The organism is Litoreibacter halocynthiae (assembly GCF_004365635.1).
Taxonomy (GTDB): Bacteria; Pseudomonadota; Alphaproteobacteria; order Rhodobacterales; family Rhodobacteraceae; genus Litoreibacter; species Litoreibacter halocynthiae.
In genome coordinates this window covers 113,438-226,395 of sequence record NZ_SOBH01000001.1, presented here as the reverse complement: position 1 = coordinate 226,395, position 112,958 = coordinate 113,438, and the positions used below count along the sequence as shown (strand labels likewise).

At 58.9% G+C, this 112,958-nt stretch carries 109 protein-coding genes and 1 tRNA gene (2 of these 110 running past the window's edge); 64 read left to right on the top strand and 46 right to left on the bottom strand.

Annotated elements, in window-relative coordinates; translation table 11 throughout:
• A protein-coding gene (locus BDE40_RS01100; RefSeq protein WP_425462389.1) for an anhydro-N-acetylmuramic acid kinase crosses the window boundary here: on the bottom strand, window positions 1-595 show its 5' portion. The gene continues 482 nt to the left of window position 1, outside the view; 595 of the gene's 1,077 nt are visible here — the first part of the coding sequence; it begins with the start codon at window positions 593-595; its stop codon lies beyond the left edge, outside the window.
• A gap of 103 nt (window positions 596-698) precedes the next feature.
• Here BDE40_RS01100 and tyrS point away from each other — a divergent pair, with 103 nt between their 5' ends.
• Entirely contained in the window at window positions 699-1,949 is a 1,251-nt protein-coding gene (gene tyrS / locus BDE40_RS01095; protein ID WP_134012033.1) for a tyrosine--tRNA ligase, read from the top strand.
• A 73-nt stretch (window positions 1,950-2,022) separates the two neighbouring features.
• On the opposite strand, the gene BDE40_RS01090 is transcribed toward tyrS, so the two are convergent.
• A complete protein-coding gene (locus tag BDE40_RS01090; protein ID WP_134012031.1) occupies window positions 2,023-4,317 on the bottom strand; it encodes an NADP-dependent malic enzyme in 2,295 nt (764 codons plus the stop codon).
• Between the two features lie 136 nt (window positions 4,318-4,453).
• On the opposite strand from BDE40_RS01090, the gene BDE40_RS01085 reads away from it, so the two are divergent.
• Window positions 4,454-5,530: a cupin domain-containing protein gene (locus BDE40_RS01085; protein WP_134012029.1), complete on the top strand. Its 1,077-nt coding sequence runs from the start codon at window positions 4,454-4,456 to the stop codon at window positions 5,528-5,530.
• Here the strand turns inward: BDE40_RS01085 and BDE40_RS18140 are convergent, their stop codons facing one another.
• Together BDE40_RS18140 and BDE40_RS01080 are read right to left on the bottom strand one after the other, a co-directional pair.
• Window positions 5,531-5,701 (bottom strand): hypothetical protein, encoded by a 171-nt coding sequence (locus tag BDE40_RS18140; RefSeq protein ID WP_162848006.1) that lies wholly within the window; start codon window positions 5,699-5,701, stop codon window positions 5,531-5,533.
• A 64-nt stretch (window positions 5,702-5,765) separates the two neighbouring features.
• The gene (locus BDE40_RS01080) at window positions 5,766-6,533 is read right to left on the bottom strand and encodes an NAD kinase (protein WP_134012027.1); all 768 of its coding nucleotides are present in this window, start codon (window positions 6,531-6,533) and stop codon (window positions 5,766-5,768) included.
• Window positions 6,534-6,717: 184 nt separating this feature from the next.
• Between BDE40_RS01080 and glyA the strand changes: the two genes are divergently transcribed.
• From glyA to BDE40_RS01055, 5 genes are all read left to right on the top strand, one after another.
• The gene (glyA, locus tag BDE40_RS01075; protein WP_134012025.1) at window positions 6,718-8,013 is read left to right on the top strand and encodes a serine hydroxymethyltransferase; all 1,296 of its coding nucleotides are present in this window, start codon (window positions 6,718-6,720) and stop codon (window positions 8,011-8,013) included.
• Window positions 8,014-8,154: 141 nt separating this feature from the next.
• Complete coding sequence (locus BDE40_RS01070; RefSeq protein WP_134012023.1) at window positions 8,155-9,024, top strand: NAD(P)-dependent oxidoreductase; 870 nt, start codon at window positions 8,155-8,157, stop codon at window positions 9,022-9,024.
• Complete coding sequence (locus BDE40_RS01065) at window positions 9,017-10,525, top strand: aldehyde dehydrogenase family protein (RefSeq protein ID WP_134012021.1); 1,509 nt, start codon at window positions 9,017-9,019, stop codon at window positions 10,523-10,525. The genes BDE40_RS01070 and BDE40_RS01065 overlap by 8 nt, the downstream gene beginning before the upstream one ends.
• Window positions 10,526-10,534: 9 nt before the next feature.
• On the top strand, window positions 10,535-11,263 hold the full coding sequence (locus BDE40_RS01060; protein WP_134012019.1) for a serine O-acetyltransferase: 729 nt from the start codon (window positions 10,535-10,537) through the stop codon (window positions 11,261-11,263).
• Complete coding sequence (locus tag BDE40_RS01055; protein WP_134012017.1) at window positions 11,260-12,141, top strand: VOC family protein; 882 nt, start codon at window positions 11,260-11,262, stop codon at window positions 12,139-12,141. Before BDE40_RS01060 ends, BDE40_RS01055 begins: the two co-directional genes overlap by 4 nt.
• 19 nt (window positions 12,142-12,160) lie before the next feature.
• Here the strand turns inward: BDE40_RS01055 and BDE40_RS01050 are convergent, their stop codons facing one another.
• Complete coding sequence (locus BDE40_RS01050) at window positions 12,161-12,808, bottom strand: TetR/AcrR family transcriptional regulator (RefSeq protein ID WP_073143437.1); 648 nt, start codon at window positions 12,806-12,808, stop codon at window positions 12,161-12,163.
• Between the two features lie 109 nt (window positions 12,809-12,917).
• Between BDE40_RS01050 and BDE40_RS01045 the strand changes: the two genes are divergently transcribed.
• The 5 genes from BDE40_RS01045 to BDE40_RS01025 all read left to right on the top strand — a co-directional run bounded on the left by BDE40_RS01045 (window position 12,918) and on the right by BDE40_RS01025 (window position 17,549).
• The gene (locus BDE40_RS01045) at window positions 12,918-13,217 is read left to right on the top strand and encodes a hypothetical protein (RefSeq protein WP_134012016.1); all 300 of its coding nucleotides are present in this window, start codon (window positions 12,918-12,920) and stop codon (window positions 13,215-13,217) included.
• 73 nt (window positions 13,218-13,290) lie between these two features.
• Window positions 13,291-14,574: a homoserine dehydrogenase gene (locus tag BDE40_RS01040; RefSeq protein ID WP_134012014.1), complete on the top strand. Its 1,284-nt coding sequence runs from the start codon at window positions 13,291-13,293 to the stop codon at window positions 14,572-14,574.
• 75 nt (window positions 14,575-14,649) lie between these two features.
• Entirely contained in the window at window positions 14,650-15,618 is a 969-nt protein-coding gene (gene glpX / locus BDE40_RS01035; RefSeq protein ID WP_134012013.1) for a class II fructose-bisphosphatase, read from the top strand.
• The gene (gene recJ / locus BDE40_RS01030; protein ID WP_134012011.1) at window positions 15,618-17,372 is read left to right on the top strand and encodes a single-stranded-DNA-specific exonuclease RecJ; all 1,755 of its coding nucleotides are present in this window, start codon (window positions 15,618-15,620) and stop codon (window positions 17,370-17,372) included. The genes glpX and recJ overlap by 1 nt, the downstream gene beginning before the upstream one ends.
• 102 nt (window positions 17,373-17,474) lie before the next feature.
• Window positions 17,475-17,549, top strand: a tRNA-Glu gene (locus BDE40_RS01025).
• Between the two features lie 55 nt (window positions 17,550-17,604).
• Here the strand turns inward: BDE40_RS01025 and BDE40_RS01020 are convergent.
• The 4 genes from BDE40_RS01020 to BDE40_RS01005 form a co-directional block, all read right to left on the bottom strand.
• The gene (locus tag BDE40_RS01020) at window positions 17,605-18,723 is read right to left on the bottom strand and encodes a GGDEF domain-containing protein (RefSeq protein WP_134012009.1); all 1,119 of its coding nucleotides are present in this window, start codon (window positions 18,721-18,723) and stop codon (window positions 17,605-17,607) included.
• Window positions 18,720-19,322, bottom strand: a complete 603-nt coding sequence (locus tag BDE40_RS01015) for a heme NO-binding domain-containing protein (protein WP_134012007.1) — start codon at window positions 19,320-19,322, stop codon at window positions 18,720-18,722. The genes BDE40_RS01020 and BDE40_RS01015 overlap by 4 nt, the downstream gene beginning before the upstream one ends.
• Before the next feature lie 195 nt (window positions 19,323-19,517).
• On the bottom strand, window positions 19,518-21,074 hold the full coding sequence (locus BDE40_RS01010) for a trimethylamine methyltransferase family protein (protein ID WP_134012005.1): 1,557 nt from the start codon (window positions 21,072-21,074) through the stop codon (window positions 19,518-19,520).
• 100 nt (window positions 21,075-21,174) lie between these two features.
• Window positions 21,175-21,873: an HAD family hydrolase gene (locus tag BDE40_RS01005; RefSeq protein WP_211342388.1), complete on the bottom strand. Its 699-nt coding sequence runs from the start codon at window positions 21,871-21,873 to the stop codon at window positions 21,175-21,177.
• A 114-nt stretch (window positions 21,874-21,987) separates the two neighbouring features.
• On the opposite strand from BDE40_RS01005, the gene BDE40_RS01000 reads away from it, so the two are divergent.
• Together BDE40_RS01000 and BDE40_RS00995 are read left to right on the top strand one after the other, a co-directional pair.
• The gene (locus BDE40_RS01000; RefSeq protein WP_134012001.1) at window positions 21,988-25,170 is read left to right on the top strand and encodes a 4Fe-4S dicluster domain-containing protein; all 3,183 of its coding nucleotides are present in this window, start codon (window positions 21,988-21,990) and stop codon (window positions 25,168-25,170) included.
• Window positions 25,167-25,706 (top strand): SRPBCC family protein, encoded by a 540-nt coding sequence (locus BDE40_RS00995; protein WP_134011999.1) that lies wholly within the window; start codon window positions 25,167-25,169, stop codon window positions 25,704-25,706. The genes BDE40_RS01000 and BDE40_RS00995 overlap by 4 nt, the downstream gene beginning before the upstream one ends.
• Here BDE40_RS00995 and BDE40_RS00990 read toward each other — a convergent pair.
• The 3 genes from BDE40_RS00990 to BDE40_RS00980 are packed head-to-tail and all read right to left on the bottom strand — an operon-like array spanning window position 25,693 to window position 27,721.
• On the bottom strand, window positions 25,693-26,481 hold the full coding sequence (locus BDE40_RS00990) for a metal ABC transporter permease (RefSeq protein ID WP_134011997.1): 789 nt from the start codon (window positions 26,479-26,481) through the stop codon (window positions 25,693-25,695). The genes BDE40_RS00995 and BDE40_RS00990 overlap by 14 nt on opposite strands.
• Window positions 26,481-27,245, bottom strand: coding sequence for an ATP-binding cassette domain-containing protein (locus BDE40_RS00985; protein ID WP_134011995.1), 765 nt, complete (start codon window positions 27,243-27,245; stop codon window positions 26,481-26,483). The genes BDE40_RS00990 and BDE40_RS00985 overlap by 1 nt, the downstream gene beginning before the upstream one ends.
• Window positions 27,242-27,721: a transcriptional repressor gene (locus tag BDE40_RS00980; RefSeq protein ID WP_134011993.1), complete on the bottom strand. Its 480-nt coding sequence runs from the start codon at window positions 27,719-27,721 to the stop codon at window positions 27,242-27,244. Before BDE40_RS00980 ends, BDE40_RS00985 begins: the two co-directional genes overlap by 4 nt.
• Before the next feature lie 84 nt (window positions 27,722-27,805).
• Between BDE40_RS00980 and BDE40_RS00975 the strand changes: the two genes are divergently transcribed.
• The 5 genes from BDE40_RS00975 (at window position 27,806) to BDE40_RS00955 (ending at window position 34,504) form a co-directional block, all read left to right on the top strand.
• Window positions 27,806-28,726 carry a zinc ABC transporter substrate-binding protein gene (locus tag BDE40_RS00975; RefSeq protein ID WP_134011991.1) on the top strand — a complete coding sequence of 307 codons (921 nt, stop codon included), beginning with the start codon at window positions 27,806-27,808 and terminating at the stop codon, window positions 28,724-28,726.
• A 9-nt stretch (window positions 28,727-28,735) separates the two neighbouring features.
• Window positions 28,736-29,653 carry a LysR family transcriptional regulator gene (locus BDE40_RS00970; RefSeq protein ID WP_134011989.1) on the top strand — a complete coding sequence of 306 codons (918 nt, stop codon included), beginning with the start codon at window positions 28,736-28,738 and terminating at the stop codon, window positions 29,651-29,653.
• Between the two features lie 92 nt (window positions 29,654-29,745).
• Window positions 29,746-31,830, top strand: coding sequence for a hydantoinase/oxoprolinase family protein (locus BDE40_RS00965; RefSeq protein ID WP_134011987.1), 2,085 nt, complete (start codon window positions 29,746-29,748; stop codon window positions 31,828-31,830).
• A gap of 5 nt (window positions 31,831-31,835) precedes the next feature.
• Window positions 31,836-33,545, top strand: coding sequence for a hydantoinase B/oxoprolinase family protein (locus tag BDE40_RS00960; RefSeq protein WP_134011986.1), 1,710 nt, complete (start codon window positions 31,836-31,838; stop codon window positions 33,543-33,545).
• A gap of 122 nt (window positions 33,546-33,667) precedes the next feature.
• Complete coding sequence (locus tag BDE40_RS00955; protein WP_134011985.1) at window positions 33,668-34,504, top strand: 3-oxoadipate:acetyl-CoA acetyltransferase; 837 nt, start codon at window positions 33,668-33,670, stop codon at window positions 34,502-34,504.
• A gap of 26 nt (window positions 34,505-34,530) precedes the next feature.
• Here the strand turns inward: BDE40_RS00955 and BDE40_RS00950 are convergent, their stop codons facing one another.
• Window positions 34,531-35,298 (bottom strand): SDR family NAD(P)-dependent oxidoreductase, encoded by a 768-nt coding sequence (locus BDE40_RS00950; RefSeq protein WP_134011984.1) that lies wholly within the window; start codon window positions 35,296-35,298, stop codon window positions 34,531-34,533.
• Between the two features lie 163 nt (window positions 35,299-35,461).
• Between BDE40_RS00950 and BDE40_RS00945 the strand changes: the two genes are divergently transcribed.
• Together BDE40_RS00945 and BDE40_RS00940 are read left to right on the top strand one after the other, a co-directional pair.
• Window positions 35,462-36,625: an acyl-CoA dehydrogenase family protein gene (locus tag BDE40_RS00945; protein WP_134011982.1), complete on the top strand. Its 1,164-nt coding sequence runs from the start codon at window positions 35,462-35,464 to the stop codon at window positions 36,623-36,625.
• Window positions 36,625-37,731, top strand: coding sequence for a CaiB/BaiF CoA transferase family protein (locus BDE40_RS00940; protein ID WP_134011980.1), 1,107 nt, complete (start codon window positions 36,625-36,627; stop codon window positions 37,729-37,731). The genes BDE40_RS00945 and BDE40_RS00940 overlap by 1 nt, the downstream gene beginning before the upstream one ends.
• A gap of 25 nt (window positions 37,732-37,756) precedes the next feature.
• Here the strand turns inward: BDE40_RS00940 and BDE40_RS00935 are convergent, their stop codons facing one another.
• On the bottom strand, window positions 37,757-40,030 hold the full coding sequence (locus BDE40_RS00935) for an adenosylcobalamin-dependent ribonucleoside-diphosphate reductase (protein ID WP_134011978.1): 2,274 nt from the start codon (window positions 40,028-40,030) through the stop codon (window positions 37,757-37,759).
• Between the two features lie 63 nt (window positions 40,031-40,093).
• Between BDE40_RS00935 and BDE40_RS00930 the strand changes: the two genes are divergently transcribed.
• Window positions 40,094-40,516, top strand: coding sequence for a DUF1489 family protein (locus tag BDE40_RS00930; RefSeq protein ID WP_021100961.1), 423 nt, complete (start codon window positions 40,094-40,096; stop codon window positions 40,514-40,516).
• Here BDE40_RS00930 and hisG read toward each other — a convergent pair.
• From hisG to hisS, 3 genes are read right to left on the bottom strand one after another with little or no spacing between them, the layout of a single operon-like run.
• On the bottom strand, window positions 40,484-41,191 hold the full coding sequence (hisG, locus tag BDE40_RS00925) for an ATP phosphoribosyltransferase (RefSeq protein ID WP_134011976.1): 708 nt from the start codon (window positions 41,189-41,191) through the stop codon (window positions 40,484-40,486). The two genes, BDE40_RS00930 and hisG, sit on opposite strands and share 33 nt — an antisense overlap.
• Window positions 41,188-42,219, bottom strand: a complete 1,032-nt coding sequence (locus BDE40_RS00920) for an ATP phosphoribosyltransferase regulatory subunit (RefSeq protein WP_134011974.1) — start codon at window positions 42,217-42,219, stop codon at window positions 41,188-41,190. Before BDE40_RS00920 ends, hisG begins: the two co-directional genes overlap by 4 nt.
• A gap of 2 nt (window positions 42,220-42,221) precedes the next feature.
• A complete protein-coding gene (gene hisS, locus BDE40_RS00915; protein ID WP_134011972.1) occupies window positions 42,222-43,709 on the bottom strand; it encodes a histidine--tRNA ligase in 1,488 nt (495 codons plus the stop codon).
• A gap of 102 nt (window positions 43,710-43,811) precedes the next feature.
• On the opposite strand from hisS, the gene BDE40_RS00910 reads away from it, so the two are divergent.
• Window positions 43,812-44,015 carry a SlyX family protein gene (locus BDE40_RS00910; protein WP_134011970.1) on the top strand — a complete coding sequence of 68 codons (204 nt, stop codon included), beginning with the start codon at window positions 43,812-43,814 and terminating at the stop codon, window positions 44,013-44,015.
• A gap of 2 nt (window positions 44,016-44,017) precedes the next feature.
• On the opposite strand, the gene dnaE is transcribed toward BDE40_RS00910, so the two are convergent.
• Window positions 44,018-47,515, bottom strand: a complete 3,498-nt coding sequence (gene dnaE / locus BDE40_RS00905; RefSeq protein WP_134011968.1) for a DNA polymerase III subunit alpha — start codon at window positions 47,513-47,515, stop codon at window positions 44,018-44,020.
• A gap of 132 nt (window positions 47,516-47,647) precedes the next feature.
• Between dnaE and BDE40_RS00900 the strand changes: the two genes are divergently transcribed.
• The 15 genes from BDE40_RS00900 (at window position 47,648) to BDE40_RS00830 (ending at window position 61,887) form a co-directional block, all read left to right on the top strand.
• The gene (locus BDE40_RS00900) at window positions 47,648-47,965 is read left to right on the top strand and encodes a hypothetical protein (RefSeq protein WP_134011966.1); all 318 of its coding nucleotides are present in this window, start codon (window positions 47,648-47,650) and stop codon (window positions 47,963-47,965) included.
• Window positions 47,966-48,034: 69 nt separating this feature from the next.
• The gene (locus BDE40_RS00895; protein WP_134011964.1) at window positions 48,035-48,337 is read left to right on the top strand and encodes an ArsR/SmtB family transcription factor; all 303 of its coding nucleotides are present in this window, start codon (window positions 48,035-48,037) and stop codon (window positions 48,335-48,337) included.
• A gap of 125 nt (window positions 48,338-48,462) precedes the next feature.
• On the top strand, window positions 48,463-49,818 hold the full coding sequence (locus BDE40_RS00890) for a xanthine dehydrogenase small subunit (RefSeq protein ID WP_134011962.1): 1,356 nt from the start codon (window positions 48,463-48,465) through the stop codon (window positions 49,816-49,818).
• Entirely contained in the window at window positions 49,815-52,094 is a 2,280-nt protein-coding gene (gene xdhB / locus BDE40_RS00885; RefSeq protein WP_134011960.1) for a xanthine dehydrogenase molybdopterin binding subunit, read from the top strand. The genes BDE40_RS00890 and xdhB overlap by 4 nt, the downstream gene beginning before the upstream one ends.
• Window positions 52,091-53,026: a xanthine dehydrogenase accessory protein XdhC gene (xdhC, locus tag BDE40_RS00880; protein WP_134011958.1), complete on the top strand. Its 936-nt coding sequence runs from the start codon at window positions 52,091-52,093 to the stop codon at window positions 53,024-53,026. The genes xdhB and xdhC overlap by 4 nt, the downstream gene beginning before the upstream one ends.
• Window positions 53,023-54,582: an ABC transporter ATP-binding protein gene (locus tag BDE40_RS00875; RefSeq protein ID WP_246030320.1), complete on the top strand. Its 1,560-nt coding sequence runs from the start codon at window positions 53,023-53,025 to the stop codon at window positions 54,580-54,582. Before xdhC ends, BDE40_RS00875 begins: the two co-directional genes overlap by 4 nt.
• Window positions 54,579-55,664, top strand: a complete 1,086-nt coding sequence (locus tag BDE40_RS00870; RefSeq protein WP_134011957.1) for an ABC transporter permease — start codon at window positions 54,579-54,581, stop codon at window positions 55,662-55,664. Before BDE40_RS00875 ends, BDE40_RS00870 begins: the two co-directional genes overlap by 4 nt.
• A complete protein-coding gene (locus tag BDE40_RS00865) occupies window positions 55,661-55,954 on the top strand; it encodes a hypothetical protein (RefSeq protein WP_134011955.1) in 294 nt (97 codons plus the stop codon). Before BDE40_RS00870 ends, BDE40_RS00865 begins: the two co-directional genes overlap by 4 nt.
• On the top strand, window positions 55,945-56,889 hold the full coding sequence (locus BDE40_RS00860) for an ABC transporter permease (protein ID WP_134011953.1): 945 nt from the start codon (window positions 55,945-55,947) through the stop codon (window positions 56,887-56,889). The genes BDE40_RS00865 and BDE40_RS00860 overlap by 10 nt, the downstream gene beginning before the upstream one ends.
• Before the next feature lie 37 nt (window positions 56,890-56,926).
• Window positions 56,927-58,006 carry a BMP family ABC transporter substrate-binding protein gene (locus BDE40_RS00855; protein WP_134011951.1) on the top strand — a complete coding sequence of 360 codons (1,080 nt, stop codon included), beginning with the start codon at window positions 56,927-56,929 and terminating at the stop codon, window positions 58,004-58,006.
• A gap of 120 nt (window positions 58,007-58,126) precedes the next feature.
• A complete protein-coding gene (locus tag BDE40_RS00850) occupies window positions 58,127-58,765 on the top strand; it encodes a CDGSH iron-sulfur domain-containing protein (protein ID WP_134011949.1) in 639 nt (212 codons plus the stop codon).
• Window positions 58,766-58,866: 101 nt separating this feature from the next.
• Complete coding sequence (locus BDE40_RS00845) at window positions 58,867-59,415, top strand: hemerythrin domain-containing protein (protein ID WP_246030319.1); 549 nt, start codon at window positions 58,867-58,869, stop codon at window positions 59,413-59,415.
• Between the two features lie 110 nt (window positions 59,416-59,525).
• The gene (locus BDE40_RS00840; RefSeq protein WP_134011947.1) at window positions 59,526-60,461 is read left to right on the top strand and encodes an aldo/keto reductase; all 936 of its coding nucleotides are present in this window, start codon (window positions 59,526-59,528) and stop codon (window positions 60,459-60,461) included.
• Entirely contained in the window at window positions 60,458-61,534 is a 1,077-nt protein-coding gene (locus BDE40_RS00835) for an NAD(P)/FAD-dependent oxidoreductase (protein ID WP_134011945.1), read from the top strand. Before BDE40_RS00840 ends, BDE40_RS00835 begins: the two co-directional genes overlap by 4 nt.
• A gap of 110 nt (window positions 61,535-61,644) precedes the next feature.
• A complete protein-coding gene (locus tag BDE40_RS00830; RefSeq protein ID WP_246030318.1) occupies window positions 61,645-61,887 on the top strand; it encodes a hypothetical protein in 243 nt (80 codons plus the stop codon).
• 78 nt (window positions 61,888-61,965) lie between these two features.
• On the opposite strand, the gene BDE40_RS00825 is transcribed toward BDE40_RS00830, so the two are convergent.
• Complete coding sequence (locus BDE40_RS00825; RefSeq protein ID WP_134011941.1) at window positions 61,966-64,452, bottom strand: GcvT family protein; 2,487 nt, start codon at window positions 64,450-64,452, stop codon at window positions 61,966-61,968.
• Between the two features lie 177 nt (window positions 64,453-64,629).
• Here BDE40_RS00825 and BDE40_RS00820 point away from each other — a divergent pair, with 177 nt between their 5' ends.
• Window positions 64,630-65,421, top strand: coding sequence for a lytic murein transglycosylase (locus BDE40_RS00820; RefSeq protein ID WP_134011939.1), 792 nt, complete (start codon window positions 64,630-64,632; stop codon window positions 65,419-65,421).
• Between the two features lie 159 nt (window positions 65,422-65,580).
• A complete protein-coding gene (locus BDE40_RS00815) occupies window positions 65,581-66,165 on the top strand; it encodes a hypothetical protein (protein WP_134011937.1) in 585 nt (194 codons plus the stop codon).
• A gap of 195 nt (window positions 66,166-66,360) precedes the next feature.
• Here the strand turns inward: BDE40_RS00815 and BDE40_RS00810 are convergent, their stop codons facing one another.
• The 3 genes from BDE40_RS00810 to BDE40_RS00800 all read right to left on the bottom strand — a co-directional run bounded on the left by BDE40_RS00810 (window position 66,361) and on the right by BDE40_RS00800 (window position 68,160).
• Window positions 66,361-66,870, bottom strand: coding sequence for a pyridoxamine 5'-phosphate oxidase family protein (locus BDE40_RS00810; protein ID WP_134011935.1), 510 nt, complete (start codon window positions 66,868-66,870; stop codon window positions 66,361-66,363).
• Window positions 66,871-66,873: 3 nt separating this feature from the next.
• Window positions 66,874-67,068 (bottom strand): CsbD family protein, encoded by a 195-nt coding sequence (locus tag BDE40_RS00805; RefSeq protein WP_073143335.1) that lies wholly within the window; start codon window positions 67,066-67,068, stop codon window positions 66,874-66,876.
• A 105-nt stretch (window positions 67,069-67,173) separates the two neighbouring features.
• Complete coding sequence (locus BDE40_RS00800) at window positions 67,174-68,160, bottom strand: 2-hydroxyacid dehydrogenase (protein ID WP_134011933.1); 987 nt, start codon at window positions 68,158-68,160, stop codon at window positions 67,174-67,176.
• A gap of 115 nt (window positions 68,161-68,275) precedes the next feature.
• Between BDE40_RS00800 and BDE40_RS00795 the strand changes: the two genes are divergently transcribed.
• Window positions 68,276-68,776: an SH3 domain-containing protein gene (locus BDE40_RS00795; protein ID WP_073143330.1), complete on the top strand. Its 501-nt coding sequence runs from the start codon at window positions 68,276-68,278 to the stop codon at window positions 68,774-68,776.
• A 20-nt stretch (window positions 68,777-68,796) separates the two neighbouring features.
• Here BDE40_RS00795 and BDE40_RS00790 read toward each other — a convergent pair whose 3' ends face one another.
• The 4 genes from BDE40_RS00790 to BDE40_RS00775 are packed head-to-tail and all read right to left on the bottom strand — an operon-like array spanning window position 68,797 to window position 73,292.
• A complete protein-coding gene (locus BDE40_RS00790; protein WP_134011931.1) occupies window positions 68,797-69,624 on the bottom strand; it encodes an inositol monophosphatase family protein in 828 nt (275 codons plus the stop codon).
• Window positions 69,621-71,648 carry a M3 family metallopeptidase gene (locus BDE40_RS00785; RefSeq protein WP_134011929.1) on the bottom strand — a complete coding sequence of 676 codons (2,028 nt, stop codon included), beginning with the start codon at window positions 71,646-71,648 and terminating at the stop codon, window positions 69,621-69,623. The genes BDE40_RS00790 and BDE40_RS00785 overlap by 4 nt, the downstream gene beginning before the upstream one ends.
• Before the next feature lie 50 nt (window positions 71,649-71,698).
• On the bottom strand, window positions 71,699-72,496 hold the full coding sequence (locus tag BDE40_RS00780) for an amino acid ABC transporter permease (protein ID WP_134011927.1): 798 nt from the start codon (window positions 72,494-72,496) through the stop codon (window positions 71,699-71,701).
• A gap of 7 nt (window positions 72,497-72,503) precedes the next feature.
• Window positions 72,504-73,292 (bottom strand): transporter substrate-binding domain-containing protein, encoded by a 789-nt coding sequence (locus BDE40_RS00775; protein WP_134011925.1) that lies wholly within the window; start codon window positions 73,290-73,292, stop codon window positions 72,504-72,506.
• Window positions 73,293-73,416: 124 nt separating this feature from the next.
• Between BDE40_RS00775 and BDE40_RS00770 the strand changes: the two genes are divergently transcribed.
• Entirely contained in the window at window positions 73,417-74,577 is a 1,161-nt protein-coding gene (locus tag BDE40_RS00770) for an iron-containing alcohol dehydrogenase (RefSeq protein ID WP_134011923.1), read from the top strand.
• A gap of 13 nt (window positions 74,578-74,590) precedes the next feature.
• Here BDE40_RS00770 and BDE40_RS00765 read toward each other — a convergent pair whose 3' ends face one another.
• Window positions 74,591-74,854 (bottom strand): accessory factor UbiK family protein, encoded by a 264-nt coding sequence (locus tag BDE40_RS00765; RefSeq protein ID WP_134011921.1) that lies wholly within the window; start codon window positions 74,852-74,854, stop codon window positions 74,591-74,593.
• A 92-nt stretch (window positions 74,855-74,946) separates the two neighbouring features.
• Between BDE40_RS00765 and lgt the strand changes: the two genes are divergently transcribed.
• The 4 genes from lgt to BDE40_RS00745 all read left to right on the top strand — a co-directional run bounded on the left by lgt (window position 74,947) and on the right by BDE40_RS00745 (window position 78,169).
• Complete coding sequence (gene lgt, locus BDE40_RS00760; protein ID WP_134011919.1) at window positions 74,947-75,831, top strand: prolipoprotein diacylglyceryl transferase; 885 nt, start codon at window positions 74,947-74,949, stop codon at window positions 75,829-75,831.
• Window positions 75,828-76,892, top strand: coding sequence for a class I SAM-dependent methyltransferase (locus tag BDE40_RS00755; RefSeq protein WP_134011917.1), 1,065 nt, complete (start codon window positions 75,828-75,830; stop codon window positions 76,890-76,892). The genes lgt and BDE40_RS00755 overlap by 4 nt, the downstream gene beginning before the upstream one ends.
• Window positions 76,889-77,641, top strand: a complete 753-nt coding sequence (pgeF, locus tag BDE40_RS00750; RefSeq protein WP_134011915.1) for a peptidoglycan editing factor PgeF — start codon at window positions 76,889-76,891, stop codon at window positions 77,639-77,641. The genes BDE40_RS00755 and pgeF overlap by 4 nt, the downstream gene beginning before the upstream one ends.
• Window positions 77,642-77,968: 327 nt before the next feature.
• Window positions 77,969-78,169 carry a hypothetical protein gene (locus BDE40_RS00745; RefSeq protein ID WP_134011913.1) on the top strand — a complete coding sequence of 67 codons (201 nt, stop codon included), beginning with the start codon at window positions 77,969-77,971 and terminating at the stop codon, window positions 78,167-78,169.
• 77 nt (window positions 78,170-78,246) lie between these two features.
• Here the strand turns inward: BDE40_RS00745 and BDE40_RS00740 are convergent, their stop codons facing one another.
• Window positions 78,247-79,923 (bottom strand): tetratricopeptide repeat-containing sulfotransferase family protein, encoded by a 1,677-nt coding sequence (locus BDE40_RS00740; protein ID WP_134011911.1) that lies wholly within the window; start codon window positions 79,921-79,923, stop codon window positions 78,247-78,249.
• 53 nt (window positions 79,924-79,976) lie between these two features.
• Window positions 79,977-80,720 (bottom strand): sulfotransferase, encoded by a 744-nt coding sequence (locus BDE40_RS00735; RefSeq protein ID WP_162848005.1) that lies wholly within the window; start codon window positions 80,718-80,720, stop codon window positions 79,977-79,979.
• A gap of 335 nt (window positions 80,721-81,055) precedes the next feature.
• Here BDE40_RS00735 and BDE40_RS00730 point away from each other — a divergent pair, with 335 nt between their 5' ends.
• Window positions 81,056-81,844 carry a Hint domain-containing protein gene (locus BDE40_RS00730; protein ID WP_162848004.1) on the top strand — a complete coding sequence of 263 codons (789 nt, stop codon included), beginning with the start codon at window positions 81,056-81,058 and terminating at the stop codon, window positions 81,842-81,844.
• Here the strand turns inward: BDE40_RS00730 and BDE40_RS00725 are convergent.
• The gene (locus BDE40_RS00725; RefSeq protein WP_134011905.1) at window positions 81,841-82,341 is read right to left on the bottom strand and encodes an Lrp/AsnC family transcriptional regulator; all 501 of its coding nucleotides are present in this window, start codon (window positions 82,339-82,341) and stop codon (window positions 81,841-81,843) included. The genes BDE40_RS00730 and BDE40_RS00725 overlap by 4 nt on opposite strands.
• 171 nt (window positions 82,342-82,512) lie before the next feature.
• On the opposite strand from BDE40_RS00725, the gene trxB reads away from it, so the two are divergent.
• Together trxB and BDE40_RS00715 are read left to right on the top strand one after the other, a co-directional pair.
• Window positions 82,513-83,508, top strand: coding sequence for a thioredoxin-disulfide reductase (gene trxB / locus BDE40_RS00720; protein ID WP_134011903.1), 996 nt, complete (start codon window positions 82,513-82,515; stop codon window positions 83,506-83,508).
• A gap of 129 nt (window positions 83,509-83,637) precedes the next feature.
• On the top strand, window positions 83,638-85,350 hold the full coding sequence (locus BDE40_RS00715; RefSeq protein WP_134011901.1) for a bifunctional sulfate adenylyltransferase/adenylylsulfate kinase: 1,713 nt from the start codon (window positions 83,638-83,640) through the stop codon (window positions 85,348-85,350).
• 74 nt (window positions 85,351-85,424) lie between these two features.
• On the opposite strand, the gene BDE40_RS00710 is transcribed toward BDE40_RS00715, so the two are convergent.
• Window positions 85,425-85,655, bottom strand: a complete 231-nt coding sequence (locus tag BDE40_RS00710; protein WP_073143293.1) for a DUF1150 family protein — start codon at window positions 85,653-85,655, stop codon at window positions 85,425-85,427.
• A 5-nt stretch (window positions 85,656-85,660) separates the two neighbouring features.
• On the bottom strand, window positions 85,661-86,071 hold the full coding sequence (locus BDE40_RS00705; protein WP_134011899.1) for an Hsp20 family protein: 411 nt from the start codon (window positions 86,069-86,071) through the stop codon (window positions 85,661-85,663).
• Window positions 86,072-86,261: 190 nt separating this feature from the next.
• Between BDE40_RS00705 and BDE40_RS00700 the strand changes: the two genes are divergently transcribed.
• The 3 genes from BDE40_RS00700 to BDE40_RS00690 are packed head-to-tail and all read left to right on the top strand — an operon-like array spanning window position 86,262 to window position 88,080.
• Complete coding sequence (locus BDE40_RS00700; RefSeq protein ID WP_134011897.1) at window positions 86,262-86,462, top strand: YdcH family protein; 201 nt, start codon at window positions 86,262-86,264, stop codon at window positions 86,460-86,462.
• A 57-nt stretch (window positions 86,463-86,519) separates the two neighbouring features.
• A complete protein-coding gene (purE, locus tag BDE40_RS00695; protein ID WP_134011895.1) occupies window positions 86,520-87,014 on the top strand; it encodes a 5-(carboxyamino)imidazole ribonucleotide mutase in 495 nt (164 codons plus the stop codon).
• Complete coding sequence (locus BDE40_RS00690; RefSeq protein WP_134011893.1) at window positions 87,007-88,080, top strand: 5-(carboxyamino)imidazole ribonucleotide synthase; 1,074 nt, start codon at window positions 87,007-87,009, stop codon at window positions 88,078-88,080. The genes purE and BDE40_RS00690 overlap by 8 nt, the downstream gene beginning before the upstream one ends.
• Here the strand turns inward: BDE40_RS00690 and BDE40_RS00685 are convergent.
• Entirely contained in the window at window positions 88,077-88,928 is an 852-nt protein-coding gene (locus tag BDE40_RS00685) for an esterase/lipase family protein (protein WP_134011891.1), read from the bottom strand. The genes BDE40_RS00690 and BDE40_RS00685 overlap by 4 nt on opposite strands.
• A 208-nt stretch (window positions 88,929-89,136) precedes the next feature.
• On the opposite strand from BDE40_RS00685, the gene topA reads away from it, so the two are divergent.
• From topA to BDE40_RS00670, 3 genes are all read left to right on the top strand, one after another.
• Window positions 89,137-91,737, top strand: coding sequence for a type I DNA topoisomerase (gene topA, locus BDE40_RS00680; protein WP_134011889.1), 2,601 nt, complete (start codon window positions 89,137-89,139; stop codon window positions 91,735-91,737).
• Between the two features lie 188 nt (window positions 91,738-91,925).
• Window positions 91,926-92,504 (top strand): nitroreductase family protein, encoded by a 579-nt coding sequence (locus BDE40_RS00675; RefSeq protein ID WP_134011887.1) that lies wholly within the window; start codon window positions 91,926-91,928, stop codon window positions 92,502-92,504.
• The gene (locus tag BDE40_RS00670) at window positions 92,501-93,187 is read left to right on the top strand and encodes an EI24 domain-containing protein (RefSeq protein ID WP_134011885.1); all 687 of its coding nucleotides are present in this window, start codon (window positions 92,501-92,503) and stop codon (window positions 93,185-93,187) included. The genes BDE40_RS00675 and BDE40_RS00670 overlap by 4 nt, the downstream gene beginning before the upstream one ends.
• 7 nt (window positions 93,188-93,194) lie before the next feature.
• Here the strand turns inward: BDE40_RS00670 and BDE40_RS00665 are convergent, their stop codons facing one another.
• Together BDE40_RS00665 and mce are read right to left on the bottom strand one after the other, a co-directional pair.
• Window positions 93,195-93,470, bottom strand: a complete 276-nt coding sequence (locus BDE40_RS00665; RefSeq protein ID WP_073143273.1) for a DUF1467 family protein — start codon at window positions 93,468-93,470, stop codon at window positions 93,195-93,197.
• A complete protein-coding gene (gene mce, locus BDE40_RS00660; protein WP_073143270.1) occupies window positions 93,470-93,874 on the bottom strand; it encodes a methylmalonyl-CoA epimerase in 405 nt (134 codons plus the stop codon). The genes BDE40_RS00665 and mce overlap by 1 nt, the downstream gene beginning before the upstream one ends.
• 169 nt (window positions 93,875-94,043) lie before the next feature.
• Here mce and BDE40_RS00655 point away from each other — a divergent pair, with 169 nt between their 5' ends.
• On the top strand, window positions 94,044-94,766 hold the full coding sequence (locus BDE40_RS00655) for a response regulator (RefSeq protein ID WP_246030317.1): 723 nt from the start codon (window positions 94,044-94,046) through the stop codon (window positions 94,764-94,766).
• Here the strand turns inward: BDE40_RS00655 and BDE40_RS00650 are convergent.
• Window positions 94,763-95,476, bottom strand: a complete 714-nt coding sequence (locus tag BDE40_RS00650) for a GNAT family N-acetyltransferase (RefSeq protein ID WP_134011881.1) — start codon at window positions 95,474-95,476, stop codon at window positions 94,763-94,765. The two genes, BDE40_RS00655 and BDE40_RS00650, sit on opposite strands and share 4 nt — an antisense overlap.
• Window positions 95,477-95,687: 211 nt before the next feature.
• On the opposite strand from BDE40_RS00650, the gene BDE40_RS00645 reads away from it, so the two are divergent.
• The gene (locus tag BDE40_RS00645; protein WP_134011879.1) at window positions 95,688-95,876 is read left to right on the top strand and encodes a hypothetical protein; all 189 of its coding nucleotides are present in this window, start codon (window positions 95,688-95,690) and stop codon (window positions 95,874-95,876) included.
• A gap of 6 nt (window positions 95,877-95,882) precedes the next feature.
• On the opposite strand, the gene BDE40_RS00640 is transcribed toward BDE40_RS00645, so the two are convergent.
• Window positions 95,883-97,112, bottom strand: a complete 1,230-nt coding sequence (locus BDE40_RS00640) for a DUF1501 domain-containing protein (protein WP_134011877.1) — start codon at window positions 97,110-97,112, stop codon at window positions 95,883-95,885.
• A 2-nt stretch (window positions 97,113-97,114) separates the two neighbouring features.
• Window positions 97,115-98,491: a DUF1800 domain-containing protein gene (locus tag BDE40_RS00635; protein ID WP_134011875.1), complete on the bottom strand. Its 1,377-nt coding sequence runs from the start codon at window positions 98,489-98,491 to the stop codon at window positions 97,115-97,117.
• Between the two features lie 165 nt (window positions 98,492-98,656).
• Here BDE40_RS00635 and BDE40_RS00630 point away from each other — a divergent pair, with 165 nt between their 5' ends.
• Window positions 98,657-99,133: a hemerythrin domain-containing protein gene (locus BDE40_RS00630; RefSeq protein ID WP_134011873.1), complete on the top strand. Its 477-nt coding sequence runs from the start codon at window positions 98,657-98,659 to the stop codon at window positions 99,131-99,133.
• Window positions 99,134-99,169: 36 nt separating this feature from the next.
• Here BDE40_RS00630 and aspS read toward each other — a convergent pair whose 3' ends face one another.
• Window positions 99,170-100,945 carry an aspartate--tRNA ligase gene (aspS, locus tag BDE40_RS00625; protein ID WP_134011871.1) on the bottom strand — a complete coding sequence of 592 codons (1,776 nt, stop codon included), beginning with the start codon at window positions 100,943-100,945 and terminating at the stop codon, window positions 99,170-99,172.
• A gap of 190 nt (window positions 100,946-101,135) precedes the next feature.
• Between aspS and BDE40_RS00620 the strand changes: the two genes are divergently transcribed.
• Both BDE40_RS00620 and carB read left to right on the top strand, forming a co-directional pair.
• On the top strand, window positions 101,136-102,389 hold the full coding sequence (locus BDE40_RS00620; protein WP_134011869.1) for an SAM-dependent methyltransferase: 1,254 nt from the start codon (window positions 101,136-101,138) through the stop codon (window positions 102,387-102,389).
• A gap of 175 nt (window positions 102,390-102,564) precedes the next feature.
• Window positions 102,565-105,876 (top strand): carbamoyl-phosphate synthase large subunit, encoded by a 3,312-nt coding sequence (carB, locus tag BDE40_RS00615; RefSeq protein WP_134011867.1) that lies wholly within the window; start codon window positions 102,565-102,567, stop codon window positions 105,874-105,876.
• A 21-nt stretch (window positions 105,877-105,897) separates the two neighbouring features.
• Here the strand turns inward: carB and BDE40_RS18135 are convergent, their stop codons facing one another.
• Window positions 105,898-106,041: a hypothetical protein gene (locus tag BDE40_RS18135; RefSeq protein WP_162848003.1), complete on the bottom strand. Its 144-nt coding sequence runs from the start codon at window positions 106,039-106,041 to the stop codon at window positions 105,898-105,900.
• An 86-nt stretch (window positions 106,042-106,127) separates the two neighbouring features.
• Here BDE40_RS18135 and BDE40_RS00610 point away from each other — a divergent pair, with 86 nt between their 5' ends.
• Window positions 106,128-107,654, top strand: a complete 1,527-nt coding sequence (locus BDE40_RS00610) for an anti-phage dCTP deaminase (RefSeq protein ID WP_134011865.1) — start codon at window positions 106,128-106,130, stop codon at window positions 107,652-107,654.
• A gap of 62 nt (window positions 107,655-107,716) precedes the next feature.
• Complete coding sequence (locus tag BDE40_RS00605; RefSeq protein ID WP_134011863.1) at window positions 107,717-107,998, top strand: hypothetical protein; 282 nt, start codon at window positions 107,717-107,719, stop codon at window positions 107,996-107,998.
• A 67-nt stretch (window positions 107,999-108,065) separates the two neighbouring features.
• Here BDE40_RS00605 and BDE40_RS00600 read toward each other — a convergent pair whose 3' ends face one another.
• Window positions 108,066-108,518 carry a hypothetical protein gene (locus BDE40_RS00600; protein ID WP_134011861.1) on the bottom strand — a complete coding sequence of 151 codons (453 nt, stop codon included), beginning with the start codon at window positions 108,516-108,518 and terminating at the stop codon, window positions 108,066-108,068.
• Between the two features lie 262 nt (window positions 108,519-108,780).
• Here BDE40_RS00600 and BDE40_RS00595 point away from each other — a divergent pair, with 262 nt between their 5' ends.
• Together BDE40_RS00595 and BDE40_RS00590 are read left to right on the top strand one after the other, a co-directional pair.
• The gene (locus BDE40_RS00595; protein ID WP_134011859.1) at window positions 108,781-109,365 is read left to right on the top strand and encodes a thymidine kinase; all 585 of its coding nucleotides are present in this window, start codon (window positions 108,781-108,783) and stop codon (window positions 109,363-109,365) included.
• Complete coding sequence (locus BDE40_RS00590; protein WP_134011857.1) at window positions 109,362-109,718, top strand: hypothetical protein; 357 nt, start codon at window positions 109,362-109,364, stop codon at window positions 109,716-109,718. Before BDE40_RS00595 ends, BDE40_RS00590 begins: the two co-directional genes overlap by 4 nt.
• Here BDE40_RS00590 and BDE40_RS00585 read toward each other — a convergent pair.
• From BDE40_RS00585 to BDE40_RS00565, 5 genes are all read right to left on the bottom strand, one after another.
• Window positions 109,715-110,659 carry a 2-hydroxyacid dehydrogenase gene (locus tag BDE40_RS00585; protein WP_134011855.1) on the bottom strand — a complete coding sequence of 315 codons (945 nt, stop codon included), beginning with the start codon at window positions 110,657-110,659 and terminating at the stop codon, window positions 109,715-109,717. The genes BDE40_RS00590 and BDE40_RS00585 overlap by 4 nt on opposite strands.
• Entirely contained in the window at window positions 110,659-110,997 is a 339-nt protein-coding gene (locus BDE40_RS00580) for a tRNA-binding protein (RefSeq protein ID WP_134011853.1), read from the bottom strand. Before BDE40_RS00580 ends, BDE40_RS00585 begins: the two co-directional genes overlap by 1 nt.
• Window positions 110,998-111,000: 3 nt before the next feature.
• Entirely contained in the window at window positions 111,001-111,813 is an 813-nt protein-coding gene (gene proC / locus BDE40_RS00575; RefSeq protein ID WP_134013726.1) for a pyrroline-5-carboxylate reductase, read from the bottom strand.
• Window positions 111,814-111,843: 30 nt separating this feature from the next.
• Window positions 111,844-112,347 (bottom strand): type III secretion system chaperone family protein, encoded by a 504-nt coding sequence (locus BDE40_RS00570; protein ID WP_073143229.1) that lies wholly within the window; start codon window positions 112,345-112,347, stop codon window positions 111,844-111,846.
• 181 nt (window positions 112,348-112,528) lie between these two features.
• Window positions 112,529-112,958, bottom strand: the end of a protein-coding gene (locus BDE40_RS00565; protein WP_134011851.1) for a HesA/MoeB/ThiF family protein. Its footprint extends 611 nt past the window's final position; the window shows 430 of its 1,041 coding nt (coding positions 612-1,041); its start codon lies beyond the right edge, outside the window; the stop codon is at window positions 112,529-112,531.

The window sequence follows — 112,958 nt, the reverse complement described above, 5'->3', positions numbered from 1 at the left end:
AACGGGTTTGCATCAAGTCGTTTATCGGTGCGTTGGCAGGACCCGTGTCGAAAGCCAGAAGCGCGCCCTCTGCCTGCGGTTTGTCATGGCTAGGGTCGATATAGGTCACATTGCCCACGCCACCAAGGTTCAGGAACGCGGTGGGCGTATCTAGCGATAGATATTTCGCACAGGCAAAATGGAAGAATGGCGCAAGCGGTGCGCCCTGCCCGCCCAGCTGAACATCAGCGCTGCGAAAATCCCAAACCACAGGACATTGCAGAATTTCAGCCAACAGCGCCCCGTCACCCGTTTGATGCGTGCGCTGATTGTCGGGGTCATGGGCAAGGGTTTGGCCGTGGAAGCCAATCAGCACCGGCGATTGGTCTGACTCGATTGTCATCATGCGTGACAGAAGGGCTGCGTGCACCGTTTCAACCGTCTCGGCGGCCTGAGCCACGTCCGCGCCATCATGCCATTGGCCAAGCGCTTGGGCGATGCGCGCGCGCTCGTCCTCGGAGTAAGCGCGATACGCGCTGGCACCGAAAACCGCGATGGTTTCGCCGTCGGTACGCAGCAGCGCTGCATCCACCCCGTCAAGGGATGTGCCGGACATCGCGCCAAGCGCCCAAATTGGACCGGTGATCTTCAATGGCTTTCCCTTCGCCGCCCTCACGCCTATAAGGCGCGAAACACTGTTTTGCAGGGACGATACCCCAATGACCTACCATGCCAAATCCGAATTTCTGACCGTGATGATAGAGCGTGGCTTTCTGGCCGATTGTACCGACTATCAAGGGCTGGACGAGGCTTTGATCAAAGGTGTGGTCCCTGCCTATATCGGCTACGACGCAACGGCGAAATCGTTACATGTCGGCCACTTGATGAACATCATGGTGCTGCGCTGGTTCCAGAAGACCGGCGGCAAGCCGATCACCCTTATGGGCGGCGGCACCACGAAGGTTGGTGATCCCAGCTTCCGCGCGGACGAGCGCCCGTTGCTCGACGATGCCGCGATTGACGCCAATATCGACGGCATGCAGCAGGTCTTCTCCAAATACCTCTCCTATGGTGACGGCGACACCGACGCAATTATGCTCAATAACGCCGAATGGCTGGACGGGTTGAACTACCTCGAATTCCTGCGCGACATCGGGCGGCATTTTTCGGTGAACAGGATGCTCAGCTTCGATTCGGTCAAGTCACGGTTGGACCGCGAGCAAAGCCTGAGCTTTCTCGAATTCAATTACATGATCCTGCAAGCCTATGATTTTCTTGAGCTGAACCGCCGCTACGGTTGCCTGTTGCAGATGGGCGGATCGGACCAGTGGGGCAATATCGTGAACGGTATCGACCTGACACGGCGGGTGCTGGATCACGAGATCTACGGCCTGACGACCCCTTTGCTGACCACATCTGACGGACGCAAAATGGGCAAGTCGCAAGGCGGGGCAATCTGGCTGAACGGCGACATGCTCAGCCCTTATGAGTTCTGGCAATTCTGGCGCAACACGACGGACGCCGACACCGGCAAGTTCTTGAAACTGTTCACTGAACTTCCGGTGCCAGAGTGCGATCGCTTGGGGGCGCTTGAAGGCTCCGACATCAACGCGGCCAAGGTCATTCTGGCGAACGCGGTCACAACATTGCTGCATGGCGAAGACGCCGCGCGGACGGCGGAAGCCACCGCGCATGACGTGTTTGAAAAAGGTGGCACTGGTGACGATTTGCCGACGCTGGCCTTGACGGCGGAGGAGTTGGGCGACGGGATTTCGATCGTTCAGCTGATCGTACGCTCCGGACTTGCCGGGTCAGGCAAAGAGGCAAAGCGCCTGATTTCGGAGAACGGCGCGAAGATGAATGACGAAGCGCTGAGTGACGCCGGACTGTTCATCACGGCCGACCAGTTGGCGCAGCCGATCAAGCTGTCGGCAGGCAAAAAGCGCCACGCTTTGGTGACTTTAAGCTAGCGTTGCAACGTGCCGGTCGGGGGTGCAACCCCCGACCCAAACAATGTCGGGCCGAAGGCTCCGTTAGATCACCTCATCCGTAGTGGGCGACGGGCGTGCCGGCGATGGCCGACATGTTCAGCAACCCCCGCGCGGTAATCGACGGGGTGACGATATGCGCCTTGTTGCCCATGCCCATCAGGATCGGGCCGACCTCAAGCCCGCCTGCCTTCATTTTCAAGATGTTGCGAACCCCCGATGCCGCGTCTGTATTGGCAAAGACCAACACGTTAGCCGCACCTTCAAAACGGCTCTCAGGCATGATGCGCGCGCGCAATTCCTGATCCAGCGCCGCATCGGTATGCATCTCACCCTCATAAGCGAAGTCACGCGGCGTGGAGTCGAGAATATCAAGCGCCCCGCGCATCCGTTGGCCCGTAATGCTGTCAAGATTGCCAAATTGCGAATTGGAACAGAGCGCGATTTTTGGTGTCACACCGAAGCGGCGCACATGGCGGGCGGCGGCGATAACGGTTTCGGCAATTTGCTCCGCTGTAGGCTCGGCATGCACATGGGTGTCTGCAACAAAAAGCGGGCCGTCTTCAAGGATCATCAAAGAAAGCGCACCGACCGGATGCAATTCCTTCCCTCCCAAGACCTGCGTGACGTAATTGAGATGCCACAGGAACTGCCCGAACGTGCCGCAAATCAGGCTGTCTGCCTCTCCGCGATGCACCATCACCGCGCCGATGGCGGTGGTGTTGGTGCGCATGATCGCACGCGCCAGATCGGGTGTTACACCCCGACGCGCCATGATCGCGTGGTAGGTCTGCCAATAGTCGCGGTAACGCGGATCGTCGTTGGGGTTCACCAGCTCGAAATCGCGACCCGGCTTGATTGATAGTCCAGCCCGCTCGGCACGACGCTCGATCACCTCAGGGCGACCGACGAGGATCGGCTTGTCGGTCGTATCCTCCAGCATCGCATTGGCGGCGCGCAGCACGCGCTCGCTCTCGCCTTCGGTAAAGACGATCTTCCGCGTCACAGTGCGGGCGGCCTCGAACACAGGGCGCATGATCATGGCGGATTTGAAGACAGAACCATCGAGCTCCGCCTTGTAGCTTTCAAGATCTTCCAACGGGCGCTTCGCCACACCGCTCTCCATCGCAGCCTTGGCCACGGCGGAAGCCACCACACCAATCAAACGCGGGTCAAATGGTTTGGGAATCAGGTAATCTGCGCCAAAGGTCAGTTGCTCGCCTTGATACGCGGCGGCAGCCTCGGCAGAGGTGGTGGCGCGTGCAAGAGCCGCGATGCCTTCGACGCAGCCGATTTTCATCTCGTCATTGATCGTGGTCGCACCCACATCCAGCGCCCCACGGAAGATGAACGGAAAGCAAAGCACGTTGTTCACTTGGTTCGGATAGTCGCTGCGCCCCGTGGCAATGATTGCATCGGGGGCGACCTTGCGGGCGTCGTCCGGCATGATTTCCGGCGTCGGGTTGGCCAGCGCGAAAATGATCGGCGTTGAGGCCATTTTTGCGACCATTTCGGGTTTCAACACACCCGGCCCCGACAAGCCAAGGAACAGGTCCGCACCTTCGATCACCTCATCGAGGCTGCGCAAGTCGGATTTTTGCGCGAAGTCGGCTTTCTGCGGTGTCATCTCCTCGGTGCGGCCCTCATAGACCAACCCCGCGATGTCGCAGAGCCAAACATTCTCGCGCTTTACACCCAGCTTCAACAGCATGTTGAGGCAAGCGATGCCCGCAGCGCCACCGCCGGTGGAGACGATCTTGATGTCCTCGAATTTCTTTCCTGCAACCCGCAGCGCGTTGGTTGCCGCAGCACCTACAACAATCGCGGTGCCGTGCTGGTCGTCGTGAAAGACGGGGATATCCATGCGCTCACGGCAAATATCCTCAACGATAAAGCAGTCAGGGGCCTTGATATCCTCAAGGTTAATCGCGCCGAAAGTCGGGCCGAGCGCGCACACGATTTCGGCCAGCTTCTCGGGGTCTTTCTCGTCCAGCTCGATATCGAAACAGTCGATATTGGCAAATTTCTTGAACAACACCGCCTTGCCTTCCATCACCGGTTTGGAAGCGAGCGCACCGATATTGCCAAGACCAAGGACCGCAGTACCATTGGTGACCACGCCGACAAGATTGCCGCGGGAGGTATAGTCGCGGGCCGTGTCAGGTTCGGCCTTGATCTCAAGGCAGGCCTCGGCAACGCCGGGGGAATAAGCACGCGACAAGTCACGCCCGTTGGCCAACGGCTTGGTCGCTCGGATTTCCAGCTTCCCGGGTTTGGGATAACGGTGATAGTCCAAGGCAGCCTGACGAAGCGACTGTTGGCGGTCTTTTTCGGTACGCTCGTCTGACATGGCAATTCTCCTAGAATAAATTAGTTTAATGTTAAACTATTTCGCATTTTGCCCGTTATGTGACGCAAAACGTAGCGTAAGGCAAGTGTTGCATATTGCATTCTCTCCGCCCACTCTGCGCTAAAACGGGGGGATCATGCCAGACATCATTGCGGAAATTCGCCTACCTACGCAGAAACTGCGTGATGACATTCAATTTTTCACCAAGATTCTGGGTATGCGGATGGACATGATCTTTCCAGCTGATGACCCCACCGTTGCGGTGTTTTCCGGATACGGATTACGGCTGCGCATCGAACGGGGCGTGCCGGACCCTGCGGGCACATTGCGCATCCTGACCGACGACCCAGACGGGTTCGCCGACGGGCAGCGTGACTTGGTTGCGCCAAACGGCACACGGATCGAAATCGCAGAGCTCAATCCGCCACTTGTCATGCCGGAAACGCAGCACGCATTTGTCGTGCGACGTCTTGCCGATCAGGCCCCATGGGTCATCGGTCGGGCGGGAATGCAGTATCGTGATCTGATCCCCGACCGCCTTGGCGGCTCGATCATCGCGTCGCATATCCGCATTCCAGACGGAGGGCCGGTGCCGGACATGGTACATTATCACACGGTCGGGTTTCAGCTGATTTTCTGTTATCGCGGTTGGGTGGATTTGGTCTACGAGGATCAGGGCGAGCCCTTCCGGCTGCACGCGGGCAACTGCGTGATCCAGCCGCCGGAAATCCGGCATCGGGTGTTATATGCGTCTGAAAATATTGAAGTTATAGAGATCGGCGTTCCAGCTGAACATGTCACGACAATTGACCATGAGATGGAACTGCCAAACGGCCCAGCCAATCCCAACCGCGACTTTCAGGGGCAAAAATTCGTGCATCACAAAGCCGAAGACGCAACTTGGCAACCGTTCCGAATGGGTGGCTTCACCTGCCGCGATACCACGATTGCGCAAAACACCCGCAATGTTGCGGGCGTTCAGGTTGTGAAGAAAGACGGCGTTGCCGATTGGTCCAGCCACGACGCCGATATTCTGTTCACATTTGTAATGGACGGCACGATGGTCCTGCACGGCGAGGGCAAGAAGTCCTACGCGCTGGAAGCGGGCGATGCGTTTGTAATTCCACCGGGCATGAAGACCAAATACGCCGACGCGTCCGATGATCTTGAGCTTTTGGAAGTGTCATTGCCGGGCGTCTTCAAAACGCACTAATCATGCTTGGTTTGGCACGTCGCGCGCGCGGAGTTCTTTCAACCGCTTTTCGGCCTCTTCCATCGTCAGATCGTCGCTAAACGGCATTTCATGTAGAATCGCCAATTCACGCAATTCATACCGCTGCGCATCGTTCATAAGGGCGGGATCGGATGTTTTGTTCTGTGTCACTGGAAACCTCCTGATGGTGTTGCGTTCAGAGGTTAACGACTTTCGAAGCGCGAAGTTCCCGAAATCAGGCAAATTGTTCGCGGATCAAACGTTCCTCAAGCCCGTGACCGGGATCGAAAAGGATGCGGTGGGTCACTCTAGGCTCGGAGGTGATTTCAACCGATACGACATTTCCAGCAGACCGCCCGTCAGCGTCAGCCATGACAGGGCGCTTCTTCGGCTGCAGCACATCGAAACGCACCTTTGCGGATTTCGGCAACAATGCACCGCGCCAGCGGCGTGGGCGGAATGCGGACATAGCCGTTAGGGCCAAAACCTCTGACCCGATGGGTAAAATAGGTCCGTGAGCCGAGTAGTTATAAGCGGTCGAGCCTGCGGGAGTAGAGACCAGCGCCCCGTCGCAAACCAGCTCTTCCAGCCGCTCGCGCCCGTCAACGAAAATTCTCAACTTGGCCGCTTGGGAGCCTGCGCGCAGCAAAGATACCTCGTTAATGGCCAACGCCTCGTGGACAGTCCCGTCTTCGCGAATGGCCTTCATACGCAGCGGATTTATGTCCTCCTCGACGGCCTCGGCCAGCCGATCCCGCAATTTGGGTTCGTGGTATTCGTTCATCAAAAACCCGACGGTGCCGCAGTTCATCCCATAGACCGGCGTGTCGAGATGTTGGGTCGCATGCAGCGTTTGCAGCATGAAACCGTCACCGCCCAAGGCCACGATGACTCCTGCCTCTTCCAAAGGTGTATCGCCATAGCTGTCGACCATGGCAGCGCGGGCTTCACAGGCCACATCCGTGTCCGAAGCCAGAAAAGATATTTTGTTAACGTCGAGCATCTAAGGGCAAGTTTCCAAGTCTTTCCAAGACCTTCGCGTGGGAAAGCAGGAAACACAAGTACATCATCGGCAACAGCAGGACGCAAGAGAGCGCAAGCGTGTCGCTTTGACCGCTTCCGATCCTGATAAAATCCCCCTAAAAGGCGCACAATTCTTGCGCTGCCTCTTAGGGAAGGAAAACCCAATGAACGCCACTCACCGTGATGACGGCTTTTTCACCGAAAGCCTCGAGACCCGCGACGCCGAACTGTTCGGCGCCATCACCAAAGAGCTGGGCCGCCAGCGCGACGAGATCGAGCTGATCGCCTCCGAAAACATCGTGAGCCGTGCGGTCATGGAAGCCCAAGGCTCCGTGCTGACCAACAAATACGCCGAAGGCTATCCCGGTCGCCGTTACTATGGCGGGTGCCAATATGTTGATATCGCCGAAAATTTGGCGATTGATCGTGCGAAAGAACTGTTCGGCTGCGAGTTTGCCAATGTGCAGCCGAACTCCGGCTCGCAGGCGAACCAAGGCGTGTTTCAGGCGCTGATCAAACCCGGCGACACCATTCTGGGCATGTCGTTGGATGCAGGCGGCCACCTGACCCACGGCGCGAAGCCGAACCAGTCGGGCAAGTGGTTCAACCCGATCCAATACGGCGTGCGCGCTGACACGCTGGAACTGGACTACGACCAGGTTGAAGCGCTGGCGCTGGAGCACAAACCACAGCTGATCATCGCCGGTGGCTCCGCCATTCCGCGTCAGATCAACTTCGCCAAAATGCGCGAGATTGCCGACAAGGTCGGCGCGTTCCTGCTGGTGGATATGGCACATTTCGCGGGCCTCGTGGCTGGTGGTCAGCACCCCTCCCCGTTCCCGCACGCGCATGTGGCGACGACCACGACGCACAAGACCCTGCGCGGGCCACGCGGCGGCATGATCCTGACCAATGACGAGGCAATCGCGAAAAAAGTGAACTCCGCGATCTTCCCCGGCATCCAAGGCGGGCCGCTGATGCATGTGATCGCTGGCAAGGCCGTGGCCTTTGGCGAGGCGCTGCGCCCCGAGTTTAAAGAGTACCAAAAGCAGGTCGTGCTTAACGCGCAAGCTATGGCGGACCAATTGATCAAAGGCGGCTTGGACATCGTCACAGGCGGAACCGACACCCATGTGATGCTTGTCGACCTGCGTCCAAAGAACGTGAAGGGCAACGCGACCGAGAAAGCCTTGGGCCGCGCTTACATCACCTGCAACAAGAACGGCATCCCGTTCGATGACGAAAAGCCGACGATCACCTCCGGTATCCGCCTCGGCTCCCCTGCGGGAACCACGCGCGGCTTCATGGAGGCCGAGTTCCGCCAGATCGCCGATCTGATTGTGGAAGTGGTCGACGGTCTCGCAGCGAATGGCGAAGAAGGCAACGCCGCCGTGGAAGAGGCCGTGAAGGCCAAGGTGCTGGATTTATGCGGCAAGTTCCCGATCTATCCCGAGCTTTAAGCAACACGACAAAAGTTAAAAAAGGCCTTCGGATCGGAGGCCTTTTTTTTCGGGGTGAAGCAACTCGAAACACCGTCATTTCACGCCCGCGCCGAATAGTGCATGGTTCCCGCGACTCATTTGCAGGGAAGGGGAACGGCCATGCATATCGGCCTGATTGGATGCGGAAACATGGGCGGCGGCATGGGTGCGCAATTGCTTGCCAACGGGCGCAGCCTGACCTGCTATGACCCGAACCCCGACACCCGCGCCAAAATGGCAGAGTTGGGTGCAGACATTGCTGCCTCACCCACCGCACTCGCCCGCGTTGCGGACATCATCATCCTGTCCCTGCCCAAAGCGTCTGTGGTTGACGCCGTCATGCGCGATATGCTGCCTGACATTCAGGACGGGGCAATCGTTCTGGATACCTCCACGTCAGAGCCGGTCACCTCGCAAGCAATGGCCAAATTGGGCGACGCGCAGGGATTCTCTTTCGTCGACGGCCCCGTCAGTGGCGGGCCTACCGCAGCCAATAGCGGAACGATGACCATGCTTTTGGGCGGCTCTCTCGATGCAATCGCGCGACTGCGGCCCACTCTGGAAATTCTGACCGCCAAAACCGTGACCGTTGGCGGCTCCGGTGCGGGTCATGCCGCAAAGATCGCAAACAACATGCTCTGCGCCGCCAACCTTGTGTTGGTCGGTGAAGCCGTGCGCTTGGGCAAGGCCGCGGGCGTTGATCCGGAATACCTGCTGGAAGGGATCAATGCAGGATCAGGGCGTAGCGGCGTGAGTGAGGTGAACTTCCCGAAATGGGTCCTGAACGACGCGTTCGATTCAGGCTTCACCATGGGATTGATGCGCAAGGATGTGGGCCTTGCGCTTGATCTGGCGAAGGCGAGCGATGTCGATATCTCCGGCTTTTCCGGCATCGCTGATATTTGGCTGAACGCATCGCGCGATGTGCCGAACAGCGCGGATTTCAACGAGATTGTAAAGTTCGACGGGAAGGAGGCCCAGGATGTCTGATCGTACACAAAAGTTACTGGGAGCAATGGCGGCGCTTGGCCTCGGCGACAGACCGCAAAGCATCATCGGCGGAAAGCTCGTTGACGGCGCAGGTGCGGATGTGGCGTTGGTGGACCCGTTCACTGAACAGGTTTTGCTAACCTACAAGGACGCAGATACCGCGCTGGCGATTAAAGCCTGCGACGCCGCGCAAAAGGCGCAACCTGAGTGGGCCAAGGACATTTCAGCCGCGGCGCGCGGTCAGGTCATGCAGGATATTTCGCGGGCCGTTTTCGCGAATGTCGAACCGCTGGCCACCATCGAGGCAATCGTCGCAGGCAAACCCATCCGCGACTGCCGCATCGAGGTCGCCAAAGTGGCGGAGATGTTCGCCTATTACGCGGGCTGGGCAGACAAACTGCATGGCGAGGTCATTCCCGTACCGTCGGGCCACCTAAACTACACGCTGCGCGAGCCGCTCGGGGTGGTGTTCCAGATTACGCCTTGGAACGCGCCGATCTTCACCGCAGGCTGGCAAATCGCTCCTGCCATCGCCACCGGCAATGGGGTGGTCATTAAACCCAGCGAACTGACTCCGATTACCACAGTGGCCCTTGTGAAGCTGGCCGAGGAAGCGGGGCTTCCACATGGGCTTGTGAACGTGTTGAGCGGGCTTGGCCCGACGACCGGGCAAGCGGCGATTGAACATATGGCGGTGCGCAAGGTGGTCTTTGTGGGCTCCCCCGAAACGGGCCGTCGCGTTGCCATGGCCGCCGCTGCCGCCCTGAAACCAGCCGTGCTGGAACTGGGCGGTAAGTCCGCCAACATCGTGTTTGACGACGCCAATCTGGAACATGCCTGTCTTGGCGCACAGGCGGCTATCTTCTCGGGCGCGGGGCAAAGCTGCGTGGCGGGATCACGGCTGCTGGTTCAGAAATCAATCCACGATGAACTGGTCGAAATGCTCTCGACTGGCATGAAAAACATCAAGCTAGGCGACCCGCTGGACGAGAACACCGAGATCGGCCCGATCAGCAATGCCCGCCAATTCAAGCATGTCACCGGCATGATTGATCAGGCCGCCAGCGCGGGCGCGTCGGTGCTGACTCGCTCCGACACACTTACGAAAGGGTATTTTGTGCCTCCAACAGTCCTGCGCGGTTTGCCGAACAGCTCAAAAACCGCGCAGGAAGAGATTTTCGGGCCAGTCGTCACCGCCATACCGTTCGAGGATGAGGCGGACGCCATCGCGCTGGCCAACGACACCTCGTTCGGGCTGGCAGGGGCCGTTTGGACCTCCGACGTGGGCCGCGCCCACCGTATGGCGGAGGCCGTTCGCGCAGGTACATTCTGGATCAACAGCTACAAAGCGATCCATGTTTCGTCACCCTTTGGCGGCTCGTTGAATTCGGGTTTCGGGCGATCAAGCGGCACGGATGCGTTGATGGAATACACCTCCGCCAAAAGCGTCTGGCTTGACAGCGCCCCGAAACCAAGGATCGCCTTTGGCTATGTGTCTTGAGGATTCCCGATGAAACTGGTTGATGACGTCCGCGCTGTTCTGGAAGCCTCCCCCGAGGTGGCGGCAATCCTTGGGCTTGGCCCGTTCGAAGGGTTTCACGACCTGGCAGGTGGATTGTTGTCCAGCCTGTGCAAAACCCCTGCACTTAACCAAGCCGTGACGGAAGCCTACCGCGACAATGCGCTTGCAGAGATGACGGCCTATGACATCACCGAGACGGCCCGCCGCAACTTCGAGCCCGGCGGAGCGGCATCCGCTCTGCTGTTCTCGCGCGGGGTGCAGGCGATCATGGGGCACCGCGTGGCGCACAAGTATTGGGTCGATGGCAACACGACTATGGCACTGGCCCTGAAAGCCGCGTTCGGGCGTGCGTTTTCTACCGATATCCACCCCGCAGCGCAGATCGGCGCGGGTCTATGGCTCGACCACGGATTGGGGTTTGTGGTGGGGGAAACGTCGATCATCGAGGAAGATGTCTCGATCTGGCACAACGTCACCCTTGGTAGCACATTAACCAACAGCGGTCCGCGCAGGCATCCGCATATCGGGACCGGTGCGGTCATCGGGGCGGGTGCGATATTGCTGGGCAATATCAAGATCGGGGCCCATGCCAATATCGCCGCAGGTGCCGTTGTCGTCCAAGACGTCGCGCAAAATGCGCTTGTTGTGGGGGCCAAAGCGACCGTGCGGGGCGACGCTCAAGTAAGCTTCGTCGAACGCGAGGGGACACGAAAATGAACGCATCTTTCGGCATCGACCACCCGCTTCTGGCAACCAAGGACATCAACGCCTTGCGCGACCGCCTTATCTCGCTTGGCTTCAACATGACCGCCATCGGCAAACATCCATGGGGGACAAGCACAAGTCTGGCCATGTTCAACGGGTGTCTGGTCGAGATCATGGGCATCTATGACGACACCCTGCTAGATGAAATTCCCGCCGGGCATTTCCGTTTCGGGCGGCATGTTTACGAACACTTACAACAACGCGAAGGCGTGGCGTTGTCGGCCCTGCATAGCACCGACACGGTGAAAGATGCGCTGACCGCAGAACACGCAGGTTTCACCGTCGCAGGGCATTTGGAATTCGGGCGCGATGTCACCCTTCCCGACGGAACCGCGGGGCGGACAAAAACCACCCTTGCCTTGCTGCCAGATGCGCAGTTCCCGAGGCTCTCATTTTTTCTGTGCCAGCAACACCGCCCCGATTTGATCTATGTGCCGGAGTGGCTCAAGCATCCAAATAGCGTGAGCGGTATTTGTGGCGTGAACATTCTGGCGGAGACCTCGTTTCACGCAGACCTGAAGGCCCGTTTCGGTGGATTGTATACAGGGCTCGCGGAACTCAAAGGTGGGTTCGAGTTCCAGACCGCCAACGGCACCCTGCGGGTGATGACTGCTGACGCGTTTGAGCGGGAGATTGGGCCGTTGCCGAACGATCTGGCGCAAGAAACCCTGCCTTGTATTGCCGGAATGGATTTGACCATGCGCGATCCGGATATGCTGCTAAAGTTCCTCAACATATCAAAGCTCGGCTATCGCTCAATCCGCAACGGCTTTGCGTTAACTGACCCAGCCTTGACGGCAAATACGCTCCTGAGATTTCTGTCAAACTAGGCGCCGGAAGCGCCTTTAATTACTCGGCTGCCGCGGCGGCTTGCTCCGCCTCTAGCTTGCGTTGCCGTTCTTTCCAGCGTGGCATTCGGACCGCTTTGCCTGCCATGTCGGAATAGATCGCCTCGACCCGCGCCAAAGACAGGCGACCATCGGGCTTATACCAGCTGGTCACCCCGTTCAGCATGGCAATCAGCGCCAGCGTGGTTAGCTTGGTGTCGTCCACATCAAACACACCCTCGTCCTGTCCCTGCTTGAGGATGGATTCGAGCGCGTCCTCATATTGACGGCGCATATTCTCTAGCGTTTTGAAGTTGTCAGGCTCCAGATTGCGCAGCTCCATGTAGGAGATAAACACCTGCTCGGGGCGCTCAAGATGAAAGCGGATGTGGAACCGCGAAAAAGCTTCAAGGTGCTGAACCGGACCTTCCGGCTTTTCCTCTGCGCTCCACGCATCCAATACTTCTTGCATATGGTCGCGCAACAAATCGAACAGCAGCGACTGTTTGTCAGGTGTGTAAAGGTAAAGCGCGCCGGCCTGAACGCCAACCTCCGCCGCGATTTGCCTCATGGAGACGGCGGCGAAGCCATGCGCGGCAAACAGCTTTAGCGCCGCCGCGCGAACGCGGGGACCGGTGATGTCGGAGTGTGAACCGATTTTACGTGCCATACCCGCATGCTATCTGAACACGTGTTCAGATCAACCCTATATGTGGCGCTGGACGGCCCTGCCCCTGCCCCCTATTGTGCGCCGGAGAAATCACACCGGATCGGGCCTCATGCGCTGCACCCCACTTTTCATAGCTTTTGTGCTGCTATCTGCCTGCACCGCGAACCTGCCGTCCATTGATGACACCATCAGTCAAGAGGCGCGCGACGCCGATTATCCAGCCTTGCAGCCCCTCCCGGAACTGATTTCCCGCGCCTCCGCAGGAAGTACCATCGAAGTGCAGACCGAAGCGCTTGCCGTCCGTGTCGCCCGCCTGAAAGCCCGCGCCCGCGCCTTGAAAGGCCGTAGCATCATCGACGGCGCGACACGGTTGAGGCTGTTGAACGCGGTCAAGGATCGCCCTGCATAAGCTTCCCCGCATTGCACCCTCACACGATACGCGCTAACGAGCGCGCAACACCTTATTTTGACGGAGCACCCCTATGTCTGACCCCCTTCGCCTTGGCATCGCAGGACTGGGCACCGTGGGCGTGGGCGTCGTGCGCATCATCCGCCAGAAAGCCGCCCAACTAGAGGCGCGAACAGGCCGCAAGATTGAAATCTCCGCCGTATCCGCCCGCTCCCAGAAAGACCGCGGCGTGCCGCTGGACGACTATGCGTGGGAAGACGATCCGGTGAAACTGGCAACCCGCGACGACGTGGACGTGTTCGTGGAACTCATGGGCGGCGCCACCGGCCCCGCCAAGGACGCCACCGAGGCCGCGTTGAAAGCGGGCAAGGACGTGGTGACGGCCAACAAGGCCATGCTGGCGGAACACGGCCAAGAGCTGGCGCTGCTGGCCGAAGGCGAGGACCGCGTGTTGCGCTTCGAGGCAGCGGTCGCAGGCGGCATCCCCGTCATCAAGGCACTGACCGAAGGGCTGGCAGGCAACGACATTACCCGCGTGATGGGGGTGATGAACGGCTCGTGCAACTACATTCTGACCCGCATGGAAAACGCCAACCTCACCTATCAGGAGGCCTTCGATGAGGCCGACGGGCTGGGCTATCTGGAAGCCGATCCCGAACTTGACGTGGGCGGCATCGACGCGGCGCACAAGCTGGCGCTGCTGGCGGCGATTTCGTTCGGAACGCAGGTCAAATTCGACGGCGTGCAACTGGAGGGCATCGGCTGCGTCAGCATCGAAGACATCCACCAAGCCGCCGACATGGGCTACAAGATCAAGCTGCTGGGCACCGCCCAGATGACGGGACGCGGGCTGGTGCAATCCATGACGCCGTGCCTTGTCCCCGCGACCTCCCCTCTTGGACAGCTTGAAGGCGGCACCAACATGGTCGTCCTGGAAGGCGACCATGTGGGCCAGATCGTGCTACGCGGTGCAGGCGCTGGCGAAGGCCCCACCGCCTCCGCCGTGCTGTCCGACATCATCGACATTGCGCGCGGTTTGCGTCTGCCGACCTTCGGCCAGCCCGCCGACACACTGAAAACCGCGCCCTCCGCCAATTCCGGAACGCCCGCGCCGTACTACCTGCGCATGACGCTGCACGACAAACCGGGTGCGCTGGCGAAAGTCGCCACCTGTCTTGGCGATGCAGGCGTGTCGATCCACCGGATGCGCCAATATGACCATCTCGACGACAAGGCCCCCGTGCTGATCGTGACCCACACAACCTCGCGCGACGCGCTGGATGCGGCGCTGGCGAAGTTGCCGAAAACCGGCGTTCTGGCCTCGGACCCCGTCGCCCTGCGTATCGAAGAGGTCTAAGGCACCGCCTGCCGTCCTTGATCCCCGAACCCGCCCCCGCTAAACGGGATGCAACTGCCATTTAAGGATTTTCCCATGACCGTCTCCACCGACCAGTTTCAGGACCGCATGTTGTCCCTCGGGCTCGCCCGCGTCTCCGAGGCCGCCGCATTGGCCTCCGCCAAGCTGATCGGGCGTGGTGACGAAAAAGCCGCCGACCAAGCCGCTGTCAACGCCATGCGCGAGCAGCTGAACTTGCTGGATATCGCCGGCGTCGTGGTCATCGGCGAGGGCGAGCGTGACGAGGCCCCGATGCTGTTCATCGGTGAAGAAGTCGGCACAGGCAACGGCCCCGGCGTGGACATCGCGCTCGACCCGCTGGAAGGCACCACGCTGACCGCAAAGGACATGCCCAACGCGCTGACCGTGATTGCCATGGGGCCGCGCGGCTCCATGCTGCACGCGCCGGACGTCTATATGGACAAGCTGGCGATCGGGCCGGGATATCCAACCGACACAGTAACGCTGGACATGTCGGTGAAAGAGCGTGTGGCTGCACTGGCCAAGGCCAAGGGCTGCAAGGCGGACGACATCACCGTCTGCGTACTGGAGCGCCCGCGTCACGAGCAGATCATCGCGGATATCCGCTCCACCGGTGCTGCAATCCGCCTGATCACCGACGGCGACGTCGCAGGCGTGATGCACTGCGCCGAGGCCGCGACGACCGGCATCGATATGTATATGGGCGAAGGCGGCGCGCCCGAAGGGGTGCTGGCGGCGGCGGCGCTGAAATGCATGGGCGGGCAGATGTATGGCCGCTTGCTTTTCCGCAATGATGACGAACGTGGCCGCGCGGCCAAGGCGGGCATCACCGATCTGGACAAGATCTACAACCGCGACGAGATGGTCACCAATGACGTGATTTTTGCCGCAACCGGCGTGACCGACGGGTCGATCCTGAAGGGCATCCGCCGAGAAGTCGGCTACCTGACCGCCGAGACGATCCTTATGCGGTCCAAAACCGGCTCTGTGCGTCGCATGACGTATCGCAACCCGATCAGCTAATGACGCAAGCTTTCCTTGGCGTAGAAACTTCTCTGACAGGGCGCCGCTGGGTCGGCTTGTCGGTGGAGCAAGACCGCCATGCGGAAGCCATGGCCCAGCAAACCGAACTGCCCCGCCCCCTTTGCGCCACGCTGGCGCGCTTAGGCGTGCCCGTCGACGCGGCGGAGCGGTACCTCAACCCCGCCCTGCGCGACCTGTTGCCAGACCCGTCGGTATTGAAAGACATGGACATCGCGGCAAATCGCGTGGCCGACGCCGTGCGCAACCGCGAGAAGATCGCCATTTTCGCAGATTATGACGTGGATGGCGGCGCGTCGGCGGCTCTGCTGATCTGCTGGCTGCGCGACATGGGGCTGGCGGCGACACTGTATATCCCCGACCGCATCGACGAGGGCTACGGCCCGAACGCTCCCGCTATGGCAGGCTTGGCGGCAGATCACGACCTGATCCTCTGCGTCGATTGCGGAACGCTGTCCCATGACGCGCTGTCGGCAGCAACTGCTGCGGACGTCGTCGTGCTGGACCACCATTTGGGCGGCGAAACGCTGCCGCCCGCTGTGGCCGTCGTGAACCCCAACCGGCAGGACGAGGACGGCTCGCTCGCACATCTCTGCGCCGCTGGCGTGGTCTTTCTGCTGTTGGTCGCAACCAACAGGGCCATGCGGTCCGAGCGGACCGTGCCCGACCTGATGGCGATTCTGGATTTGGTCGCCTTGGCGACCGTTGCGGACGTCGCACCGCTGGTGGGCGTCAACCGTGCCTTGGTCCGCCAAGGCTTGAAGGTGATGGCCACACGGCAGCGCATCGGCTTGCGCGTGTTGTCGGACGTCGCACGGATGGACACCGCCCCGACCTCCTATCATCTGGGGTTCCTGCTGGGGCCGCGCATCAACGCAGGTGGCCGTATCGGCGCACCCGATTTGGGGGCGCGGCTTCTCTCGACCGATCAGGAACACGAAGCGCAGGCTTTGGCGGAGCGACTGGATACGCTCAACTCCGAACGCCGCGAAATCGAGGCGGCTGTGCGCGAAGCCGCACTGGCACAGGCCGAGGAGCGCGGGCTCAATGCCCCACTGGTCTGGGCGGCGGGCGAAGGCTGGCATCCGGGGGTGGTCGGCATCGTCGCGGCGCGGCTAAAGGAAGCCAGTAACCGCCCCGCCGTGGTGATCGGGTTGGAGGGCGACGAGGGCAAGGGCTCCGCCCGCTCCGTCTCCGGCATCGACCTCGGGGCGCAAATACAAAAGCTGGCGGCCGAGGGTCTTCTGATTAAAGGCGGCGGGCACAAGATGGCGGCGGGTTTGACCGTTGCCCGAGACATGCTTGAACCCGCCATGGCGCGGCTGACCGAGATGATGGAAAAACAGGGCGCGGGGTTGCTAGGACCGTCGGATTTGCGGCTGGACGGGCTCATGATGCCCGCAGCGGCCTCCGTCGAGCTGATCGAATTGATCGAGCAGGCAGGCCCCTTTGGCGCAGGGGCTGCGGGGCCACGGTTTGTCTTCCCCGACCAGAGGATTTTGTTCACCAAACCGGTTGGCGAGGGGCACTTGAAAATCAGCTTTGGCGAAGGCGGGGTCGAGAAGCTGGATGCCATCGCATTCGGCGCATTCAACTCGGCGTTGGGACCAACGCTGGAAGCGCATGCGGGGCGGCGATTCCATTTGGCCGGGCGGGTCGAAATCAACAGCTGGCAGGGACGACGGTCGGCTCAACTTCGTTTGGAAGATGCAGCGCTGGTCGCAGCGCCAGCCTGACAGCCTTACGCTTCGGGCTGCTAAAATTTTTCCACTCCAACGGGGCATTTTCCTCTTGCCAGCGCGCCGCGCCTTGCCTAAATAGCCCCTCACGATCCCGGTGCTCCCTTCGTCTATCGGTTAGGACGTCAGGTTTTCAACCTGAAAAGAGGGGTTCGATTCCCCTAGGGAGTACCACTTTCGTTTCCCCAATATTGAACCCGCCCGTCGGTTAAGCCCACACATGCAGGCTCTAGCTGCGCGCGTCACGTTGTTCGGGATCGAAAACCGTATGACGTGCCCGTCCTCTGTCTTTTGACTTATACAAAGCCTGATCCGCGTCATGCAGCATACGATCCGCTGCCGGAATTTGGTAAAAGCTCGACAATGTCGTCCCTATGCTCGCCGAGATTCGGCACTGGTGGCCGTTATAGGCGATCGGTTCTTCCAAACGTGTGATGATGCGCAATGCGATGCCTTCGAGTATTGTCAGATTCACGCAACCTCGAAAGACGAGCACGAATTCGTCCCCGCCGACCCGCGCAACCAGATCACTGGCGCGGGTTTCGTCTTGCAACACCGCCGAGACACGTTTCAGCACATAGTCCCCTGCGCCATGGCCGAACGTGTCGTTGACCTGCTTGAAATAGTCCAAATCCAGATGCATTAAGCCAAACGGCTCTCCGGACCGTTCCAGCTGATGCAGCAAACTATCCATGCTGCGACGGTTTTGAAGGCCCGTCAGCGTGTCGGTGTAGGCCTGCGTTTCGGCCTCGACCCGCGCGCCTTCCAGACGCGCATTCAACCGTTTGGATTCTTCCAGTGCTACAGACTTGGCCTCTATCAGATACAACATATCTACGGTGGGATCAGCCGGCGCAAAATCCGCACTGCTCAAGCTGTAGCGTTGTACGGCCTCCACCACATTGACCCCAAGCGACAGGTTGATCAGCGCGCCGCTGAACGCGGGTTGCGGGTCAGCCACGGTTTGCGGGTTCGGGCGCAGAACGGGTCGTGCTGCTCCCGATCGGCGCCTGTCAGGAAGCAAAGGATGCTGGGCCGCAAGCGGGACGAACAGCCCCTTCAGGCCAAGCCGGTGTCCTGTACGGAATTTCGTGCGGATCAAACAGCTCCCATGGTTTAGCAAATCGCCAAACTGATGGATATGCATCGGGCGCTTAACCTCGAATAGCTCCAGAAAACGCTGTCCTACAAGGGTTTCATTCGGTCGCAATTTCGCCAGTGTTGGCCCGACAGACAGGACATGGCCCGTGGGTGACACATGAAGATGCATCGGCATCAATGCCCCAAGCGCGCCTGGATCAAACGGCACAGCAGTCGTTGGAACAGACGGAGCCGCGTCATCCTTCATCTGCCGGACTCCTCCGCCACCAAGCCAAAGCCGCGGCCAGTCGCAAAATCGGTCTCGAACAACTCGATCGTTGCGCGCTCGACATCGTCGCTTCCCTGTGTGGACCTTCCAAGGTCCAGCATGACAAGGGTTCCAAAATCGTCAGCCATCGCACGCAGTATGCCAAGCAGAACTGCCCCGAACCTGTGATGTTCAGATTTCACCAACACGCTAAACGAAGAGCCTGAATGCGCCTCCACTTCGAGTTCGGGAAGGTCCAGTTCCGGCAAAGCCAGCTTCACACGGTCATGGAGTTCATCAAGAGACAGCACAAACTCCTCGAAGGTTGCGCCTCCGAAGCGCAGCAATCTGCGCACGGCCTCCATCCGCTGATGTGTGACCAGATATGCGCCGACATCTTCGGACACCTGCGCAGGTGTTTTGTCCAAATGATTGGAAAGCGCCAGTAGAACATCATCCAAATGATGATCCGGGTAGAACAGCATCGCCTCGTATTCATGAACCTGAACGCCCGCTTCCGCGACCACCTTGTTCCACACCACGTCCCCATAGGTGTCTTGTGAAAAACACTGCAACGCGCGATGAACCAAGCCGTACATAAGATGCCTTTTGCCAAACCTAGAGACAGGTCTGACGCAAAACGATTAAGGAAACGCCAAGGAAACCTTACGAATTCGCTAAAGTGAGCGGGCTTGGATATTCGTTTATGGACGACTTATAGCAATAAGTTGCAATTAACCGGCTTCCGATCTGCAAATCCAAGCACAGCCAACTGGCACATCTTACGCCGAGTTCTAGAAATCCGTCGGCACCCCGCCTTCGGCCTTCCGCCGCGCCACGAAGTCCGCCAACTCGTCGCGAATGGCGATATCCAAAGGCGGGGCCTCGAACTCCTCGATGATGCCTTTATACATCTCATGCGCCCGCTCGGCGGTCCAGACCCCGCCATTCAGCTCCCACGCCTCGTAGTTCGACCAGTCGGAGATCAGCGGCGAATAGAACGCATCCTCATACCGGTCCTGCGTGTGCTGGCAGCCGAAGTAATGCCCGTTGGGGCCAACCTCGCGGATGGCCTCCACGGCGATATCCTCCGGCGTGGTCGCATAGGTGGCAGGCTCCATATAACGCTGGATTTGCTGGATCACGTCGCAATCCATGACGAACTTCTCGGGGCTCGCGATCAGCCCGCCCTCCAGCCAGCCAGCCGCGTGGTAGACCACGTTCGTGCCAGATTGCACGGCGGCCCAAAGGGAATTCGACGTCTCCCACATCGCCTGCCCGTCCGGCACATTCGCGGCGCACACGCCGGACGAGCGGATCGGCAAACCATAAAACCGCCCCATCTGCCCCGTCATCTGCGTCGCGCGCATATATTCCGGCGTCCCGAACGCAGGTGCGCCGGTTTTCATGTCCACGTTGGAGGTGAACGTCCCGATGGCACAAGGGGCGCCCGGATTGATGACTTGCAGCAGCACAATCGCCGCCAACCCTTCGGCCAGCGAAAGCGTGACCGCCCCCGACATGGTCACGGGCGCCATGGCCCCCGCCAAGGTAAAGGGCGTGACGATCACCGGCTGGTTGCGCCGCGCATGGATCATCGCGCCCTCAAGCATCGGGAAGTCGTGCTTCAAGGGCGAGACCGAGTTGATGTTGGTATACATATGCGGCTTGGCGTCGAACTCCTCGCGCGTCATGCCCCCCGCGATGCGCACCATCTCCATCACGTCCTCCACCCGCTCCTTGCCCAGTGAATAGGCGTGAACCACCTTGTCCGTCAGGGTCAGCTTCTCAAACAGGCAGTCGAGATGTCGTTCGCGGGCGTGAATGTCGATGGGCTCTACCGGATAGCCGCCCGCAAAATGGATGCAATTGAAGAACTGGGTGAGCTTGATGAACTCCTTGTACCCCTCGAAATCGCCGGTGCGCTTGCCGCGTTTCAGATCCCACATATTCGGCGGAGAGGACACGTTGCCGAACAGAATATGCTTGCCCCCCATCGGGATCGCACGGTTGGGGTTGCGCGGGGTGATGGTGAACTCCGCTGGCGCATGGCCCAGCATCTCCATCACGAAATCCTCGTCCATCCGCACGTTGGTGCCGTCGACCTTGCAGCCCGCGCCTTTCAGAATCTCGCACGCGTCAGGGTTCAGGAATTCAATGCCGATCTCGGACAGTATGCGCATCGCACCTTTGTGGATGGCGTGAACGCCGTCTTCGTCCAATGGCTCGGTAGGTTTGTCCACATTAACAGGAATGCGCCACGGCATCTGCTCCGGCAGCTTGGAGGTCGTGCGTCTGGCGTTCCCCGCACGGCCACCGCCGCGCTTACGTTTGCTGGGTTCATCTGCCATGTCGCTGTGACCTCCGGTGTTAGCTGCCTCCCCAGCTTGCACCGCGCCCCAAGGGCAGGTTTGGCAGTTACCGACCGGTTACGTCGCTTTTGGCGCAAGGCTACCGCGCGGCCAACCAGTGCGGAATATCGGCAATGCTGTCCAAAACGACATCCGCATGCGGCTCCAGATCAGCGCGGCTTGCGGGGCCGGTCAGCACGCCCACGCAAATCATTCCCGCGTTGCGGCCGGCGTGAAGGTCATGGGTGCTGTCGCCAACCATCGCCACCTCCGACGGGGCAAATCCGCAATGGTCCGAGAACGCCAGAAGCATCTCCGGCGCGGGCTTTCCGCCAAAGCCGGAATCAAATCCCAAAATGCGCGCGAACCGCGTCTCGACCCCCAAAGCGCGCATATGTGCATGCGCAGAGCTTTCGGCGTCGTTCGTCGCAATCCCCAACGGCAGCCCCATGGCATCGAACCGGTCAAACAGCTCGGGCAAGGCACACGGGGTCACCAATTCGGCCTGCGCCGCTTTCTCATTGCCATATTCCAGCAAGGCCTGCCGCTCCCAATGCGGAACGAAAGGCAGCAACAGATCAATCACCATATCTGCGGTATCGGCAATCACCGGACTGTCGGGGTGGAAGGTTCTGGTCGCCGCATCGAATCCGGCCGCATCCGCCATGCGCGCACTCAGTCCCACATCGCCCTGCGCCAAATCGTCAAAGAATCCGGCAGCCCATTGGCCCCAAGTCGCGTCGAAATCCAGTAACGTGCCATCCTTGTCGAACAGCAAGCCTTTGATCTGCCCTGTCATATCCAGCCCGTTCCTCTCTTGACCCGCTATGAATGCTCCGTGACACTGACGAGTATGAGCAACGAGAACAAGCGCTATGCGCCGCGTGCCGGCAGAACTTTAAAGCAGCCCTGAATGACAAAACTCTTCTCCTACCGCAATCGCCCCGTCCATCTGGGACCCTATCCCTTGGAAAAGCTGGAGCGGGTAGATAGTGCCGCTTTGGATCATGTGCCCGAGATGGCGCATGTCAGCTTTCGGCGGCCTGAAGACCCTTTGAGCATCGTCAACGCGATGCAAGAGTATCAGGCCATGCTCGACGCCACCCGCGAGGGGCTGGTCAAAAAGGAACTGGCCGAGATACCGGACGACCTGACGGAGCGGGCCAACCACCTCAAGGCGTTCGGCTACTATTGCGACGCCTCCATGGTCGGCACCTGCGAGATACCGCGCGAGGCTTGGTTGGACACCCCACTGGTCAACCCCGATGTGGACCGATTGGCCGACAAGCTGCGCACCTTGCAACCCAAAACCTTGGCCGCTGGCATCGACGTCATCATGGCGGGCCTGCGCGAGAGCATGCGCGCCCCGCCGCAGGCTTGCGAACACCATACCCACGCGTTGGTGTTCCTCTACGACATGCCCCGCGACCCCGACGCGGAGGAGGTCGGGTGCGACTGGATCATCGATGCCCAAGACCACCGCACCTGCCTGCGCGGGATGGAGACGGCCGTGACCCTCGCTTCCTACATCCGTACGTTGGGCTTCGATGCGCGGGCGCATTCCATGGCCGCGAGCGACGTGCATCTGGGCAAGCTGGCCGTGGCGTCGGGCCTGAACCATGCGGACGGCGCAAATCCGTTTCTGGGCAACCGCTACGGATTGGCCGTGGTCACCACGACGTTGGCGATGTCTGCGGACCGGCCCTTGGCACCAAATGCCAAGCCCGGCCTGTCATGGGCAGTCGGTCTTTCCGGCCATACGAAAAGCAGACGCAAAGCCGACGCTTTTCAGACACGCAAATTCCGCGACGGCCTGCACCCGTTCGAGACCCTGAAACGGGTTGAAGACCCGACCACCTATATCGACAAGCCCAACGTCGCCCGCGTCCCGAAACGCGCCAATCTGTTCGCGCGGGGCCTGTTCGGTGACATGGGCAAAACGGTTCAGGAGGCCACCAAAAACGGCAACTATGTCCGCAAGTCGGCGGCGGCTTTCGCCTTCCGCCCCTCCCTTGGCGCCTTCGTTCTTCTGCAAGACGGCGAGGCCGCCGAGGCCCACGAGTCCACGCAAGACCCCGACCGCAACGCCGCCAACATCAAGGCTGCGCTCTACTGGCTGGGGGTAGATGCCGTTGGCCTAAGCGCCTGTCCCGACTGGGTTTATTACAGCCACGACGCAGCAGGTCAGCCGATCACACCCTACCATTCCAACGCGATTTCCATGATTATCGACCAGGGCCACGAGACCATGGAAGGCGCTTCCGGCGACGACTGGATTGCCTGCGCCCAATCCATGCGGGCCTACCTGCGGTTCTCGCTGCTGGGCGGTGTGCTGGCCGAACACCTCCGCCGCCTCGGCTACACCGCCCGCGTCCATTCGGTGATGGATGACGAGGTGCTGCACCCGCCCCTGTTGCTTTTGTCCGGCTTGGGCGAGGTCTCCCGCATTGGCGAGGTCATCCTGAACCCCTTCCTAGGCCCCCGCCTTAAGTCCGGCGTGGTCACCACCAACATGCCGCTAACCCACGATAAACCAATAGATTTTGGCCTTCAAACCTTCTGCGAAGCCTGCAATAAATGCGCCCGCGAATGCCCCTCTGGTGCGATCACCGCAGGCCCGAAACTGATGTTCAACGGCTACGAGATATGGAAGTCCGACAGCCAGAAATGCACGACCTACCGCGTCGCCCAAAAGAACGGCGCGATGTGCGGGCGCTGCATGAAAACCTGCCCGTGGAACCTTGAGGGGCTGTTCTCGGAAGCGCCCTTCCGCAAGCTGGCCATGACCGTACCAAAAGCCGCCAAGGCCTTGGCAAAGCTGGATGATTTGGCAGGACAAGGCGAAATAAACCCCGTCAAAAAGTGGTGGTGGGATCTTGAAATGGTCGACGACGGGGCCTACCGCCCCTCCGCCCATCCGGTGAACGCACGCGGACTGCAAAAGGGTTTGGACCTGCGTTACGAGGACCAAACACTGGCCGTCTACCCCGCCCCTTTGGCCCCGCCGCCCTATGCCTACCCCTACCCGATGGACCGCGAGGCCGGGATCGCGGCTTACAAGGCAATGATCCCCGCCTCCGAGCATAAAGCCCGTCGCGCCAAGGGGTTAGCGCCCGAGCATATCTACACCGCCGACCAGCAAGACAGCCCCGTCATGGGCGCGGTGATCTCAAAGGTCGAGCATATGACCGACACAGTGACGAAATACGAGTTCGCCATGCCCGACGGCTCTGACATGCCTCCCGTGGAGGCAGGCGCACATATCGACGTTGTCGTCGCCCCCGAATTCCTGCGCCAATACTCCCTGTCCGGCGACCCCGCCGACCGCTCCCGCTACCAGATCGCGGTACTGCGCGAGGATCACGGGCGGGGCGGTTCGCGCTTGTTGCACCGGATATTCGAGGAAGGCCGGCGGGTGCATATTTCCAAGCCGATCAACCACTTCCCGCTACATGAAGATGCGTCGTTCACCTACCTGATGGGTGGCGGCATCGGGGTGACCCCGATGATCGCCATGGCCCACAGGCTACACGCCGTCGGCGCCGAGTTCGCGTTGCACTACTCCTGCTCAACGCGGGCAGGCGCAGGATTTCTTGAGCATTTATCGAAGATGCCGTGGGCGAAGAATGTCCACTACCACTTCTCCGATGAAGGATCGCGCTGCGACCTTGCCGCGACACTGAAACACCGCGACGGCGCGCATGTCTACACCTGTGGGCCGGAAGTTTACATGGCCTCGGTGATGGAAACGGCAGAGGCGAACGGCTTCCCGGAGGAGGCGCGGCATCTGGAATTTTTCTCGGTTCCCGAGCAGCCGGATTACGTGAACCACGATTTCGTTTTGCGATTGGCCAAATCCGGACGCGACATCGCTGTCCGCAAAGACGAGGCCGCGACCGACGCCCTTCTGCGAGAGGGGGTGCATGTGGATGTCAAATGCTCTGACGGGCTATGCGGCGTGTGCAAATGCGGTTTGATTTCCGGAGAGGTCGAGCACCGTGACTTTGTGCTTTCCAACTCGGATCGCACGACATCCTTGATCTTGTGCCAATCCCGCGCGGCTCAGAAGGATGGTTTGTTGGAGATTGACCTGTGACACGCATGACAGGCGAGGTGTTTATCGCGCTGCCTCAAGAACAGGTCTACCGCCGCTATACGGATGCACGACTGACTGCCGCCAATGCGTCCACCCGGACCGAAGTGACATTCACCAATCTCGTGGATGACGGGCCCGGCACGCAGGCGGTTTGGATGTTTATCTACCCTGAACTGAAGACCGAAATGATCGAAACCGTGATCGAAGTCGATGCGCCGCACCGCATGGCGAGCCATCTGCAAATCACCCGCGTGCTTCCTTTGGCACCCGATGAGATGACGCAGGGTGTCATGCCTGCCTTGGCCTATGACATGCGCGACGATTACAGCCCGATCTTCGGCAAACTCCCCGCCGAGGGTGTTCTGGAAGCCACCTTCACCCCTGAAGGGGATGGCACGACGTTGCGCGTCACAACCGAGATGCGACTTGGCGGATGGTCGCGCATTTCGGGATGGTTCATGAGCCGCTCGAAACGGCCTCCGTTGCAGGCGGAGCTTGAAGATTTTCGCGACTGGATGGAAGCTAATCCCGAATGAGGCTGAACAGGCTCGTCAGTGCAAACACCGCCGCTGCGACGCACACTATGGTCGGGCCGGCAGGCGTGTCGAAAGCATAAGCCAGTTGTAGCCCCCCAATTGCGGATGCCGCGCCAATGCCTGCGGCGATTGCGGCCATGCGTTCCGGCGTTTGGGACAACGGTCTCGCGGCGGCGGCAGGGATGATCAACAACGCAGCAATCAGTAGCACGCCCACGACCTTGATTGCGACAGCAACCACCACAGCCAGTGCAATCGTCAAAATCAGCTGCTCCCGTTTCGGATCAATGCCGCTGGCATGTGCCAGATCAGGGCTGACCGTGGCGGTAAGAAGTTGCTGCCAACGCCATCCGACCAGCGCCAGAACCAGAAGCGCCCCCCCCCAGATCACGGCCAGATCGACACGACCAACTGCAAGGATATCCCCGAAAAGATAGGCCATGAGGTCGATGCGGACACCCTCAAGGAAAGAAACGGCAACCAATCCGAAAGCAATGGCCGAATGCGCCAAGACACCAAGCAACGTGTCCATCGCATAGCCACGTCCTGACAAAGTTGACACTGTCGTCGCCATGATCAGCGCCACGACCAGAACCCCCGCAAATACGGACATGTTGAAACTCAGCGCCAACGCCACGCCAAGGATCGAAGCGTGGGCCGTCGCGTCACCGAAATAGGCCATGCGCCGCCATACGACGAAGCACCCCAAGGGTGCTGCGGCCAAGGCCACGCCAAGACCCGCCAGCGCGGCCCTTACAAGAAAACTATCGAGCATCAGTCGGCGGCCTCGTTAACAGGATCGTGGGTATGGTCGTGGTCGCACCCGTCGCCATGGGCGTGATCATGATCGTGGCGATACAATGCCAACGCCCCGCCTGTGCCGGTCCCGAACAACGCACGGTATTCGGGGGCAGAGGCGACGACATCGGGCTTGCCTTCGCAACAGACATGACCGTTCAGGCAGATCACGCGGTCGGAGGCGCTCATCACAACGTGCAGCTCATGGCTGATCATCAGGACGGCGCAGTTCAGCTCGTCCCGCACCTTCTCGATATGGCGGTAAAACGCGGCGGAGCCGGGTTGGTCTAAACCTTGAGTGGCTTCGTCCAACAGCAACAATTGCGGCTTGTGAAGCAAGGCGCGTGCAAGCAGCACCCGTTGAAACTGTCCGCCGGACAGGAGCGACATCTGTCGCGGACCAAGGTCATAGACACCGGCTCGCTGCAATGCCTGCGCAGCTTCCGCATCGATTATTTTTAGAGGCAAGCTCAGGAACCGCCTCACGGTCATGGGGAGAGTCGGGTCGATATGCAGCTTTTGCGGCACGTAGCCGATGCGCAATCCTGAAGCGCGATTGATTTGCCCCGACGCGGGCTTCAACGCCCCAATCAACGCACGCAGCAGCGAGGACTTGCCAGAGCCGTTTGGCCCAACAATGGTGACAATCTCGCCGGGTGCGATGCTCAGATTGACGTCATCGAGCACCTTTTGAGCCCCATAGCTCAGGTTCACGTCTTGGAACTCTACCAGAGCGTTCATTCGGAATTGCCCTGACAATTCGGGCACACGCCTTCTGCCTCCAAAACCGTGCGTTCTATGGTGAACCCAGTTTCTTCTGCGGCCTTCCCAAGTCGTCCTCCTGCCGGTGCCGTCGCGGTCTCGGCGACCGCATCGCAGCTGCGGCAAATCAAGAAAGCGGCAGCATGGGCGTCACCCGGATGGGAGCACGCGATGAAAGCGTTCAAGCGCTCGATCTTGTGGGCAAACCCGTATTTCACCAGGAAATCCAGCGCGCGGTAGGCAACGGGTGGCTGAGACCCCATGCCTTCTTCGCGCAAAACGTCCAGAATTTCATAGGCCCCGATTGCGCGGTGCCTTTCCAGCAGAATTTCCAACACACGCTTGCGGACAGGGGTGAATTGCAGCCCCTCATCGGCGCAGGTCTGCGCAACCGCTGCAACACCGCCTGAAATGCAACTGGAATGATCATGATGCTTGAAACCGAGCGATTCCATGGGGACTCCTGAAACATGGGGTTGATGTGTTATAAAGTAACGTTTATCAAAGCGCGATATGTTATACAATCACATAGGTGACCTATGCTGCGCCCCGCTCTTGCTTCCCTTCTTCTTTCGCTCCCGCAAGTTGCTCTTGCCGAGACCCCTCGCGTCGTCACTGACATTGCCCCCATCCATTCCCTCGTCGCGCAGGTTATGGGGGATTTGGGCACGCCGGAATTGCTTGTCACGGCCAACGCCTCTCCGCACAGTTTCTCCCTAAGGCCATCTCAAGCTGGTGCATTGGAGCAAGCGCAAGCCGTGTTCTGGGTCGGCGGCGGCTTGACGCCATGGCTCGAACCGCTTCTGGACCGTATTGCACCGAATGCCAAAGACATTGAACTTTTGCACCTGCCCGAAACCGAAACTCTGGAATTTCGCACCGATGCCGCCTTCGAGGCCGATGGGCATGACCACGGCGATCATGATGGCCATGACGATCATGACGCTCATTCCGATGTTGACCCGCACGCATGGTTAGACCCGGATAACGCGGCGGTTTGGCTTTCAATCATCGCGTCTGAACTTTCCGTCCTCGATCCTGAGAACGCAGATAAATATGCAGCGAATGCGCAACGCGCCGAGGCCGACCTTCACGCGTCAACGGTCGAAATCGAGCGCATTCTGGCTCCGGCCAAAGGGAAAACATTCATCGTCTTCCACGACGCTTTTCATTACTTCGAAGCGCGTTTTGATGTCGAAGCCAGCGCAGCGATTTCGCTTGGAGATGCAACTGCGCCCGGTCCGGCTCGGGTTGAACACATCCAAGAATTGGTGCGCGAAAAGGGTGTATCCTGCGCGTTCTCTGAACCGCAGTTTTCGGAAGGGCTGGTGGCGACTGTGCTAGAAGGTACAGATGCCCGCGTCGCTGTTTTGGACCCGCTGGGGTCAACGCTTACAATCGGACAGTCGCTTTACACCGCAATGTTGCTCGGCATGGCGAAGGCAATCGCAGAATGCTAAACGCAGACTATGCTCGGCAACACATTCACCCTTAAACAACTCGAAGCCCTTGTCTGGGTGGCCGATTTGGGCAGCTTTCGCAAAGCTGCCCGACATCTGAATACCACCCAGCCCAACATCTCGTCGCGTATTGCGAGCCTTGAATCCACGCTCGGAACAATTCTGATGCAGCGCGATGCCGGGTCGGTGAGACTTACAGATAAGGGCCACGAAATCCTGCAAGCCGCCCGTGCGGTCCTGCGTCAGGCAGAAGAGCTGATCGAAGTTGCAGCCCGCCCTGACCTTGTGCAGAACCGTTTACGGCTTGGCGTCACCGAGCTGGTCGCGGCGACTTGGCTGCATGAATATCTGCGGCGTCTAAAAGCGGCCTATCCCGAGGTTTCCTTCGAGTTAACCGTAGATTTGTCCCGCACTCTGGACCGCGCGTTGGCTCTCAACGAGCTGGACCTGACACTGCAAACCGCCCCCTTCGCAACCACTGTGACAGGCCAGATCGAGCTTGGAGAGTACCCTTATGCATGGGTGGCCTCCTCCGAAATTGCAGCGGAGCTTCCGACTAAACTGACCGTGAAGGATTTGATCCCTCACACCTTGCTAACGCATGCCCGCCACACGCAGGCCTTCACCGAATTGTCGGACCATGCAGACGCCAATGCCTTGCCAAAGGCAGGCTTCGTGCCTTCAAGTTCGATGTCCTCCTGTTTGCAAATGACGCTAGACGGAATGGGGGTGTCTTTGTTGCCGGAAGCAATGGTGGCCAAGGATATAGCCGTCGGGAAGCTGGTACATCTCTGCGTGGATTGGACCCCCAACCCTTTACGCTTCTGCGCGCGCTACCATGCCGAGAAAGTGGCGAGGTTCGTATTGCATGCCGCCCGCATTGCCGAAGAAACCGCAACAGATTTCAGGGAAAGCAGCAAACGCTAGATAACTAAAATCTATCACTAGAATATATATAAATAATTGGATTATATCCTCCAACTTCACCTACTCTTCTCAAAACTCCTTGGGTGATCTGTATGAAAACTTCCTCGATTCGACTTGGTGTAGACATTGGCGGCACGTTTACCGACGTGGTGCTGGAGGTGGACGGCGCGTCGTTCTCGACCAAGGTGCTGACCACCTACATAGCGCCCGAGAATGCCATCATCGACGGGATGCAGCAGGTCTGCGTCAAGGCCGATGTGACGCCCGCCGATATCGGGCAAATTATCCATGGCACGACCCTCGCCACCAACGCCCTGATCGAGCGGCGCGGCGCGAAGACCGCGCTGATCACCACCGAAGGTTTCCGCGACGTGATCGAAATGCGCACGGAATCGCGGTTCGAGCAGTATGACCTGAACCTCAACATCCCCGAACCCTTGCTGCCCCGCCAATGCCGCTACACCGTGCCGGGGCGGATTGATGCGACGGGGGCGGAACTTATGCCGCTGACCGAGGCGGATATTGCGCCAGTAGTCGAGGCCATCGCGGAGGCCGGATATGACAGTGTCGCCATCGGGTTGATCCACTCTTACCTCAACGACACGCACGAAAAACTGGTGCGCGACGTGCTGGTGAAGCGCTTGCCGGACGTGATGATATCGCTGTCGTCCGAAGTCAGCCCGCAGATGCGCGAATATGAACGGTTCAATACTGTCGTGGCGAACGCCTATATCAAGCCGCTGATGAAGTCCTATCTGGGCCGTCTGGAAGGCCGCCTGCGCGACGAGGGCGTGGGATGCAACATCTTCCTCATGCACTCGGGCGGGGGGATTATATCGCTGGAGAATGCAGCGGAGTTCCCCGTGCGTCTGGTCGAATCCGGCCCCGCAGGTGGCGCAGTGTTCGCCGCCAATATCGCCGCGCGGTATGGGTTGGACAAGGTGCTGTCCTTCGATATGGGCGGGACCACGGCCAAGATTTGTCTGATCAAGGATCAGACGCCAAAAACGTCGCGGGTTTTCGAAGTGGCGCGAACGTATCGCTTCAAAAAGGGGTCGGGAATGCCGATTTCGATCCCGGTGATCGACATGGTAGAAATCGGCGCTGGTGGCGGCTCGCTGGCCCATGTTGATGCGATGCGCCAGATCCGCGTCGGGCCGGAAAGCGCGGGCTCCGAGCCCGGCCCCGCCTGCTACGGGCGCGGCGGCGACAAGCCTGCGGTGACAGACGCCGACCTTGTGCTGGGCAAGCTGGACCCTGACAACTTCGCGGGCGGCTCGATCAAGCTGGAAACCTCCGCGTCTGAAGCCGCGTTAAGCGCCGTTCTGGGTGACGTGCTGGACATGGACGCCGCGACCTCGGCCTTCGGCTTGGCCGAAGTTGTAGACGAAAACATGGCGAACGCAGCGCGGGTGCATGCAGTGGAAAACGGCGAGGACCTGAGCGAATACACCATGATCGCATTCGGCGGCGCGGCACCGCTGCACGCGGGACGCTTGTGCGAAAAACTGGGGGTAGAGCGCCTGCTGGTGCCGCCCGGCGCGGGTGTCGGCTCTGCCATCGGTTTCCTGCGCGCGCCGTTCAGCTTCGAGGCCAACCGCTCGGTCTATATGAAGCTGTCGGACTTCGACGCGGACAAGATCAAGGCGTTGTTGAGTGACTTGAAGGCCGAGGCAACGGGCTTTGTGCGCAACTGCGATGCGGAGAGCGACATTCTGTCAGAGTTCAAGGTCTACATGCGCTACACGGGCCAAGGCTGGGAAATCCCGATCGCCCTGACCGAAGCGCAGGCGATGAACCCCGACGCCGCAACCTTCGAGGCGCGGTTTGTCGAGGATTACACCAAGCTGTTCGGCCGCGCAGTTACAGGCATGGATATCGAAATCACCGTCTGGTCCGTCAATGCCACGACACCGCCCGAAAAAGTAGTGAAGATCGCGCCCGCCAATCCCATTGGTGCCGCCCCGATCCACGGCTCGCGCTCGCTATTCGATCCGGCCACTGCGAATTTCACGCAAGCCTCCGTCGTGTTACGCGAGGACATGATCGAGGGCGCAGAGGTCACAGGCCCGGCCGCCATCACCGAGGATGAGACGACGATCATCGTCCCGTCGTCCCGTAAAGCCATCCGCCAGCCGGACGGCTGCATCGACATCACCACCAAGAAGGGGGCCTGAATCACATGGCACAGTCACAGTCCAACGTCGCCTATCAGGTCATGTGGAACCGTCTGATCTCGGTCGTCGAAGAGCAGGCGCAAGCCCTAGTGCGCACCGCGTTCTCGACCTCCGTGCGCGAAGCGGGCGACTTGTCCGCAGGGGTATACGACACCCATGGTCGAATGTTGGCACAAGCGGTCACCGGCACGCCCGGCCACGTCAACGCCATGGCAGACGCGGTGGCGCATTTCATCCGGCGCATCGGGCGGCAGAACATCTTTGAAGGCGACGTCTACCTGACCAACGACCCTTGGGAAGGCACCGGCCACCTGCACGATATCACGATGGTGACGCCCTCTTTCCATAACGGCGTTCTGGTCGGCTTCTTCGCCTGCACCGCGCATATCGTGGATATTGGCGGGCGCGGCTTCGGGGCGGATGCGGCGAGTGTCTATGAGGAAGGGCTCTACATCCCCATCATGAAATTCGCGGAGCGTGGCGACGTGGACGACACCTTAGTGCGCATCGTGCGCGGCAATGTGCGCGAGCCGGATCAGTTGATCGGCGACATGTATGCGCTGGCGACGTGTAACGAGATCGGTCACCGCCGTCTGATCGAGATGATGGAGGAGTTCGGGCTGGACGATCTGGACGGCATCGCCGCGTTCATCTTGGACAACTCCCGCCGCGCCACGTTGGAGCGTATCGCCGCCCTGCCCCGCACCAGCGCAGAGGGCGAGATGACCGTCGACGGCTTCGCCACCCCAATCACGCTGAAGGTCAAACTGACGATCAAGGAGGACCGGATCGTGTCGGACTTCACGGGTACCTCCGGCGTCGACAAGAAGGGCATCAACTGCCCGCTGGTCTACGCCAAGGCCTATGCCTGCTACGCGCTGAAATGCGCCATCGCGCCGGAGATCCCGAACAACGCGGCCTCACTGGCTCCGTTCGAGATCGAAGCGCCGGAGAACACCATCGTCAACGCTGTGCACCCGGCCCCCGTGGCCTTGCGCCATATCGTGGGGCATTTCGTGCCGGATACGGTCTACGACGCCTTGGATAAAATCCTGCCGGGCGTGGTGCCCGCCGAAGGTGCGGGCTGCCTGTGCAACTTCCAAGTCTCTTTACGCCCGCGCACCGACGCGCCAGCGCCACCGGACGCCGTGCGCTCCGAGGTGCTGACGTTCAACTCCGGCGGCTCCGGCGCGCGTCCCGAGCATGACGGGTTGAACGCCACGGCGTTCCCTTCTGGAGTTATGACGATGCCGATCGAGGCCACGGAGCATGCGGGGCCTGTGATCATCTGGCGCAAGGAATTGCGTCCCGATTCAGGCGGAGCTGGCAAGCAACGTGGCGGGTTGGGGCAATATATGGAGGTCGGCGCACGCGAGGGGCACGAGTTCGACTTTCAGGCCATGTTTGACCGTGTCGATCATCCCGCCCGCGGGCGTCGCGGCGGCAATGCGGGGGCCTGCACCACCATCGCGCAAGACGACGGGTCCAAGATGTATGGCAAGGGCAAGCAATTCGTGCCACATGGGCGTAAGGTGATGCTCGCCCTGCCAGGGGGCGCGGGCTATGGCGATCCGGCGGAACGGTCGCTTGATCTGGTCAAACGCGATCTTTTGCGAGGCTATATCACCGCCGAGACGGCCAAACGCGATTATGCGTTAAGCGATGCGGACATCGCGGATGTGCAAGAAAAGATGCGCAAGGGCGACACGGTCTAGGTCAACCTTTAGAGGCTTTCCACGGGACGTTAATTGCATCACGGGAGGCCATCCCCTATCGTTTCAGCAATCGCCGAGGCGAGTGCATAGCCCTGTTGATCGGCGTGTAGAGGAACACCACAATGTCTAAACCCTGCATCATCTGCGTGGCCATTACCGGATCCGTCCCAACACAAGCCGACAACCCTGCGGTGCCCGTCACGATCACCGAACAGATCGAAAGCACGCATGCGTCTTTCGAGGCAGGTGCCTCCATCGCGCATTGTCATGTTCGCGATGATCAAGGCAAACCTACCTCGGACGCGGAACGGTTTGCGCGGCTGAAAGAAGGTATAAAAAAGCACTGCCCCGGCATGGTTATCCAACTCTCTACCGGCGGGCGCTCTGGCTCGGGACGTGACCGCGGTGGGATGCTGCCCTTGGCGCCAGATATGGCCTCGCTATCCGTGGGGTCTAACAACTTCCCGACCCGCGTCTACGAAAACAGCCCCGATCTGGTGAATTGGCTGGCAGCCGAGATGCTGAAATATGATGTGAAACCAGAGATCGAGGCCTTTGACCTCAGCCATATTGTTCAGGCCACACGCATGGCCGCCGACGGACGGCTAAAGGGGCCTCTATATGTGCAATTCGTGATGGGCGTGAAGAATGCGATGCCTGCCGACAAGCGAATTTTCGATTTCTACATTGAAACGCTAAACCGCCTCGCCCCTGACGCAGAGTGGTGCGCGGCAGGCGTTGGACCGGCACAAGTTCAGGTCAATGAATGGTCAATCGCGCAAGGTGGACATACGCGAACCGGCTTGGAGGACAACATCCGCTGGGATCGCGAGACCCTCGCCCCGTCGAACGCAGCCTTGGTGCAACGCGCCGTCGGGCTGTGCGAAAAATACGACCGCCCTGTCGCGACTTGGCAGCAATCCCGTGAAATTCTAGGACTTCGACCGGTCGCGACCTAGACCGTTTGACGGTCGAAGATGCGCAGTTACCTAGGCCCCATACGAATTGCGCCGTCCAGCCGGATGACTTCGCCGTTCATCATCACATTTTCGCAGATGGAGCAGACGAGCGCCGCAAATTCTGCTGGATCGCCTAGCCGTTGAGGAAAGGGTGTTTGCCCGCCTAAGGAGTCTTGCACGTCTTGTGGTAGCCCTTTCATCATCGGCGTCATGAACAGCCCCGGCGCGATGGCCATGACGCGAATACCGGAGCGGCTTAGATCGCGCGCCATCGGCAGAGTCATCCCCACGATACCTGCTTTAGACGCCGCATAGGCAATCTGCCCGACCTGCCCGTCAAAGGCCGCGATTGAGGCCGTATTGATGATCACCCCCCGCTCGCCATCGTCATTCAAAGCGTTTGCTTCGGACATTCCAGCGGCGGCCAAAGACGAGGCCATAAAAACGCCGAACAAGTTTACATCCAACGCCGTGCGAAAAAGTTGCGCGTCATGCGGCTGTCCCTTTGAGGCAGTTTTCGCCCCCGGTGCGATGCCCGCACAAGAGACCAACACACGTTCCTGCCCATGGGCAAGACGTGCGGCCTCAAACGCTGCGACCATGCTCTCATTGTCGGTGACGTCGGCGTTACAAAACAGGCCACCAATATCAGAGGCGACAGCCTGCCCGGCCTCCGCATTGCGGTCAAAGATTGCGACCTTCAAACCCTTGGCCGCCAATGCGCGTGCCGTCGCTTCGCCCAAACCTGATCCGCCACCGGTCACAACCGCTGACATGCCTGTTTTCAATTCCATGATAAATCTCCTTGTCGGGTGGATTTTATATGCCGACAGCCGATAGCGCAAAGCTATAACGTGCCGATGGTTTTATATGTTTGCAGTATCAGAATGGTGGGGGCCATAGTGATCCCCATACGCAAGCTTGCGAATTTCAGCCCCCTTGTTGACGAGAGTGATCATGCTTCAACACACCACTGACGAATTTGAAGATATACGGGACGCGATACGCGCGCTTTGCGCCGAGTTTCCCGACGAATACCACCGCAAAATCGACGAACAGCGCGGATACCCCGAAGCATTCGTCGATGCGCTGACTAAGGCGGGCTGGATGGCGGCTTTGATCCCTGAACAATACGGAGGCTCGGGGCTTGGGCTAACGGAAGCCTCCGTCATCATGGAAGAAATCAACCGCGCAGGCGGCAATTCCGGCGCGTGCCATGGCCAGATGTATAATATGAACACCTTGGTGCGTCATGGTTCGGAAGAGCAGCGCCAGAAATACCTGCCCCGCATTGCCTCCGGCGAGTTGCGGTTGCAATCCATGGGTGTGACCGAGCCCACAACCGGAACAGATACGACGCAGCTCAAGACCACCGCTGTCAAGAAAGGCGACCGCTATGTGATTAACGGGCAGAAGGTTTGGATCAGCCGTGTGCAGCACTCGGACCTGATGATCCTGCTGGCCCGAACGACACCGTTGTCAGAGGTAAAGAAGAAATCCGAAGGTCTGTCGATCTTCCTCGTCGATATCAAAGACGCGATGCAAAACGGCATGTCCGTGCGGCCCATCCTGAATATGGTGAATCACGAGACCAACGAGCTGTTCTTCGACAATCTGGAAATCCCCGAGGAAAACCTGATCGGCGAGGAAGGCAAGGGCTTCAAGTATATCCTGACCGGCCTGAACGCCGAACGCACATTGATCGCGGCGGAATGTATCGGGGACGGCTACTGGTTCACAGACCGCGTGACCAAATATGTCAGCGAACGCACCGTTTTCGGGCGCCCCATCGGGCAAAACCAAGGGGTTCAATTTCCAATCGCGGAAGCTTTCATCGAAATCGAGGCGGCCAATCTGATGCGCTACGACGCGTGCCGCCGCTATGACGCGGGCGAGGACTGTGGTGCGCAGGCCAATATGGCGAAGTACCTTGCTGCGAAAGCATCATGGGAGGCCGCCAATGCGTGCCTACAATTCCACGGCGGCTTCGGTTTTGCCTGCGAATATGACATCGAACGCAAATTCCGCGAGACGCGGCTGTATCAGGTTGCGCCAATCTCAACCAACCTGATCCTGTCCTATGTCGCCGAGCATGTGCTAGGCATGCCGAGGTCGTTTTGATGACGCAGAAACTACCGCTAACGGGTCTTAAAGTCATCGCGATCGAGCAAGCGGTGGCGGCCCCGTTCGCCTCTGCCCGCCTTGCAGATGCGGGGGCGGAGGTCATCAAGATTGAACGCCCCGAGGGCGATTTTGCGCGCGGATACGATACCGCCGCGGCGGGCCAGTCCAGCTATTTCGTGTGGCTCAACCGTGGCAAAACCTCACTGGTTTGCGACTTGGCGACGGACGCAGGTAAAACCGCCTTGGAGGAACTTCTTGGTACGGCAGACGTCCTGATCCAGAACCTGAAACACAATGCGCTGAACCGGCTGGGCTTCGGCACGGAGCGATTGGCGAAGACCTACCCCCACCTGATTTCCTGCTCAATCAACGGCTATGGCGAACGCGGGCCCATGGCGGAGCGCAAGGCCTATGATCTGCTGATACAAGCTGAATCGGGCCTCTGTTCCATCACTGGTGGCCCGTCAGAGCCGTCCCGCGTGGGTCTTTCCGTCGTCGATATCGCCACGGGTGCCACCGCCCATGCCGCCATCCTTGAGGCATTGATTCAGCGTGGCATCACCGGCAAGGGCGCCAGCATTTCCGTATCGATGTTTGACGTGATTGCCGAATGGCTAACCGTCCCGTTGCTCAATCATGAAGGCGGTAATAGCCCGACCCGGCAGGGTATGATGCATCCGTCAATTGCCCCCTACGGCGTGTTTGAGACCAAAGACGGAAAGCTCGTTCTGATCTCCGTGCAAAGTGACAGGGAATGGCGACGCCTGTGTCGCGAATTCTTAGGCGACGAGCGCTTGGGCGTTGATCCACTATTTGCGACAAATGTGGCACGGGTTAAAAACCGCGCGAAAACCGACGTGCTCATAGCGGCCAAGTTCTCCGAAATGACCGTTGATGAGGTGACGCAAGCTTTGCTGCGCTCGGATGTCGCTTTGGCCAATGTGAACGATATGGCGGGCCTGTCCTCGCATCCGCATTTGCGGCGGATCACTGTGCAAACACCCAACGGGCCTGTCTCGATCCCTGCTCCCGCACCAGTCATCCACGGCGCGCCCCGCACCTACGGCGGCGTTCCCGAACTTGGAGATACCTCCACCACCTAAGCGTGGCGGTTCGACCGTCAGCCCGTTAGCCGCATTTGGAGTGGCCGCATGATCCGCAAGTCATACACCCTTCGACCATACGCAAATCATACTGGCCGCAGCTTGGGCACGCCGGGCCACGATTGCCGCTGAGGTTCACAACTTGCGCGTGAGGGTCGGTCTTCAGCCCCATCCCCTCGCCCGCGATAAAGCCCGTGGCGATCATGTGTTTCTCGATCACGCCCCCAATCGCCGCCAAAATGGAGGGGATGTATTTGCCATTCATCCACGCACCGCCACGGGGGTCGAAAACGGCCTTCAGCTCCTCCACCACAAAGGACACGTCACCCCCGCGCCGGAACACGGCCGAGATCATGCGGGTCAGCGCCACAGTCCACGCGAAATGTTCCATGTTCTTGGAGTTGATGAACACCTCGAACGGGCGTCGATGGCCGTTCAAAACGATGTCGTTTATGGTAATGTAAATAGCGTGCTCGCTGTCCGGCCACTTCACCTTGTAAGTTTGGCCTTCTAGTTCTGCGGGGCGGTCCAGCGGCTCGGACATATAAATGACATCGCCGTCCGTCGCAGTTTCCGGGTTTTCAGATGGTGTGGTATCGGCGCTCTCCGACACGCTCAAAACCGATCCGGTTACCGCGTTGGGCCGATAGGTTGTGCAGCCTTTGCAACCCGTATCCCACGCTTCCATGTAAACATCTTTGAAATCGTTAAAGCTGATATCCTCGGGGCAGTTGATGGTCTTCGAGATCGACGAATCCACCCATTTCTGCGCCGCCGCTTGCATACGCACATGGTCCAACGGGGCGAGGGTTTGGGCGTTGACGAAATATTCCGGCAACTCGGCGTCACCGAACTTGTCGCGCCACATTTGCACGGCGTAGTCGACCACCTCTTCTTCTGTGCGCGAGCCGTCTTTCTGCAAGACCTTGCGGGTGTAGGCATAGGCGAACACCGGCTCGATCCCCGACGAGACGTTGCCCGCGTAAAGCGAGATAGTCCCCGTCGGCGCGATCGAGGTCAGAAGCGCGTTGCGGATACCGTGTTCGCGGATCGCGTCGCGCACGTCCGCGTCCATCGCCTGCATGGTGCCGGACGCCAGATAGGCCTCCGCATCAAAGAGCGGAAACGCTCCTTTCTCCTTCGCCAAATCCACCGAGGCCAGATATGCGGCGCGGGCGACCGCGTGCAGCCATCGCTCGGTCAGACGCGCCGCCTCCTCGGAGCCATAGCGCGAGCCGACCATGAGAAGCGCGTCGGCCAAGCCGGTCACACCCAGCCCGATCCGCCGTTTCGCGGCTGCTTCCCGAGCCTGCGCCTCCAACGGAAACTTGGACGCATCGACTACATTATCCATCATCCGCACAGCTACAGCGACCAATTCTGTCAGTTTTGCAACATCCAGGTCGGCGCCCTCTTCAAACGGGCGATCCACCAGCCGAGCTAGGTTGATCGAGCCCAGCAGGCACGCCCCATAGGGCGGCAAAGGCTGCTCGCCACACGGGTTGGTGGCCGCGATCTGCTCGACATAGGACAGGTTGTTGGCCTGATTGATCCGGTCGATGAAAATCACGCCCGGCTCGGCATAATCATAGGTGCCGCGCATGATCTTGTTCCACAAATCAAGCGCCTGCACGGTCTTGTAGACCTTACCGTCGAAGACTAATTCCCACGGGCCGCCCGCCTTCACGGCTTCCATGAAATCATCTGTGATCAGCACGGACAGGTTGAACATGCGCAGCCGCGCGGCGTCCTGCTTGGCTGCGATAAACTGTTCCACATCGGGGTGGTCGCACCGCATCGTGGCCATCATCGCGCCGCGGCGCGAGCCTGCGGACATGATCGTGCGGCACATCGCGTCCCACACATCCATAAATGACAACGGGCCTGAGGCGTCCGCAGCCACGCCCTTCACATCTGCGCCCTTGGGCCGGATAGTGGAGAAGTCGTAGCCGATCCCGCCACCTTGCTGCATTGTCAGCGCCGCCTCTTTCAGCATCTGGAAGATTCCGCCCATGTCATCTGGAATCGTGCCCATCACGAAGCAGTTGAACAGCGTCACAGACCGCTTGGTGCCAGCACCCGCGATGATGCGTCCGGCGGGCAGGTATTTGAAGTCAGCAAGCGCGTCGTAGAATGTCTCTTCCCACTGCGCAGGGTTATCCTCGACCTTCGCCAGATCACGGGCAATCCGCCGCCATGTGTCCTCGACGGTTTCGTCAACCGGAGTGCCATCCGCATCCTTAAAACGGTACTTCATGTCCCAGATTTGCTCGGCAATGGGGGCGGCGAAAGCGGTCATATCGGCATCCTAGGGGTTGGAATCGCATTGAAGTCGGGAGCGGGAAGCATACAATATATAGATATGATCAATCTCATCAAGCTAAGCGTTGGCACAGAATCGGTAGAAAGCCTGCAAGCGTGGCACAATTCACCGCGCCCGAAAGGTCCCGATGGCCTGCCCCGCCACATCACCCGCATGTGGCCCAAGCGCGAAGCCGAACTACTGGACGGCGGCTCCATCTATTGGGTCATCAAAGGCGTGGTGCAGGCCCGCCAGAAATTGCTGCGTCTGGATGAAGTTATCGGCGAGGACGGCATCCGCCGCTGCGCACTTGTGTTCGAGCCGGAGCTGATCCGCACCGCTCCCGTCCTGAAAAAGCCGTTCCAAGGCTGGCGCTACCTCAAACCCGAGGACGCGCCGCCAGATATCTCCGCTCGCCGCGCCACGGAAGACGCGCTGCCGCCGGAATTGTCAGCGGCACTCGCCGATATCGGGATTCTCTAGACCCAATACGCGCGTTAGGCTGGCCAGATCGCAATCGGCCCAATCCGCGACCTTGCTCGCGAACAGCGTCGCCTGAGACGCAAGTATCGGCCCGTCAGACAGCATCCGCAGATGGTTGGCCTCCAAGGTCGCTCCGGTCGAGGTGATGTCCGCAATCGCTTCTGCAGTCAGGTTTGCCACGGTCCCTTCCGTTGCCCCTTGGCTGTCCACCAACTGATAGTCAGCCACGCCTTGCTTTTGCAGATATTCCCGAACCAAGCGGTGATACTTGGTCGCGATACGAAGCCGGAAACCGTGATCTTTCCGAAAGGCCGCTGCTACGGCATCAAGGTCTCCCACCGTTTCCACATCCGACCAGAAATTGGGGACGGCAATAATCAAATCCGCATGACCAAATCCCATTTCCGCCAAGGGACTGATTTTCTCTGACCACAGAGGAATTTTCTCCCGCACCATATCCGTGCCCGTCACCCCTAGGTGAATGCGGCCCGTCGCCAACTCGCGCGGGATTTCCCCAGCGGACAGAAGCACCAACGATACCCCTTCAACACCAGACACTTCGGCTGCGTATTCGCGATCGGACCCGGTGCGCGCAAGTGTAACACCGCGTTTTGAGAACCACGCGAACGTGTCCTCCATCAGACGCCCTTTAGAGGGAATGCCGAGCTTGATCATGTCAGCGTCTCCAGCAGTTCAGGGCGAATGACACCACCCACAGCGGGGATTTCGCGCCCCTGCCCCAGCACACGCGTCAAAGCGTCATAGCGCCCACCTGTCGCCACCGGAACCTGCGCATCCGCGTGAAATCCAAAAACGAAACCGTCGTAGTATTCCATGGTCGTGCGCCCGTAGGCACCGGAGAAATTCAACCGATCCACGTCCACACCGCGGGACGCCAAGGCGGATAACCGGGCTTCAAGTTGATCCAGCGCGCCGGAAATAGCGGGTAGGTCACCCGCAATTTTGCGCAAGTTTGCCAAGGCGTTCGGCGCAACATCCGATATTTCCAGAATTGCCTGCAACGCATGTAGCTCGGTTGCATCCAGCGGTGCCGTTTGCGCATCTTCGCGCAGCGCGGCCAAGCGCGCGTCGACTTCCGCAGAGCTGCGCAATCCGATTTCAGGCACATCGCTAACCAGCTGCGGGACCAGGCGGGTCGCTGGCAGACTGAAACGCTCCAACAATGCGCGAAAGCGCACGGGCCGCCACAAGTGCCGCAGCAACGCGCTACGCCGCCGCTCGGTCGTCGACAGCCCTGCAACCGCAGCAGTGAGAATGCCGATATCGCCTGTGAAAGCATCCAAAGCCACACCTTCCAAGGCTTTGGCGAACAACGCGAAAACCTCCGCATCAGCACCAGACGGGTCCGTGCGGTCAAACACTTCGTAACCCACTTGCGTGTATTCCGAAGCGCGGCCTGTTCCGGCTTCCTGTTTACGGAAAACCAGCCCTTGGTAGGTATATCGCGCAGGTTCCGCACCCTCTTCCATGTGACGTTGCACAACCGGCACAGTAAAGTCGGGACGCAGCATTTGCTCGCCCAGAACAGGGTCCGAGGTCACATAAGCCCGTGCGCGGATGTCCTCGCCATAAAGGTCCAACAAGGTATCCGCAGGTTGCAGTACCGACGTTTCCACCGGAACAGCCCCTGCGTCACGAAAAAGGCGCGACAGCCGCTCTGTTTGTTGGCGAACCCGGTCCATGTTCAGCCCAGCATCTTCTTGATCACAGCGACCAGCTCGCTGCGCTTCACTTCACTTTGCGCGGGCTGGCCTTTCCATTCCTCAAGCGACGCGGTCTTGGCAATCTCTGCGCCCAGAACAAGGTCTTTGACCTGAACCACGCCCCGCTCCGCCTCGTCCGAGCCTTCGATGATCGCAAGCGGCGCGTTCCGTTTGTCGGCGTATTTCAACTGGTTACCGAAGTTTTTCGGGTTGCCCAGATAAACCTCTGCGCGGATGCCGGCTGCCCGCAATTCACCAACGATGCTTTGGTAATGCGCCATGCGGTCGCGATCCATGACCGTGACGATCACGGGGCCGACGGTTTCTTTGGTCATCCGGCCTTTCGCCTGCAATGCGGCCAGCAAGCGGTCGACACCGATGGAGCCCCCCGTTGCGGGCACTTCTTGGCCGGTAAACCGCTTGACCAGATCGTCATAGCGGCCCCCGCCAGCAACCGAGCCGAACTGGCGCGGGCGACCTTTTTCGTCTTTGATCTCGAAAGTCAGCTCCGCCTCGTAGACGGGGCCGGTGTAGTAGCCGAGGCCACGAACCACGCTTGGGTCGATCTCGATGCGATCTGAGTTATAGCCCTGAGCCGCCATCAACTCTGCTATGGTTTCCAGTTCTTGCACACCAGAAACACCTGTCTCGGAACCAGTTACCAGCTCATTGAGCCGTGCCACCGTCGCAGCACCGCTGTCGCGTTTAGCTTGCATGAAGCCCATCACAATCTCGGCTTGCTCGTCGCTTAGGCCAGCGCCCTTTGTAAAGTCGCCGCTATCATCTTCACGACCAGCACCCAGCAAGGCGCGCACGCCGTCTGCGCCAAGCCGGTCCAGCTTGTCGATGGCGCGTAGCACAACGCCGCGCTCGGTCACGAATTTGTCTGGGTCGGACGGGTCCAACACCCCAGCCACTTCCATCACACCGTTCAAAACCTTGCGGTTATTCACCCGCACTATGTAGTCGCCGCGCGGGATGCCGACGGCTTCCAACGTATCGGCCAGCATCGCGCAAATCTCGGCATCGGCTGCCACAGAAGAGGCCCCAACAGTATCCGCATCACACTGATAAAACTGGCGAAACCGCCCCGGACCGGGCTTCTCGTTGCGCCAGACCGGACCCATCGCGTAGCGGCGGTAGGGCGTCGGCAAGTCGTTGCGGTTTTGCGCATAAACGCGGGCCAAGGGCGCGGTCAGGTCGTAGCGCAGCGCCAACCAGTCGGCGTCGTCATCCTCTTGCCATGCGAACACGCCCTCATTCGGGCGGTCCACGTCAGGAAGGAACTTCCCCAAAGCCTCCACGGTTTCGACAGCACTGCTTTCCAGCGCCTCGAATCCGTAAAGCTGGTAGACTTCGGAAATCTGGTCCAGCATCGCCTTTCGCTGAATGACCTCTGCGCCGAAATAGTCGCGAAACCCTTTCGGGGTGACGGCCTTGGGGCGGGGCTGCTTTTTGACTTTGGCCATGGCGGGCTGTCCTGCTTGTATTGTTCGGCCCAGCCTTTACCCCGCAGCCCTTGCGGGGGCAAGCAAAGCGCCATATCTGCGACATGAAAACCGGAGGTTACCATGACTGACACGACCCAGCTGGAAGAGAAAATCGCCCACCTGACCCGCACGGTCGAGGATATGTCCGACATCGTGGCCCGTCAGGAAACTGAAATCGCGACCCTGACCCGCCGAATGGAAATGCTGATGCAACGCTCCGCCGAGCAGGAGCTGGACGTCGGCGGCACCGCCGTTCTGGCAGACCAACGCCCGCCGCATTGGTAGGCCTAGACCTCTTCCACCATCACCACGCCGCTTAGCGACTTGATCGCGCCCTTGACCTGCGGGTTCACGGCGAAACGGTCGCCGAGCGACACCTCCACCTCGCCCGGCAAATCCGGCGACATGAGGCACAGCGACACCGGCCCCCGCGCGCGGATCTTGGGGTCCTGACCTGACCGTTCCAGCACCGAGGCAATCGCCCCGATGGCACTGTCGTCCTCGACGAAAATCTTCAAGCCGATGGACCCGGCATCCGCAACAGCTCCGTCCACGGGCTGCGCCCCGCGGCACAACAGCTTCAACTGCTCCGCCTCCAGCGTGGCCTCAACGGTCAACACCACATTGGCACCGGACACCATATGCTCGCCGGATTTCTCCAGCGTGTCGGAGAACACCGTAACTTCGAATTGTCCTGTCGGATCAGAGCCTTGCACAAAGGCGAACCGGTTACCGCGGGCCGATTTGCGGTCCTGACGCCCTGCGATATTCGCCGCCAGTTGCGCCACGAACGGCCCGCCTTGGGCGCGGTTCTCGATCTCGGTCAGGGTCATGATGCCTTTGCGTTTCAGCGACAACATGTAGTCGTCGAGCGGGTGGCCGGACAGATAGAAACCAATGGCTTTGAACTCTTCCATGAGCCGTTCGGCGGGCAACCAGTCTTCGACCGGCGACAAGCGTGGTTCTGGCAAATCGTCGCCTGCCTCGCCGAACAAAGACACTTGGTTCGAATTGCGCTGCTCGTGGATCGCGGCGGAATAATTCACCAGCCCGTCCAGCGACGCGAAGACGCGATGACGGTTCGGGTCCAGCTGATCAAACGCGCCAGAGCGCGCCAGCATTTCCAGTGGCCGCTTGCCAACGCGCTTCAAATCCACGCGTCGCGCCACATCAAAGAGCGTGGTGAACGGGGTGTCGCCGCGCCCTTCGGTGACAAGCTTCATCGCCTCGACGCCGACGTTTTTCAGACCGCCTAGCGCGTAGATGACCTTGCCCTCGCCCACGGTAAACATCGCCTCGGAGCGGTTCACGCAAGGCGGCACGACCTCGATATCCATGCGCTTGGTGACTTCGTCAAAATAGGTCGCCAGCTTATCTGTCAGGTGCAAATCGCAGTTCATGACGCCCGCCATGAACTCCACCGGATGGTTCGCCTTCAGCCAAGCCGTCTGGTAGCTGACTACCGCATAGGCCGCCGCGTGGGATTTGTTGAAGCCATAGTTTGCGAATTTCTCAAGCAGGTCAAAGACCTCACGGGCCTTCTTCGCGTCGACACCGTTCTCTTTAGCGCCTTTCTCGAATTTGGGCCGCTCCGCATCCATGGCCTCTTTGATCTTCTTACCCATGGCACGACGCAACAGGTCGGCGCCGCCAAGCGAGTAGCCTGCCATGACCTGCGCAATCTGCATAACCTGTTCCTGGTAGACGATAATCCCTTGGGTTTCGGCCAGAATATGGTCAATCGAAGGGTGGACGGACTCCAGCTCCTTCGTGCCGTTTTTCACCTCGCAATAGGTTGGGATATTCTCCATCGGGCCGGGGCGATACAATGCCACCAAAGCCACGATATCCTCGATGCAAGTGGGCTTCATGCGCCGCAGCGCATCCATCATTCCCGAACTTTCCACCTGGAAAACAGCCACGGTTTTGGCCGAGGAATATAACTTATACGACTTTTCGTCATCCAGAGGGATTGCGCCGATGTCGTTCTCCGCACCGGCGGGCGGTTCGTATAGAGAGTTGCCCTCCGCGTCCACGTGAAGGGGGCGGGTCGGGATAATCAGGTCAATTGCGTTCTGGATGACGGTCAGGGTTTTCAGCCCCAGAAAGTCGAACTTCACCAGCCCCGCCTGCTCCACCCATTTCATGTTGAACTGGGTGGCCGGCATGTCGGAACGTGGGTCCTGATACAGCGGCACCAGTTCGTCCAGTGGACGGTCGCCAATCACAACACCCGCCGCGTGGGTCGAGGCGTTACGCAGCAGGCCTTCGACCTGCTGGCCGTAATCCAGCAACCGCGCCACGACCTCTTCGTTCTTCGCCTCTTCGCGCAGCTTCGGCTCGTCGGCCAAGGCCTTTTCGATGGAGACCGGCTTGACCCCTTCCACGGGGATCATCTTAGACAGGCGGTCCACCTGCCCGTAGGGCATCTGCAACACACGGCCCACGTCGCGCACGGCGGCCTTGGACAAAAGCGCGCCGAAGGTGATGATCTGCCCCACCTTGTCGCGGCCGTATTTCTCCTGGACATAGCGGATGACTTCCTCGCGGCGGTCCATGCAGAAGTCGATATCGAAGTCGGGCATGGAAACCCGCTCAGGGTTCAAAAACCGTTCAAAAAGAAGGGAGTAACGCAGAGGGTCAAGATCGGTGACCGTCAACGCATAGGCCACCAGCGAGCCCGCACCAGAACCCCGCCCCGGACCGACAGGAATGTCGTGATCCTTCGCCCATTTGATAAAGTCCGCCACGATCAGGAAGTAGCCCGGAAAGCCCATGCCTTCGATGATGCCCAGCTCGAATTCCAGCCGCGCCTCGTATTCCTCCACGGGTGCCGCATGCGGAATCACAGCCAACCGCGCCTTCAGGCCCTCTTGAGCTTGGCGGCGCAATTCCTCGACTTCGTCATCAGCAAACTTCGGCAGGATCGGGTCGCGGGTGTAGACCTTGAACGCACAGCGCTGTGCGATCTCCACGGTGTTTTCCAAGGCTTCCGGCAGGTCGGCAAACAGCGTCGCCATCTCTTGCGGCGACTTGAAATAATGCTGCGGTGTCAGGCGGCGTCGGCCTTCTTGCTGATCGACATAAGCGCCTTCCGAAATGCAGATCAGCGCATCATGCGCCTCGTACATATCTGGCTTGGGGAAATATGCGTCGTTCGTCGCCACCAAGGGCAGGCCCATGCCATAGGCAAGTTCCACGTGGCCCCGCTCGGATTTCTGCTCCGCCTCGGGCAGGCCACCATCGACGGGGTGGCGCTGTAGCTCCACATAAAGACGGTCAGGATAAATGCGGGCAAGGTCGCGCATCAGCGCATCCGCTTTGGGCATCTGCCCCGCTTGCAAAAGCCGCCCGATGGGGCCATCCGGTCCACCCGTCAGGCAGATCAGCCCTTCGCTATGAACGTCGAGCTGCGCGACCGAGACCTGCGGCAACTGCCCGTCCGAGTCCAGATACAGGCACGAGTTCAGCTTCATCAGGTTTTCGTAGCCGCGCTCGCTTTGTGCCAAAAGCACGATGGGCGCTGGGGTGCGCGGGCGTTCGCCGGGGGCGGCTTGCTCATAAGTCAGATCGACCTGGCAGCCAATGATCGGCTGGATGCCTGCGCCGGATGCGTATTCCGAAAACTCCAACGCTGCGAACATGTTGTTCGTGTCGGTCAGTGCGACCGCCGGCATACCAACCGCCGCACATAAGCCCGGCAGTTTTTTCAGGCGCAGAGCACCTTCCAGCAAGGAATACTCGGAATGGGTGCGCAGATGGATGAATCGGGGGGCGTTGCTCATGGCGTCACATTAGGACGCACGCGACCTCTCGAACACCCCCGAAACGCGACTGAAACCGTATGGTCAAACATCTGCTTGCCTAATTCTGACTCATTTAATAGGAAATAGAATATCTGACAAAAGGACTCGGAAATGAACACACTCTCCTTAACCGCACTTCTGACGCTGGCGATCGCAACTACCGCGGTCGCGTCTGGCGCTGATGATTCAACTCATTCCTCGGATACCTCCTATCTTCCCAACGGCACATTCACCTATGAAACCTTTGAGGCATCGGTTGAACATGCCGACCTCGAAGGATGCCCTGCGCAGTTCGACACGGACGTGGTCTTCTGCCGTTTTACGCTTGCAAACGATCAGGCGCATATTTTTGTCTTCTCTTATGAAGGGGACCAACCCCTGATGGCCGTTAAACCCTACGAACTGTCCGACGGTTTCTTGCCTTTCTAGGCGACAATCGAGACCCCCACCCAACTGGGGGGCTCTTGCCCGACAGCATCGCCGATGTTAGTTAGCTGCATGGCTAACCATTCACTCGATACCCTTTTTGCGACTCTCGGCGATCCTACCCGCCGCGCCGTGATCGAACGCTTGGCCCACGGGCCAGCCGCAGTCAAAGAACTGGCCGCCCCACATGACATGGCGCTTCCGTCTTTCTTGCAACATATCAAGGTGATGGAAGCTGGCGGCATCATCGCCACACGCAAGGAAGGGCGGCAGCGCATTTGTTGGATGGAGCCGAACGCGCTGATCCCGCTGCAAGGCTGGCTGGAATGGCAACGGCAGGCTTGGGAAGCCCAGACTCTTGGTTCCAAAAACTGAAACACTTGCCAAATGAACTTTCCTGCGCTTTCCTAGGGGGCAGCTAATCCCGCGCGCCTTCTACGTCGCATCGAAAGTGCGCATCTCGGGACACCCAACAGGTAACGCGGCAGGATAAACTCCATATGTTGACGTTTCTTCTGAACGGAGAGACCGTGGAGGCCGAGGTCGGCCCCACCGAGACGTTGCTTGATTTTTTGCGCGATCGGCGCGGAATGTCGGGAACCAAGGAAGGTTGCAACGAAGGCGATTGCGGGGCCTGCTCCGTGATGGTCACTGGTGAGGATGGCGTTATCCGCGCTATGAATGCCTGCATCCTGTTCATGCCACAGCTGTCCGGCCGCGCGGTGCGCACGGTTGAAGGGATTGCAGGGCCGGACGGCGATCTGCACCCCGTGCAACGCGCGATGGTAGAGCATCACGGCTCCCAATGCGGGTTTTGCACGCCGGGATTTATCACCACCATGGCTGCCGCGCATGCCAATGGTGCGACCGATCACGAGGATCAGCTTGCGGGCAACTTGTGCCGCTGCACCGGCTACGCGCCCATCATTCGCGCCGCGGAAGCTGCGTCACGCGAGGATGTGCCTGACTGGATTGCTGACAGCCCTGTTCAAGCCGAAGCCCCCTACCCTATGCCGGAAAGCTCCGACGCGCTTGCCACTTGGTACGAGGCAAACCCCGACGCCACACTGATTGGCGGGGCAACGGATGTTGGTCTTTGGGTGACCAAGCGCCTTCAGGACTTAGGCAAGGTTGCCTTCACCGGTCGCTGCGCCGAACTGCAACAGATCGAGAGCACCGAGCAAGGCCTACGTATTGGCGCTGCATGCACGATCACGCAGGTGCTGGAGGCGGTGAAGCCTCTCTATCCGTCATTTGCGGAGCTGCTGCGCCGCTATGGCTCCACCCAAGTACGCAACGCGGCAACGCTCGGGGGCAACATCGCCAACGGCTCCCCCATCGGGGACGGCCCGCCTGCGCTGATTGCGCTTGGGGCAACACTGCATTTGCGCAAGGGCGATACACGGCGCGAGATGCCGATCGAGGCATTCTTTCTCGAATACGGCAAGCAAGACCGGCAGAAGGGCGAATTCGTTGAATTCGTCACGATCCCCAAGCAGCGCAACACGGTGAAATGCTACAAGCTATCTAAACGCTTTGATCAGGATATCTCGTCGGTTTGCGGGTGTTTCAATATCGTGATCGCGGGCGGCTCGGTCGCGAAGGCGCGCATTGCCTTTGGCGGCATGGCGGGAACGCCGAAGCGGGCAGCGCATGTCGAAGACGCGCTGATTGGCAAAGCGTGGTCCGAGGAGAATATGGAAGCCGCGTTGGCTGGTTTTGCCAAGGACTTCACCCCGATGAGCGACATGCGCGCCTCTGCAGACTATCGCATGCATGCGGCGCAAAATATGTTGCGACGCGTCTATGTGGAAAGCCTTGGAATTCCCGCATCCGTGCTGGAGGTGCGCCCATGAGTGTCGGGAAGAACACCGCCCACGACGCAGGCCCGCTCCATGTGACAGGTGCGGCCAGATATACCGACGACATTCCAACGCCGCGCGGCACGTTGCATCTGGCCTTTGGGCTCAGCTCGATCGCCAATGGCAGGATCATAAGTGTTGATTTGACGGATGTGCGTCGCGCTGAAGGGGTGGTAGATGTCCTGACCGCATCCGACCTGCCCCATGACAATGACGTAAGCCCGTCCAACCACGATGAGCCGTTGCTGGCCGTTGAGCACGTGCATTATCTTGGCCAACCAATATTTCTTGTTGTTGCAACCTCCCATCTTGCGGCACGCAAAGCCGCGCGACTGGCAAAGATCGACTATGACGCGCAAGAGCCAACTCTGACGATTGACGAAGCTCTCGCAGCGAACGCGCGGTTTGAAGAAGGTCCTCGCATTTACACCAAAGGAGATGCAGAAACGCATTTGGACAAAGCCGCAAACCGCTTGCAAGGCAGCTTCGAGATCGGTGGTCAGGAGCATTTCTATCTGGAAGGCCATGCGGCCCTCGCTGTGCCGCAAGAGGGCGGCGATATGGTGGTTCATGCGTCGTCACAGCACCCTACGGAAATCCAGCACAAAGTCGCCGAGGCCCTTGGCCGGCCGATGAATGCAGTGCGCGTTGAGGTGCGCCGCATGGGTGGCGGTTTTGGTGGCAAGGAAAGTCAGGGCAACGCTCTCTGCGTGGCCTGTGCTGTGGTTGCCGACAAGCACGGCCACCCGGTCAAAATGCGTTACGACCGCGACGATGACATGATTATCACGGGGAAACGTCACGAATTTCGCATCGAGTATGACGTTGGATTTAACGCACGTGGTCGCATCGACGCGATAGATTTCACTCAGTATGCCCGCTGTGGCTGGGCGCAGGACCTGTCCTTACCAGTCGCCGACCGCGCCATGCTGCATGCCGATAATGCGTATAATCTTGACCATGCCCGGATCACCTCGCACCGGCTGAAGACGAACACTCAGAGCAATACCGCGTTTCGGGGGTTTGGCGGCCCACAGGGCGTTGTCGGGATCGAACGTGTGATGGACCATATCGCACATCATTTGCGCCTGGATCCGTTGCAAGTGAGGCGCGAGAATTTTTATGCCTCCGGCGGGAATATTTCTGCCAAGATGAAACCCCAGACCACGCCTTACGGAATGGAGGTGACCGATAGCATCATTCGCGAAATGGTGGATGCGCTGGAGATATCCTCGGACTATCAGGCGCGGCGAAAATCGGTTGCGGAATGGAATGACAAGAACCCGGTTCTGAAGCGCGGCATCGCAATCACGCCGGTGAAATTCGGCATCTCGTTCACGCTTACCCATCTCAATCAGGCGGGGGCCTTGGTGCATGTATACCAGGATGGCTCGATCCATTTGAACCATGGCGGCACCGAGATGGGTCAAGGGCTGTTCACCAAAGTGGCGCAAGTTGCTGCGCACTCTTTTAGCGTGCCGCTTGACCTTGTTAAGATCACTGCAACAGACACCGGAAAAGTACCGAACACCTCCGCGACGGCGGCCTCGTCCGGCTCGGACTTGAACGGCATGGCCGTTTTGAACGCATGCGAAACGATCAAAAGCCGGATGGCTGCGTTTCTGAGCGATGGCGAGGTGGTATTCAAGAACGGCTTGGTGCGGTTCAATGGCCACGAGTTGAGTTTCGCCGACGCCGCGGCAAAGGCCTATCAAAACCGCATATCCCTTTCAGCGACAGGATTTTACGCCACGCCGGACGTTCAATGGGACCGCATCAAGGGACATGGTCGACCGTTCTTCTATTTCGCTTACGGCGCCGCGGTTACGGAAGTCGTTATCGACACTTTGACCGGCGAGAACCGGATACTTCGGGCGGATATTCTGCACGATTGCGGGCGCTCCCTGAACCCTGCGCTGGATATCGGGCAGATCGAAGGTGGCTACGTGCAAGGCGCGGGCTGGCTTACGACCGAGGAGCTTGTCTGGGACGCGGAAGGGAACCTGAAAACGCACGCACCTTCGACCTATAAAATTCCCGCGGCCTCGGACCGGCCCGACATCTTTAACGTGGCGCTTTGGGATGGCGAGAACCGCGCCGAGACCGTGTTCAAATCGAAAGCCGTGGGAGAGCCCCCCTTGATGCTTGGTATCTCTGCATGGTCAGCTTTGTCTGATGCAATTTCAGCTTGCGGCGAGGCCTATCCGGACCTTGATGCTCCGGCCACGGCAGAGCGGGTGTTGATGGCCTGCCAGAAGTTGCGCGTATGAGCTTCGATGTCCAAGGGCTGCGTGACGCGCTGGAACAGCATGGGCGTGTGGCGCGAGTTGTCATTGCGTCTCATCAGGGCTCCAGCCCCCGCGAGACGGGCGCATCCATGCTTGTCTGGGACGGTGGGCAATCAGGTACCATAGGCGGTGGCGTGCTGGAACTCGAAGCCGCGAGACGGGCGCTGGACGCGACGGTGACCACTGTCACCCGCGTGCCGCTTGGCCCAGCTTTGGGGCAGTGCTGTGGTGGATCGGTGACCTTGGTCACCGAAGTCTTCGAGTGCGTCCCAGACGTCTCAAACAGCTACCTGCGCCGCGTCGAAGGGGACGCGGCTGAACCTCTAAAAATCAAGCGCGCTAAATCGCAAGATCGCAATGGCTCGAGCCATGAACTGGCGTTCGATCAGGGCTGGCTGTTCGAGCCGGTTCAGCCTGCCCGCGCACCGCTTTGGGTTTGGGGCGCGGGGCATGTCGGGCGGGCGATTGTCGATGTCATAGCCCCCACACAGGCGGTCGATATCACATGGGTTGATAGCGCACCGGACCGCTTCCCCGACCGCCGGGATGGCGAAAAATCATTTGTTATTAACGAGCTGTCAGCTATCAACATCCCCGACGCTGTACCTCACGCACCGCGCGATGCGCATCATCTGATCCTGACCTACTCCCATGTGTTTGATCTGGATCTGTGCCACCGGCTGCTGGACCACGGTTTTGCCAGCGCGGGGCTGATTGGCTCGTCCACCAAATGGGCGCGGTTCAGATCGAGGCTTCAGACGCTTGGCCATACCGACGCCCAAATTTCCCGCATTCAATGCCCGATCGGGCAGCCTGACCTTGGGAAGCACCCTCAGGCCATTGCGGTGGGGGTAGCATCTGAGCTACTGATGTCATTGCAAACGAAGACCTTGGGGAAGGATGTCGCGGTTTGACGGAGGAGCGTCTCAGTACGGCGGGTGAAGACCTGCTGACAATCGCCGGCCTGACCAAGGCCTATCCCGGTGTCGTCGCCAACGACCAAGTCTCTTTCGCCATTCGCCCCGGCGAGGTGCACGCGCTGCTTGGTGAAAATGGTGCGGGCAAATCCACCCTTGTTAAAATGATATACGGGCTGGTAAAGCCCGACGCCGGAACGATGACCTTCAAAGGCATGCCCTATGCGCCGACAGAACCACGTGCCGCGCGCGCAACTGGTGTGGCGATGGTGTTTCAGCATTTCTCACTTTTTGAGGCCTTGGATGTGGCCGAGAACATTGCCCTCGGCATGGAAAATCCGCCAAAAATGCGCGACCTCGCTGCGCGTATTCGCGAGGTGTCCCAAAACTATGGCCTGCCGCTGGATCCGGACCAACTGGTCGGGGACTTGTCCGCGGGCGAGCGACAGCGCGTTGAAATCATTCGCTGTTTGCTGCAAAACCCCAAGCTGCTGATCATGGATGAACCGACTTCGGTTCTGACACCGCAAGAAGTCTCCATCCTGTTTCAAACCTTGGAAAAGCTTCGCGGCGAGGGATGTTCGATCCTTTATATTTCGCACAAACTGGAAGAAATTCGCGCCTTGTGTGACCACGCAACGGTGCTGCGTTTGGGCAAAGTGGTTGGGACCTGCAATCCGCGTCAGGAAACAGCGCGCGCTATGGCTGAAATGATGGTTGGCGAGGTGCTCCATGTGCCGCTCAAAGCACCGCGCGTTCCGCAAGAAGTGGCGCTGGAGATTGAGGCGCTCGATGTGCCGGCTCGGACGGCTTTCGGCACCTCGCTTAAAAATATCAACATGGCGGTGCAGATGGGTGAAATCCTTGGCATCGGTGGTGTGGCGGGCAACGGGCAGGACGAGTTGTGCTCGGTGATTTCGGGTGAAATACTAGCGGGCGCATCGCAGGTGCGGCTGCTGGGGAACGCTGTTGGCGACAAGGGACCGAATGCACGCCGCGCGCTAGGCATGTTGGCCGCGCCGGAGGAGCGTTTGGGCCATGCCGCGGCCCCTGACATGTCGCTGACCGAGAACGCATTGCTGTCAGGTGCGGTGCGCGAAGGTCTGGAAACCCGCGGCATGATCGACTGGGGTAAAACCCGAGAATTTGCCAAAAAGATCATTCAGGAATTCGACGTGCGCACTCCCTCGGCAAACACGGCGGCGCGGGCGCTGTCTGGTGGTAACTTGCAGAAATTCGTTATCGGGCGGGAAATTTTGCAAAACCCGTCTGTTCTGGTGGTCAATCAACCGACATGGGGTGTCGATGCTTCGGCAGCAGCAGCCATCCGCCAAGCCTTGTTGGACTTGGCGTCAGCGGGGGCCGCGATCGTCGTGATAAGTCAGGATCTGGACGAGCTGATGGAAATTTCCGACCGTTTCGCCGCCCTAAACGAAGGGCGCCTGAGCCAACCTGTTGATGCATCCGGACTCACGGTTGACCAGATCGGGCTGATGATGGGCGGAGCACATGATCTTGATCCTGTTCCAGCACCGTCGGAGGCTCTTGCATGATCGTCCTGGAAAAAAGACCACAACCTTCGAAGCTATGGACGGCGATCACACCGGTTTTCGCCGTTGTGGCAACGATGATCGCCGGTGGCATCATGTTCGCCCTGCTTGGCAAGGACCCGTTGGAAGCCATCCGCACGATCTTCTGGGACCCGTTGTTCAATGAACAATTCGCGGCCTTCTCGCGCCCGCAACTCTTGGTGAAGGCCGCGCCGCTGATCTTGATCGCGACGGGTTTGGCGATGGGTTTCCGCGCAGGTGTCTGGAACATTGGTGCCGAAGGACAATACATCATCGGCGCACTTTCCGGTGCCGCTGTTGGGCTGGCTTTTTACCCGACTGAAAGCATTCTTATTTTCCCGCTCATGGTACTCGCCGGAGCGTTAGGCGGCTTTCTTTGGGCGATGATCCCGGGCCTATTGAAGGTGAAGTTTCATACCAATGAAATTTTGGTTTCGCTTCTGCTGGTTTATGTGGCTGAATTCATTCTAGCCTCGATGGCGTTGGGCGCATTGCGTAATCCTGAAGGCAACGGCTTCCCGGGGTCACGGAATTTCAAAGACTACCCGTCAGCGTTCAACGCAGAGCTTTTGCCCAATACCGGCCTGCACTGGGGTGTTGTCGCAGCAATCATCGCCGTGATCTTCGCTTACGTCTTGTTCTCTAAACACATGATGGGCTTCCATATCCGCTTGGCTGGTCAAGCCCCGAAAGCCGCGCGTTTCGGCGGGGTGGAGCCTGCGCGTTTGATCTTGTTCTGCCTTGGCACCTCCGGCGCGCTCGCCGGGCTTGCGGGGTTGTTTGAAGTGTCCGGCCCGGCAGGTCAGGTCAGCATCGACTTCAATGTGGGCTACGGTTTTACCGCCATCATCGTGGCCTTCCTTGGTCGCCTGAACCCGTTCGGCATCTTGCTGGCGGGCTTGCTTATGGCACTGACCTATATCGGCGGCGAGCTGGCCAGCTTCATGCTGGGGGTTCCCACAGCCGCGATCCAAGCATTCCAAGGGATGTTGTTGTTTTTCTTGCTGGCAGTGGATGTGTTGACGAACTACCGGATCAGGTTTGGCAAAAGGAAGGTCGCATGATGCAATTGCACAAAGCACCACTTTTCATGGGGGGCATGATGGGTCTCATGTTGCCATGGATGTTGCATATGGAAACCGGTGGCACCGCAGGGCTTTTGTTTGTGCTTGCTCATGTCGCGCTGGTTTTAGCACTCGCTGCGCTGGCACTGCTTGTGCCACGCGTGAGGAATAAGCTGCGCGCGATTACAAGTCATGCAATGCACCTGCCTGTCATGGGTGTTGGTTTCACCGCAGGATGGGTTGCCACCTGCGCATATTGCCTCGCGATCGGGGGTGTTCATTGGACCTGAGCGCAATCTCCCCTACCCTCCTTCTGGCCTCCCTCATGGTTGCCGCGACTCCTATCTTACTGGCCGCACTTGGCGAGTTGGTTGTCGAGAAATCCGGCGTGCTGAACCTTGGCGTCGAAGGCATGATGATCACCGGCGCGATCTGCGGCTTTGCAATCGCGGTTGAAACCGGATCGCCCGTATTCGGCTTTATCGCGGCGGCCCTAGGTGGGGCGCTTTTGTCGCTGATCTTCGGCCTTCTGACCCAGTATTTGCTGTCCAACCAAGTCGCCACGGGTCTCGCTCTTACGCTATTCGGCCTCGGACTATCCTCGCTGCTAGGTCAGGGATATGTCGGCATCCGGCCACCCGCGGTCGAAAAGCTGAACTTCGGACCGCTTGCCGACATCCCCTTCATTGGTCGGGTTCTGTTTACCCATGACTTGATGGTTTATCTGACACTGGCCCTTTGCGTCGGAACATGGGCGGTGCTGAAATTCACCCGCGCAGGGCTAATCTTGCGCGCGGTCGGCGAGAACCACGACGCGGCGCATGCACTTGGCTACAAGGTCGTGAAGGTTCGCTTGCTGGCGATCATGTTTGGCGGCGCGTGTGCGGGATTGGGCGGTGCGTATCTGAGCCTCATCCGCGTCCCCCAATGGACCGAGGGCATGACGGCGGGCGCGGGCTGGATTGCGCTGGCAATAGTGGTCTTTGCCTCTTGGCGCCCCTTACGCGTGTTGCTGGGCGCCTATCTTTTTGGCGGGGTAACCGTGTTGCAGCTGAACTTGCAGGCTGCGGGGCTGGCGATTCCAGTGGAATACTTGTCCATGTCGCCGTATCTGATAACCATCGCTGTGCTGGTCATAATGTCGGCCCCCCGCAAGGGTGGCAAAGCCCGCGCATCACTTGCCGCGCCCGCCTGCCTCGGCCGCGCTTTCCATGCCTCTCACTGAGGCCACTAACTGTTTTAAACCTGGGGAGATACCACTCATGAAACGCAGAACTATCCTTGCAGGGGCCGTTGCCGCCCTCGCACTGACCACCGGCGCATTCGCCGACGGCCACGCCAAAACCAAGGTCGGCTTCATCTTCGTCGGCCCTGTCGGCGATGGCGGCTGGACCTACGAGCACAACCAAGGCCGTTTGGCCGTCGAAGCCGAGTTCGGCGACAAGGTCGAGACCATCTTCCAAGAAAGCGTCCCTGAGGGTGCCGACGCGGAGCGCGTGATCACACAAATGGCGCTGTCCGGCGCTGACCTGATCTTCACCACCTCGTTTGGCTATATGGACCCGACCAATGCGGTTGCTGCAAAATTCCCGAAAGTGAAGTTCGAGCACGCCACCGGCTATAAACGTGCAGACAACGTGTCGACATACTCTGCCCGCTTCTATGAAGGCCGCGCAGTTCAGGGCCACATCGCGGGCAAGATGACCAAGACCAACAAGGTCGGCTACATCGCGTCGTTCCCGATCCCGGAAGTTATCCGTGGCATCAACGCGGCCTACATCCACGCCAAGAAGGTGAACCCTGACGTCGAATTCAGCGTTGTCTGGGCCTACACTTGGTTTGATCCTGCAAAGGAAGCCGATGCGGCGACCGCGCTGATCGAACAGGGTGCCGACGTGATCTTGCAGCACACCGACTCGACTGCGCCACAGGCTGCGGCTCAGAAGGCGGGCAACGTGATCACTTTCGGTCAGGCGTCCGACATGTCGGAATATGCGCCCATGCCACGGGTGTCGTCGATCATCGACAACTGGGCGCCCTATTACATCGAACGCGTGAAAGCGGTCATGGACGGCACTTGGGAAAGCACCGACACGTGGGACGGCATCGGCCCGGGCATGGTTGGCATCGGCGAGATTTCCGACGCTGTTCCTGCTGACGTGAAAGCAGAAGCTTTGGCACTGAAAGACAGCTTGGCGGACGGCTCCTACCACCCGTTCACCGGCCCGCTGAAAAAGCAGGACGGATCCGACTGGTTGGCCGAGGGTGAGACTGCCGATGACGGCACGCTGGCTGGCATGAACTTCTACGTTGAAGGCATCACTGGCGACATTCCAAACTAATGCCAACGCAGTTGTAGCGATCAAGGCCCGCAGCATCCAAGCTGCGGGCCTTTTTAGTTTGGTGCGCAGCGCTTCATTGGGCATGCTAAAGTCGGGGAATCCAAACAGCAGGAGACGCGCATGCGCCGCAAAGAATACGAAGGCAAAGACATCACGGTCAGTTTTGATCTGAAGCGATGCGTTCACGCGCGCAACTGCTTCTTGAAACTTCCAACTGTGTTTGACCCAAAGCAGCGCCCTTGGGTGCAACCTGACAACGCAACGGCTGACGACATCGCCGCCGTGGTGCGAACCTGCCCTTCGGGTGCCTTGGCCTTCCACCGTGAAACTGGCGTTAACGAGACCCCTCCTCAGATCAACCAGATTGCTGTTCTGGAAAACGGTCCTTTGGCCGCGTCCGGAAGTTTCGAGATCGACGGGGTGGAGACAGAAAGCAGGGTCACATTGTGCCGTTGTGGTCTCTCCAAGAACAAGCCCTACTGCGACTACTCCCATGTAGAGGCCGGGTTCACAGCGACGGGAGAGCCATCGCCGAAATCCCCTGCCGGGTCGGAGCAACATGGCGGGAAGGTCGCGACACTTCGCATCCCTGACGGCCCGCTCAAGATCGAGGGCAATATCGAGCTGACCACAGGTACGGGACGCCAGATTGCCACCCTGCCGAAGGCATTCCTGTGCCGCTGCGGTGCGTCGAAGAACAAACCCTATTGCGACGGAAGCCATAAAGACGCGGGCTTTTCGGATCCTGTAGACAGCTGACGTCGGTGATGGTGCGCCAATCGCATAGCTAACCTGCGCGAACACGCAGTTGTTATCAGGTCACGCATCCTCATTTGGCATGGATGACAACAAATCAAACTGTGAGACAGGATGCGCTGCCTGATGAAATGCGCATCCTGCTTCGGGACTACCCGCGCGAAGCTTGGCCGGGTCACCCGAACTTCGCCGCTTCTATTCAAAACTGGATGGGGGCTCATGACATGTTTCGACAACTTGGACGGGAGGTTCGCCTCAATACCCAGAGCTATCTGAACAAAGACCGTTCGGCAGAGGATTCCGCCGGCAGATTGGCGTATTACGGCAACCTGTTGGTGAGAAACCTGCACGGGCATCACGGATGGGAAGACCATTCTTTCTTTCCAGAATTGTCCGCCGCTGATGGCCGGTTTGATGCTGGCTTGGAGACGTTGGAGACCGATCATCTTGCTTTGGACAACGTGCTGGACCGTTTTACCCGACAAGCCAACCGCGTGGTCAAGCTCACCCAGCTTGACGAGGCACAGGCCTATGAAGAATCCGGCGCGCTTCTTGAAACTGCGTCGGAGATCGAAGCCTTTCTGGCCAGACATCTGGTAGACGAAGAGGATTTGGTCGTCCCGATCCTGCTCCATCACAAACTACGGGGGTAGCGATCCTCTCAAACCACAGACACAGCCCCCAACTCGGGGCTGTATCTGACCTTTGCAAGTCGCACCCTATTCCCTTTCCACAGCAAAATCTTTCTGCCAAGTTCAAACGCATGATACATTTGACCACGGCCAACGGGGCCCCCGCATCCAAGCTTTGCTTTGGCACCATGCAATTCGGCGGCAAGGCCGACATCGTCGCCAGCCAGTCGATGTATGAAGACTGCCGCACCGCGGGTATCAACTTCTTTGACACAGCTTATGTTTACACCGGCGGCCAATCCGAAACGATGCTCGGCCGCTTCGTGCAATCAGAACGCGACGACGTTCTGATCGCCACCAAAATCGCGTATGACAAACCCACGACCAAAGCCAACGTGCTGCAATCGTTCGAGGAAAGCCGCTCCCGCATGAAGGTCGATATGATCGACCTTTTGTACTTGCACCGGTTCGATCCCCAGACACCTCTGCAGGACAGCTTCGAGGCGCTCGCAGAATTGCGCGAAGACGGGTTGATCCGCTACATCGGGATATCCAATTTCGCGGCATGGCAGGTGATGAAGGCCGCACAGGTCGCCCGCGATTTGGGAACCACGGTGGATGTCCTTCAACCCATGTATAATCTGGTGAAGCGTCAAGCCGAGGTCGAAATATTACCCGCATGCGCTGATCAAGGTATCGCTGTTGTCCCTTACTCTCCGCTGGGTGGCGGGTTGTTGACAGGGAAATACGCCAGCGATGAAGCGGCGGGACGCCTCATTGACGACACACGCTACAATGCCCGTTACAATGTCGCGTGGATGCACGAGGCCGCAGCCGCGCTCCCCGCGCTCGCCGCGAAACATGGCACCGATGCCGCCACGCTTGCCGTGGCTTGGGTCGCCAAGAACGCCAAGGTCGCCAGCCCGATCATTTCGGCCCGATCGTCGGAACAACTTGCGCCGTCCTTGGCAGCACTGGATTTTGAAATGAGCGAAGCCTTGTATGACGAAGTCACCACCCTGAGCCAAACACCGCCTCCGGCGACCGATAGACTTGAAGAAGCATGATTGATTTTCTGGTGATCGGCGGCGGGATTGCCGGTGCCTCAGCCGCAGCGCGCCTGTCAGATTTGGGCAGCGTGACTCTGCTAGAGCGTGAAGACGCTTTGGCCTATCACGCCTCCGGCCGCTCTGCGGCGATGTTTGAGGAAACCTACGGCAAGCCCTCCACGGTCGTCTTGAATCGTGCGAGTAAAGACTGGCATCTGAACGTGAACGGGTCGCGTGATCTTCCACGCGGGATGATGCTGCTTGGCCAAGAGGGGAACGAGTTGGCCTTCACGACCGACATGGTCTCCATGCAGTTGCGCCGTTTAACGTTGGTCGAAGCGGCTGAATTATTTCCAATCGTCGATCCCAATCGCGTCACCCAAGTTGGGTATCACGAGGATGCATGGGATATTGACACGGACGCCGCGATACAGCGATTCATTCGGCACATGCGCGGCAATGGTGGGACGGTCGTGACCCGTGCGGACGTCTCGGCGATTGAGAAAACACCGCAAGGATGGCGCGTGTCGGCTGGTGAAGATTACGAGGCGCGCCAGATCATCAACGCCGCAGGGGCGTGGGCGGACCAGATCGCGCAATTGGCAGGCGTCAGCCCGTTGGGGCTACAACCGATGCGCCGCTCCATGGCGCGGGTCGCCGCGCCGGACGGCCACGATGTTGCCCGCTGGCCGATGCTGTTTGGACCGGGTGAAAACTGGTACGCAAAGCCTGATGCGGGTGCTGTGTTGATTTCACCTGCCGATGAAGAGCCCGTCGTACCAATGGATGCATGGGCCGTCGATATGGTGCTGGCAGAGGGGATTGCCCGCTACGAAGAGCATGTCACCACGCCGGTGCAACGGATGATCGCGAACTGGGCGGGCTTGCGCACGTTCGCGCCGGACCGTTGCCTTGCCATCGGCGCGTCGGAGCGGGACGGGTTTTGGTGGTGCGCAGGACAAGGCGGGTACGGTTTTCAAACCGCCCCCGCCGCAAGCCAGTTGCTTGCTGATCTAGTGGCCAATCGCGCCCCTGAACTCGACAATGACACCGTTCGGTCCCTGTCACCCCAGCGGTTTTCAACCGATTGAATTGTGCGAGAGTCGGTCATAGGTGAAGCCACATAATGTCACCTGATCCACATAAGCGTGCACGCGAAACTCGTCGTTTCGAGCGTCAATTTGATGCCATCGAAAGGACGATGCCTGCGCTACAGCGCCCGCTGAAAGCGATCCGCGCTCGGGGTTGGTGGATCATCCGCGTGCCGGTCGCCTTGATCTTCATCATTGGCGGATTTCTGGCCATTCTGCCAGTCTTCGGCTTCTGGATGCTGCCGATCGGGCTTTTGCTGCTTGCGGTCGACATCACCGCCTTGCGCGGGCCACTGGCGGGTATGATCGTGCGCGCTAGACGCCGGATCAAGCTGTGGCGAATGCGCGACTAAGTTACTCAGCTAAAACCGAGTATAGCTCAAAAAATATCCCAAGAAGGTGAAGGGGGACTCTGTCCCCCTCCCTGACTCTCAGCCATCCATGCGGATGGTTGCATTTTTGGAATCGTAGGGGCTGTCTTCGACCACGGTGGCGTCCCAAAGCTCGCGTTGCATGCGGACTTTCAGTTTGGTGCCAACCTCGGCCAGTTCCGGTTTAACGTAGCCCATACCGATGCTTTTGCCGAACGCGACGGAGTATCCACCGGAGGTCAAGCGGCCCACTTTGGTGTCGCCAGAATACAGCGCCTCACGGCCCCACGGGTCGGCATCGTCCGGCCCGTCAATCAGCAACGTCACGCATTTGGAGCGGATACCCAAAGCCTGCATCGCGTCCTTGCCACGGAAGTCTTTTTCCAGATCAACGAAGCGGGGCAGATCGGCTTCCATCGGGGTCGCGTCGCGGCCCAATTCGTTGCCGAAAGCTCGATAGGATTTTTCCTGACGTAGCCAGTTTTGCGCCCGCGCGCCGACCAGTTTCATGCCATGCGGCTCACCAGCCTTTTCGAGAAGGTCGAACAGGTAGTTCTGCATCTCGATAGGATGGTGCAACTCCCAGCCAAGCTCGCCGGTATAGGCTACGCGAATAGCGTTAACGGGGCACATGCCCAGCTCGATCTGCTTGGCCGACAGCCACGGGAAGCGCTTGTTGGAAAGCGCCGTAGAAGGGTCGGCGTCCTTTATCACGGCGTTCAGAACGTCGCGGGATTTCGGGCCTGCTATAGCGAAGACGCCCCATTGGGTGGTGACGTCCTGGCACTCGATGCGGCCGAACTGAGGTTCCATGTCCTCAATGCTTTTGCGCAGATAGTCGGCGTCATAGGCGGTCCATGCACCGGCGCTCACAAGATAGAACTCGTCCTCGGCCAGCCGCACGATGGTGTATTCCGTGCGCGTGGTGCCGGCGTCGGTCAGCGCGTAGGTCAGGTTGATGCGACCCACCTTCGGCAGCTTGTTGGTGGTGAACCAGTCAAGGAAGGCGGCAGCGCCTGCCCCTTTGACGATGTGCTTGGTGAAGGCGGTCGCGTCGACAAGGCCCACGCCTTCGCGGATGGCCTTGGCCTCCTCTACCGCGTATTGCCACCAGCCGCCGCGCCTGAAGCTGCGGGCGTCGTGGTCGCTGAAGCCTTCGGGGGCGTAGTAGTTGGGGCGCTCCCACCCGTTGACCCAGCCGAATTGCGCACCGCGGGCGGCTTGGCGGTCATAGGCGGGCGATGTGCGCAAGGGGCGTGCTGCGGGCCGTTCCTCGTCAGGGTGGTGCAGGATGTAGACGTGGTCGTAGCATTCCTCGTTCTTGCGGGCGGCGAACTCGGTGGTCATCCAGGAGCCGTAGCGTTTGGGGTCGAGGGAGGCCATGTCGATCTCTGCCTCGCCCTCGACCATCATCTGGGCAAGGTAGTAGCCCGTGCCGCCAGCCGCCGTGATGCCGAACGAGAAGCCTTCGGCCAGCCACATGTTGCGCAAGCCCGGCGCGGGGCCGACCAGCGGGTTGCCGTCAGGGGTGTAGCAGATCGGGCCGTTGAAATCGTCCTTGAGGCCGCATTCCTCGCAGGAGGGGATGCGGTGGATCATTTCCATATATTGCTGCTCGATCCGCTCCAGATCGAGCTGGAACAGGTCGGCGCGGAAGCTGTCGGGGACGCCGTATTCAAAGCGGGCTGGCGCATTCTTCTCGTAGACGCCCAATATCCAGCCGCCGCGTTCCTCGCGGACATAGCTTTGCGCGTCGGCGTCGCGGATGACGGGGTGTTCGGGGTTGGTCTTGCGCCATTCGACCAGCGCGGGGTCCTGCTCCATCACGATGAACTGGTGTTCAACGGGGATGGCCGGGATTTTTATCTTCAGCAACTCCGCAGTCCGCTGCGCATGGTTGCCCGTGGCGGTGACGACGTGTTCGGCTGTGATCACGGTCTGCTCGTCCGAGGCAACAAGATTACCGCCCTTTTCGACCATCTTGGTGACGGTCACACGCCATTCGGAGCCGGTCCACTCGTAGCCGTCGACCTGCCATTTGCGCTCGATCGTGACGCCGTGCTGGCGCGCGCCCTTGGCCATCGCCATGGTGACGTCGGCGGGGTTAATGTAGCCGTCCGTGTTGTGGTAAATTGCGCCTTTCAGATCGTCGGTCCGGATCAGCGGCCAGCGGGCTTTGATCTCGGACGGGGTGAGCCATTCATGTGGTACACCGACGGTTTCGGCGGTGGAGGAGTACAGCGCGTATTCGTCCATACGGTCCTGTGTGCGGGCCATGCGCAGGTTGCCGCAGACCGAGAAGCCCGCGTTCAGGCCGGTTTCCGCCTCAAGCTGCTTGTAGAACTTGATCGAGTAGTCATGGATATGGGTCGTGGCGAACGACATGTTGAAATAGGGCAAGAGCCCCGCCGCGTGCCATGTGGAGCCGGAGGTCAGCTCGTCGCGTTCCAGCAGCATGGTGTCCCAACCGGCCTTGCCCAGATGGTAGGCGATCGAGGTTCCGACGGCACCGCCGCCGACGACCAGTGCTTTGACATGCGTTTTCATTCTAACCGACTCCCGTTGGGCTTGCTTGGCCTCTGTCTAGCAAGGCAAACGCCGATCCCCGCGCATCTTTCGACGCAAAATCCACCGTTTCCGACAAGCGGGCGCTCCGCCAGTTGCACCGGGGTCGCTGCGTGGCTAGTCTTTACAGATCAGAATTCTCTCAAATGGATTTATACCATGCTCCGTTCCGCCGTCCTTATTGCCGCAATTGCGCTGGCTTCCCCTTCTTTCGCCGCGCAATGCGGCAACAACGCCAACGGGTACAACGCCTGGAAAGCATCCTTCGCCGGTGAGGCTGCGCAAGCTGGCGTCGGCAAGCGCGGCTTGGCCGCATTGGCAGGAACGAGCTATGCCAAGCGGACTATCGCCGCCGACCGAAACCAGAAGAGCTTCAAATATTCGTTGGACAAATTTCTGAAAGTTAGGGGAGCGGATACGATTGTGGCGCAAGGCCGCAAGCGCAAAGCCAAGGATGCCGGATTCTACGGATCATTGGAAAAGAAATATGGTGTGCCAGCAGGTGTCATTATCGCAATTCACGGCATGGAAACCGGCTTTGGACGGTTTATGGGTGACAGCAATGTCGTCTCCTCCATCGCGACATTGGCCTATGATTGCCGACGCACCGAGTTTTTCACCGGTCATACGCTGGCTGCATTGAAGCTTGTAGATCGCGGTATCATTTCACCAAACTCAATCGGTGCAAAACATGGCGAGTTGGGGCACACGCAATTCCTGCCGGGCAACGTGTTGAAATACGGTCAAGATGGGAATGGCGACGGCCGTATCGACCTCAACAATATGGCGGACGCCTTGGCTTCGACGGCGAACTTTCTGAAGGGCAAAGGCTGGGAACGCGGCGCTGGCTACCAAGAGGGGCAGACCAACTTCGCGGTGATCAAGCAATGGAATGCGGCGGGGGTCTACCAAAAGGCGATTGCCATTATGGCGGGGAAGATCGACGGGTAGGCCTCGCGTCCTGACCAGCGGGCTACTCACCAAGCGAACGGCCCATTCCCTTGGATGGTGCAACTTGAAGTTGCGAAGGGCCTCTTTGAGCCCCAAATTGACTAGCTTTATCACTCAACCTATCGTCACATGACCTTAAGGTTGATCAAGTAGGTCGCAGTGAAATCATTAAATATCACCGAGGCGATAAAATACTTGGGCGAAGACAAGTATGCAGTTTCCTTGGAGAACGCATGGTATCGGCGACTTTTGCACCGAGTAGGTGACGGTGCGGACAAGTCGGAACGTATAGGGCGGCTCTTTGATCCAAGTCCGTTTCAACTCCCCAACGTGTTTCTATCGATGGCCGATTGGCTTCCAAAAAATTCGCATCGGCTGTTATGGATTGATCATTTCGAGGATGGATTCCCGTCCCAAAAGCATCAATTTCTCAACGTCTTAGGAGAGGGTCTGGCATCTGATCACCTAGTTGAGAACCCGGCGATACTTTTGGGGCCACTTTCTGATGACTTGATGGATCAGACGGCTGGAAAATATGAACAAAATGTGGAAGCCGAAGCGTTGGTTGTGCTTTGCACATTGCTCAGCGTTGGAGGGTGGGATGCCAAATTACTTACGAATGGCTCAACCGACTATGTCGAATTTTGGGAAGGAAATGTGCTGTTCTATTCGGAAAACACCGAAGCCTTGAACCGTGCCACCAAGATTTTCGATCTTTATGATCTCAAGACATCTTGGACTTAGCTAGACGACGTTTTCTCAACGACAGCAAAGTCCGCAAAGCAGACATCCGCAAGATAGGAAAAAAGGCTCCCGAAATCACTTTCGGGAGCCTCAAATATTAGCCGCCTCATAGATTGTTCTCAAATCTAGACGTCACAGCCTTGCACTACTTCATTTGCGGCAGGTGACTAGTCCAATTGGGCGGAGTTTTTTCGGCTACGCCGCAGACGCGAAATTGATCACCTTGTGCGTGCCCGTCTTGGCAGTATCCTCGGTCATGTTGGCGCGGAGCACCTCTATGCCGAAAGCGAACGGGTTGCCGGAGGATGACCAGATCGCCGCCTCGCGCAGAGGCATGTGCAGCAGGCAGACATCTCGATCCTCGCGACCGCCCTCAAAGTACGCGGCGGCAACGGCGGACCAGATCTCATCCAGCTTGGCCTGGTCCTGACTTTGGCGGATCGGGCCGGACAGGCAGGCGTAGTAGTCCTGCGACGTGCTTTGGACGCAGAAATGTGCCGTGTTGCCCTGCCCGATGCCACGAACCAAGTCAGTGTCGCGGGAGGTGATGAACCACAATTCGCCGGTGTCGCGGTCGAAATAGTGGGTCATCGGCTGCATGTGTTGCCCGGAGCCCTCGACCCCCAACATGCCCGCACGGACATCGTCGAGTTGGTCGAAAAGCTGACCCCGGGCGTCTGTTTCGGTGCGGTCAGTGTCAGCCATGACTTAGCTCGCCATGAAGCTGTCGACTTCTTTGCGCGCTTCTTCTTTAGTCTTGCCGTATTTTTGCTGGATCAGGCCCTCGATTTTCTCGCGATTGCCTTCAGCTTGGTCAAGCTCGTCATTGGTCAGCTCGCCCCACTTCGCTTGGGCTTTGCCCTTCCATTCTTTCCAGTTGCCTTCGATTTGGTCCCAGTTCATCTCGTATTCCTTTCATTCGGTTACGGTATGACTAGACAACCGCCAAGGGCGGCAAATGTTCCGCGACATGGTGAGAAAACTAGAAAGAAATGGTCCCCAGTAGAGTTACAGCATCCCCGGCACGACCTGATCTGGTGGACGGTGGCCATCAGCGAATGTCTTGATGTTCAGCAGGACCTTCTCGCCCATCTCCAGACGCCCCTCGCGGGTGGCGGAGCCCATGTGAGGCAGCAGCACGACGTTGTTCAACTCACGCAGGCGGGGGTTGATCTGGGTGCCGTGCTCGAACACATCGAGGCCCGCACCCGCTAGATCGCCAGCACGCAGCATGCGAGTCAGGGCGTTTTCGTCAATCACCTCGCCGCGCGAGGTATTCACGATCACCGCGTCCGGTTTCATCAGCTTTAAACGACGCGCGTTCATCAAGTGATAGGTCGACGGCGTGTGCGGACAGTTGATCGATACCACATCCATACGGGCGATCATCTGGTCGAGACTGTCCCAATACGTGGCTTCCAGCTCGTCGGCGATGCCTTCGTGGACCTTTTTTCGATTGTGGTAGTGAACCTGCATCCCAAACGCCCGGGCCCGACGCGCGACGGCTTGCCCTATCCGCCCCATCCCGAGAATACCAAGACGGCGGCCCGCGATGCGGCCGCCCATGAGGGCCGTCGGTGACCACCCTTCCCAGTTGCCCGATTGCATGACCGCCAGTCCCTCGGGAATGCGGCGGGTCACTGCAAGAATTAACGCCATGGTCATATCGGCCGTGTCCTCCGCCGCAGCACCGGGTGTGTTGGACACCAGAACGCCACGTTGACGGGCGGTGTGAACGTCGATGTGATCTACCCCCGCACCGTAGTTCGCGATCAGTTTCAGCTTCTCTCCTGCCTGCCCAAGCAGTCCCGCATCAATTTTATCGGTCAGGGTCGGGACCAATATGTCTGCGGTTTTCACGGCATTAACCAACTCGTCACGGCTCATCGGAGTATCGTCCGGACGCAAGGTAACGTCGAACAGCTCCTTCATGCGAGTCTCAACGTGTTCGGGCAACCGTCGCGTGACGACAACACTCAGCTTCTGGTTTGGCATTTGTGTTCATCCTTGAGTGGAAATTCCAACCCCATAGTGACAAGATCGCGGCCCAAGGGGCAAGGCTAGAAATGCCCCAAATAGAACAAGTGCAGCAGTGCAAGCAGGACGGTCAATGAAACGGGTTATCAAAATTGCGGCTTTGGTCGCATGCTTATTATGTTCTCCTATACTGGCCGTCGCCTCCGAACGCGGTCCCGTCACCAATTTGCCCCTTCCACGTTTTGTGTCGCTGAAAGCATCCGAGGGAAACGTGCGACGAGGTCCGTCGCTTTCCCATCGCATCGATTGGGTATTCAAGCATCGCAATATGCCGCTACAGATCGTGGCCGAGCACGGCCATTGGCGTCGCGTCGTTGACCGTGATGGCGCGGGCGGCTGGGTTCACTACACGTTGTTGAGCGGCTCCAGATTCGGGTTGATCGAGGAAGACCTGACCCCGATTTACAAACTGGCCGACACCGCATCAAACATCGTCGCCCATGCCGAAATGGGCGTCGTCGCGCGGTTGGGAAAATGCGACCAATATTGGTGTCGCGTCACTCTGGATGGAACAAAAGGCTGGATGCCGCGCGAAAAGCTGTGGGGGCTGATGCCGGGTGAAATCCGCGAGTAAGTTATCGCCCCTTGGCTCCCCTACCCCAGAAACGAGAACCGCTGCGCGAGGTCTTGCCATAGCTCCTCCGACGTTGCCGCAAGCAACCTGCCCTGCCGCATGGTCGGATGGTAATCGCGCCCATCCATAAGCCGGACGACGCCGCCCGCCTCCTGATAAATCAAAACACCCGCCGCGTGATCCCAGACATTGAGCATCCCTGTCAGATAAAACTGGGACGCTCCGCCGGCAAGAAGTCGGTATTCATGGCATGCGCAGCGCAAGGACTGTGTGCGCCGGAACGCAGGAAGCTGCGCCGCGATCTGTGCTTGCTGGGGCTTTTCGAACAGATACATTCCGACATAACCGAAGCAATCGGCAACGGTTGGCGGACGTTCCAAAGTCAGCTGGCGGCGATTGCCAGCGGCATCGCAGAACCATGCGCCCTGTCCTTTCGTAGCAATGATCCAGTCGTCATAGCTGGGGTCGTAGAGCAGACCGAAAACCGTCTCACCATCCTCCACGACAGACAGAATCACACCATAAGTGGCGATCCCGTGCGCAAAGTTCCATGTGCCATCAATGGGGTCGACTACCACAACCTGCCCCTGCCCCACGCGGTCAAGGACTGATTTGTCGGCAGAGACGGCCTCCTCCCCGACAATCGCGGCGTCTGGCAGCAAGTCGCGAACAGCGGCGGAGATCGCCAGCTCCGCCGCTCGGTCGGCGACGGTGACCAAGTCATCCGGCGCAGATTTGCTGCCGATGTCCGATATGTCCAGTTTACGGAACAGCGGCCTGATTTCGCGCGCGGCAACATCACGGACAATCTGGATCAAAGCGTCGGACTGTTCGGATGTAAGTTTCATGCAACCTTGTCCAATCCACGACCTTTCAACAGCGCCTCTACACCGGGAAGGCGACCGCGGAACTCTGTGTAAAGTTCGTCTGCTTCGCGAAGCCCTCCGACCGAAAGGATGTGGTCTTCCAGCTTGCGCGCAGTCGCCGCGTCAAAAGCGCCTCCTGCTTCCTCAAACGCTGCGAAGGCGTCTGCATCCATCACCTCTGACCACATGTAGCTGTAATAGGCGGATGAATAGCCGTCGCCTGCAAAAACATGGGCGAAATGGGGTGTTGCGTGGCGCATGCGAATAGCGGGCGGCATCCCCATGCCTTCAAGGATCTCCGCCTGCATGGTCATTGGATCTTCGGGCGCATCGCCGGAATGGAACTCGATATCAACCATCGCGGAGGCCACGTATTCGACCGTTGCAAACCCCTGATCATAGTTCGCCGCATCCAGCATACGTTGCAGCATATCGGCGGGCATCGGCTCGCCGGTTTCCGCGTGCGTTGCGTATTTTTGCAAGACCTCCGGTACTTCGAGCCAATGCTCGAAGAGCTGGCTGGGAAGTTCCACGAAATCACGCGCGACGGAGGTGCCGGAGATGGACTCGTAGGTCACATTCGATAGCATTTGGTGCAGCGCATGGCCGAACTCGTGGAACAGGGTCCGCGCGTCGTCATAGCTGAGCAGAGCTGGGCTGCCCTTCGCCGGTTTGGCGAAGTTGCACACGTTGATCACATGAGGGCGGATGTCGCCGCGCAGCTTTTGTTGCGAGCGCAGTGCGGAGCACCAAGCGCCAGAGCGTTTGCCGCTACGGGCGAAATAGTCACCGATGAACACAGCGATATGCTCTCCCTTGCGGGTCACCTCCCAAGCGCGGGCGTCGGGGTGATGCAGCGGCACATCCAACGCTTTGAATTCCAGACCAAAAAGGCGGGTCGCGCAGTCAAATGCTGCCTCGATCATGCGGTCGAGCTGCAGGTAAGGCTTCAGCTCGGCCTCGTCCAAATCATGCTCTTCCGCGCGACGTTTTTCGGAATAATAACGCCAGTCCCATGGTTCCAGCGCGTCATTCACACCGTCATTGTTCATCATCGCGGCCAGACTTTGCGCATCCAGGTCGGCCTGTGCTTTGGCAGGCTCCCACACCTCCATCAGCAGTTTGCGCACCGCGTCTGGCGTCTTGGCCATTTCCGTTTCCAACTTGTAGGTGGCGAAGTCGTCATAGCCCAGAAGATGTGCACGCTCCTCCCGAAGCGCCAGAATTTCGGCGGCGATGGAGCGGTTGTCGGTTTCACCGCCATTGGCACCGCGAGACGTCCAAGCCTCGTAAGCCCGTTCCCGCAGGTCGCGGCGGGCAGAGAATTGCAGGAAAGGGACGATGAGGGAGCGGGACAAGGTCACGACATGGCCTACCGCGCCTTTCTCTTCTGCCGCCGCCTTGGCCGTTGCCAAAACGAAACCGGGCAGCCCTTCCAAGTCTTCGGGGTCAAGTTCCATATACCACGCACGCTCGTCGGCGAGCAGGTTTTGCGTGAACTGCGTGCCAAGAACGGCAAGACGCTCTTTCACCTGTTTCAGGCGGTCGAAGGCAAAACCCTCCAGCTGCGCCCCCGCGCGCACCAACCCGCGGCGGGTCAACTCCAGCACACGCATCTGTTCGGGTGTCAGCTTCAGTTTCTCGCGGTCCTGCCAGAGGGCATCAACACGTGCAAACAGCTCCGGATTCATCGACACTTCGGAACCCCATGCCGCCAGTTTGGGTGAAAACTCCCGCTGTAACGCCTCGCGGGCAGGATTGCTGTCGACTCCCGCCAATGTGTAGAACGGCGACAGCACCTTGTGCATCGCCTCGCCCATCAGCTCCAACGCATCAATTGTGTTCTCGAAGGTGGGAGGCTCGGGGTTTTCGATGATTTCAGCAAGCTCCGCACGGGCCTGCATCAGAGATGCTTCGAACCCGGGGGCGAAGTCGTCGTCGGACATATCAGCGAAGGGTGGCAGCCCGAAAGGTGTGGTCCAATCGGCAAGTAGAGGGTTGTTCATGGGATGTAGCTCCTTTGCGCCTAACCTATGCGCTTGTGAGCCGGATGCAATCAGTCCTGATCGGGTTGGCGCATATGCCGTTCAAACCGGCGCAAGGCCAAGGACAGGGTCACCGTGAGCGTAAGATAGATTAGGGCAACCACATTGTAGGTCTCGAAGTAGCGGAAGTTACCGGCTGCCGTCACCTTGCCAAGCTGGGTAATGTCCCCAACGCCCAGAACCGACACCAGACTGGAGTCCTTCACCATGGCGACGAAATCATTGCCCAGCGGTGGAAGGATCGTGCGGATCGCTTGCGGGAAGACAATGTAGCGAAACCGCTGCCAGCGATTGAGGCCAAGCGTGTGACCCGCCTCGATCTGGCCGCGATCCACTGACTCCAACCCCGCGCGGAACACTTCCGCGATGAACGCGGAATAACCGATAGCGAGCGCCATGGTCGCCCGCCACAACAGGGGGAATTGTCGGGTTCGGATCAGCTCGGCGTCAAAGGGTTGCAGCAGCCAATTTACTAGCGCAACAAAACCCGGCGCCACCACGAAGGCTACATAGAGCAGCAGCACGATGATTGGAATTCCCCGCACCACTTCGATATAGAACCGCGCGATCTGGCGGATGATGATGCTGCGCGAAGTCGACATCAACGCCAACCCCAGCCCCAGCGCCGAAGCGATCGAAAACCCGATTAACGTCACGGTAACGGTAATTTTGATGCCCTTCGCCAAAGTGCCCAGCACTTGGGAATACAGATCGTCCGCCACGACTTGATAGCCGAGATAGGCGACGACGCCCCCTAAAAGAACCAACCAATAGGGGAAGTCGTCCGATTGTTTAGACGGGCCAAGCACCGGTGGTTTAGCCGCCGAGTTTGTAGTCCAAGAACCACTTCTTGTTCAGGGCTTCCAGTGTGCCATCCTTATCCATGTCGGCGATGGCAGCGTTGATCGGGGCGACCAGTTCAGAGCCTTTGGGGAAGATGAAACCGAAATCTTCGGTCCCCAGCTTTTCACCGACGATCTTCAACTTGCCCTCGGACGCGGAGGCATAGCCGTAGCCTGCCGTGCTGTCGGTCAGCACCAGATCAACGTCGCCCGTGCGCAAGGCTTGAACACCTGCGCCGAAGGTTTCGAACTTGATGATGCGCGGATTTTCTTCGTTACCGTCGAGCACGTCATAAACGCCGACATAGAAAGGCGTCGTGCCGGGTTGGGCCGCCATCAGCAGGTTTTCATCCGCCGCGAAGGAAGCCGCGTCGGAGAAGCGCTCCTCGTCGCCGCGTACCAACATCAACATGGCCGAGGTCATATATTTATCGGAGAAATCAACCTTCTCCTTGCGGTCCTCACGGATGGTAATACCCGTCATGCCAAGGTCATATTGAGCCTGCGACACCGCAGGGATCATCGCATCCCAGCTTGTATTCTCGTACACGACAGAAATGTTGATCCGCTTGGCAATCTCGGCCATCGCATCATATTCCCAACCGATTGCATTGCCGGTTCCCGGCTCGATAAACTGGAGCGGCGGATAGGCGTTTTCAGTTACGACGACGACTTCTTTTCCGTCCAGATCGGGCAAATGCCCGTCGGCGATGGCGGCAGTAGCGGTGAAAGCGGCGAGCGCCGCGGCAGCAAAACGAAGCATGGGTCAGGTTCCCTGTTTGGTTTGTTTGGCAGAACTTATGTGACCCACATAGAGAATGGCAAGGCGGCTTGCATCTTTGATTTGGAGCGGACAGGCTTCGGCAATCGTTTTGAAGGAGACCGGAATGGGCATTGGACGCGTACAATCCCCGCGCATCATCCGCATCGGAGGTGGCGTTGCATCGGAATCCGCAGACGTGCTGCAACAGCTTGGGCTATCGAAGCCCTTAATCGTGACTGACCGAACCTTGGTCGAGCTTGGCCACGTAGGAAGAGTAACTGATGTTCTGGAAGCAGCGGGGATCGCATACGGTATTTTCGACGGAGTCATTGAGGACCCCACCGACACCTGTTTGGACGAAGGATTGGCCGCTTTTCGTGCCAGCGACTATGATTGTGTCATCGGTTTGGGCGGCGGCTCCCCGATGGATACGGCCAAGGCAATTTCATTCATGTTGGTCAATCCCGGCCATGTGCGCGACTACAAGGCCCCGACGCAGATCGACAAATCTGGGCCGCCGACGATTTTGATCCCGACGACTGGCGGCACAGGCTCGGAATTGACACGCTGGTGTGTGATCACCGACACGGTGAAGACTGAGAAATATAACTTGTCTGGATTGGCGGCGGTCGCCACAGCAGCGATCATTGATTGGGAATTTACGGTCACCAAACCGTGGCGCATCACAGCGGATACGGCGGTCGATAGCCTCACACACGCGATGGAAGCCTATGTCTCGCGCCGCGCCTTCGCATATACCGACGCCTTCGCCTTGTCGGCGATGCCGTTGATCGCCAAGCATGTACGGGCAGCATGCATGGATGGTTCCAATGCCGAGGCGCGCGAGGGATTGATGCTCGCGGCGTCTCAGGCGGGGATGGCGTTCTCGAACGCCTCGGTTGCGTTGGTGCACGGGATGAGCCGCCCTATCGGGGCGCATTTTCACGTGGCGCACGGATTGTCCAACGCGATGCTTCTGCCGGCGGTCACGGAATTCTCCGTTGGCCACGCGCAATCGCGTTACGCTGATTGCGCACGGGTGATGGAGATGGCCACGAGCGGCGACAATGATGCAGTGGCGTGCGGCAAACTGGTCGAAGGGTTGCGCCGGTTGAACGATGATTTGCGGGTCCCTGCGCCATCAGCGCAAGGGTTGGACAAGCAGCAATACTTTGACACTTTACCGATCATGGCGGAGCAGGCCTTGGCCTCCGGCTCGCCACAAAACAACCCGCGTGTGCCGACTGCTGAGGAGATCGTTCAGTTGTATAAAGACATCTGGTAGGGCCGAAACGGACTTAGGGTTTCTTGGCCGCAGGCTTCTTCTTCGTCTCAAGCGCGTCTAAGCGCGCCTTCAGGGCTTCGTTCTCTTCGCGGGCCTTCTGCGCCATGAGACGCACCGCCTCGAATTCGTCGCGCGTCACGAAATCACGATCCGCCAGCCATCGGTCCATCATGCCTTTCATGGCGTTGTCGGCCTCGCTCTTGGCACCCTGCGCCACGCCCATAGCGTTCGTCATCAGTTGCGACATATCGTCGAAAAACTTGTTTTTGGTCTGCATCTGGTCACTCCTTCGTCACTTGCCTCTATATGGGTCGGCTTGCCGCCGCGCACAAGGTTGACTTCGTCGCAGCCTCAGCGCACCAAACGGCCATGACAATATTTGCCCTTCCCTTCCCCGAGATCGCACCCGAGATATTTACCATCGAATTGGGCAGCTTTGCCTTCTCCCTACGGTGGTACGCGCTGGCCTATATCGTCGGGTTGATCATCGCCTGGCGTATCGTTGTCGGTCTGGTCAAACGCCCTGCCCTTTGGGGTAATGGCGGCCCTCCGATGACCAAAGATCAGCCGGAAGACCTGCTGACATGGATCATCCTTGGCGTCGTTCTGGGTGGTCGGCTGGGCTATGTCGCGTTCTATCAACCCGGCTATTACATCTCTAATCCCGCCGAAATTCTGAAAGTTTGGGAGGGTGGGATGTCGTTTCATGGCGGCTTCCTCGGCGTGGTGGTCGCGGGTCTGGCCTATTGCTGGAAATACAAGTTACCCGCTTTGCGCGTCGGTGATGCTGTCGCGGTGTCCGCGCCCACCGGTCTGATGCTGGGGCGGATCGCGAATTTCATTAACGCGGAGCTTTGGGGCCGCCCTACCGATGTGCCTTGGGCGTTCATCTTTCCGGGGCAAGCGGCCCAAGACTGCCCCGGCATTGAGGGCCTGTGCGCCCGCCACCCGTCACAACTTTATGAAGCGGGTCTAGAGGGGCTGCTCCTTGGCGCAGTGATGCTCTGGCTTGCCTACCGTCGCGGTTGGCTCATGCGTCCGGGGGCCATGATCGGTGTATTCCTTGCTGGATACGGGCTGGCACGCGGCTTTGTAGAATTCTTCCGCCAGCCGGACGCGCAGTTCGTCAGCGACGGCAATCCCCTAGGCTTGGCATGGCAGATCGGTGGGTATGGGCTGACGATGGGGCAATTGCTCTCGATCCCGATGATCGTGCTCGGCGTCCTTCTAATCGTGCGGGCCAAGCGATCGTGACCGCGCTGCGCGACCTGCTGGCCCGCCAGATCGCGTCCGACGGCCCGATGAACCTTGCCGACTACATGCAGCAATGCCTGCTGCATCCGGAACATGGCTACTACGCAACGCGCGATCCCTTTGGGGCTGCTGGCGATTTCGTCACCGCGCCGGAGATCAGCCAGATGTTTGGCGAAATGCTCGGGCTTTGCCTCGCGCAAGCTTGGATTGATCAGGGGCGGCCCGACGCTTACCTTGCCGAGCTGGGACCCGGTCGTGGCACCTTGATGAAAGATGTCCTGCGGGCGACGGCCGCAATTCCGGATTTCCCGCGCAAGGTCCTTCTGGTCGAGGCCAGCCAGCACCTGCGCGATGTCCAGACAGACACCCTAAGCGGCGCAGATGTTGAATGGGTAGAGCATGTCTCCGCCCTTCCTGCCGGACCGGTTCTGCTGTTGGCCAACGAATTCTTCGACGCGCTTCCTATCCGTCAATTCGTACGTGGAACCAAAGGCTGGAGCGAGCGGCGTATCGGGCTGCACGACGGCGCACTGACACTTGGCCTCACTGAAGACATGCGTGTCGATGCGCTGTCTCACCGCCTAGCCGACACTGGTGCCGGCGACGTGGTAGAGCTGTGCCCGTCTGCGGCCCCGATAATGGGTGAACTTGCCGACCGAGTTGCGCAGGGCGGCGCGGGAATAATCGTCGACTATGGCGATTGGCGGTCTTTGGGCGACACCTTTCAGGCGGTCGAGAACCACAGTCCAGTCGACCCGCTGGCATCTCCCGGACACGCGGATCTCACCGCGCATGTCGATTTCGAAGCGCTTTCCAACGCCGCGACCGCCTGCCACGTCAGCCCGATGACGCCACAAGGCATGTTTTTGGAACAGCTTGGTATCACACAACGCGCGCAGGCTCTTGCTGAAAACCTGCAAGGCGCAAAACTTGATCAACACATCGCCGCACATCGACGCTTGACGCACCCCGAAGAAATGGGGAGCCTGTTCAAAGCGATTACCCTCACGCCTCGCGGCGCGCCCGTACCCTCAGGTTTTGACCTTGCGAGTTCGACATGACACTGGAGATTCTAACTGCCGATAGCCTAGCCCCGTTGCGGCATGGCTTCTTCACGCGCAAAGGCGGCGCTTCGTCCGGTGTCTTTGAAGGGCTGAATTGCGGGCAAGGATCATCCGATCAGACCGATATCGTCCTGACCAACCGCGCACGCGTGGCGCAGGCTATGCAAGTGCCTCCTGACCATTTGGTGTCAGTTCATCAATGCCACTCGGCCGATGTTGTTGTCGTGGACGGGCCGATCAAGGACAAACCAAAAGCAGACGGCATGGTCTGCGCCACCGAAGGGGTGGCCTTGGGCGTTTTAACCGCCGATTGCCAACCGGTGCTGTTTGCCGACACACACGCGGGTGTCATCGGTGCAGCGCATGCCGGTTGGGGTGGCGCAGTTGCCGGTATTTTGGAAAACACCGTCGACGCCATGGTGGGTCTGGGCGCAACCCGAGAGCACATCCAGGCGGTTATCGGCCCCTGCATCAGTCAGGCCGCCTATGAGGTCGGGCTGGAGTATTTCGAGCGGTTCTATGACGAGGACCCGGAAAACGCACGCTTCTTTGCCAATGGCAACGGCGACAAGATGCAGTTTGATTTGCCTGCCTACGGGTTGCACCATTTGCGCGCCGCAGGGGTCAACGCGGAATGGACGCGACATTGCACCTATTCAGATGCAGCGCGCTTTTATTCATACCGTCGCAGTGTTCATAAAAAAGAAGCAGACTATGGTCGGCTCATCGCAACAATCAGGCTCTAGTTTCTGGTTTGTTGCGCCAAAGTTGACGATGGCAAGGCAGTGAGACGCCTTAATCGTGCCTTAAACTTCGCCTGTTACGACTCGTGGCATGCAGTTCATCTCGTCCATCTCCTTTGATCTACTGGCCTTTTTGCTGCTTTGCGGTGCAGTCGTATTGCGCCACAATTTTCTCCAAAGAAATTTAAGAAACTTAAAAACACGACATGCTGATGCCCCATTGGAATGGTGGATTGATCCTGTCTCAAAACGGGACACGAATTCATCGGATGGGGCCGTAAAGCAGCAAGAAAGCTGCGGCGCTCCATCAAACTGAGACGGAGCAATACAATGGGCAAAAACAACCGCTGGATGACTTGGGTGCTGGAAGAAAGCGCCGGGACCAATGTAACGATGCCTTGGGCACGCGGAACAAACGCCAACTGGAAAACGCGTCTTGCCGACGAAGCTCCGGGCTTGGCCAAAATCCTGCATAACGCGATATCGGACACGCCGACGCATGCCCGTCTCTCGCGTCAGGCAACGTCCTAGTCGAGGCCGATAAAATCGGGGTCGAGACTGCTTACCGGTTGTCTCAACCCATCTACAGGACCGCTATTCTTTACGGTTTAGTTGTCGCTTGCTTCTGAGCCGGCAAACGCCGTCAGAAAGGGCTTCATGTCCGATTGGAATTTTTTCCACGCGCCCACAGATGACGAATACATCGGCTGGCGAACTTGGGTCGCAGAGAGCGTGCGGACTTCCCGCTTGGTCTCATAGAACGACAGGCACGCTTCCTCCCATTCAAAACCCGTGGCCGCGATCAAGGCCCGCGACTGGGCTTCCGGCTCCGCAATCAATTCTTCATAGCGAATTTCGTGGAATGACCCCGGCAGATGCTGCCGCCAAAAATCCACCATCTCTTCGAACTGACGAAGAAATATCGCAATATGTTCAAGATTGTTCGCATAGCGATGCAAGCCTTCGCGAAACTGGTTTTTGTAGATTGATAACGCATTGTCCCGAGGATCACGGCGCACCACGACAAAGCGCGCATTCGGCATGGCTTTTGCAAGAAACCCCAAAATGGCGTAGCTGGAAATCGACTTGTCCGTCACGAACGGCGCGTCAGGGAACAGTTTCTTCAACTCGACGCCAAACTCATCTGCCGCTTTCACACATTGAGCCATCAAATCTTGACCGTCAGCCCCCCAGTTCTTATCGGCAGGTACAATCAAATCCGCAAATTTCGGTTGCACGAACCCAATCTCGCCACCGCCCTCAATTTGGGAGTGGGACGCTAGAATTTGCTCGACCAGCGTGGTGCCGGACCGCGGCGCGCCCGTAACGAATATCGGAGAAGCATCGCTCACCGGCCCGTCAAAAATTTTCACCCGCTCGAATAGCCGACGAATTCGGTCCGCGCTCGCGAGGACCGATGGGACATCGTAGGGATAGGCTTTCGCCAATGCGCGGTTCGCCAAATTCAGATAGGTAAATACCTTACCGAACTGGCCACTATCCTCCATCGCTTTCGCAAGCGCATACCCCAGCGCCGGAAGTTCTTTATCCCCCACGCGTTTCGATTTCAGGGCGGCTTTCATCACCGGAATATTGGGATCATCCGCAGTCATCTTGGTGAGCGATGCATAAAGCGCGTGGTGGCCGCCCACATTCGGAGCCAGCTTGATCGCGCGTTGGATGGCATCGCGCGCCTCGTCTATTCGTCCCATCGATTGAAGAAGCCCCGCTTTGCGGAACAAGACCATGTCGCTATCGGGGGCGAGCGTCAGGCCCATGTCGAATTGCGCCATCGCCAAGTCGAATTTCTTGAGCCCAACCAGCGCTGAGCCGTATTCCGCATAAACGCGCGCCTGACGGAACCCGGCGTCTATCGCGGACTTCAAAGACTTCGCTGCTGCTTCCCAATTCTCTTCTCGAAGTGCTGCCAGGCCTTCAAAAAATGCGAATGCAGGTGTCTTTCCCAGAACGGGCCGCGCCCGCTCTCGGAGTACATCGAAGTTTTTCGGGTTTGGATGCCTGCTGGCCATGTTGAGATAGCTCACCCAAATGGCGGGCTCGTTCGGGCGCAACTTTAACGCATGTTCAAACCGCTCTGCAGCTTCCGCGACCTTTCCGCGAAGGGTAAATATCTCCGCGAGGTTGAAGCTGACTTCGGCCAGTTGCGGTGCGGCTTTCAGCAGTTTTTTGTAGCCACGCTCGGCTTCGTCCAGCCTGCCCTTTTCCTGCGCCTGACGCGCCTTTGCGAAAAGGTCTTTAATCTGCTGCTTGCTTAGTGTCGCCATGGCGTCCGGCCTTCTCGCTAAATCCACTGGACTGCTAGCACCAGCCGCACCGGTTATCCAGTCTCGGACAGCAACATGGTGGCTTCTGACCCCGAGCTGCGACGCCAGATCGGTAAGTCAGTTTTTGGGGCGCGGCGCGATGTTGCGTCGTTTGGTGTGGACACCCGTCGCGCCAGATGACCGGTTATCGTCTGCGGCAACGTCTCTCTTGCGGCAAGCATACGGAAATCGTGCGCGAAATGCGGCTCGCCTACAAACGCGTAGAGTAAGTCTAGCACGCGTTCCGGATCGCTCAGCAACCGGTCATAGTCAATCAATAGCAATCGCTTGGACGCCGGACTGCTCAACGCATCGTGAACCAATTGGATAGGCGCACCGATAACACCGTGCTCCGACATCAATGCTTGCGGCGATGTCACGGCTCCAGCCTCTTGAGCCATTTCGGCCGCGATACGTGCAGGGTCTCGGACCATGATGACGAAGCGAGACAGTGGAAACAGTTCGGCCAATGCCGTCACATGCGACAGCCATCGAATGTTATTGTCGAACACGACTGACGCGATTGGGCGGGCATGGTGAACCGCATCTAACGACGCGCGCAACAAAGCGCTGCGTGTGTCAGATGAGATACCAGAAAGGGGGTGGTCCTGATTTTCTCGTCCAGCACTCAAGACGCTGAACACACGCTCCGCCGGACTGTCACCCGCCACACTAAACCGCGGGTTTTGCGTCAGTAACGCCAGGAGGCACCGTGCGCCAGCCGTCGGCAACCCCGCCACAAAGTGAAAACGGGTCATCGTGACGACCTTTAGAACGTGATCCTTGCTCGTTACCTGCACCGCGTGCCTCGTTACTCGGGTCTTGTTGGTGACTGCCAGAGTGTGACAGACCGATTCGCCTCTGTCCATTGCCTGCAACACACGCACGGCTTTCGAATTGTGGCAAACCTCCCCACTCCGGCGGAAACTATCGCTTGTGGCGCCTTGGCATTGTCCACCTCAGCGCAACGACTAGGGCCGAATATTTGACTTTGATGCGTGGAATTGGTCATTGTCTGGGTATTATCAACCAGCAACTCTGCGCGCCGGTGGGGACCGACGCAGTCACGCAAAGACCTGACAAGGGACGACGCATGACCTATTCACCCGATATTCCGACACATCTATCCCCGACCCGAATTGGCCAAGGCCAGTCTCTTGCGTACCGTACGGCTGCAAGACCGCGTACCCGCGCAATGGCCCGTCCCTATAATATCGCGTGGCTCACGCCTGCGGGTGAGGAACGGTATGATACTGTAGTGGCCCCAGCCCTTCCCGTCATCGAAAGCGCCTGCGCAAGCATGGCCCGAGGCGCGATCGTCGCGACCGCCAATGGCCCCGTCGCCGTCGAAGACCTTGCGCCGGGCATGCAGGTTTTGACGTCCGAGTATGGCCCGATCCCGTTGCAATGGATCGGGTCCTACGAGATGTCCCTGCGCGAAGCGCAAACTGCAGACCGTGGCGCGCTGTTCCGCGTAACTGCCGATGCTTTCGGCTTGGCAAAGCCTTCGCAAGATTTGCTTTTGGCCCCCCGCGCGCACATCTTGTTCCACCACGCAAAGTGCCGGTCCCTGTTCGGGGTCGACCTGGCCTTTGCTCCGGTGCGGGCATTCGAGGATGGAATGTCTGTCTTCTCGGTGCAGCCGGCGTCCCCGATCGCAGTTTTCAACCTCGGGTTCGACCGTCAGGCGACTATAAAAGTTAACGGCATCGAGATGGAAAGCTTCCACCCGGGCCCACATACAGAAGCTTTGATCGACGACGAAATGAAATACTCCTTGCTGAGGCTCTTTCCTCAGGCAAGAAGCTTGGACTTCTTCGGTCCGCAATTGGTTAATAGTTTGACGACATTCGAAGTCCGGGCCTTGCGCGAAGGCGGCTAGGCGATCTGAGACAGTCGCGCTTCGACAATCTCGAACGGCACGCCGGGTTCGTCTTTTGCAACGCGGATTACCAGTGAGGTTTTGACGCTGGCAACGTTGTCGGCGGAGGTCAGTTCTTCGGTCAGAAAGCTTTGAAAGCTGCTTAAATCCGGCGCGACGCATTTTAGAACGAAGTCGACTTCTCCATTCAGCATGTGACACTCACGCACCAACGGCCACTCGCGGCACCGCTTTTCGAAAGCAGACAGGTCCGCTTCGGCTTGGCTTTGCAGCCCCACCATTGCGAATACTTTGACTTCAAACCCCAAGGCACGCGCTTCGACATCCGCGTGATAGCCACGAATATATCCGGACTCTTCGAGCGTGCGAACGCGGCGCAGGCAAGGTGGCGCGGAAATGCCGACGCGCTTGGCCAACTCGACATTGGTCATCCGTCCGTCTGCTTGAAGTTCTGAAAGAATCTTGCGATCAATTTCGTCGAGCTTTGAAACGGCCATGACCGACTCCCTTGGTTTACCGTGTCTTACTCCGCAAGGGCTGCACGCGCAATAATATTTCAAACCTGAGCAACATATCAAATGTTTTGCAAATAAATGACCGCCCCCTTTCGCTCCACGTCCGCGGCAATTATATCGGGCTAACCGCAATAATTGCCGAAGGATTTCGCAATGTCCGCCACGCGCCACACGAAAGTTTTGATCATTGGTTCCGGCCCCGCCGGCTACACGGCGGGTGTCTATGCGTCCCGCGCGATGCTGGAACCCATTTTGGTGCAAGGCATCGAGCCGGGCGGTCAACTGACCACCACCACCGAAGTCGAAAACTGGCCCGGCGACACCGAAGTGCAAGGCCCCGACCTGATGGTGCGTATGCAAGACCACGCCAAAGCGATGGGATGCGAAATTATTGGTGACATCATCACCGACCTCGACACCACTTCGAGGCCGTTCAAAGCCAAAGGGGATAGCGGGACGCTTTATACCGCAGATGCCGTGATCCTTGCGACGGGCGCGCGCGCAAAATGGCTTGGCCTTGAAAGCGAAGAGAAGTTCAAAGGCTTCGGTGTGTCCGCTTGCGCCACTTGTGACGGCTTCTTTTATCGCGGGCAGGAAATCGTGGTTATCGGCGGCGGGAACACCGCGGTGGAAGAAGCGCTCTTTCTGACCAACTTTGCCTCCAAGGTAACGCTGATCCACCGTCGCGACGAATTGCGCGCCGAAAAGATTCTGATCGACCGCCTTGAGAAGAACCCGAAGATCGAACCGATATGGTTCCACGAGTTGGTCGAGGTGACGGGCACCGACGCGCCGCTCAGCGTTGAAGGCGTCAAAGTCAAGCACACCAAAACCGGCGAGATCACCGAAATCCCGTGCAAAGGCGTGTTTGTGGCTATTGGTCATGCGCCGTCGAACGAGTTGGTTAAAGACGTGTTGGAGACGCATATGGGTGGCTATGTCGTCACCAAACCGGACAGCACAGAAACTTCCATTCCCGGGATTTTTGCTGCGGGCGATCTGACAGACCACAAGTACCGCCAAGCTGTGACCAGCGCGGGCATGGGCTGCATGGCCGCACTGGAGGCTGAACGCTGGCTGGCAGAACAGGGCGAAGTCGAAGGCAAAGACGTGTCCGAGCCGCTGGGCTACGGCGCAGTCGCCGAGTAACGCGGCTTTTCTGCCGCGTTTCCCCTGTAATTCAATCCGGCCCTTGCTAGTGGTTAGCCTTGAACGCTAAACGCTCTTCCAACGGCGCTTGGAGGGGGCGTTATCTGTATTCTAATAGAAAGATGCGACATGCAACCGACCAATCTGGCACCAATCCCTGAACTCTTTGTCTCCTATGACAGCGCTCAAAAGCTAAAGCACGAAGCGGGCGCGCTTGTGTCTTGGGACCTTACACCGCGTCAGATCTGCGATCTGGAGCTGCTGATGAATGGCGGCTTTAACCCGCTTAAGGGATTCCTGTCCGAAGAAGACTATAACGGTGTGGTCGAAAACATGCGCCTCTCGTCGGGTGAGTTGTGGCCAATGCCCATCACTTTGGATGTGGGTGACGACTTCGCCAACTCGATTGAAGTGGGCCAGGACATCGCCTTGCGCGACCAGGAAGGTGTGATCCTTGCGATGATGTCGGTCACCGACAAATGGGAACCGAACAAAGCCAATGAAGCCAAAAAGGTCTTTGGCGCGGATGACAGCGCTCACCCCGCCGTCAACTACCTGCACAACCAAGCGGGCAAGATTTACCTCGGCGGCCCGATCACAGGCATCCAGCAGCCGGTGCATTACGACTTCCGCGCCCGCCGTGACACGCCAAACGAGTTGCGCGCCTATTTCCGCAAAATGGGCTGGCGCCGCGTTGTGGCCTTCCAAACCCGCAACCCGTTGCACCGCGCCCATCAGGAACTGACCTTCCGCGCCGCGAAAGAGGCGCAGGCCAACCTGCTGATTCACCCCGTGGTTGGCCTTACCAAACCGGGCGATATCGACCACTTCACCCGCGTGCGCTGCTACGAGGCGGTGTTGGACCAATATCCGGCGTCCACAACTTCGATGAGCCTGCTGAACCTTGCCATGCGTATGGGTGGCCCACGCGAAGCGGTCTGGCACGGCCTGATCCGCAAAAACCATGGCTGCACCCACTTCATCGTCGGGCGTGACCACGCAGGCCCTGGCAAGAACTCCGCAGGTGAGGACTTCTACGGCCCATACGATGCGCAGGACCTGTTCCGCGAGCATCAGGAAGAAATGGGCATCGAAATGGTCGACTTCAAACACATGGTGTTTGTTCAGGACCGCGCCCAATACGAGCCTGCCGACGAGATCGCGGATGCGGAGGACGTCACGATCCTCAACATCTCCGGCACCGAGCTGCGCCGCCGTTTGGCGGAAGGTCTGGAGATTCCGGAATGGTTCTCCTTCCCTGCTGTGGTCGAGGAGCTTCGCAAATCCCGTCCACCGCGCGCGAACCAGGGCTTCACCGTGTTCTTCACCGGCTTCTCCGGCTCCGGCAAGTCCACCATTGCGAACGCTTTGATGGTCAAACTTATGGAAATGGGCGGCCGCCCTGTCACGCTTCTTGATGGTGACATTGTGCGTAAAAACCTCAGCTCCGAGCTGGGCTTCTCGAAAGAGCACCGCGATTTGAACATCCGCCGCATCGGCTACGTGGCCTCCGAGATCACCAAAAACGGTGGCATCGCAATCTGTGCGCCGATCGCGCCCTATGCCACAACGCGCCGTGCCGTGCGCGAAGACGTCGAAGCGTTCGGGGCTTTCATCGAAGTCCACGTCGCGACTTCCATCGAGGAATGCGAGCGCCGTGACCGCAAGGGCCTCTACAAGCTGGCGCGTGAAGGCAAGATCAAGGAATTCACCGGTATCTCTGACCCGTATGACGTCCCAGTGGATCCCGAGCTGAGCGTCGAGACCGAGAATGTCGATGTCGACAACTGCGCGCATCAGGTCATCTTGAAGCTGGAATCTATGGGCCTGATCAAAGCCTAAATTTTCAAACACAAAAGTCGAAAAGGGCTCCCAATTTGGGAGCCCTTCTTATTTCTAGTTTACAAACTGTCAGGTCAGTGAACCGTCACAGGCGAAAAGTCGTTCTGACGCGCCAGCATGAAGGCCATTTCGCGGTCCTTAACCAAGGCAAGACGCTCGCCGTCAGGGGCGTGAACCGCGTATAGGTGATCAACGCCGACGATCTCGGACCGCACCTCTTCCGGCAGCTCAGCAACATCGACGGGGCGTACATAGACAATCCGGTCAGCACCACCCAAGGTCTTGAGGTCAACTTGTGTGTCCATGATGTTTATCCTTTATTGATCTTGATGGTTTGCACGATTGTATCAGGTACGGCCCGTTTCAGATCGACGTGAAGCAGTCCGTTCTCGGTCGTTGCACCTGCAACTTCGACGCCATCGGCCAGCACGAATGCTTTTTGAAACTGTCGCGCCGCAATGCCGCGATGCAGGAAAATTCGGTCATCGTCTGCGTCAGCCTGCCTGCCCCGCACGATCAACTGTCGGTCCTCTACAGTGATCGACAGATCGTCTTCGCCGAACCCGGCGACAGCAAGCGTAATGCGATAGGCGTTGTCTGCGGATTGTTCGATATTGAACGGCGGGTAGCCGTTCTCGGATTTGGCGGTGCGTTCTACCAGCCGTTCCAACTGGTCAAAGCCCAGCAAAAAAGGGTGCGACCCCAAGGTCAATTTCGTCATGGCACAGTCCTAGATGTTTAAGCGACTTTGCGAAGTATGGCCCCCGAAAGCAGCCATACGAATAAAATGGGGGCTGTTTGTCGATGAATCAAGAGCGATATGCGCGAAACACTGGACAGCACGCGCGTGCACCCCCACATTGCAGATGACCTCAGCAAAGAGCACTAAGCCCGTGAAATCATCCGAAAACATGAGCAAGAACGATGTTCTTCGCGTGAAGCTCGAAGTCCTCAAGCGAGAACATCGTGATCTGGACGAGGCTATTGCAGCATTGCAGGAAAAATCGGCGCCCGATCAGCTGACACTCCGACGGTTGAAAAAACAGAAACTGTCGCTGAAGGACCGCATCGCGGCCCTCGAAGACGAGCTTACCCCAGATATTATTGCGTGAGCAGCGCCAGCCGCTATAAGGGCGGCTTCCATCCGGCATCCTGAGAGCGGTACCATCATGACACAAGCCCCCATCCCCGTTGGTATTATCATGGGCAGCCAGTCCGACTGGCCTACCATGAAAGAAGCCGCCGATATGCTTGATGCGCTGGGTATCGCTTATGAGGCCAAAATCGTCTCCGCGCACCGCACGCCTGACCGGCTTTGGGACTACGGCAAAACCGCTGTTGATCGGGGTTTGCAGGTGATCATTGCAGGCGCTGGCGGTGCCGCGCATTTGCCGGGGATGATGGCATCCAAGACCCGCGTTCCGGTGATTGGCGTTCCGGTTCAAACCAGAGCGCTATCCGGCGTGGATAGCCTCTATTCAATCCTGCAAATGCCGCGTGGTTATCCTGTGGCGACCATGGCCATCGGCGCTGCCGGAGCTGCAAATGCGGGCCTCATGGCCGCTGGCATTCTGGCTCTAAAAGACAGCGATCTTGCCGCGCGTTTGGACAAATGGCGCGCTGACCTGTCAGCCTCCATTCCGCAGGAGCCGAGCAATGACTAAGCCCCTGCCCACTGGTGCAACCATCGGAATTCTGGGCGGTGGCCAGCTGGGCCGGATGCTGTCGGTTGCGGCGTCGCGGCTCGGGTTCAAGACCTGCGTTTTCGAGCCGGGCGGCGATTGCCCCGCTTCGCATGTGGCAAACTACCATTTCCAAGCCTCCTATGATGACACCGAAGCCCTCCGCAAATTTGGCGAAGCGGTCGATGTCATAACATACGAATTCGAGAACATCCCCACCTCGGCGCTCGATCAGCTGGAGGCCTTGTGTGAGGTGCGCCCGAACCGGCGCGCGTTGACGATTAGCCAAGACCGAATGAACGAGAAGACCTTCCTGCAAGAGATAGGCTTGAGCGTCGCGCCCTTCATGGCGGTCGACACGCTCGAAGATATGCACAAAGCCGTGGCCGAAATTGGCACGCCGTCCATCCTGAAAACCCGCACCTTGGGATATGACGGCAAAGGCCAAGCACGCCTGCGTGACGCAGGGGATGCAGATACAGCGTTCGACGCCATGAACCGGGCCAGCGCGGTGTTGGAAGGCTTCGTGGATTTCTCCTGCGAAATTTCCGTCATTGGTGCGCGCGCAGCCGACGGCCAAGTTGCCTGTTTCGATCCCGGCCAGAACGTTCATCGCGACGGCATCCTCGACACAACCACGGTGCCCGCATCCGTATCCGCTGCGTTGCGCACCGACGCGGTGCTATTGGCGGGGCGGATATTGAATGCGTTGGATTACGTGGGCGTTCTGGGGGTCGAGCTATTCGTCACGCCAGCGGGCCTGATCGTAAATGAAATCGCCCCTCGGGTGCACAATTCCGGACATTGGACGCAGAACGGCTGCGTCATCGACCAGTTCGAGCAGCATATCCGCGCCGTCGCGGGCTGGCCGCTGGGCGACGGAAGCAGACATGCCGATGTGGTGATGGAAAACCTGATCGGCGCGGATATGGACAAGGTGTCGGAGCTTTCCGCCAACCCTGCCGTCGCTTTGCACCTTTACGGCAAAGCCGACGCCAAGCCGGGGCGCAAGATGGGCCATATCAACCGGATCAGCCCGAAAACCTAGTCGTCAGAGCTGTCGGTTCCTAGGGTCTGCTCAACGGTTTCCGTCACCGCGTCGCCAACATCGCTGGCCGCGTCGGCCACAGCATCACCGACCTCTTCAGCGACCTGTGAAACGGTCTCCCCGACCTCTTCTGCAACGCCGGTAACGACGTCGGTCAAAGTCAGGTCCCTGTCGAATTTACCTTCCTCCAGAAACTTGATGGTTTCCGCCACAACTATAGGGGAATTCATCATAAACGTATGGGTGACGGGGAAGGACATATGGTCGGTCATCCCCTCGATCTTGGTACTTTCAACCGATACCTTTCCGTCATCAGGCCCGTCGATAAGCGCTGAATAAAACGGGTTTAGCGTTTGCGTCCCCGCAATAACGCCCAATGGAAAATCAACCGGCCCCAATGTGTTTGGCAGTGAATCCGGCCCCGTATGAAGCTGCGCGCCCGCAGGGCCGTTCACCCATTCAAACGGCTCCCACGCACTCAACTGGTCAACAAGCTCGGACCCTTTGTTCGGCGGGGCAAGCATGACCACCCGCCCCAAACTGGGCAGATCGTTTTCCTTGAGCCACGCCCGAACAAGGATACCGCCCATGGAATGCGTCACGAAGTGGATCGGGGTGTTCGTATCACATTCCGCAATCGCCGCCGGAATAGTCTCGTTCGCCAAATCGTTGATTGTTTCGGTCGTGGATGGATAGGAGGGATTTACCGTTTGGAAGCCGTTCGCCAGAAGGCTTTGCTCCATCACCGACAGAGAGAAATTGCTGCGCGCAAGTCCATGCAACAGCACGACGCAATCCGCCATCGCGACGGATGGAAACGCAAAAAATAGCAGGGCCAGTTTCTTCATGCTACCGACATAGTCCTTTTATCTGTCCGTTTCACTAATACCGCATCACAAACATGCGTCATATGAGCACTAGAGTCTGATTTTCCCCGCCCGCGAAGCGTGAAACCCGCCACCACTGGGGCCAATCGGGCACAGCCCCTGTTGACAAGCCTTACGTCGCGACCACATGTAACCGCTGATCGAAGTAGTCGTTTAAGGAGAGGCAGATATGCCCGTAGTTGTCGTCGAGTCGCCTGCAAAGGCTAAGACAATCAACAAATATCTCGGCCCCGACTACACGGTGCTTGCCTCTTACGGCCACGTTCGGGACCTTCCCCCGAAGGACGGCTCCGTCGACCCCGACAATGATTTCGACATGTTGTGGGAGGTCGCGAGCGATTCCAAAAAGCATGTCAAAGCCATCGCCGACGCGCTGAAAGACGACAACAACCTGATCCTCGCGACCGACCCCGACCGCGAAGGCGAAGCAATTTCGTGGCACCTTGAGGAAACCCTGCGCAAACGCAAGGTGATCAAAAAGGACACACCCGTCAGCCGCGTCGTGTTCAACGCCATCACCAAAACCGCCGTCACCGAAGCGATGAAAAACCCGCGCAAGGTGGACCAGCCTTTGGTGGACGCCTATCTGGCGCGCCGCGCTCTCGACTATCTGGTGGGCTTCAAACTGTCGCCTGTCCTCTGGCGCCGCCTGCCCGGTGCAAAGTCCGCGGGCCGTGTGCAATCCGTGTGCCTGCGCCTGATCGTTGACCGCGAGATGGAGATCGAGAAATTCAACGCCCAGGAATACTGGACTGTGAAGGCAATGCTCGCCAATTCGCGCGGGCAGGAATACGAGGCGCGTCTGACCACTCTGGCAGGCAAGAAGCTCGACAAGTTCGACATCGCCAACGACACCGCCGCTGAACTGGCCGTCGCCGCCGTCAATTCGCGTGATCTGAAGGTCACCAGTGTCGAGGCCAAGCCCGGCTCGCGGAACCCGTCCGCACCGTTTATGACCTCCACCTTGCAGCAGGAAGCCAGCCGCAAATTCGGCATGGGCGCACGTCAAACAATGAGTGCAGCACAGCGCCTCTATGAGGCCGGTCACATTACCTATATGCGGACCGACGGCATCGACATGGCGCCCGAAGCTGTTCACGCTGCCCGCGACGCGATCAAGGACAAGTTCGGCGACAATTACGTCCCCGCAGAGCCGCGCATGTACAAAAACAAAGCCAAGAACGCGCAAGAGGCCCACGAATGTATCCGCCCGACGGTTTTGTCGGCGGATACCGAAAGCCTCAAGATCATGGATGCGGATCAGCGCAAGCTCTATGACCTGATCTACAAGCGCACCATCGCCTCGCAAATGTCCGCCGCGAAGCTGGAGCGGACGACCGTGCTGATCGGCTCTGCCGATGGTCAGGTAGAGCTGCGCGCGTCCGGTCAGGTGATGATGTTCGACGGCTTCCTGAAGGTCTACGAAGAAGGCCGCGACGACGCTGTGATCGACGACGACGACAAATCCCTGCCCCAGATCAACCAAGGCGAGGCAGCCCCTAAGAAGTCGGTCACGCCGGAACAGCATTTCACCCAGCCGCCCCCCCGCTACACCGAGGCGACGTTGGTCAAGCGCATGGAAGAACTCGGCATCGGCCGCCCCTCCACCTACGCGTCGATTGTGACAACGATCCAGGACCGCGATTACGTGACCAAAGAGAAGAACCGCCTAATCCCAGAGGATAAAGGACGGTTGGTGACGGTCTTCCTGTCCAACTTCTTCAGCAAATACGTGGAATATGATTTCACCGCGGCTTTGGAAGAAGAGCTAGACGACGTGTCCGCCGGCGAGCGCAACTACAAGAACGTGCTCGACCGCTTCTGGCGCGACTTCTCCGTCGCGATTGCCGAGGCGCTGGACCTGTCCATCACCGAAGTGCTCGAAAAAATCAACGACGTGCTGGCCCCGCATATCTTCCCGCCGAATGAAGAAGGCACCGATCCGCGCCTATGCCCGAACTGCGGCGAAGGCCGTTTGTCCATGCGCACCGCGCGTTCCGGCGGCGCATTCATCGGTTGCTCCAGATACCCTGAATGCAAGTACACCCGCCCGTTCGGCCCACCGAACCCGGAACTGGAAGCCAGCGCGATCCCCCCCGAAGGCAAACTTCTGGGCGAGGATGAAGGCGACAAGATCTGGATCCATAAAGGCCGCTTTGGCCCCTACGCCCAGCGCGGCGAGGTGACCGAAGAGAACAAAAAGCCAAACCGCCAGTCGATCCCCAAAGAATGGCCGCCAGAAGACATCGACCTTGCGCAAGCCGTGCGCTTGCTGTCCCTGCCGCGCCTGATCGGGCCGCACCCTGAAGACGGGGTGAATGTTTGGGCCAATATCGGGCGCTACGGGCCGTATATCAAACACGCCGAAAGCACGTCGGATCGCGGTGGCACCAACGCCAACCTCGAAAGCCTCGAAGAAGTCTTCGATGTCGGCATGAACCGTGCGGTGCAACTGCTGGCCGAAAAAGTCGCGTCTCGTGGCGGTCGTGGTGCGGCGGCGAAAACCCTACGCGATATGGGTGAACACCCAGACGAGGGTGGTGCTATTTCCATCATGGAGGGCAAATACGGACCTTACGTGAAATGGGAAAAAGTGAACGCCACTGTTCCCAAGGACATCGCCCCCGAAGATCTGACCGTTGATCAGGCGATCCAGTTGATCGTCGAGAAGCAGTCCAAGGGCGGTAAGAAGCGCAAGGCGCCAGCCAAGAAGAAGGCGCCGGCTAAGAAGAAAGCTGCTGCGAAGAAAAAACCGGCCGCGAAGAAATGACCAAGGGGCTGCTGCTTTTGCTGGCAGTCTTTTGTGTGCTGGTCGGGTTGTTGGTTTGGGCCAAATCACGCCCTGCTCCGCTCAGTGCCTCGATACAGCAGCCCGCGATGGACGCTATCGCCCCGCAGACCTTGAATTTGCGCCACGTGTGGCCGACATAGGGTCCAATCAACGGGGACCAATTCCATATGCCAACGCCAAACCCAGACGCTCTCGCGTTCTTGCTGACGCGCCGCTCGCGCCCACATAAAACGCTCACCGGCCCTGCACCAGACCGCGACGCGCTGCTCCCCTTGCTGACCGCAGCGGCCCGCACGCCGGATCACGGAAAGCTGGAGCCATGGCGATTCATCGTGCTGGAACAAGCGGCCCTGCACCGGCTTGCCGCTTTGACCCGCACACGCGGGGCGGACTTGCGATTGGACCCTGATCAAATCGACAAGATTGCAGGCATGTTCGAAACCGCGCCGCTGTCGGTCGCCGTCGTAGCCTCCCCGAAAGCATCCGAAAAAATTCCCGAAATTGAACAAACGCTCAGCGCCGGAGCGGTGTGCCTCGCCCTTTTGAACGCAGCGCTTGCCGCAGGATGGGGCGCCAACTGGCTGACCGGATGGACCGCCTTCGACCGTCCGTTTCTGACCGAGGGGCTAGATCTAAACGAGCCGGAATATGTCGCAGGTTTCATTCATATGGGCACCGAGACTTCCCCCCCACCTGACCGCCCTCGCCCGGACATAAACGCCATCACAACATGGACCCGCACATGATTTTTTCCGACTTCGTCAAAGCATTGGGCCAAATCGGCGACGGGCGCTTTTTGAAGGTGCTGCTCACGGGCGTCGGCCTGACGCTGGCGCTGCTTTTTGTCTTCACAGTGGCCTTCGCGTGGACCGTCGGGCTCGTGGTGCCAGACAGCTTTTCACTGCCTTGGATCGGTGAGATCACATGGATAGATAACGTCCTGTCATGGGCCGTCGTGCCTGTCATGCTCGGGGCGTCTGTTTTCTTGATGGTCCCCGTCGCATCCGCGTTTACAGGCTTGTTTCTGGATCAGGTCGTCGACGCCGTCGAAGCGGAGCATTACCCGAACCAACCCGCCGTTTCCCCTTTGCCCTTAGGCGAGGCACTCACCGAAAGCGCAAAATTCCTCGGCGTCCTTATTGCGGTGAACATCGCCGCACTGGTGCTCTATGTGATCTTCCCGCCCTTCGCGCCGCTGATCTTTTGGGGCGTGAACGGGCTACTTCTTGGCCGCGAATACGCCACGCTCGTGGCACAACGCAGGCTGGGTACGGCTGGCGTACGCGAATTCCGCAAACGCAATGGGTGGCAAATCTGGATGGCAGGCACGTTGATGGCCATTCCATTGACCATCCCCTTCGTCAACCTGCTGATCCCAATCCTTGGCGTTGCCAGCTTCACGCATCTGTTCCACCGGCTATCGCGCTAATGCGGGCTTAGCTGTCGGGGCCGAACCGCTTGTAAAGGTTCATCGTGTCGGCATTGATGTAGCCATAAATGATCGCCAGACACAGCGGCACCCAGATCACGATCGTGATCATAGTGGTGATCGCAAACTTGCGTTTCATCCGCGGGTTCGCCGGTGCAGAGCGCGGTGTTCCGGGGGAAACCTCTCCCATCTCGCTTTGGCTGGGTGTGCCAAAGGGCAGGACGCAAAACAGCACCAGAAACCAGACGACAGCGAACACCACGATGGCAGAGGTTATGGCCATCAGGCTTGCTCCAACTCGACCAAGGTTCCTGTGAAGTCTTTGGGATGCAAGAACAATACGGGTTTGCCATGGGCGCCGATCTTCGGCTCCCCATTGCCCAACACGCGCGCACCGCTGTCTTTCAGGCGGTCACGCGCTTCGATGATGTCGTCCACCTCGTAGCAAATGTGGTGAATGCCGCCGGACGGGTTTTTGTCGAGAAAGCCCTGAATCGGGCTGTTTTCACCCAGCGGATACAGAAGCTCGATCTTGGTGTTCGGGAGTTCGATAAAGACGACCGTCACACCGTGATCCGGCTCGTCCTGAGGGGCGCCAACATTTGCACCCAATGTGTCTTTGTATTGCGCGCAGGCCGCATCAAGGTCCGGCACTGCTATTGCCACATGGTTAAGTCTGCCGATCATCACACTCTCCGTCAGGTTTCCGGTTTGGTTAGGAGGTTATGGCTGCGGCTCCTCGATGCTGCAAGCGGCATCAGGTGCGTAAAATCCGCGCTGTTCACCTTCTGTTAGCCACCAAGGGGCAAGCATGGACGCAGTTACCGACTCACCTTCTTGCTGCCGGAGGCCCAGAATGCCCGATGATATCGCTTTTATGACTCTCACTACCCATGCCACTGCCCAACGCCCGCTGCTGGGCCTCACCGTGCTTGTTGTGGAAGACAGCCGGTTTGCTTCCGAGGCGGTTCGACTGCTTTGTATCCGTTCAGGCGCGCGCATCCGCCGGGCTGACAGTTTAACGGCTGCACGCCGACATCTGCGTGTGTATCGGCCTTCGGTCGTTGTAGTTGATCTGGGGCTGCCCGACGGCTCCGGCGTGGACCTGATCGCGGAGGTTGCCCGCGACGGCAAAACTGTCAGACCTGTGATAATCGCCACAAGCGGCGCAGATGGTGACGGGCTGGCGGAGGCCGCAATCGCCGCGGGTGCTGACGAGTTCCTGCCCAAGCCGATTGCATCGGTATGTGCCTTTCAGCAAACAATCCTCAAGCACCTGCCCGAAGACATGCATCCAAACGGTCCTCGCCTGCTCAATCACGAAGTGGTCGTCCCTGACCCGATAGCCCTCAACGAAGACCTGTCTCACCTGGACGAACTTTTGGGGAGCGGCCTTGACGCGTTGCCCTATGTCGCGCCGTTCCTCCAAGGGCTTGCACGGCTCACCAGTGACGAGAAACTGGCCGAGGTTTCCCGCAAGCTCACGCAAGCGCTGACAAGCGGCGCTGGCCGCCGCGAAGCTATTCAAGCGACGCGCGATCTTATCCAGCAAAGGTTGAAGGTGCGCGAACTGGTTTAAAGGGCCGGATCGCTCGCTGCGCGAACCAAGCCTGTCAATGCGCCCAAGCGTTCGATCTGTTTGCCGTCGGCGTCGAAATTTGACGGGGAAAGCCACGCGGTGAAAGCCTCTTTCAACGCGGGCCACTCTGCGTCAATGCACGCGAACCAAGCCGTATCCCGATTGCGCCCTTTCACCACCGCAGCCTGTCGGAAGACGCCCTCGAAACTGAACCCGTAGCGTTGTGCCGCGCGGCGTGAACCCAGATTAGACGCGTCGCATTTCCATTCAAACCGGCGGTACCCCGCGTCAAATGCCCATTGCATCATCAAGAAAATCGCCTCGGTCGCAGCCACACTGCGCTGCAATTCCGGTGAAAAGTTGATGTGCCCGACCTCGATTGATCCGGCCTCCGGCGAAATCCTGAGATAGCTCGCGACACCGCTGAAATGTCCTGTGACTCGGGGCTGGATCGCGTAGAATACGGGATCATCGCCTTGCGTCACTTCGCGTGCCCATCTGTGGTAGGCCGCCGCAGACGCGAAAGGGCCGTAGGGCAGATAATCCCAAATCGCATCGCTGGCCGAATTCGCCCTGTGCAAATCCGCGGCATGCTGATCCGGCGCCAGCCGTTCAAGCCGGACATATGCCCCCTCCAGACACTCCGCATCAGGCCGTCGTGGAGCCACCCAACCGGACAGCGGTCGGGCGTCGTTGCTGCTCTTGGTCATGTCTTGGTTCCCAGCACATTTATCGACGCCATCCTAATACGGATTGCGCGCTGCCCGAAAGGTTCAAATCTGCCTTAAACTACCGCAAATTGACCAATTTGATACCCGCTCCGCGACGCATTGCTGCCATGTTTGAACGTCACACCTGTCATCAAGCCCATCGGACCCGAAGCATCCTTCGGAACCCGTTTAAGGACTGGAGGAGTATATAATGACCAAGATGTTCACGAGTTTTCTATGCACCGAAGACGGCGCTGCCGTCGTCGACATGACCATGCTGATGGCCGCACTGGTCGGATTGGCCCTTGCCGTCACTGCGTCTGTTTCTAACGGCATGGAAGACCTGAGTGGTGAACTTTCCACGACCATGATCGACCACGACGTAGATCCTGCCTTTTAAACTGCGCTAAGCCAACAGGCCCGGATCATCTGCAAGGTGAAGCCCGGGGAACACCACCGTTCCCAGCGTCGTTTTATCCAGCCCGTAGAGCCCGTGCATCAACCAGGCAATGTACGACCTGACATCGGAGGTCGGCATCAGGTCGCGTCGTGCGTAAAGCGCGGCTTCCTCCAGCCCCGGCCAGTCACCATAAACGCGCCCCCCGCGAATGGCTCCTCCTCCCAAAATCATCGCACCACCCGTCCCGTGATCCGTCCCGCGCGTGCCATTCTCGCGTGCTGTTCTGCCAAACTCGGTGACCGCGACAACCGCAGTCTTCTCCCAGCGCGGCCCCAGCTCGCTTTGCAACGTAAGAATAGCATCCTTTAGATTTCCCAGAGCCCTAGTGATCCCGCGCGTCTGCGCGCGGTGCGTGTCCCAGCCCCCCAGCGAAAACGCGGCAATCCGAGCTTCCTCGTTCAACCGCCGCGCCGCAAAGCTGGCCAAGACAGACGCGTCACCCGCAGCATTCGCCGCCTTCACCGCGGCACGCATGTCGCGGCTCGACATCCCGAAACTATCGTCGCTCGCCAACCCCAAGCTTTCCGCAATCGCCAGCGCATCCATGCTGGTGTCGTGAAACAGCGGGTCATCGTGGTAAATCTCCTCCAGCAGCAACCGCGCCTGAGGGGACATATCCAGACGCCCGTCCGGCGACCAGCTAGACACGGGCGCGCGCCCGGACATCAGCTTCATCTCTGATCGCCCGATAGCAAACGCCGTCTCTGACCCCGCACCGGGCAGCACCTGCAACATCCGGTTCAGCCACCCGTCGCGGGCCTGCGCCCCGTCGACATCTGCGCCTGTCCCCGCCTCCAGCAAATCCTGCCCGTCAAAGTGGCTCCGCTTGTCGCGATAGGGCGTAGACACCGCGTGCGCGACCGCAAGATCACCTTGTTTCCACAAAGGCATCAACTCCGCCAATGCCGGGTGCAGTGCGAAAAAGCCGTCCAATTCGGTGGCAGCACTTTCAAGCGACATCCCCAAACCGGGGCGGTACTGCCGCAACAGCGGGTCCCCGATCGGCCGTACCGCATCCAGACCGTCCATCGCCCCGCGCAGGATGATCACGACCAATCTGTTCTCGCCCGGCGCTTGCGCAAATGTCATAGGCGTCATCAGCGGGCTCGCCGCAGCGGAGCAACCCAACGCCGTTGCGCGCAACAAGAACCGCCGGCGGGTCAATGCATCAGCCATCGCTATCTCCTTTGAAACGCGGGGGAGGCCAAAATCAGCCCGACCCCTTCGCGCCGAGTTTCAGCGGCGCGCGCCGCGAATGTGACCTTCTCGTCAGCCACATCCCCAAGCGCCGCCACAACGAAGCTCCGCGGATCGGGAAGGCTGCGAAATATCGCAGAGGGCGCGGCCATGGCCCATTGAATACGCGCCGCAAGCCCTTGCGGCGTAACCCATGCTTCGGCCTCCTCCGGCCAGCCATCAGGACCAGCGGGCCTGAACCATTGTTGCCCCATTGCGGTCATAGGCCCGGTCACATAAGCGCGCCGTTTCGAGCGGTTGAATTGACGAAGCGATGTCGGCGGAACTTCCAGAACCCGCATCGCCGAGACGATGAAATCAACCGGCTGCTTTACCTTTTGGCCAAAGCTCGACCACGCAAACGGATGGTGCAGCATCGCCTCGTACACCGCCATCAACTCGCCGCCTGTCGCAGCATAGGCGTCGGCCATGTCAGCAATCATGCCCTCGTCAGGCCTGTCGGATGTAAAATGCACAGCCAGCTTGCGCGAAATATGCCGCACGGTGTCAGGATGCAGCGCGACATCATCCAGAAACGCCATGACGTCCTCGACCGCAGGTGGGCCGCCACCATAACTCTGCCCCAACACCGTCTCGGCACCGGGCTCCACAATTTTTGGTCTGAAGACAAAGCCGCGGCTGATCTCCGTCGTCATACCGGTCAGAAGCTCCGCCAATTGCCGGACATCGCCCTGCGCATACGCACCGCCGACCCCCAACGTGTGCAATTCCAGCAACTCACGCGCAAGGTTCTCGTTCAATCCGCGACGCCCCTTGGCCCCGCGCGAGTTTGGCCCGACAGAGGAATTCTGATCCAGATAGTCCAGCATCATCGGGCTGGTCATCACCGCCTTCAGAAGGTCGGAAAAACGCCCCGTAATATGCGGGCGGATTGTCTCTTCGATATACGACGGCACCGCATTACGGGTCAGGTTGTTCTTGCCCACGACGGTAAAATGATCAGCCCAGAACCGCGTCAGGCGCTCGCGAAACGGCTGCTCAGTCGTAATCGAGCGCGACAGCAAGGGGGCCAACGCGCCTTCAAGATGCAGGTTCAGCTCCCGCCGTGCTTGCTTGTAGGCCTTGCTCAGTTCCTGCGCATCAGGGCCTTTGCGCCCCCGCCGCGCCGCCTTTTGCAGCGTGCTGACCTTCGCAAAGGTACCATACAGGTCTGACAGGGGTGTAATCGGAAACTCTTTTGCCGCCAGATCAGCCCCGCGCAACTGGTCCAACACGCCTTCTACAGACGCAGGCGCTGCGATCTCGGGTGCCAGACCTTCGCCAAAGCGAATGGCCGCAATGTCTGGGGTGAACGCCATCGGGCGGCTCTTTCCTCAACTCGGGTTGCTTCAGTTTAACGTATCTCTGACGCAATTCCGTTGAAAAACAATTGACAGTTTCGTCCTGCGGCGCCTTGCCGCCGACAATCCGGGAACTTTCGTCAATGCTCCTGCGTTTTGCAACGAACAGACAGGAGCATTCTCATGGCCGACATTTATACCCTCATCAAAAAAGACCACGACCACCACCGCAAATTGCTGGACCGGATCGAAGACACCTCGGGCGCGTCCGAAGACCGCAAAGCCGCATGGGACGACTTCTATCACGACGTCAAAAGCCACGCCGCCGCCGAGGAGGAGACGTTCTACTCCAAACTCATCTCCAAGACATGGGGGCAGGATGCCGCCCGCCACTCGGTCCACGAGCACCAGCAGCTTGACGACCTGATGGAAGAACTCAACGACATGGATATGTCGCAGGGCGCATGGCTCACCAAGTTCAAAACGCTACGCCACGACTACGAACACCACATCGAAGAGGAAGAAGACGAGGTCTTCACCCGCGCCCGAGAGGTCATTTCGGAATCCGAGATCAAAGGCTACGGCGAAAGGTTCACCGCCCGTAAAGCCGAAGAGCGTAGACTGATCGACGAGAAGCGCGAAGACAGTCTGGAAGACTAGGTTTGAGTGATGCGCGGGCAGAGCCGCCCGCGCGCTCTAATCCTGCGGGATCACCCGCAAGCCCAGCTCCATCAGTTGGTCCGACATCGGCTCGCTTGGAGCGCTCATCATCAAATCTTCGGCACGTTGGTTCATCGGGAACAGGATCACTTCGCGGATGTTGGCCTCGTCGGCCAGCAGCATCACGATGCGGTCGATGCCTGCCGCACAGCCACCGTGGGGCGGTGCGCCGTATTTGAACGCATTGACCATGCCGCCGAAGCGCTTGCGCACTTCCTCTTCGCCGTATCCCGCCAGTTCGAACGCCTTGAACATGATCTCCGGCTTGTGGTTCCGGATCGCGCCCGAGATCAGCTCGTAGCCGTTGCAGGCTAGGTCGTACTGGTAGCCCAGCACGTCCAACGGATCGCCTTGCAGCGCGTCCATGCCACCCTGAGGCATCGAGAACGGGTTGTGCGAGAAGTCGATCTTGCCGCTCTCCTCATCCGCCTCGTACATCGGGAAGTCCACGATCCATGCGAAGGCGAAGCGGCCCAGATCGGTCAGTTTCAGCTCGTTGCCGATCTCAACACGCGCACGACCTGCCACGCCCTCGAACGAGGACGGCTTGCCACCCAAGAAGAACGCCGCGTCGCCGACGCCAAGGCCAAGCTGCTGGCGGATGGCTTCCGTGCGCTCCGGGCCGATGTTTTTCGCCAGAGGGCCAGCGGCTTCCATGCCTTCGCCCTGATCGCGCCAGAAGATATACCCCATCCCCGGCAACCCTTCCTTCTGCGCAAACGCATTCATCCGGTCGCAGAACTTGCGCGACCCGCCGCCGGGCGCAGGGATTGCGCGGATTTCGGTGCCGTCCTGCTCCAAAATCTTGGCAAAGATCGCGAAGCCGGAGCCTTTAAAATGCTCCGACACAACCTGCATCTTGATCGGGTTGCGTAGGTCGGGCTTGTCGGTGCCGTACCAAAGCGCCGCGTCCTTGTAGGAAATCTGCTCCCACTCGCTGTCTACCTTGCGTCCGCCGCCGAACTCTTCAAACACGCCTTGGATCACGGGCTGGATCGTGTCGAACACGTCCTGCTGCTCCACAAAGCTCATTTCTAGGTCAAGCTGGTAGAAGTCCGTGGGCGAGCGGTCGGCACGCGGGTCTTCATCACGGAAACACGGCGCGATCTGAAAATACTTGTCGAAGCCCGACACCATCAGCAGTTGCTTGAACTGCTGCGGCGCTTGCGGCAACGCGTAGAACTTGCCCGGATGCAGGCGCGACGGCACCAGAAAGTCGCGCGCGCCTTCGGGCGAAGACGCGGTGATAATCGGCGTCTGGAATTCCTTGAACTCCAGATCCCACATCCGCTTGCGCATCGAGGACACAACGTCCGAGCGCAGGATCATGTTGCGCTGCAACTTCTCGCGCCGCAGGTCCAGAAAGCGGTATTTCAGCCGCGTCTCTTCAGGGTATTCCTGATCGCCGAACACCATCAAAGGCAGCTCGTCCGACGCGCCCAGAACTTCGATGTCACGGATGAAAACCTCGACTTCACCGGTCGGCAGTTTCGAGTTCACCAGTTCAGGCGCGCGCGCCATGACGTTGCCGTCAATGCGGATACACCATTCGGAGCGCACCTTCTCCACGTCCTTGAACACAGGGCTGTCAGGGTCGGCCAGCACTTGCGTCACGCCATAATGGTCACGCAGGTCGATAAAGAGGATGCCCCCGTGGTCGCGCACCCGATGCACCCAGCCCGACAGGCGAACGTTGTCGCCCACATTGGCGGCGGTCAGGTCGGCACAGGTGTGGCTGCGATAAGCGTGCATGATATGGGGCCCTCTTCGGCGTAAATCTGTATCGGCCCGATACACATGCCCGCGCCTGTAAAGTCAAGCAAACGGGGCGCAAATATGCTGTGCATGTCTATTTATTGACAACACGGCGGGAATCCGGCCCTTTGCGCGCTAAATTGCCGACAGCACGCGGCTTGGATCAAGAAACGGGAAAGCGACATCTATGTGGAACAGACTACTTGGCGCCTTGCTCAAGCAGCTCATCAAGCACGGCACTCTGACGGTTCAACTTAGCTCTGGCCCTACAATCAAGGTGGGTAATGGCGCAGCCCCTTCCGTGACGGTTCGCCTTACCGACGACACGCTCCCGCGGAAGCTTATCCTGAATCCGGAACTGACCATGGGCGAAGCCTATATGGACGGCACGTTGGTCGTTGAAGGCGACGACATTCGCGGCTTTCTCACACTGATGGTACAAAACTTCCAAGATGGAAATTTGCCATTATCGCAATCACTTGCGCGCAGCATCCGGATCGCGAAGCGCAAGTGGGACCAGTGGATTCCACACGCAATCGCCAAGAAAAATGCCGAATACCACTACGACATTTCCACCCCGTTCTATTACCTGTTTCTGGACGAAGACCGGCAATACACCTGCGCCTATTACAAGGATCCGTCCTTTACACTTGAGCAGGCTCAGGTCGCCAAAAAGGCGCATATCGCAGGCAAATTGCTGATCAAGCCGGGCATGAAAATCCTCGACATCGGCTCTGGATGGGGCGGTCTGGCGATCACCTTGGCGAAAGAATACGGCGCTCAGGTTGTCGGCGTGACGCTTTCTGACGAGCAACGAAAGGCCGCTGTTCAACGTGCCGAAGAGGCTGGCGTCTCGCATTTGGTCGAATTTCGACTGCAAGATTACCGTGACGTCACGGAACAATTCGACCGCATTGTTTCCGTTGGGATGCTCGAGCATGTCGGCCAGCCGCAATACCCGACCTACTTCCGCCAGATCGAAAAAAACCTGAAGGAAGACGGCGTTGCCCTGATCCACTTCATCGGGCGTACAGGCCCTCCCGGCAACCTATCGCCTTGGTTTCAAAGGTATATCTTCCCGGGCGGTTACACCCCGTCCTTGTCGGAGGTTGTCAGTGTGGTCGAGAAAACCAAATTGGAAGCCGCCGACATCGAGGTTTGGCGCACCCACTACGACCGCACGCTTTACGAGTGGTTAATCCGGTTCGAGGACCGCTTGGACGAGGTCCGCGCCATGGGCTACGACGAGCGCTTCATCCGCATGTGGCGCTACTACCTGATCGCGTCGGAACTCAGCCTGTCTGATATGCCGCATGTTTTGTATCACGTGCAGCTGCACAAACACCAAACCACGGTGCCGATCACGCGGGATTATCTTTACGTGGACGGCGCGTCAGAGCCGCATTCGGCCTTTCCCGACGGGTTTGTTCCAAAGAAGTAACTTACGCTCGATAAGCGCCCCGCCTTCCTTTCAGAAAATCGGGGCGCTTGCCTGACGAATTGCCAGTGCAGTGCGAAAGCACCAAAGAATCTCAAATCCCTTTCCTACATGCCCTTGCGCCCACTTGGTGGACTCCTTAAACCCGCGATAATTTGCGCAATCTGGGGTCCGTGACATGCCGAAAAGAACCGATATCAAATCCATCATGATCATCGGCGCAGGCCCCATTGTTATCGGGCAGGCCTGCGAGTTCGACTACTCCGGCGCTCAGGCCTGTAAGGCCCTGCGCGAAGAAGGTTACCGCGTCATTCTGGTGAACTCGAACCCCGCCACGATCATGACCGACCCCGACATGGCCGACGCCACCTATATCGAGCCGATCACCCCCGAGGTTGTCGCCAAGATCATCGAGAAAGAACGCCCCGACGCATTGCTGCCCACCATGGGTGGCCAAACGGGCCTGAACACCTCGCTGGCGCTTGAAGAAATGGGCGTATTGAAAAAGTACAACGTCGAAATGATCGGCGCCAAGCGCGAAGCCATCGAGATGGCCGAGGACCGCAAGCTGTTCCGCGAGGCCATGGATCGCCTTGGCCTTGAGAACCCCAAAGCCACCATCGCCAACACCATGCAGGAATGCATGGACGCCATAGAATACGTTGGCCTGCCCGCCATCATCCGCCCCGCCTTCACCCTTGGCGGTACTGGCGGCGGCGTCGCGTATAACCGCGACGACTACGAACACTTCTGTAAAACCGGCCTTGATGCGTCCCCCGTCAACCAGATCCTGATCGACGAGTCGCTGCTCGGCTGGAAAGAATTCGAGATGGAGGTCGTGCGCGACCACGCCGACAACGCCATCATCGTCTGCGCGATTGAAAACGTGGACCCGATGGGCGTCCACACTGGCGACAGTATCACCGTGGCCCCCGCCCTGACGCTGACCGACAAAGAATACCAAGCCATGCGCAACGCCTCCATCGCCGTTCTGCGCGAGATTGGCGTCGAGACTGGCGGCTCCAACGTGCAATGGGCCGTAAACCCTGCCGATGGCCGCATGGTGGTGATCGAAATGAACCCCCGCGTGTCGCGCTCCTCCGCTTTGGCCTCCAAGGCGACCGGCTTCCCGATTGCCAAGATCGCGGCGAAACTGGCCGTAGGCTTCACGCTGGACGAGTTGGACAACGACATCACTGGCGTGACACCCGCCAGCTTCGAGCCGACCATCGACTACGTCGTCACCAAAATCCCGCGTTTCGCCTTCGAGAAATTCCCCGGCTCCGAGCCGTATCTCACCACCGCGATGAAATCCGTGGGCGAGGTCATGGCCATCGGTCGCACCATCCACGAGTCCATGCAAAAGGCGCTCGCCTCCATGGAAACCGGCCTCACCGGCTTTGACGAGCCAAAGGTCCCCGGCATGCCCACGCCCGATGCGCAGGTGTACAAAGACCAGGACGGCACCCGTTTCCTTGTCGGCAAGGACGCCGCCGCGCAGGAAGCCATCGACAAGGCCCTGACCCGCGAGCTGGCCAAGCAAACCCCCGACCGCATCCGCGTCATCGCCCATTCCATGCGCTACGGCTTCTCGGATGACGAGATCAACCAGATCACCGCCTATGACCCGTGGTTCCTCGCCCGCATCCGCGAAATCATCGAGGCCGAGGACGTCGTTCGCAAGGACGGCCTGCCAACGACAGAGGACGGCCTCCGCGACCTCAAAATGCTCGGCTTCTCCGACGCCCGCCTTGCCAAGCTAACCGGCCAAACCGAAAAAGACGTCCGCCGCGCCCGCCAGAACCTCGGCGTCACCGCCGTGTTCAAACGCATCGACACCTGCGCCGCCGAGTTCGAGGCGCAGACCCCCTACATGTATTCCACCTACGAATCCCCGATGATGGGCGAGGTCGAATGCGAGGCACGGCCCTCCAATGCCAAAAAGGTCGTCATCCTCGGCGGTGGCCCCAACCGCATCGGTCAGGGCATCGAGTTCGACTATTGCTGCGTCCACGCCTGCTACGCGCTGACCGCGCAGGGCTACGAGACCATCATGATCAACTGCAACCCCGAGACGGTCTCCACCGACTACGACACCTCCGACCGCCTCTATTTCGAGCCGCTGACCTTCGAACACGTCATGGAAATCCTCCGCGTGGAACTCGAAAACGGCACCCTCCACGGCGTCATCGTGCAGTTCGGCGGCCAGACCCCGCTGAAAATCGCGCAGGCGCTGGCCGACGAGGGTATCCCGATCCTCGGCACCTCCCCCGACGCCATCGACCTCGCTGAAGACCGCGAGCGCTTCCAGCAGCTCGTCCAGAAACTTGGGCTGAAACAGCCCCATAACGGCCTCGCCCATTCCGACGAGGAGGCCTTCGAGAAGGCCAAGGAAATCGGCTTCCCGCTGGTGATCCGCCCCTCCTACGTGCTGGGTGGCCGCGCCATGGAAATCGTGCGCGATCAGGCGCAACTCGAACGCTATATCTCGGAGGCCGTGGTGGTTTCCGGCGACAGCCCCGTGCTGCTCGACAGCTACCTGTCCGGCGCGATCGAAATCGACGTCGACGCGCTGTGCGACGGTGAAGCCGTCCACGTCGCGGGCATCATGCAGCATATCGAGGAGGCCGGCGTGCATTCCGGCGACTCTGCCTGCTCGCTCCCGCCCTACTCCCTGTCGGGCGACGTTATCCAGCAGCTCCGCGATCAGACCAAAGCCTTGGCGCTGGCCCTCAACGTGGTCGGCCTGATGAACGTGCAGTTCGCCATCAAGGACGACACGATCTACCTGATCGAGGTCAACCCCCGCGCCTCGCGCACCGTGCCTTTCGTCGCCAAGGCCATCGGCTCCCCCATCGCGTCCATCGCGGCGCAGGTCATGGCCGGTGCCAAGCTGGGCGACTTCGACCTGATCGACCCGATCATCGACACTTTCGCGGTGAAAGAGGCCGTCCTCCCCTTCGCCCGCTTCCCCGGCGTCGACACGATCCTCGGCCCCGAAATGCGCTCTACGGGCGAGGTCATGGGCTCCGACAAGACCTTCCACATGGCTTTCCTCAAGGCACAAATGGGCGCAGGCACCGATCTGCCGCTGAACGGCAAAGGCAAGGTTTTCATCTCCATCCGCAACGAGGACAAGACCCCCGACATGCTGGAGGCCGCGCGCGAGCTATCCGCCCTCGGTCACCCCCTCGTCGCCACCCGCGGCACGGCGGCTTGGCTGGTGGGTCAGGGCTTGGACTGCGAGACGGTCAACAAGGTCTATGAAGGCCGCCCGAACGTCGTCGACCAGATGAAAGACAAGATGATCTCGCTGGTGCTAAACACAACCGAGGGTTCGCAAGCCGTCGAAGACAGCCGCGAAATCCGCAGCATCGCCCTCTACGACAAAATCCCCTACTTCACGACGGCTGCGGCGGCCCATGCGTGTGCATTGGCGATGAAGGCACGGGTTGAGGGTGAAATCGGGGTTATGGCGTTGCAGGGATAAGTGCAACGCCAATACGCAAGTTCAGGTCTCTTTTGATTCTTCGAGTGGGTGATTTGTTCGATTATAATCTTCTTGGGCTGCCGCCTCTAACTCTTCGAACTCTTCAACTGTCTTATTGAATGAATCACTGAAGCTAAACTCTTGTGGTTCTTGATCAATTGGCATGGACGTCTCCCTGATGTAATCATAGTATATCACATCAAACAACATATTGTAGCTATTTATTGATATTATACTAACGGGAGTGACCATTGAATCCGATTGTAAGAGACCCTGAATTAGTCATTGGTATTGTTGGACGGATGGGAGTTGATACGGGAACTGTGTTTAGTTGGCTGGAAAGCGAGCTGCACAGCCTCCACTATACAGCCCATCGGATTAAGTTGACCGACTTCATAAAAAACGGGAATTTCGGCTTCGAGCTGAAAGATACCCCAATTGAAGAACGATATGTCAGCTACATCGAAGCCTGCAATAAAGTACGCGAAGAGACAGGCCTAGATGAAATTTTTGCGTCATACGCCGTGGAGCGAATTAGAGCAATACGACGCGCTACTAATCCAGACGAAAAGCAAATTCCAATTCGGCGAACCGCTTATGTGATAGATCAAATAAAGAGGCCTGAAGAAGCTGCCAAATTAAAGCAAATCTATGGACAGCAGTTCATCCTTGTTTCGTGTCACATGCCAAGGGATAGTTTAAAGTCAACCTTCTCTCGAAAAATAGCTGAAGGCCATGCTGACAGTCCCAAAGCATACGCATGGGAAGGGGAAGCAGGGAAACTTATTGAACAGGATGAGAAGGAAACAAGTGTTGCGCACGGCCAACGTGTTAGTGATGTTTTTCCGCTTGCTGATTTAATTATCGACGTTTCGGATCAAAAATCTGGCCCTGCTCTTCTTCAACGCTTTTTCCAAGCCCTTTTTGGGAACTTTTCGATTTCACCAACGCAAAATGAATTTTACCAAAATATTGCATTCCAAGTCGCCCTTACTTCTTGTGACACAGCAAGACAAGTCGGTGCGGCTATTTCACGAGATGCCGACATTCTGACAACAGGATTTAATGAGGCGCCAAAATCAGGCGGTGGAACTTATTGGTCCGATGAGGGTGTCGATGGTCGTGACGTTGCCCTTGGAAAAGATCAAAATACTATCCGCAAGCGTCAAATGGTACTTGATATTATTAAACGGCTTGCTGAAGCAGGAGAGCTAAAACGAAATGATATTGATGACGTTCGGCTTGCTGAAGAATTCCTTGACGACAAAAATGCGGCGTTGCGGAAATCCCAAATTATGGACACTCTCGAGTACGGAAGAGCTGTACACGCAGAAATGGCTGCGATTTCAACTGCTGCAAGGCTAGGTATCGCATTAAATAACTCGACACTTCATTGCACAACTTTTCCGTGCCACAATTGCTCAAAACACATCGTCGCCGCGGGAATTTCCGAGGTATTTTATGTCGAGCCCTACGCCAAGAGTTACACTGATGACCTTTACCCTGATTCAATCACCATTGATCAATCTGATGGTAGCTGCGGAAAGGTTCACTTCAAACAATTCATCGGCATAACACCTATCCGCTACAAGTACCTATTTGCGAAAGACGGTCTCAAAGATAGTAAAGGAAAAGTGCATGAATGGACGGCAAGAGATGCACAACCGATACTTGAAAAACTCGATCAAGGGCACACCAATCGGGAAGTAATGTTCCAAAAGTGGGTGAAAGAAAATATCGCCGAGAAGGGCAAAAGGTTTTTTAACACTCAACCTTAGAGCGTTACTCTCTTCGGCCTATACACAGCTCCCCATACGCCACCCACCACAGGAGTTCCCACATGCGCCACATCACCCTCGCCGCCACGGCCCTCGCCCTCACCGCCTGCTCCCCGTTCCCCGAGACCACATTGCCGTTTTTCGGTGACGGCTACCGCGCCAAGGGGGACTTGTGCCGCCGGATTGGCGAGGACGACTTCACCAACCAGTTCCTCGACGATTCCGCCGATCTGGTGGGCTGTCCGGCAGACATGGAAAATCTCGGAGTGTTCGTGACGGAAACAGGCGCCAAAGAGGTGGCCCTGATTGACGGCTACCGGCTCTATTCGGTGCCGACACGCTAAAGACGCGGCCCGACAACTTGCCATACACATTGCCGACGGTTTGCCGACACCTTGCAGACGCCCGTTTTCAGGCGGTTTCGTCTTCCAGATGCAGCTTCATTTCGACCAGAACTTTTTGCAGCTCCAAGGTCTCCGACAGCATCCGCTTGGCCTCGGTCACCGTGATCACCCCGTCCGCGATGGACTGATTATACTCACCCATCAGCATCGCAAACCGCTGCGCCAGGGCCACAACATTGGTGTTCACCGAGGTCGCGTTGCCCTTGCGGCCCGTGGCAACTTCGAGCGAGTTGCCGTTGATTTCGGCCAAGGCCTGCGTGACATGCGGGAAGCTGGCCGCCGCCTCCAGCGAGGCCACAGCGTCCAACGGCATATAGCGATCCGCGTGTTCATCCGACTCGGAATAGTACCGCCCCAGCGTCGCTTTGCTGCGGCCCGTCAACCGGCACGCGGCCTCGACGCCCACGTCTTTCACCAAAGCTTCAGTGTGTTTCTTCAGATACCTGTTCATTTTCGTCATAGTTCGTGTCTTCCCTTAGCCGCATGGCTTTATCGGGGAATAGCCCAAAGCCTTTCCCCTGCGCAATTGTTTTCCCCCGCGGTAACTCTGAGATGTCCCTAGGGTATGGGGACACACGGGGGGTGTGTTGTGCTGAACACGACCTCTTAGGTGAGGGGCGTCGATGTATGCGCTGCCGGGTAATCAGCGCGTGCTTTGATTGCTTTCCCTAGCACGCCCCTCACCCCCTTGATCCTTACATACGGTTTTGCTACGGGACGTTATGGCAAAGCTCTATTTCCACTATTCCACAATGAACGCGGGTAAGTCGACGCTTCTATTGCAGGCAGCGCATAACTATCAGGAAATGGGGATGCAGACCTATCTGCTGACCGCCGATTTCGACCACCGCGCCGGCACCGGAAAAATCGGCTCGCGGATCGGTCTGGCCCGGGAGGCGGATATATACGGCAAGCAGGACGACCTGTTCGCGATGATCTCGGACCGTTTGGACCAAGGCAAGGTCGCTTGCGTCATGGTCGACGAAGCCCAGTGGTTGTCGAAAGAGCAGGTCTGGCAGCTGGCGCGCGCGGTCGACGACCTGAAGGTGCCGGTCATGTGCTACGGGTTGCGCGTGGATTTCCGCGGCGAGCTGTTTCCCGGCTCCGCCACCCTGCTGGCCTTGGCTGATGAAATGCGCGAGGTCCGCACCATCTGCCATTGCGGCAAGAAGGCCACCATGGTGATCCGCAGGGGGCCTGACGGGAAAGCCCTGGTGGACGGCGATCAGGTGCAAGTGGGCGGCAACGAGACCTATGTCTCGCTTTGCCGTAAGCACTTCCGAGAGGCCATCGGGGAGCGCGCGTGAAGCAACTTGCGCTCTGGGTCATGCTGCTGGGCATAGGTGGTTTCGCGGGCTATATGACACGCGGCTTTCAAGAGATATTTGGGGATCTCAACACCGCTGGCGTGATCGAATGGCAGGACTCGCGCATGGACTTCGTCCAAGACGTAGCCGCATCAGCCTGCGCGACCACGTCGGATTTGCGCGAAGCGGCGAGCGCGCGTGGGTGGGAGGTCGGACCGCTTTTCGACCCAGGCATGGATCCCTTTGACCGGGCTGCCGAGGTGTTGTGGGTGGATGTGAGGCCGGGATTGCCTTTCTCCAAATGGGACCGCGACCCGTTCGGATTTGACGCCGATGGCTGTCTGCTGAACTAAACAGGGTTCGGCAAATCCTTGCCCGCCGCGAAGGCCAGCAGATTATCCAGCGCCATCATCCCCATGCCCGTGCGCACCTCCAGCGTGTTGGTGCCGAGATGGGGTAGTAGGACGACGTTTTCCATAGCGAGCAACTCGTCAGGCACCTTGGGCTCGTTTTCATAGACGTCCAGACCCGCACCACCGAGAGCACCTGCTTGCAACGCGGTGATCAAGGCTGCCTCATTCACCACATCGCCACGGGATATGTTTACGAAAATCGCGTGGGGCTGCATTGCCTCGAAAACGGATTTGCCGATCAAGTGCCGCGTCGCGGGCCCGCCCGGTGTGGCGGCAACCACCACGTCAGCAACCTGCGCGACAGCCTCCATGCTGTCCAACTGCTCCGCGCCATCCACGTCCTTGCGCGACCGGTTGGCGTATACAATCTTGCAGCCGAACCCGTTGCGGCAACGGTTCGCAATCGCCTGCCCAATCCGGCCCATGCCGATGATGCCGACGGTCTTTCCAGTCAGGTGAAGCCCCAGCATTTGCGTGGGCTGCCAGCCGGTCCATTTGCCAGAGCGCACCATCCGCTCCCCCTCGCCCGCGCGGCGCGCGGTCATCAGGACCAGCGTCATGGCGATGTCAGCGGTTGCATCGGTAACGGCGCCCGGCGTGTTGGTTACTTCGACGCCCTGCACCTTTGCTGCGTCCACGTCGATATGGTTGAATCCAACGCCAAAATTGGCCAACAGCTTGGTGCGCGGCGTCGCGGCAGAGATCGCGGCGGCGGTGAATTGATCACCCAATGTGGGCAGGATCAGGTCGTAGGTTTCAAGCGCCTCGGTTACCTCTGCTTCGGTCATCGGGTCGGATGTCTCGCGCAAGGTCACGTCGAACTCGGCGCGGGCCCTGTCCATAACGGCATCCGGCAACAAGCGTGAAATCAGGAGATTCATCAGTAAAGCCTTCCGCCAATCGGCACATCTTTGTCAGGGGTCAGGAGCACAACTTCGTCGTCTTCATCGGGCACGCCGAGCACCAATATTTCGGACATGAACTTGCCGATCTGGCGCGGGGGAAAGTTGACGACTGCCATGACCTTTTTGCCGCGCAAATCCTCCACGCAGTAATGCTTGGTGATCTGGGCAGAACTCTTCCGCTCTCCGAGTTCAGGCCCGAAATCCACCCAGAGCTTGAACGCAGGCTTGCGCGCTTCAGGGTAAGGTTCAGCCTTGGTGATGACACCCACGCGGATGTCGACCTTCATGAAGTCGTCGAATGAAATCTCTGCCACTGCTTACTTCCCCAACTCGCGCCCGCGCTCGGTCGCGGCCTTCACGGCATCGCCCAGCAGTTTGGGGAAGCCCTTTTCCTCGTCCATCAACACGTTCAAAGCCGCCGCTGTGGTGCCGTTGGGGCTGGTGACATTGACCCGTAGCTGTGCGGGGCTTTCCTCGGCGGCTTCCGCCAATGCGCCTGCACCGGCCACAGTTGCCTTGGCCAGTTGCATCGCCAGTTCGGGTGCCAACCCTTGCGCCTCGCCTGCTGCGGCCATGGTTTCAATCAAGTGGAACACATAAGCGGGGCCGGAGCCGGAGACGCCAGTCACCGCATCAATCTGGGCTTCGGTTTCCAGCCGCACAACCTGCCCTACGGCCTTCAACAACCCTTCAGCTAAATCCAAATCTGCCGCAGTTGCGTGAGTGTTGCCAATGATCGCGGTGATACCCCGACCGACCGCGGCAGGCGTGTTCGGCATGGAGCGCACGATGGGTGTCTGCCCCCCGAGCGCTTCCTCGAAACGCGCAATCGACGTGCCGGCGGCAATAGACAGAAACAGTGTGGTTCCGTTGCCCAGTGCCGCCATGCTTGGCAGTGCGTCGCCCATCATCTGTGGCTTTACCGCCAGCAGGGCGATGGCTGGATCGTCGGGCAGGTCTTCGTTGATATGAACGCCTTGCGCCTTCACCCAATCCGACGGGTTCGGGTCCAGCACGTAGACGGCACCTGCGTCTATGCCACCTTTCAGCCAGCCCTCCAGTAAGGCCGAGCCCATTTTTCCGCAGCCCAGCAATACCAGCCCGCGCGTGTTGATCTCGGTAAAATCCATGAAGCCCCCGTCTGTCGTCAGGGGCAAATGTTAGGCGCGCCCGTAGGCTTCCGCAATGGCAACATTCATCGCATCTTGCGGGGTCCGGTCGCCCCAGCACACCAGCTGGAAGGCGGGATAGAACCGCTCCGACGCCATCACGGCCGCCGACAGCATCTTGTCAACTTGGTCTGCACCCGCGTCACGCCCGCCCGACAGGATCAATCCGTAGCGGTAAACCATCAGCCGCTGCGCTTGCCAGTATGTGAACGCACCCGTCCAACAGGTATCGTTCGCCCGGTTCAGCACATCATAAAGGGCGGGCAGCTTGTCTTCTGGCGGCTCCATCTCGAAGGTTGAAACCAGCCGCAAGGTCTCGTCATGGTGAGACCATGCCAGTGTTATCGAGTAAGTGCGCCATTGCCCCTCAATCGCCATCGCGATTTGATCTTCCGCGATGCGGTCAAATTCCCATTCATGGTGGGCCGCAAGGGTTTCCACCAAATCAATCGGGTGCAGATCCTCGGTTTCGAGGTAGTGATCTAAGCTGGACATGCTCGGTCCCCTATCCAGATCGCGCATTGAGACTTGCCTGTGCCCCAATAGGCTGCGTTCCATACTACAGGTCGCTTGTTGTCCACGACCCTTGCCTAGATGTTGTGATGTATAAGACTCTCTGTAAAGACTTTATTTAGCCTTACCCACAACAGATTGTGGGTCCTGTGGGTCAATGCCACTATTTTGGAAGTTGTCCACAGACCGAGCAAGCGGGGTCGGATTTGAGGGTAATCAGCCGTGTTTCGGAGTAGAGCGCATCATAGATCAGCATCTTGCCGATCAGTGTCGCACCCGAGCCCGTCACGTGCTTTATCGTCTCGACGGCCATCATCGAGCCGACGACTCCCGGCAACGCGCCAACGACCCCAGCCTCCGAACAGGACGGGGCCAAGCCTGCGGCCGCTTCATTGGGGAAAACACACGCATAGCACGGGCCATTACTGGCGGGGTGAAACAGGCTAAGCTGTCCCTCCCACTGCGTAATTGCACCGGAAATCAAGGGCTTGCCCAGTTCCACCGCAATGCGGTTCACCAGATAGCGCGTTGCCGCGTTGTCGGTCCCGTCCAAAATCACATCGTAGTCGGCAAACAGTTCGGCAGCCATGTCC

Excerpts from the sequence above, each read along its gene's own strand:
- BDE40_RS00605 (WP_134011863.1), top strand. The coding sequence starts at position 107,717 with ATGCGCCACATCACCCTCGCCGCCACGGCCCTCGCCCTCACCGCCTGC.
- BDE40_RS01090 (WP_134012031.1), bottom strand. The coding sequence starts at position 4,317 with ATGTCAGACGAGCGTACCGAAAAAGACCGCCAACAGTCGCTTCGTCAG.
- BDE40_RS00935 (WP_134011978.1), bottom strand. The coding sequence starts at position 40,030 with ATGACCGCTTTCGCCGCCCCCATTGCCGAGCAAATCTGGGACATGAAG.
- BDE40_RS00810 (WP_134011935.1), bottom strand. The coding sequence starts at position 66,870 with ATGGCTGACACTGACCGCACCGAAACAGACGCCCGGGGTCAGCTTTTC.
- BDE40_RS01080 (WP_134012027.1), bottom strand. The coding sequence starts at position 6,533 with ATGCTCGACGTTAACAAAATATCTTTTCTGGCTTCGGACACGGATGTG.
- topA (WP_134011889.1), top strand. The coding sequence starts at position 89,137 with ATGCCCGTAGTTGTCGTCGAGTCGCCTGCAAAGGCTAAGACAATCAAC.
- BDE40_RS00790 (WP_134011931.1), bottom strand. The coding sequence starts at position 69,624 with ATGAAACTTACATCCGAACAGTCCGACGCTTTGATCCAGATTGTCCGT.
- BDE40_RS00855 (WP_134011951.1), top strand. The coding sequence starts at position 56,927 with ATGAAACGCAGAACTATCCTTGCAGGGGCCGTTGCCGCCCTCGCACTG.
- BDE40_RS00705 (WP_134011899.1), bottom strand. The coding sequence starts at position 86,071 with ATGACGAAATTGACCTTGGGGTCGCACCCTTTTTTGCTGGGCTTTGAC.
- BDE40_RS01020 (WP_134012009.1), bottom strand. The coding sequence starts at position 18,723 with ATGAAGGATGACGCGGCTCCGTCTGTTCCAACGACTGCTGTGCCGTTT.
- BDE40_RS00645 (WP_134011879.1), top strand. The coding sequence starts at position 95,688 with ATGACCAAGATGTTCACGAGTTTTCTATGCACCGAAGACGGCGCTGCC.
- BDE40_RS00795 (WP_073143330.1), top strand. The coding sequence starts at position 68,276 with ATGAAACGGGTTATCAAAATTGCGGCTTTGGTCGCATGCTTATTATGT.
- hisS (WP_134011972.1), bottom strand. The coding sequence starts at position 43,709 with ATGGCCAAAGTCAAAAAGCAGCCCCGCCCCAAGGCCGTCACCCCGAAA.
- BDE40_RS00970 (WP_134011989.1), top strand. The coding sequence starts at position 28,736 with ATGCTCGGCAACACATTCACCCTTAAACAACTCGAAGCCCTTGTCTGG.
- BDE40_RS00635 (WP_134011875.1), bottom strand. The coding sequence starts at position 98,491 with ATGGCGTTCACCCCAGACATTGCGGCCATTCGCTTTGGCGAAGGTCTG.
- BDE40_RS00980 (WP_134011993.1), bottom strand. The coding sequence starts at position 27,721 with ATGGAATCGCTCGGTTTCAAGCATCATGATCATTCCAGTTGCATTTCA.
- BDE40_RS00665 (WP_073143273.1), bottom strand. The coding sequence starts at position 93,470 with ATGGCCATAACCTCTGCCATCGTGGTGTTCGCTGTCGTCTGGTTTCTG.
- BDE40_RS01085 (WP_134012029.1), top strand. The coding sequence starts at position 4,454 with ATGCCAGACATCATTGCGGAAATTCGCCTACCTACGCAGAAACTGCGT.
- BDE40_RS01000 (WP_134012001.1), top strand. The coding sequence starts at position 21,988 with ATGACAAAACTCTTCTCCTACCGCAATCGCCCCGTCCATCTGGGACCC.
- BDE40_RS00715 (WP_134011901.1), top strand. The coding sequence starts at position 83,638 with ATGCAACCGACCAATCTGGCACCAATCCCTGAACTCTTTGTCTCCTAT.
- BDE40_RS00965 (WP_134011987.1), top strand. The coding sequence starts at position 29,746 with ATGAAAACTTCCTCGATTCGACTTGGTGTAGACATTGGCGGCACGTTT.
- BDE40_RS00990 (WP_134011997.1), bottom strand. The coding sequence starts at position 26,481 with ATGCTCGATAGTTTTCTTGTAAGGGCCGCGCTGGCGGGTCTTGGCGTG.
- BDE40_RS00940 (WP_134011980.1), top strand. The coding sequence starts at position 36,625 with ATGACGCAGAAACTACCGCTAACGGGTCTTAAAGTCATCGCGATCGAG.
- recJ (WP_134012011.1), top strand. The coding sequence starts at position 15,618 with ATGACGCAAGCTTTCCTTGGCGTAGAAACTTCTCTGACAGGGCGCCGC.
- BDE40_RS00895 (WP_134011964.1), top strand. The coding sequence starts at position 48,035 with ATGGCTAACCATTCACTCGATACCCTTTTTGCGACTCTCGGCGATCCT.
- BDE40_RS00735 (WP_162848005.1), bottom strand. The coding sequence starts at position 80,720 with ATGACCCGTTTTCACTTTGTGGCGGGGTTGCCGACGGCTGGCGCACGG.
- BDE40_RS00570 (WP_073143229.1), bottom strand. The coding sequence starts at position 112,347 with ATGTCCAGCTTAGATCACTACCTCGAAACCGAGGATCTGCACCCGATT.
- BDE40_RS00775 (WP_134011925.1), bottom strand. The coding sequence starts at position 73,292 with ATGCTTCGTTTTGCTGCCGCGGCGCTCGCCGCTTTCACCGCTACTGCC.
- BDE40_RS00820 (WP_134011939.1), top strand. The coding sequence starts at position 64,630 with ATGCTCCGTTCCGCCGTCCTTATTGCCGCAATTGCGCTGGCTTCCCCT.
- BDE40_RS00770 (WP_134011923.1), top strand. The coding sequence starts at position 73,417 with ATGGGCATTGGACGCGTACAATCCCCGCGCATCATCCGCATCGGAGGT.
- BDE40_RS00865 (WP_134011955.1), top strand. The coding sequence starts at position 55,661 with ATGATGCAATTGCACAAAGCACCACTTTTCATGGGGGGCATGATGGGT.
- BDE40_RS00730 (WP_162848004.1), top strand. The coding sequence starts at position 81,056 with ATGACCTATTCACCCGATATTCCGACACATCTATCCCCGACCCGAATT.
- BDE40_RS00850 (WP_134011949.1), top strand. The coding sequence starts at position 58,127 with ATGCGCCGCAAAGAATACGAAGGCAAAGACATCACGGTCAGTTTTGAT.
- BDE40_RS00675 (WP_134011887.1), top strand. The coding sequence starts at position 91,926 with ATGCCAACGCCAAACCCAGACGCTCTCGCGTTCTTGCTGACGCGCCGC.
- BDE40_RS00800 (WP_134011933.1), bottom strand. The coding sequence starts at position 68,160 with ATGCCAAACCAGAAGCTGAGTGTTGTCGTCACGCGACGGTTGCCCGAA.
- BDE40_RS00830 (WP_246030318.1), top strand. The coding sequence starts at position 61,645 with ATGCCTGCGCTACAGCGCCCGCTGAAAGCGATCCGCGCTCGGGGTTGG.
- BDE40_RS01040 (WP_134012014.1), top strand. The coding sequence starts at position 13,291 with ATGTCTGACCCCCTTCGCCTTGGCATCGCAGGACTGGGCACCGTGGGC.
- glpX (WP_134012013.1), top strand. The coding sequence starts at position 14,650 with ATGACCGTCTCCACCGACCAGTTTCAGGACCGCATGTTGTCCCTCGGG.
- BDE40_RS00930 (WP_021100961.1), top strand. The coding sequence starts at position 40,094 with ATGATCAATCTCATCAAGCTAAGCGTTGGCACAGAATCGGTAGAAAGC.
- BDE40_RS00640 (WP_134011877.1), bottom strand. The coding sequence starts at position 97,112 with ATGGCTGATGCATTGACCCGCCGGCGGTTCTTGTTGCGCGCAACGGCG.
- BDE40_RS00825 (WP_134011941.1), bottom strand. The coding sequence starts at position 64,452 with ATGAAAACGCATGTCAAAGCACTGGTCGTCGGCGGCGGTGCCGTCGGA.
- tyrS (WP_134012033.1), top strand. The coding sequence starts at position 699 with ATGACCTACCATGCCAAATCCGAATTTCTGACCGTGATGATAGAGCGT.
- BDE40_RS00585 (WP_134011855.1), bottom strand. The coding sequence starts at position 110,659 with ATGAATCTCCTGATTTCACGCTTGTTGCCGGATGCCGTTATGGACAGG.
- BDE40_RS00835 (WP_134011945.1), top strand. The coding sequence starts at position 60,458 with ATGATTGATTTTCTGGTGATCGGCGGCGGGATTGCCGGTGCCTCAGCC.
- BDE40_RS01055 (WP_134012017.1), top strand. The coding sequence starts at position 11,260 with ATGAACGCATCTTTCGGCATCGACCACCCGCTTCTGGCAACCAAGGAC.
- BDE40_RS00620 (WP_134011869.1), top strand. The coding sequence starts at position 101,136 with ATGTGGAACAGACTACTTGGCGCCTTGCTCAAGCAGCTCATCAAGCAC.
- BDE40_RS18135 (WP_162848003.1), bottom strand. The coding sequence starts at position 106,041 with ATGCCAATTGATCAAGAACCACAAGAGTTTAGCTTCAGTGATTCATTC.
- BDE40_RS01015 (WP_134012007.1), bottom strand. The coding sequence starts at position 19,322 with ATGTACGGCTTGGTTCATCGCGCGTTGCAGTGTTTTTCACAAGACACC.
- BDE40_RS00975 (WP_134011991.1), top strand. The coding sequence starts at position 27,806 with ATGCTGCGCCCCGCTCTTGCTTCCCTTCTTCTTTCGCTCCCGCAAGTT.
- mce (WP_073143270.1), bottom strand. The coding sequence starts at position 93,874 with ATGATCGGCAGACTTAACCATGTGGCAATAGCAGTGCCGGACCTTGAT.
- BDE40_RS00945 (WP_134011982.1), top strand. The coding sequence starts at position 35,462 with ATGCTTCAACACACCACTGACGAATTTGAAGATATACGGGACGCGATA.
- BDE40_RS00955 (WP_134011985.1), top strand. The coding sequence starts at position 33,668 with ATGTCTAAACCCTGCATCATCTGCGTGGCCATTACCGGATCCGTCCCA.
- BDE40_RS00910 (WP_134011970.1), top strand. The coding sequence starts at position 43,812 with ATGACTGACACGACCCAGCTGGAAGAGAAAATCGCCCACCTGACCCGC.
- BDE40_RS00805 (WP_073143335.1), bottom strand. The coding sequence starts at position 67,068 with ATGAACTGGGACCAAATCGAAGGCAACTGGAAAGAATGGAAGGGCAAA.
- BDE40_RS00745 (WP_134011913.1), top strand. The coding sequence starts at position 77,969 with ATGGGCAAAAACAACCGCTGGATGACTTGGGTGCTGGAAGAAAGCGCC.
- lgt (WP_134011919.1), top strand. The coding sequence starts at position 74,947 with ATGACAATATTTGCCCTTCCCTTCCCCGAGATCGCACCCGAGATATTT.
- BDE40_RS01065 (WP_134012021.1), top strand. The coding sequence starts at position 9,017 with ATGTCTGATCGTACACAAAAGTTACTGGGAGCAATGGCGGCGCTTGGC.
- hisG (WP_134011976.1), bottom strand. The coding sequence starts at position 41,191 with ATGATCAAGCTCGGCATTCCCTCTAAAGGGCGTCTGATGGAGGACACG.
- BDE40_RS00725 (WP_134011905.1), bottom strand. The coding sequence starts at position 82,341 with ATGGCCGTTTCAAAGCTCGACGAAATTGATCGCAAGATTCTTTCAGAA.
- proC (WP_134013726.1), bottom strand. The coding sequence starts at position 111,813 with ATGGATTTTACCGAGATCAACACGCGCGGGCTGGTATTGCTGGGCTGC.
- BDE40_RS00840 (WP_134011947.1), top strand. The coding sequence starts at position 59,526 with ATGATACATTTGACCACGGCCAACGGGGCCCCCGCATCCAAGCTTTGC.
- BDE40_RS01005 (WP_211342388.1), bottom strand. The coding sequence starts at position 21,873 with ATGACAGGGCAGATCAAAGGCTTGCTGTTCGACAAGGATGGCACGTTA.
- BDE40_RS00600 (WP_134011861.1), bottom strand. The coding sequence starts at position 108,518 with ATGACGAAAATGAACAGGTATCTGAAGAAACACACTGAAGCTTTGGTG.
- purE (WP_134011895.1), top strand. The coding sequence starts at position 86,520 with ATGACACAAGCCCCCATCCCCGTTGGTATTATCATGGGCAGCCAGTCC.
- BDE40_RS00710 (WP_073143293.1), bottom strand. The coding sequence starts at position 85,655 with ATGGACACACAAGTTGACCTCAAGACCTTGGGTGGTGCTGACCGGATT.
- BDE40_RS01060 (WP_134012019.1), top strand. The coding sequence starts at position 10,535 with ATGAAACTGGTTGATGACGTCCGCGCTGTTCTGGAAGCCTCCCCCGAG.
- aspS (WP_134011871.1), bottom strand. The coding sequence starts at position 100,945 with ATGCACGCTTATCGCAGCCACACCTGTGCCGACCTGACCGCCGCCAAT.
- pgeF (WP_134011915.1), top strand. The coding sequence starts at position 76,889 with ATGACACTGGAGATTCTAACTGCCGATAGCCTAGCCCCGTTGCGGCAT.
- dnaE (WP_134011968.1), bottom strand. The coding sequence starts at position 47,515 with ATGAGCAACGCCCCCCGATTCATCCATCTGCGCACCCATTCCGAGTAT.
- BDE40_RS00740 (WP_134011911.1), bottom strand. The coding sequence starts at position 79,923 with ATGGCGACACTAAGCAAGCAGCAGATTAAAGACCTTTTCGCAAAGGCG.
- BDE40_RS00655 (WP_246030317.1), top strand. The coding sequence starts at position 94,044 with ATGCCCGATGATATCGCTTTTATGACTCTCACTACCCATGCCACTGCC.
- BDE40_RS00920 (WP_134011974.1), bottom strand. The coding sequence starts at position 42,219 with ATGGACCGGGTTCGCCAACAAACAGAGCGGCTGTCGCGCCTTTTTCGT.
- BDE40_RS00595 (WP_134011859.1), top strand. The coding sequence starts at position 108,781 with ATGGCAAAGCTCTATTTCCACTATTCCACAATGAACGCGGGTAAGTCG.
- BDE40_RS00785 (WP_134011929.1), bottom strand. The coding sequence starts at position 71,648 with ATGAACAACCCTCTACTTGCCGATTGGACCACACCTTTCGGGCTGCCA.
- BDE40_RS00670 (WP_134011885.1), top strand. The coding sequence starts at position 92,501 with ATGATTTTTTCCGACTTCGTCAAAGCATTGGGCCAAATCGGCGACGGG.
- glyA (WP_134012025.1), top strand. The coding sequence starts at position 6,718 with ATGAACGCCACTCACCGTGATGACGGCTTTTTCACCGAAAGCCTCGAG.
- carB (WP_134011867.1), top strand. The coding sequence starts at position 102,565 with ATGCCGAAAAGAACCGATATCAAATCCATCATGATCATCGGCGCAGGC.
- trxB (WP_134011903.1), top strand. The coding sequence starts at position 82,513 with ATGTCCGCCACGCGCCACACGAAAGTTTTGATCATTGGTTCCGGCCCC.
- BDE40_RS00700 (WP_134011897.1), top strand. The coding sequence starts at position 86,262 with ATGAGCAAGAACGATGTTCTTCGCGTGAAGCTCGAAGTCCTCAAGCGA.
- BDE40_RS00985 (WP_134011995.1), bottom strand. The coding sequence starts at position 27,245 with ATGAACGCTCTGGTAGAGTTCCAAGACGTGAACCTGAGCTATGGGGCT.
- BDE40_RS01050 (WP_073143437.1), bottom strand. The coding sequence starts at position 12,808 with ATGGCACGTAAAATCGGTTCACACTCCGACATCACCGGTCCCCGCGTT.
- BDE40_RS00950 (WP_134011984.1), bottom strand. The coding sequence starts at position 35,298 with ATGGAATTGAAAACAGGCATGTCAGCGGTTGTGACCGGTGGCGGATCA.
- BDE40_RS00960 (WP_134011986.1), top strand. The coding sequence starts at position 31,836 with ATGGCACAGTCACAGTCCAACGTCGCCTATCAGGTCATGTGGAACCGT.
- BDE40_RS00900 (WP_134011966.1), top strand. The coding sequence starts at position 47,648 with ATGAACACACTCTCCTTAACCGCACTTCTGACGCTGGCGATCGCAACT.
- BDE40_RS01045 (WP_134012016.1), top strand. The coding sequence starts at position 12,918 with ATGCGCTGCACCCCACTTTTCATAGCTTTTGTGCTGCTATCTGCCTGC.
- BDE40_RS00870 (WP_134011957.1), top strand. The coding sequence starts at position 54,579 with ATGATCGTCCTGGAAAAAAGACCACAACCTTCGAAGCTATGGACGGCG.
- BDE40_RS01070 (WP_134012023.1), top strand. The coding sequence starts at position 8,155 with ATGCATATCGGCCTGATTGGATGCGGAAACATGGGCGGCGGCATGGGT.
- BDE40_RS00765 (WP_134011921.1), bottom strand. The coding sequence starts at position 74,854 with ATGCAGACCAAAAACAAGTTTTTCGACGATATGTCGCAACTGATGACG.
- BDE40_RS00890 (WP_134011962.1), top strand. The coding sequence starts at position 48,463 with ATGTTGACGTTTCTTCTGAACGGAGAGACCGTGGAGGCCGAGGTCGGC.
- xdhB (WP_134011960.1), top strand. The coding sequence starts at position 49,815 with ATGAGTGTCGGGAAGAACACCGCCCACGACGCAGGCCCGCTCCATGTG.
- BDE40_RS00650 (WP_134011881.1), bottom strand. The coding sequence starts at position 95,476 with ATGACCAAGAGCAGCAACGACGCCCGACCGCTGTCCGGTTGGGTGGCT.
- BDE40_RS00630 (WP_134011873.1), top strand. The coding sequence starts at position 98,657 with ATGGCCGACATTTATACCCTCATCAAAAAAGACCACGACCACCACCGC.
- xdhC (WP_134011958.1), top strand. The coding sequence starts at position 52,091 with ATGAGCTTCGATGTCCAAGGGCTGCGTGACGCGCTGGAACAGCATGGG.
- BDE40_RS01010 (WP_134012005.1), bottom strand. The coding sequence starts at position 21,074 with ATGGCAGATGAACCCAGCAAACGTAAGCGCGGCGGTGGCCGTGCGGGG.
- BDE40_RS00685 (WP_134011891.1), bottom strand. The coding sequence starts at position 88,928 with ATGAAGAAACTGGCCCTGCTATTTTTTGCGTTTCCATCCGTCGCGATG.
- BDE40_RS00690 (WP_134011893.1), top strand. The coding sequence starts at position 87,007 with ATGACTAAGCCCCTGCCCACTGGTGCAACCATCGGAATTCTGGGCGGT.